Origin of the sequence: Gordonibacter sp. RACS_AR49, from assembly GCF_030418435.1 — a bacterium.
GTDB lineage: Bacteria > Actinomycetota > Coriobacteriia > Coriobacteriales > Eggerthellaceae > Gordonibacter > Gordonibacter urolithinfaciens.
This window is the reverse complement of record NZ_JAIUDM010000001.1, coordinates 173,015-288,357: the sequence shown is the minus strand read 5'-3', so window position 1 is coordinate 288,357 and position 115,343 is coordinate 173,015. Positions and strand designations below refer to the sequence as shown.

Annotated in this window: 103 protein-coding genes and 1 pseudogene (2 of these 104 running past the window's edge); 82 read left to right on the top strand and 22 right to left on the bottom strand. The window is 63.2% G+C overall.

Going from position 1 to position 115,343, the window contains the following annotated elements:
* The 6 genes from LB310_RS01190 to LB310_RS01165 form a co-directional block, all read right to left on the bottom strand.
* Positions 1-81, bottom strand: the 5' end (the start) of a protein-coding gene (locus tag LB310_RS01190) for a S4A5 electrogenic sodium bicarbonate cotransporter 4 (RefSeq protein WP_087189884.1). It extends 387 nt beyond the left edge of the window; only the first 81 of its 468 coding nucleotides appear in the window; the start codon lies at positions 79-81; its stop codon lies beyond the left edge, outside the window.
* Positions 78-593 carry a hypothetical protein gene (locus LB310_RS01185; protein ID WP_301154107.1) on the bottom strand — a complete coding sequence of 172 codons (516 nt, stop codon included), beginning with the start codon at positions 591-593 and terminating at the stop codon, positions 78-80. The genes LB310_RS01190 and LB310_RS01185 overlap by 4 nt, the downstream gene beginning before the upstream one ends.
* 1 nt (position 594) lies before the next feature.
* Positions 595-1,095, bottom strand: a complete 501-nt coding sequence (locus LB310_RS01180) for a DUF4860 domain-containing protein (protein WP_157005546.1) — start codon at positions 1,093-1,095, stop codon at positions 595-597.
* Positions 1,096-1,133: 38 nt separating this feature from the next.
* On the bottom strand, positions 1,134-1,415 hold the full coding sequence (locus LB310_RS01175; protein ID WP_224767912.1) for a hypothetical protein: 282 nt from the start codon (positions 1,413-1,415) through the stop codon (positions 1,134-1,136).
* A 54-nt stretch (positions 1,416-1,469) separates the two neighbouring features.
* Complete coding sequence (locus LB310_RS01170) at positions 1,470-2,522, bottom strand: type II secretion system F family protein (RefSeq protein ID WP_301154104.1); 1,053 nt, start codon at positions 2,520-2,522, stop codon at positions 1,470-1,472.
* 65 nt (positions 2,523-2,587) lie between these two features.
* Positions 2,588-3,592: a transglutaminase family protein gene (locus tag LB310_RS01165; protein WP_162611495.1), complete on the bottom strand. Its 1,005-nt coding sequence runs from the start codon at positions 3,590-3,592 to the stop codon at positions 2,588-2,590.
* 520 nt (positions 3,593-4,112) lie between these two features.
* Here LB310_RS01165 and LB310_RS01160 point away from each other — a divergent pair.
* Together LB310_RS01160 and LB310_RS01155 are read left to right on the top strand one after the other, a co-directional pair.
* The gene (locus LB310_RS01160) at positions 4,113-12,893 is read left to right on the top strand and encodes an MBG domain-containing protein (protein ID WP_301154103.1); all 8,781 of its coding nucleotides are present in this window, start codon (positions 4,113-4,115) and stop codon (positions 12,891-12,893) included.
* Position 12,894: 1 nt separating this feature from the next.
* The gene (locus tag LB310_RS01155; protein WP_087189878.1) at positions 12,895-13,494 is read left to right on the top strand and encodes a hypothetical protein; all 600 of its coding nucleotides are present in this window, start codon (positions 12,895-12,897) and stop codon (positions 13,492-13,494) included.
* Positions 13,495-13,590: 96 nt separating this feature from the next.
* Here the strand turns inward: LB310_RS01155 and LB310_RS01150 are convergent, their stop codons facing one another.
* Complete coding sequence (locus tag LB310_RS01150; protein ID WP_015539545.1) at positions 13,591-13,803, bottom strand: molybdopterin-binding protein; 213 nt, start codon at positions 13,801-13,803, stop codon at positions 13,591-13,593.
* 259 nt (positions 13,804-14,062) lie between these two features.
* Between LB310_RS01150 and LB310_RS01145 the strand changes: the two genes are divergently transcribed.
* From LB310_RS01145 to efp, 22 genes and pseudogenes are all read left to right on the top strand, one after another.
* The gene (locus tag LB310_RS01145) at positions 14,063-14,980 is read left to right on the top strand and encodes a substrate-binding domain-containing protein (protein ID WP_087189877.1); all 918 of its coding nucleotides are present in this window, start codon (positions 14,063-14,065) and stop codon (positions 14,978-14,980) included.
* 31 nt (positions 14,981-15,011) lie between these two features.
* On the top strand, positions 15,012-15,872 hold the full coding sequence (pstC, locus tag LB310_RS01140) for a phosphate ABC transporter permease subunit PstC (protein WP_087189876.1): 861 nt from the start codon (positions 15,012-15,014) through the stop codon (positions 15,870-15,872).
* Positions 15,869-16,843 carry a phosphate ABC transporter permease PstA gene (pstA, locus tag LB310_RS01135; RefSeq protein WP_204244296.1) on the top strand — a complete coding sequence of 325 codons (975 nt, stop codon included), beginning with the start codon at positions 15,869-15,871 and terminating at the stop codon, positions 16,841-16,843. Before pstC ends, pstA begins: the two co-directional genes overlap by 4 nt.
* A 121-nt stretch (positions 16,844-16,964) precedes the next feature.
* Entirely contained in the window at positions 16,965-17,705 is a 741-nt protein-coding gene (gene pstB, locus LB310_RS01130; RefSeq protein WP_224767914.1) for a phosphate ABC transporter ATP-binding protein PstB, read from the top strand.
* Positions 17,706-17,823: 118 nt separating this feature from the next.
* The gene (locus tag LB310_RS01125; RefSeq protein ID WP_015539548.1) at positions 17,824-18,513 is read left to right on the top strand and encodes a response regulator transcription factor; all 690 of its coding nucleotides are present in this window, start codon (positions 17,824-17,826) and stop codon (positions 18,511-18,513) included.
* Between the two features lie 52 nt (positions 18,514-18,565).
* A complete protein-coding gene (locus tag LB310_RS01120; RefSeq protein WP_087189874.1) occupies positions 18,566-19,981 on the top strand; it encodes an ATP-binding protein in 1,416 nt (471 codons plus the stop codon).
* Positions 19,982-20,292: 311 nt separating this feature from the next.
* Positions 20,293-20,658 (top strand): type II toxin-antitoxin system RelE/ParE family toxin, encoded by a 366-nt coding sequence (locus LB310_RS01115; protein ID WP_157780568.1) that lies wholly within the window; start codon positions 20,293-20,295, stop codon positions 20,656-20,658.
* A complete protein-coding gene (locus LB310_RS01110; RefSeq protein ID WP_087189872.1) occupies positions 20,651-20,950 on the top strand; it encodes a helix-turn-helix domain-containing protein in 300 nt (99 codons plus the stop codon). Before LB310_RS01115 ends, LB310_RS01110 begins: the two co-directional genes overlap by 8 nt.
* Before the next feature lie 530 nt (positions 20,951-21,480).
* The gene (locus LB310_RS01105) at positions 21,481-22,830 is read left to right on the top strand and encodes a replication-associated recombination protein A (protein ID WP_096228652.1); all 1,350 of its coding nucleotides are present in this window, start codon (positions 21,481-21,483) and stop codon (positions 22,828-22,830) included.
* A 109-nt stretch (positions 22,831-22,939) separates the two neighbouring features.
* Complete coding sequence (locus tag LB310_RS01100) at positions 22,940-23,704, top strand: DUF948 domain-containing protein (RefSeq protein ID WP_301154099.1); 765 nt, start codon at positions 22,940-22,942, stop codon at positions 23,702-23,704.
* Positions 23,705-23,719: 15 nt separating this feature from the next.
* The gene (locus LB310_RS01095) at positions 23,720-25,015 is read left to right on the top strand and encodes an AI-2E family transporter (RefSeq protein WP_301154097.1); all 1,296 of its coding nucleotides are present in this window, start codon (positions 23,720-23,722) and stop codon (positions 25,013-25,015) included.
* Positions 25,016-25,142: 127 nt separating this feature from the next.
* A complete protein-coding gene (gene alaS, locus LB310_RS01090; RefSeq protein ID WP_301154096.1) occupies positions 25,143-27,791 on the top strand; it encodes an alanine--tRNA ligase in 2,649 nt (882 codons plus the stop codon).
* A 105-nt stretch (positions 27,792-27,896) separates the two neighbouring features.
* Entirely contained in the window at positions 27,897-28,307 is a 411-nt protein-coding gene (ruvX, locus tag LB310_RS01085) for a Holliday junction resolvase RuvX (protein ID WP_087189870.1), read from the top strand.
* A 26-nt stretch (positions 28,308-28,333) separates the two neighbouring features.
* Positions 28,334-29,485: an endolytic transglycosylase MltG gene (gene mltG, locus LB310_RS01080; protein ID WP_278807255.1), complete on the top strand. Its 1,152-nt coding sequence runs from the start codon at positions 28,334-28,336 to the stop codon at positions 29,483-29,485.
* A 49-nt stretch (positions 29,486-29,534) separates the two neighbouring features.
* The gene (locus tag LB310_RS01075) at positions 29,535-30,350 is read left to right on the top strand and encodes a YqeG family HAD IIIA-type phosphatase (protein ID WP_238386100.1); all 816 of its coding nucleotides are present in this window, start codon (positions 29,535-29,537) and stop codon (positions 30,348-30,350) included.
* Positions 30,347-31,294: a shikimate dehydrogenase gene (locus LB310_RS01070; RefSeq protein WP_301154095.1), complete on the top strand. Its 948-nt coding sequence runs from the start codon at positions 30,347-30,349 to the stop codon at positions 31,292-31,294. The genes LB310_RS01075 and LB310_RS01070 overlap by 4 nt, the downstream gene beginning before the upstream one ends.
* Before the next feature lie 272 nt (positions 31,295-31,566).
* Positions 31,567-32,739 (top strand): chorismate synthase, encoded by a 1,173-nt coding sequence (aroC, locus tag LB310_RS01065; protein ID WP_087191210.1) that lies wholly within the window; start codon positions 31,567-31,569, stop codon positions 32,737-32,739.
* Positions 32,740-32,744: 5 nt separating this feature from the next.
* Complete coding sequence (locus tag LB310_RS01060; protein WP_157007358.1) at positions 32,745-33,323, top strand: shikimate kinase; 579 nt, start codon at positions 32,745-32,747, stop codon at positions 33,321-33,323.
* Positions 33,308-34,426 (top strand): 3-dehydroquinate synthase, encoded by a 1,119-nt coding sequence (aroB, locus tag LB310_RS01055; protein WP_087191211.1) that lies wholly within the window; start codon positions 33,308-33,310, stop codon positions 34,424-34,426. The genes LB310_RS01060 and aroB overlap by 16 nt, the downstream gene beginning before the upstream one ends.
* Positions 34,423-34,839: pseudogene (gene aroQ / locus LB310_RS01050) on the top strand (type II 3-dehydroquinate dehydratase); the annotation flags it as partial. The gene aroB and the pseudogene aroQ, both read left to right, overlap by 4 nt.
* A 192-nt stretch (positions 34,840-35,031) precedes the next feature.
* On the top strand, positions 35,032-36,261 hold the full coding sequence (locus LB310_RS01045) for a Xaa-Pro peptidase family protein (protein ID WP_278806171.1): 1,230 nt from the start codon (positions 35,032-35,034) through the stop codon (positions 36,259-36,261).
* 79 nt (positions 36,262-36,340) lie between these two features.
* On the top strand, positions 36,341-36,901 hold the full coding sequence (gene efp / locus LB310_RS01040) for an elongation factor P (RefSeq protein ID WP_087191212.1): 561 nt from the start codon (positions 36,341-36,343) through the stop codon (positions 36,899-36,901).
* A 205-nt stretch (positions 36,902-37,106) separates the two neighbouring features.
* Here the strand turns inward: efp and LB310_RS01035 are convergent, their stop codons facing one another.
* The 6 genes from LB310_RS01035 to LB310_RS01010 all read right to left on the bottom strand — a co-directional run bounded on the left by LB310_RS01035 (position 37,107) and on the right by LB310_RS01010 (position 42,148).
* The gene (locus LB310_RS01035; protein WP_087191213.1) at positions 37,107-37,739 is read right to left on the bottom strand and encodes a CpsB/CapC family capsule biosynthesis tyrosine phosphatase; all 633 of its coding nucleotides are present in this window, start codon (positions 37,737-37,739) and stop codon (positions 37,107-37,109) included.
* Positions 37,740-37,769: 30 nt separating this feature from the next.
* Positions 37,770-38,702, bottom strand: a complete 933-nt coding sequence (locus LB310_RS01030; protein WP_301154093.1) for a CpsD/CapB family tyrosine-protein kinase — start codon at positions 38,700-38,702, stop codon at positions 37,770-37,772.
* Position 38,703: 1 nt separating this feature from the next.
* A complete protein-coding gene (locus LB310_RS01025; protein WP_087191215.1) occupies positions 38,704-39,366 on the bottom strand; it encodes a YveK family protein in 663 nt (220 codons plus the stop codon).
* 45 nt (positions 39,367-39,411) lie between these two features.
* On the bottom strand, positions 39,412-40,605 hold the full coding sequence (locus tag LB310_RS01020) for an LCP family protein (RefSeq protein ID WP_278806168.1): 1,194 nt from the start codon (positions 40,603-40,605) through the stop codon (positions 39,412-39,414).
* Positions 40,586-41,437: a class B sortase gene (locus LB310_RS01015; protein ID WP_278806167.1), complete on the bottom strand. Its 852-nt coding sequence runs from the start codon at positions 41,435-41,437 to the stop codon at positions 40,586-40,588. Before LB310_RS01015 ends, LB310_RS01020 begins: the two co-directional genes overlap by 20 nt.
* Before the next feature lie 150 nt (positions 41,438-41,587).
* Positions 41,588-42,148 carry a hypothetical protein gene (locus LB310_RS01010; RefSeq protein ID WP_278806166.1) on the bottom strand — a complete coding sequence of 187 codons (561 nt, stop codon included), beginning with the start codon at positions 42,146-42,148 and terminating at the stop codon, positions 41,588-41,590.
* A gap of 803 nt (positions 42,149-42,951) precedes the next feature.
* On the opposite strand from LB310_RS01010, the gene loaP reads away from it, so the two are divergent.
* From loaP to LB310_RS00960, 10 genes are read left to right on the top strand one after another with little or no spacing between them, the layout of a single operon-like run.
* The gene (gene loaP / locus LB310_RS01005) at positions 42,952-43,476 is read left to right on the top strand and encodes an antiterminator LoaP (RefSeq protein ID WP_278806165.1); all 525 of its coding nucleotides are present in this window, start codon (positions 42,952-42,954) and stop codon (positions 43,474-43,476) included.
* Positions 43,445-44,290, top strand: a complete 846-nt coding sequence (locus LB310_RS01000; protein WP_367316797.1) for a sugar transferase — start codon at positions 43,445-43,447, stop codon at positions 44,288-44,290. The genes loaP and LB310_RS01000 overlap by 32 nt, the downstream gene beginning before the upstream one ends.
* A 38-nt stretch (positions 44,291-44,328) precedes the next feature.
* The gene (locus tag LB310_RS00995) at positions 44,329-44,961 is read left to right on the top strand and encodes a sugar transferase (protein WP_096227876.1); all 633 of its coding nucleotides are present in this window, start codon (positions 44,329-44,331) and stop codon (positions 44,959-44,961) included.
* The gene (locus tag LB310_RS00990) at positions 44,958-45,839 is read left to right on the top strand and encodes a glycosyltransferase (protein ID WP_301154092.1); all 882 of its coding nucleotides are present in this window, start codon (positions 44,958-44,960) and stop codon (positions 45,837-45,839) included. The genes LB310_RS00995 and LB310_RS00990 overlap by 4 nt, the downstream gene beginning before the upstream one ends.
* A 20-nt stretch (positions 45,840-45,859) precedes the next feature.
* Positions 45,860-46,990, top strand: a complete 1,131-nt coding sequence (locus LB310_RS00985) for a hypothetical protein (RefSeq protein WP_301154090.1) — start codon at positions 45,860-45,862, stop codon at positions 46,988-46,990.
* A 1-nt stretch (position 46,991) separates the two neighbouring features.
* Entirely contained in the window at positions 46,992-48,329 is a 1,338-nt protein-coding gene (locus LB310_RS00980) for a hypothetical protein (protein WP_301154089.1), read from the top strand.
* A complete protein-coding gene (locus LB310_RS00975; RefSeq protein WP_301154087.1) occupies positions 48,326-49,729 on the top strand; it encodes a lipopolysaccharide biosynthesis protein in 1,404 nt (467 codons plus the stop codon). The genes LB310_RS00980 and LB310_RS00975 overlap by 4 nt, the downstream gene beginning before the upstream one ends.
* A gap of 21 nt (positions 49,730-49,750) precedes the next feature.
* The gene (locus tag LB310_RS00970) at positions 49,751-51,511 is read left to right on the top strand and encodes a hypothetical protein (RefSeq protein ID WP_301154086.1); all 1,761 of its coding nucleotides are present in this window, start codon (positions 49,751-49,753) and stop codon (positions 51,509-51,511) included.
* Positions 51,512-51,538: 27 nt separating this feature from the next.
* Positions 51,539-53,143 carry a cytidyltransferase gene (locus tag LB310_RS00965; RefSeq protein WP_096228656.1) on the top strand — a complete coding sequence of 535 codons (1,605 nt, stop codon included), beginning with the start codon at positions 51,539-51,541 and terminating at the stop codon, positions 53,141-53,143.
* Positions 53,144-53,172: 29 nt separating this feature from the next.
* Positions 53,173-54,216: an N-acetylneuraminate synthase family protein gene (locus tag LB310_RS00960; RefSeq protein WP_096227882.1), complete on the top strand. Its 1,044-nt coding sequence runs from the start codon at positions 53,173-53,175 to the stop codon at positions 54,214-54,216.
* 779 nt (positions 54,217-54,995) lie between these two features.
* Here the strand turns inward: LB310_RS00960 and LB310_RS00955 are convergent.
* Entirely contained in the window at positions 54,996-55,229 is a 234-nt protein-coding gene (locus LB310_RS00955) for a helix-turn-helix domain-containing protein (protein ID WP_278806070.1), read from the bottom strand.
* Between the two features lie 480 nt (positions 55,230-55,709).
* On the opposite strand from LB310_RS00955, the gene LB310_RS00950 reads away from it, so the two are divergent.
* Complete coding sequence (locus LB310_RS00950) at positions 55,710-57,605, top strand: hypothetical protein (protein WP_301154083.1); 1,896 nt, start codon at positions 55,710-55,712, stop codon at positions 57,603-57,605.
* Complete coding sequence (locus tag LB310_RS00945; protein WP_301154082.1) at positions 57,605-58,033, top strand: hypothetical protein; 429 nt, start codon at positions 57,605-57,607, stop codon at positions 58,031-58,033. The genes LB310_RS00950 and LB310_RS00945 overlap by 1 nt, the downstream gene beginning before the upstream one ends.
* A 43-nt stretch (positions 58,034-58,076) precedes the next feature.
* On the opposite strand, the gene LB310_RS00940 is transcribed toward LB310_RS00945, so the two are convergent.
* Positions 58,077-58,961: a LysR family transcriptional regulator gene (locus LB310_RS00940; protein ID WP_301154081.1), complete on the bottom strand. Its 885-nt coding sequence runs from the start codon at positions 58,959-58,961 to the stop codon at positions 58,077-58,079.
* Positions 58,962-59,163: 202 nt separating this feature from the next.
* On the opposite strand from LB310_RS00940, the gene LB310_RS00935 reads away from it, so the two are divergent.
* The 11 genes from LB310_RS00935 to LB310_RS00885 all read left to right on the top strand — a co-directional run bounded on the left by LB310_RS00935 (position 59,164) and on the right by LB310_RS00885 (position 70,952).
* Positions 59,164-60,231: a DMT family transporter gene (locus LB310_RS00935; RefSeq protein ID WP_301154080.1), complete on the top strand. Its 1,068-nt coding sequence runs from the start codon at positions 59,164-59,166 to the stop codon at positions 60,229-60,231.
* A 302-nt stretch (positions 60,232-60,533) separates the two neighbouring features.
* On the top strand, positions 60,534-60,974 hold the full coding sequence (locus tag LB310_RS00930) for a phasin family protein (RefSeq protein WP_301154078.1): 441 nt from the start codon (positions 60,534-60,536) through the stop codon (positions 60,972-60,974).
* A gap of 43 nt (positions 60,975-61,017) precedes the next feature.
* Positions 61,018-62,670, top strand: coding sequence for an ABC1 kinase family protein (locus tag LB310_RS00925; RefSeq protein ID WP_367316800.1), 1,653 nt, complete (start codon positions 61,018-61,020; stop codon positions 62,668-62,670).
* Between the two features lie 159 nt (positions 62,671-62,829).
* Positions 62,830-64,089, top strand: a complete 1,260-nt coding sequence (locus LB310_RS00920; protein ID WP_301154074.1) for a helix-turn-helix domain-containing protein — start codon at positions 62,830-62,832, stop codon at positions 64,087-64,089.
* Between the two features lie 51 nt (positions 64,090-64,140).
* Positions 64,141-64,569, top strand: coding sequence for a hypothetical protein (locus LB310_RS00915; protein ID WP_301154073.1), 429 nt, complete (start codon positions 64,141-64,143; stop codon positions 64,567-64,569).
* A gap of 162 nt (positions 64,570-64,731) precedes the next feature.
* Positions 64,732-67,152 carry a molybdopterin-dependent oxidoreductase gene (locus tag LB310_RS00910; protein WP_301154072.1) on the top strand — a complete coding sequence of 807 codons (2,421 nt, stop codon included), beginning with the start codon at positions 64,732-64,734 and terminating at the stop codon, positions 67,150-67,152.
* Positions 67,152-67,676: a 4Fe-4S dicluster domain-containing protein gene (locus tag LB310_RS00905; protein ID WP_301154070.1), complete on the top strand. Its 525-nt coding sequence runs from the start codon at positions 67,152-67,154 to the stop codon at positions 67,674-67,676. The genes LB310_RS00910 and LB310_RS00905 overlap by 1 nt, the downstream gene beginning before the upstream one ends.
* A gap of 75 nt (positions 67,677-67,751) precedes the next feature.
* Positions 67,752-68,729, top strand: coding sequence for an NrfD/PsrC family molybdoenzyme membrane anchor subunit (gene nrfD / locus LB310_RS00900; protein ID WP_087191239.1), 978 nt, complete (start codon positions 67,752-67,754; stop codon positions 68,727-68,729).
* A gap of 57 nt (positions 68,730-68,786) precedes the next feature.
* A complete protein-coding gene (locus tag LB310_RS00895; RefSeq protein ID WP_301154068.1) occupies positions 68,787-69,413 on the top strand; it encodes a molecular chaperone in 627 nt (208 codons plus the stop codon).
* A 128-nt stretch (positions 69,414-69,541) separates the two neighbouring features.
* Positions 69,542-70,000 (top strand): GntR family transcriptional regulator, encoded by a 459-nt coding sequence (locus LB310_RS00890; RefSeq protein ID WP_301154066.1) that lies wholly within the window; start codon positions 69,542-69,544, stop codon positions 69,998-70,000.
* A gap of 25 nt (positions 70,001-70,025) precedes the next feature.
* Entirely contained in the window at positions 70,026-70,952 is a 927-nt protein-coding gene (locus LB310_RS00885; RefSeq protein ID WP_301154065.1) for a slipin family protein, read from the top strand.
* 71 nt (positions 70,953-71,023) lie between these two features.
* Here LB310_RS00885 and LB310_RS00880 read toward each other — a convergent pair whose 3' ends face one another.
* The gene (locus tag LB310_RS00880; protein ID WP_301154063.1) at positions 71,024-72,631 is read right to left on the bottom strand and encodes a DEAD/DEAH box helicase; all 1,608 of its coding nucleotides are present in this window, start codon (positions 72,629-72,631) and stop codon (positions 71,024-71,026) included.
* A gap of 648 nt (positions 72,632-73,279) precedes the next feature.
* On the opposite strand from LB310_RS00880, the gene LB310_RS00875 reads away from it, so the two are divergent.
* From LB310_RS00875 to LB310_RS00845, 7 genes are all read left to right on the top strand, one after another.
* Positions 73,280-73,891 carry a hypothetical protein gene (locus tag LB310_RS00875; protein ID WP_123673919.1) on the top strand — a complete coding sequence of 204 codons (612 nt, stop codon included), beginning with the start codon at positions 73,280-73,282 and terminating at the stop codon, positions 73,889-73,891.
* Positions 73,892-74,144: 253 nt separating this feature from the next.
* The gene (locus tag LB310_RS00870) at positions 74,145-76,931 is read left to right on the top strand and encodes a molybdopterin-dependent oxidoreductase (protein WP_123673921.1); all 2,787 of its coding nucleotides are present in this window, start codon (positions 74,145-74,147) and stop codon (positions 76,929-76,931) included.
* A complete protein-coding gene (locus LB310_RS00865) occupies positions 76,921-77,553 on the top strand; it encodes a 4Fe-4S dicluster domain-containing protein (RefSeq protein WP_123673923.1) in 633 nt (210 codons plus the stop codon). The genes LB310_RS00870 and LB310_RS00865 overlap by 11 nt, the downstream gene beginning before the upstream one ends.
* On the top strand, positions 77,553-78,374 hold the full coding sequence (locus LB310_RS00860) for a DmsC/YnfH family molybdoenzyme membrane anchor subunit (RefSeq protein ID WP_123673925.1): 822 nt from the start codon (positions 77,553-77,555) through the stop codon (positions 78,372-78,374). Before LB310_RS00865 ends, LB310_RS00860 begins: the two co-directional genes overlap by 1 nt.
* A gap of 152 nt (positions 78,375-78,526) precedes the next feature.
* Positions 78,527-79,222, top strand: a complete 696-nt coding sequence (locus LB310_RS00855) for a molecular chaperone (RefSeq protein ID WP_161959743.1) — start codon at positions 78,527-78,529, stop codon at positions 79,220-79,222.
* A gap of 14 nt (positions 79,223-79,236) precedes the next feature.
* A complete protein-coding gene (locus LB310_RS00850) occupies positions 79,237-79,860 on the top strand; it encodes a 4Fe-4S dicluster domain-containing protein (RefSeq protein WP_123673929.1) in 624 nt (207 codons plus the stop codon).
* Positions 79,857-80,768, top strand: coding sequence for a 4Fe-4S binding protein (locus LB310_RS00845; RefSeq protein ID WP_161959744.1), 912 nt, complete (start codon positions 79,857-79,859; stop codon positions 80,766-80,768). The genes LB310_RS00850 and LB310_RS00845 overlap by 4 nt, the downstream gene beginning before the upstream one ends.
* Before the next feature lie 58 nt (positions 80,769-80,826).
* Here the strand turns inward: LB310_RS00845 and LB310_RS00840 are convergent, their stop codons facing one another.
* The gene (locus LB310_RS00840; protein ID WP_161959745.1) at positions 80,827-82,365 is read right to left on the bottom strand and encodes a response regulator transcription factor; all 1,539 of its coding nucleotides are present in this window, start codon (positions 82,363-82,365) and stop codon (positions 80,827-80,829) included.
* A gap of 317 nt (positions 82,366-82,682) precedes the next feature.
* Between LB310_RS00840 and nrfD (LB310_RS00835) the strand changes: the two genes are divergently transcribed.
* From nrfD (LB310_RS00835) to LB310_RS00790, 10 genes are all read left to right on the top strand, one after another.
* Positions 82,683-83,657 carry an NrfD/PsrC family molybdoenzyme membrane anchor subunit gene (gene nrfD / locus LB310_RS00835; RefSeq protein WP_123673935.1) on the top strand — a complete coding sequence of 325 codons (975 nt, stop codon included), beginning with the start codon at positions 82,683-82,685 and terminating at the stop codon, positions 83,655-83,657.
* 2 nt (positions 83,658-83,659) lie between these two features.
* Positions 83,660-84,082 carry a GntR family transcriptional regulator gene (locus LB310_RS00830; RefSeq protein WP_015539591.1) on the top strand — a complete coding sequence of 141 codons (423 nt, stop codon included), beginning with the start codon at positions 83,660-83,662 and terminating at the stop codon, positions 84,080-84,082.
* A gap of 19 nt (positions 84,083-84,101) precedes the next feature.
* On the top strand, positions 84,102-85,088 hold the full coding sequence (locus LB310_RS00825) for a slipin family protein (RefSeq protein ID WP_123673937.1): 987 nt from the start codon (positions 84,102-84,104) through the stop codon (positions 85,086-85,088).
* 132 nt (positions 85,089-85,220) lie between these two features.
* Positions 85,221-85,742 (top strand): DUF4143 domain-containing protein, encoded by a 522-nt coding sequence (locus LB310_RS00820; protein ID WP_123673939.1) that lies wholly within the window; start codon positions 85,221-85,223, stop codon positions 85,740-85,742.
* A 435-nt stretch (positions 85,743-86,177) separates the two neighbouring features.
* Positions 86,178-88,691 carry a molybdopterin-dependent oxidoreductase gene (locus LB310_RS00815; RefSeq protein ID WP_278806083.1) on the top strand — a complete coding sequence of 838 codons (2,514 nt, stop codon included), beginning with the start codon at positions 86,178-86,180 and terminating at the stop codon, positions 88,689-88,691.
* A 14-nt stretch (positions 88,692-88,705) separates the two neighbouring features.
* Positions 88,706-89,326, top strand: a complete 621-nt coding sequence (locus tag LB310_RS00810; protein ID WP_123673943.1) for a 4Fe-4S dicluster domain-containing protein — start codon at positions 88,706-88,708, stop codon at positions 89,324-89,326.
* Positions 89,327-89,344: 18 nt separating this feature from the next.
* Positions 89,345-90,571, top strand: a complete 1,227-nt coding sequence (gene nrfD, locus LB310_RS00805) for an NrfD/PsrC family molybdoenzyme membrane anchor subunit (protein WP_123673945.1) — start codon at positions 89,345-89,347, stop codon at positions 90,569-90,571.
* Positions 90,572-90,632: 61 nt separating this feature from the next.
* The gene (locus LB310_RS00800; RefSeq protein ID WP_123673947.1) at positions 90,633-90,989 is read left to right on the top strand and encodes a hypothetical protein; all 357 of its coding nucleotides are present in this window, start codon (positions 90,633-90,635) and stop codon (positions 90,987-90,989) included.
* 3 nt (positions 90,990-90,992) lie between these two features.
* Entirely contained in the window at positions 90,993-91,433 is a 441-nt protein-coding gene (locus LB310_RS00795) for a DUF4405 domain-containing protein (protein WP_123673949.1), read from the top strand.
* The gene (locus LB310_RS00790) at positions 91,426-92,052 is read left to right on the top strand and encodes a molecular chaperone (RefSeq protein WP_301154053.1); all 627 of its coding nucleotides are present in this window, start codon (positions 91,426-91,428) and stop codon (positions 92,050-92,052) included. The genes LB310_RS00795 and LB310_RS00790 overlap by 8 nt, the downstream gene beginning before the upstream one ends.
* 165 nt (positions 92,053-92,217) lie before the next feature.
* On the opposite strand, the gene LB310_RS00785 is transcribed toward LB310_RS00790, so the two are convergent.
* From LB310_RS00785 to LB310_RS00775, 3 genes are read right to left on the bottom strand one after another with little or no spacing between them, the layout of a single operon-like run.
* Positions 92,218-93,420 carry a lactonase family protein gene (locus tag LB310_RS00785; protein ID WP_301154051.1) on the bottom strand — a complete coding sequence of 401 codons (1,203 nt, stop codon included), beginning with the start codon at positions 93,418-93,420 and terminating at the stop codon, positions 92,218-92,220.
* 27 nt (positions 93,421-93,447) lie between these two features.
* Positions 93,448-94,113, bottom strand: a complete 666-nt coding sequence (locus tag LB310_RS00780) for a YitT family protein (protein ID WP_278805504.1) — start codon at positions 94,111-94,113, stop codon at positions 93,448-93,450.
* A gap of 11 nt (positions 94,114-94,124) precedes the next feature.
* Complete coding sequence (locus LB310_RS00775; RefSeq protein WP_278805503.1) at positions 94,125-94,922, bottom strand: glucose 1-dehydrogenase; 798 nt, start codon at positions 94,920-94,922, stop codon at positions 94,125-94,127.
* Between the two features lie 603 nt (positions 94,923-95,525).
* Between LB310_RS00775 and nrfD (LB310_RS00770) the strand changes: the two genes are divergently transcribed.
* The 10 genes from nrfD (LB310_RS00770) (at position 95,526) to LB310_RS00725 (ending at position 104,983) form a co-directional block, all read left to right on the top strand.
* Positions 95,526-96,464 (top strand): NrfD/PsrC family molybdoenzyme membrane anchor subunit, encoded by a 939-nt coding sequence (nrfD, locus tag LB310_RS00770; RefSeq protein ID WP_015539599.1) that lies wholly within the window; start codon positions 95,526-95,528, stop codon positions 96,462-96,464.
* An 11-nt stretch (positions 96,465-96,475) separates the two neighbouring features.
* The gene (locus tag LB310_RS00765; RefSeq protein ID WP_227154090.1) at positions 96,476-97,477 is read left to right on the top strand and encodes a slipin family protein; all 1,002 of its coding nucleotides are present in this window, start codon (positions 96,476-96,478) and stop codon (positions 97,475-97,477) included.
* 254 nt (positions 97,478-97,731) lie between these two features.
* Positions 97,732-98,130, top strand: a complete 399-nt coding sequence (locus LB310_RS00760) for a GntR family transcriptional regulator (RefSeq protein WP_087191269.1) — start codon at positions 97,732-97,734, stop codon at positions 98,128-98,130.
* Between the two features lie 148 nt (positions 98,131-98,278).
* Complete coding sequence (locus LB310_RS00755; RefSeq protein WP_147274545.1) at positions 98,279-98,743, top strand: HipA domain-containing protein; 465 nt, start codon at positions 98,279-98,281, stop codon at positions 98,741-98,743.
* A gap of 222 nt (positions 98,744-98,965) precedes the next feature.
* Positions 98,966-101,497, top strand: a complete 2,532-nt coding sequence (locus tag LB310_RS00750; protein ID WP_041239335.1) for a molybdopterin-dependent oxidoreductase — start codon at positions 98,966-98,968, stop codon at positions 101,495-101,497.
* Between the two features lie 26 nt (positions 101,498-101,523).
* Positions 101,524-102,132, top strand: coding sequence for a 4Fe-4S dicluster domain-containing protein (locus LB310_RS00745; RefSeq protein WP_083809010.1), 609 nt, complete (start codon positions 101,524-101,526; stop codon positions 102,130-102,132).
* Between the two features lie 18 nt (positions 102,133-102,150).
* Entirely contained in the window at positions 102,151-103,383 is a 1,233-nt protein-coding gene (nrfD, locus tag LB310_RS00740) for an NrfD/PsrC family molybdoenzyme membrane anchor subunit (RefSeq protein WP_278805502.1), read from the top strand.
* 135 nt (positions 103,384-103,518) lie between these two features.
* Positions 103,519-103,875, top strand: coding sequence for a hypothetical protein (locus LB310_RS00735; protein WP_096228660.1), 357 nt, complete (start codon positions 103,519-103,521; stop codon positions 103,873-103,875).
* Positions 103,876-103,884: 9 nt separating this feature from the next.
* Positions 103,885-104,337: a DUF4405 domain-containing protein gene (locus tag LB310_RS00730; protein WP_096228661.1), complete on the top strand. Its 453-nt coding sequence runs from the start codon at positions 103,885-103,887 to the stop codon at positions 104,335-104,337.
* Positions 104,321-104,983, top strand: coding sequence for a molecular chaperone (locus LB310_RS00725; protein WP_227115149.1), 663 nt, complete (start codon positions 104,321-104,323; stop codon positions 104,981-104,983). The genes LB310_RS00730 and LB310_RS00725 overlap by 17 nt, the downstream gene beginning before the upstream one ends.
* 238 nt (positions 104,984-105,221) lie before the next feature.
* On the opposite strand, the gene LB310_RS00720 is transcribed toward LB310_RS00725, so the two are convergent.
* Positions 105,222-105,605, bottom strand: coding sequence for a hypothetical protein (locus LB310_RS00720; protein ID WP_227115150.1), 384 nt, complete (start codon positions 105,603-105,605; stop codon positions 105,222-105,224).
* 327 nt (positions 105,606-105,932) lie between these two features.
* Here LB310_RS00720 and nrfD (LB310_RS00715) point away from each other — a divergent pair, with 327 nt between their 5' ends.
* From nrfD (LB310_RS00715) to LB310_RS00680, 8 genes are all read left to right on the top strand, one after another.
* Entirely contained in the window at positions 105,933-106,916 is a 984-nt protein-coding gene (nrfD, locus tag LB310_RS00715) for an NrfD/PsrC family molybdoenzyme membrane anchor subunit (RefSeq protein ID WP_278805500.1), read from the top strand.
* Positions 106,917-106,937: 21 nt separating this feature from the next.
* Positions 106,938-107,411, top strand: a complete 474-nt coding sequence (locus LB310_RS00710) for a GntR family transcriptional regulator (RefSeq protein ID WP_114569087.1) — start codon at positions 106,938-106,940, stop codon at positions 107,409-107,411.
* Positions 107,411-108,436, top strand: a complete 1,026-nt coding sequence (locus tag LB310_RS00705) for a slipin family protein (RefSeq protein ID WP_114569086.1) — start codon at positions 107,411-107,413, stop codon at positions 108,434-108,436. The genes LB310_RS00710 and LB310_RS00705 overlap by 1 nt, the downstream gene beginning before the upstream one ends.
* A 136-nt stretch (positions 108,437-108,572) precedes the next feature.
* On the top strand, positions 108,573-109,673 hold the full coding sequence (locus LB310_RS00700; protein WP_244909847.1) for an AAA family ATPase: 1,101 nt from the start codon (positions 108,573-108,575) through the stop codon (positions 109,671-109,673).
* Between the two features lie 303 nt (positions 109,674-109,976).
* The gene (locus tag LB310_RS00695; RefSeq protein WP_301154041.1) at positions 109,977-112,391 is read left to right on the top strand and encodes a molybdopterin-dependent oxidoreductase; all 2,415 of its coding nucleotides are present in this window, start codon (positions 109,977-109,979) and stop codon (positions 112,389-112,391) included.
* Positions 112,392-112,400: 9 nt separating this feature from the next.
* The gene (locus LB310_RS00690) at positions 112,401-113,018 is read left to right on the top strand and encodes a 4Fe-4S dicluster domain-containing protein (RefSeq protein ID WP_087191292.1); all 618 of its coding nucleotides are present in this window, start codon (positions 112,401-112,403) and stop codon (positions 113,016-113,018) included.
* A 16-nt stretch (positions 113,019-113,034) separates the two neighbouring features.
* Entirely contained in the window at positions 113,035-114,243 is a 1,209-nt protein-coding gene (nrfD, locus tag LB310_RS00685) for an NrfD/PsrC family molybdoenzyme membrane anchor subunit (protein ID WP_087191281.1), read from the top strand.
* Between the two features lie 27 nt (positions 114,244-114,270).
* Complete coding sequence (locus LB310_RS00680; protein WP_087191282.1) at positions 114,271-114,906, top strand: molecular chaperone; 636 nt, start codon at positions 114,271-114,273, stop codon at positions 114,904-114,906.
* A gap of 144 nt (positions 114,907-115,050) precedes the next feature.
* Here LB310_RS00680 and LB310_RS00675 read toward each other — a convergent pair whose 3' ends face one another.
* On the bottom strand, positions 115,051-115,343 hold the 3' end of the coding sequence (locus LB310_RS00675; protein ID WP_087191283.1) for a hypothetical protein. Its footprint extends 556 nt past the window's final position; 293 of the gene's 849 nt are visible here — the last part of the coding sequence; the start codon falls outside the window, past its right edge; it ends in the stop codon at positions 115,051-115,053.

Genomic DNA, 115,343 nt, shown 5'->3' with positions numbered 1-115,343 from the left:
GACGGCCAGGCACAGGATGATGACGAGGGCGAACAGGCTGATGGGCCCTATGCGCACCGATCCGCGTCCCCGCGTGGTCATGCGACATCGCCCCCTTCCGCTGCCGCCGCATCCGGCGCGCGGCCGATGTCCGTGCCCGCGGCGCCGTCGCTCACGTAGCGAGACGTTTCCAGCTCGTAGACTGCCTCGCCGCCGCAGGATACCGTGATGTTCGCGCGGTACAGCGTACCGCCCTCCGTGCGCTCGGGCACGACCTCGCGCGACACGACATAGGCTTCCTCCGCATCGGCTCCCGTGCCCGTCTCCGAGCCCAGCGTGCCGCCGTCGCCGCCGAAAGCCTCGCTCGACGTGCCCGCGAGCGGCGCGGCCGCGAACTCCTCCGCCGCGTTCGATGCCAGCAGCACGGCCTGCGTCAGCTGGCGCTCCTCCACGCCGCGGTTGTGCGCCGCGCCGAACAGCTGCATGAACACCGCCAGCGCGAACGCCAGAAACACCAAAAGCACCAGCGCCTCCACCACGAACGCGGTGCCGTGCCAGGTAGTATCGGAGCCGCGGCGGGCGGCGAGCAGCGAGTCGGCCGGTTTCCTTGCCATGCTAGGCACCTCCCCTCACGCTGCGCAGCGCCACCTGCACGCTGCCGTCGTCCGTGTCCACGGTGAGCAGCCCGTCCTCGTAGGAGAACGCGAAGCGCTGCGAGGCGACGATAGGGGTGGCCTTCTCCGGCGTGTACGCCGCGTCGGCCAGTGCGTACTCTTCCACGATGGAACCCTGGTAGGCGTAGATGCGCGTCTCGAACGTGCCGCTGTCCAGCCGCTCGGTCAGCACGAGCGAGCGGCCCTCGGGGCCCTTGCCCGCGCCGACGGCGTCCATGGAGTCGGCCGCGCGCACGCTGTTGGCGATGAGGCCCGTAGCCAGGCGCGACGCGTCGGCTTGCTCGCGCACGTCCACCAAGGCGCGGTAGAGCCCCGTGCCGGCCATGATGGCAATGAGCAGCGCCACGATGAACAGCGCGAACAGCAGCACCGTGAACAGCCGCCCGAAGTTCTGGCCGCCCTCGGCCCGCTGGACCACGCCGCTGCCGGTCAAAGCCTCCATAACCGCATCCTCGTCCCGCCCGGAAGGGCGCTCGCCCTTCATCGCGGAACCACCACGACGCTCGGCATGATGTTCTCGGCGAACACCTCGTAGGTTATCACGTAGTCACCGCGGTTCACGCGCAGGCCATAGCTCTGCTCCAGGTGCTCGAGCGAGGAGGGGTAGGAACCCTCGATGGCGCAGCACTGCTTCGCGCTGTCCAGGATGGCGTTGCGCACGGACACGGCACCCTGCTCGCGCAGGTTCTGACCGACGGCCCCCGCCGCGAACCAGCCGCCCACGGCCAGCGCCAGCACCAGCGCAAGGGCGGCGAGCCTCATGCCCCGCCGGCGCCTCCGCTGCTTTGTCGAACGCTCGTGGTACATAACCGCGCCCTAGCCGATCGATCCCATGATGCCGATGAGCGGCAGCATGACCGAAACGAGCGTGGCGCCCACGGCCACGGTCAGGAAGGCGGCGAGCGCGGGCTCCACGCCGTCCACCAGGCGGTCCATCTTCATGATGGCATCGTCGAAGAACGTGAGCGATAGGCGGCCCAGCACGTCCTCCACGCTGCCGGAGCGTGCGCCGATAGTGAGCATGCGGGCGTACACGGGCTCGAACACGCCGCTTTCCGAAACAGCCTGCGCCAGGCTCTTCGGCGCGGACAGGTCGAGCATGGCTTCGCGCGCCCCCTCGAGCTGCTGTCTGAGCGTGCGGTGGTCAACCATGGACACGGCCTCCTTCATGGCCGTGTCGGTGTCGATGCCCGAGGCCACGTACGTGGCCAGCGCCGACGCGAAGCGGCTCAAGGCCAGCTGGTACATGGTGTTGCGCGTGAGGGGCATGCGCTCGGCGGCGCGCATGATGCTGCGACGCCCGCCCTCGCTGCGCATGGCCACGGTCATGGCCAGCACGATAATCGTGCACACGAGCGTCACGGCCAGCGCCGCCCACCCGATGCCGATGGAGACGCCCACGGCGTTGAACGACCCGGCCGCCAAGTTGCCCGACAGGCTCTCGTACACGTTCACGAACACGGGCAGGATGACGGCCACGGTGAAGGCCAGGATGACGGACATGACGCACAGCAGGGCGGCGGGGTAGACGATGCTCGAGCGCATCTTCGCGAACAGCCGCCCCTCCTCGTCGTAGTACACGGCCAGGGTGCGCAGCGTGGGTTCCAAGCGGCCCGACACCTCGCCCACGCCCACCATGTCCACGACGTGGCGCGGGAAGAAGCCCGATCCGTCGAGGGCCCTCGCCAGCGGCTCGCCGGCGATAAGCCGAAGGTACACGGCGTCGCACGCGCGCTTGAAGGCGCCGTCCTCCATGTTCTCGCCCAGCAGGCCCACGGCTTCGTCGGTCTGGATGCCGGCGGCCAGCATGATGGCGACGCTCTCGCAGAACGCGCTTACGGCGCTGCTCTCAAGCACGGTAGTGGCCATAATCTCATTCGCTCCTTGTCCGACTTTGCGCTTCGGGCCCTTGCAGTATCATGTTCGGCCCGCACTCAGTACGTGTACCGGTCAGTGTATTCCTTCGCGTCCCCCACGTACTTTCCCGACCCGCCGGCGGCGGCAAACGTCAAGTCGATGCGCGTCCATGTGTCGGGGTCGACGCTCACCTTGACGCTCCTCCAGCTTCCGTCAAGATATACCAAATTCCATGCATGGTAAATATTATCAGGGGAAACGTAGCCGGTAACGATCTTCGTGGGAATTCCAAGGCTTCGCAGCATGGCGGCTCCCAGGCTCACGTAGTCGAAGCAGATGCCCTTTCCCTCGGCCAACGTGGCGTCGGGGTTGGGCACGTAGCCCGTGGCGTCGGCCAAGCGCTCGGCCTTCTCGGTGTCATAGCTGATGTTCTCGGCGATCCAAGTGTAGATGCTGCGCAGCACGTCGCCCTCGTTCTGGGCACCGACGGCAAGCTCGCTCGCCTTCGCCACGCAGGCGCTGTCCGCGTCGTAGTCGCAGAACACGTTCGGACGCAGGAAGGGCTCGAACTCGCTCGCGAGCACCGCGTCGACGGTGGTCCCGTTGATGGGCACGTAGCGGTCGCCCTCGGTGTTCTGCATGACCTGCACGTCATAGGTGCCGTCACCCATGGTGAGCGGCACGGAAATGGGCGTGCCGTCGCCGGGCAGGTCGTAGTTCCGCTTCACGCCGTCCTTGGCGACCAGCAGCTTCAGGCGGCTCTGGTTCTGCGCCGAGGCTGCCACGTAGCCGAGCGAGGCGTGCGAGACGTCTATCATGCTGTCGTGGCCGACCACGGCGGCGTCAGCGTCGAAGGGGGAGGTTGCCAGCGCCGGGCGCTCGAAGGCGGAGCCGCTCGTCGTGCCCTCGTTGTCGCCTGTGCTCACGGTGCCGCCCCCGCCGCCCGGGGTGGCACCACTGTCGGAGTCGCCGCATCCCGCAAGCGGAGCCAATGCAACGGCCAGCAGAAACGCGAGCGCGGTCGCAGAGGCGCGGCGCAACGCCGTCGTCTGGCGGGGCTTGCATGCGCCGGGACGTTTCACGGACCAATCCTTCGTGTTCAGGTTCGGCAGGGCGCAGCGCGACGGGCGGAGCCCTGGAGTCGTGTCCATTATAGCGTGTCCGAAACCGGGTCCTCTGCGCGTTCCGCACGTCCATAATCGTCCCGGCGCCGTCTCGGGAAGAGGCGGGGGAGGTGAAGCGAGCGGTCGTTTATCGCCTGCGAACGGTAATCAACAGGGGAGTCAACGGTAAATTGAGACTTATTGCAAGGATGAGGGAGGCAAGCTTCGCCGCCCTGATCTCCATAATTGCGTGTTTTCAAGCAGCAATTATGGAATCGGTGCTGGAAGGGATGTTCGGAAAACCCCGGGCAGTCGATATGTGATCGTATTTGTGGTAAAATATGAGGCGGATTTTGCTGCCTTTTTCGGGGCCTAATCTACCACGTCAATGAATGCATAATAGCATGCCAGAAAACGTATAGGCGAATCTAACGCACGCGGTGTGCCTCTTGAGAAGCGGGGCATCCCTGAAGAGGTACCTGAGGATTCGGTGATACGTATGAGCATGCTGGAAAAACTATGTGATGCGAAGAACACGTTCGAGGGCAAGGCGCTGGCCGTCTTCATGTCCCTGGTGATGGTGCTTTCCTTCATCAACTTCTCCTCCTTCGCCGACGCGGCCGAGAACGGCACATCGCCCGACGCCCCCGAGGCGCTGGCGGACGATCCGTCGAGCGAGTCCGCCGAAACCCCGGCTCCCGAATCCGCACCTTCAGCCGAGCCCGAGGCCGCCGCCCCGGCGGAGACCCCGGAGGCCTCCGAGCCGCCCGCGCAGAGCGAGGCGACCGTCCCGCCTGCGTCCGAGCCCGAGCCCGACCTCCCCACCGCCGAGCCCGGCGTGGCCGTGGTGGGCGTAGAGCTCGACCATGCGTACCTCGTTGTTGCCGACCAGGAGATAGCACTGCCGCTGACTTCTTTCAAAACATCGCTCAACAAAGATCTCGTGTTCGAGGTCAAGCCTGACGGCGGCTACCAGATCGACAAAGTTGTGGCGAAGAGCAAAGCCGACGGGACCGAGAGGCCGCTGGAGCCTCAAGCAGATGGATCTTACCGGCTCGCTGCCTCGGAAGTGAGCAGCAACCTCGTTATAAAGCCGGTGGTGGCGCTTGCTCCCGAGCTGGATGGCGCGGTCGACGACGCCGGCGGGCCGTCTGCGAAACCTGCCGAGGACGAATTGGCCGACGGCAGCGATTCGGGTCTCGAAGCACCGAAGTCTGAGGCGGACGGCAATGCCGCAACACCGTTTGGCCTTGACAACACTCTCGGAGTTGAAGCCATCGGCGTTCCTACCGAGCTTACCGTAGATCCAGCGATGCTCAAGCTCAATGTCGGCGCTTCAGGCAAGCTCAAGGCCATTGTCGAGCCGGTCGGATCCAATGGCAAAGTCATCTGGGCTTCGAGCGATCCAAGCGTTGCGAAGGTTACCGATGACGGCACGGTGAAGGCCTTGTCGGGCGGCACAACCACCATCACGGCGCGTTCGGTTGCCAACCCGGCTCTTGCAAACGTATCCGTGGTTACCGTAACAGAGTCGCGTACTGTGAAGTTCAAGACCAACACGGGCGAGGGCGAGATAAAGAGCCTCGCCACAACGTCAGAGGTCGGTTCAACCATAATCATGCCCGAGCTCCCCGATGGGGCTGTTAATAATTGGCCTGCGAACAGGGTTTTCGTGGGATGGAGCGTTGATCAGCGTGCGGTTACCTCGGGCGGCAAGGACCACTACACTAATCCTGTCTTTGCTCCCGGATCGTCCTATGTCGTGCCCTCCGGAAAAGGCGATATCGAGCTTTACGCGATCTACTCGGCGCAAAATATCGGTGCGGATTTTTACTTGCGTATCGACGGACAATTCCCGGCAGAGCCGCAGGGACACAGCAATTCTGGGTACGTCAAGATTGGCTGGGTTGAAAATGCTATCAAGGTCGGCAAGTTCGTCACCGACACCACTGGCGCGATGGTGAGCGCCAACCTTGCTGCAACGCCGAATGACGCGATGATTCAGAAGGCGTGTGCGGGCAATCCGAAACTGAGCTTCGATCCGGAGAAGCAGACCGTCATCTGGTATGTTATCAAAAACGAGGGGACATGGCATGTCGACGGTGCTATCCGCGACAAAGCGTCGGTAGTGCTGGCCTACAGTCCCAATATTCCTGCTGGAGAGACTTTGAGCGGCACCTTCCCCAATACAAAGGCCTATGCCGCAGGCGCTTCGGTAAAGGTTGAAAGCGGAAAAGCCGACTGGCGCGCCGGCTACACGTTCAAGGAGTGGAATACAGAACCCGATGGATCCGGTACCTCCTACCAGGGTGGTTACTCCATCACCCTGAACGAATCGAAGACGCTCTATGCCATTTGGTCGCCGAAGGACGGTACGAACTACCGTATCCAAGACTATCTGCAAAACGCCGACGGATCGTGGCCCGACGAGCCATCGCATGCCACATCGGCCAGTGGGAAAACGGGCGCTACGGTGTACGCCGATACGACGAAATCGTACACCGGCTACACTTTTGATGCCGGTAACGACAAGAACGTGCTGACCGGCAAGGTGGCGGGGGACGGCTCTCTCGTGTTGAAGAGGTACTATGCTATCAACACCTGCAAGGTCACGTATCTTCCGGGCGATTACGGAGCGTTTGATGCTGTTACGTACGAGGCCAAGTTCGGCACCGCAACGCCGGAGTTCCAAGGTGAGAAGGACGAGAACGACAAGCCGTTGGGCAAGCAAGGCTACAACTTCGCCGGGTGGGCGCCGAGCGTGACCGAAACGGTGGAGGCTGAAACGACCGAGTACGTGGCCCAGTGGACGGAGATGCCGGTTATCAACGTCCTGGTCAAAAGCGAGGATAAGGAAGTGGTGTACAACGGTGCCGAACATGTGGTCGACGTTGTTTCCGAGAACCTCGTTTACGAAGGCTTGCCTGCGGGCTACAAGATCCACAACCTGAGCGCATCCGGCCGTGGCACCGAGGCGGGCGAGTACGATATCGCCATCGACGGCACCCCTGTCGTTCTTAACGAAAAAGACGAGGATGTTACCGGTCGGTTCTTCATCGCGCGCAACAAGAACAAGCTGACGGTCAAGAAGGCCCCGCTCACCATTACGGCCCCCACGAAAGAGAAGGTGTACGACGGCGCACCGCTGACGTTCGACCTGAACGACATTATCACAGGCGAGGGCCTGGTCAAAGGTCTGGTCGATGGCCAGCAACTGGTCGGCATCGACCCGTTCGGCTCCATCACCGATGCCGGTACGGTGGAATCGTCCGTTCTCCAGGCGGTCATTACGAGCGGGTCTGAGAACGTGACGCGCAATTACAACATCACTTACGAGCCGGGCACGCTGACCGTGAAAGAGTTCGAGGGCGAGATCGTTGCGACTACCGAAGGCGGCGAGTATCCCTACGACGGGGATTCCCATGGAGCGACGGTGAACGTTAGCGGTCTGCCGGAAGGCTATACGCTGGTAACAGCTTCCTCGAACGCCAGCGCGACCGATGTGACCGAAGAGCCCGTGGTGGCGAAGGTCGACACGCTGCGCATCATCAACAAGGCCGGCGTCGATGTGACGGACAAGCTCAACATCGTCAAGAAGGAGGAGGGCACGATTGTCGTCAAGCCTGCCAAGCTGTACGTGAAGACGCGTACTGCCTCCAAGCCCTACGACGGTACCCCGCTCACGGCCGCCGGTGAGATGACTGGTTTGGTGAACAACGAGACCGCCGCTTTCACCACCACTGGCACGGCCACCGAGGTCAATGCGCCCGAAGGCACCCCTAACACGTACACGATAGACTGGAACGGCAGCGCCAAGAAGTCCAACTATATGGTCGAGGAGGATCTTGGCACGCTGACGGTGGAAGAGTTTGCCGGCGAGATCGTTGCGAAGGCCGAAGGCGGCAGATATCCCTATGACGGGAACCCCCATGGGGCGACGGTGAGCGTAAGTGCTCTGCCAACAGGCTACACGCTGGCAGAGGCCTCGTCGAGCGCCAGCGCGACCGATGTGACCGAAGAGCCCGCGGTGGCGAAGGTCGACACGCTGCGCATCATCAACAAGGCCGGCGTCGATGTGACCGACAGGCTGAATATAAAGAAGATCGACGGACAGATCGAGGTTACGCCGGCGCCGCTGACTGTGAGGATCGTGGGCAATTTCGCCCTTGAACCCTATACCGGTGAAACGTTCACGGTCGACGGTTTCACCATCGAGACCCCCATCGAGGGCAAGGCGGAAATCACGCTCAAGGACAGCGCGGCCGCCCATGCCGAAGGTGCGGATGCGGGCACGTACCCCATGGGCCTGACGGCCGACAGCTTCAACGTCTCGTCTCGCAACTACAAGGTGACGTTGGAGGTTGTGGACGGCTTCTTGCGGATATCCCCGCTTGACACGCTCGAGGTGGCGGCCGAGGACGTCAAGGAACTGTACGACGGCAACCTGCACGGCATCGAGGCCGTTTCATCAGTCAAGGATGGCCGCACGTCTATCAAGTACTACAATGAGGCCACCGACGCATTCGATCTTGATAAGTCGCCGGTGTTCAAGGATGCCGGCACATATACCGTGCGGTTCCAGGCAACCAACCCGAACTACAGCAACGTTGCCGAAGGCTCCGCAACCGTCACCATCGAGAAGCGCACGGTGACGCTGGAGAGCGCGAGCGCCTCTCGGCAGTACAACGGCGAAGCGCTTGTAGCCCCCACGGTGAAGGTGGGCGGTGACGGGTTCGTTGCCGGCGAGGAGCCTGCTTACGAGGTGACCGGTTCCGCGACCAACGTCGCCGACACGCGTGACGAAAACAACGAGTTCGCTTATACGTTCCCCGAGGGCGTGAACGCGGACAACTACGAAGTGACCACGCTGTTCGGCACCCTGGCCATCACGCCGGCGCCTTTGCTGGTAACGGTGACGGGCAAGCATGCATCGGTTCCCTACGATGGGGGCCTGCATGAGGTCGACGGCTTCGGCGACGATGCCGCAGGCAAGGCGACGATCGCTCTCAAGGAGGGTGCGGCCGCCCATGCCGAGGGCACGGATGCGGGCGAGTACTTCATGGGCCTCACGCCCGACAGCTTCGACGTCTCCTCGTCGAACTACACGGTGACGCTGAACGTGGTCGACGGCTACCTGCGCATCGACCCGGCGGGGGATATGTCCGTTTCGGCCAGCGACGTGGCTAAGACCTATGACGGCAACCGCTACGGCGTGAAGGCCGAGGCTTCGGTGGAGGGCGCGACGATCCGCTACCGCGATCCGGCTACGGGAGAGTACACCCTGAAAGAATCCCCGACGTTCCTCGATTGGACGGACGGCCCGCAGACGGTGGAGTTCCAAGCGACCCATCCGAACTACCAGACGGCGTATGAAACCGCAACCGTTACCATCGACAAGCGCACGGTGGTTCTGCGCTCCGGCGATGCCGAGCGGGAATACGACGGAACGGCGCTCGTCAAGCACGAGGCAAGCGTTGTCGACGGGGCGTTCGTCCGCGGCCAAGAGCCCGAAATCGCCTATTACGGCTCCGCGACGAACGTCGCCGATACGCACGACGGCAACAACGGGTTCTCCTACGAGTTCCCCGAAGGCGTGAACGCGGACAACTACCAAGTAACCACGCTGTTCGGCACCCTGACCATCACGCCTGCTCCCTTGCTGGTAACGGTGACGGGCGCGTTCGACAACGTGACGTTCGACGGGAAGCCCCATACGGTGGAGGGCTTCGAGGTGGGCGACGAGGCCGCCGGGAAGGCGACCATCGCGTTGAAGGACGGCGAGCGGGCGTATGCCGAGGGCGTGGCGGCAGGCCGGTATCCCATGAACCTGACCGCGGAGCAGTTCTCGGTGCAGCCCGATAACTACCGCGTGACGTTGAACGTGGTCGACGGCTACCTGAACATCGACAAGGCGGGCACGTTGAGCGTCGATGCCCAGCCGGTCGTCAAAACCTACGATGGGTCGGGCTACGGTGTGGAGGCCAAGGCCTCGGTCGACGGGGCCCAGATCAGGTACTACAACGCGGAAACGGATGCGTACGACCTGACGGAATCGCCGAAATACGCGGACGCGGGAACCTATACCGTGAAATTCCAAGCTGCCCTTGACAACTACAACACCGCCGAGGGCGCGGCGACCGTCACCATCAACCCGCGTGCCGTCACGCTGACCAGCGCCGACGCGGCCAAACCGTACGACGGGACGCCGCTGGTCGCCGAGGACGTCATCGTGTCCGGCGGCTTCGTGTCCGGCGAGGGCGCTGCGTATTCCAACTTCGCGTCGCTGACCGATGCGGGCACGACGTCCAATACCTTCGACTACCGCCTGAACGAGGGAACGAAGGCGTCGAACTACAAGGTGACGAAAACCCCCGGCACGCTCGAGGTGAAGAAGGCCCCGCTGGCCGTCCGCATCCAGGGCGCTGTGAAATCGGTCGCCTACAACGGCGCGCTCCAAGCGGTCGACGGCTACAAGGTGCTCGACGCCGTTGGCGACAAGGCCTCGATCGAGCTTGCCGGAAACGCCGCCGCCCATGCCGAAGGCGTGGACGTGGGCGAGTACCCCATGGGCCTTTCCCCCGAAAGCTTCTCGGTGACGTCGCGCAACTACGAGGTGACGCTGGAAGTGGCCGACGGGAAGCTTGCCATAAGCCCCTCCGGCGCCTTGACGGTTTCGGCCGAGCCCGTGAGTGCCATGTACGGCGGGAAGCGCCATGGCGTCGAGCCGACCGCATCCCTTCCCGGCGCGAAGATCAGCTACTGGTCCGCCGAGAGCGGCGACTACACGCTCGATGCGTGCCCGACGTACCTCGACGTGACCGACGGGCTCCAGGCGGTGAAATTCAAGGCGACGCTTCCGAACCATCAGGACGCCTACGGCGAGACCACCGTGGAGGTAACGGTGCGCCCCGTCTCGGTGACGAGCGCCGATGGCGAGAAAGTCTACGATGGCAACCCGCTGACGAACGCGACCGTAACCGTGGGCGGCTTTGGCTTCGTGAACGGCGAGGAGCCCGCGTTCGCCGTAACCGGCTCGCAGACCGATGCGGGATCTGCGGCCAACGCCTTCGCCTATGCTTTCCCCGAGGGCGTGCGCGAGGGCAACTACGCGATAACCAAGAACGAGGGAACCTTGACGGTGCGCAAGGCCCCCTTGACGGTAAGCGTGGTGGGCAACCACGACACGGTGACGTTCGACGGTAGGTCGCACCAGGTCGACGGTTTTGCCGACGATGCTGCCGGCAGGGCCACCATCAAGCTCAAAGACGGCGTGCTCGCCCACGCCGAGGGCACCGACGCGGGAACCTACCCGATGGGACTCGCGGCCGACAGCTTCGACGTTGCGTCGAGGAACTACGACGTGACGCTGACGGTGACGGACGGCTACCTTGCCATCAACCCGGCAGGGGTCATGACGGTGGCCGCCGACAACGTTTCGAAGAGGTACGACGGCAAGCGGGTGGGCGTCCAGGCGACGGCCTCGGTCGAAGGCGCCGAGGTCAGGTACTTCAATGCGGACACGGGGGCGTTCGACCTCGAAGAGTCGCCGACGTTCCTCGACGCGACGGAGGGTGCCGCCGTTGTGCGCTTCCAGGCCACGCACCCGAACTACGCGACCGTCGAGGGCTCGGCAACCGTGACGATTGACAAGCGGCCGGTGGTGCTGACGTCGGACGATGCGAGCAAGACGTACGACGGCGAAGCGCTTTCTGCAGAGCGCGTGACGGTGTCCGGCGAGGGCTTCGCCGACGGCGAGGGAGCCGTCTATACCGATTTCGCGAGCATCGTCGATGCGGGCAGCGTACCGAACGCGTTCGCATACCGGCTTGAAGAGGGAACCCATGCCGACAACTACGATGTTACCGTCGTCCCTGGCGTGCTGAGCGTTGCGAAGGCCCTGCTGGCGATCACGGTGACGGGCAACCAGTCTGCAGCTGTCTACAACGGCGCGAACCACCTCGCCGAGGGCTACGTCGTCGACGGCGCCGACGGCAAGGCCGAGGTCGTGCTGAGGGCCGGCGTGCTCGCCCGCGCCGAGGGAACCGACGCCGGTACCTACCCGATGGGGCTCGCGGCCGACAGCTTCGACGTTGCGTCGAGGAACTACGACGTGACGCTGACGGTGACGGACGGCTCGCTGTCGGTGGCGCCTGCCAAGCTGCTCATCTCGGCCAACGACGCGAGCAAGAGGTACGGGCAAACCGATCCTGCGCTGACGGCGTCGGTTGCGGGCCTGGTTGGGGGCGACGCCTTCTCCGGCTCGTATAACGTGACGCGCGTCGAGGGCGAGTCGGTCGGCACGTATGCGATCACCGTCGAGGACGCGGTCTCGGGCGATCCGAGCTATGTGGTCGAAGTGGCTCCGGGCTCCTTCACCATCGTTCCCGCCGACGCCGTTTCCCTCGTGGTAGGCGGCGGCACGAAGGTCTACGACGGCACGCCGCTGGTGCCGACGGGCTTCACGCCGTCCGGCTTGGCCGACGGCGATTACGTGGAGGTGGTGTACAGCGGCTCGCAGACCGATGCCGGCTCGAGCGCCTCGGGCCTCGCGAGCTACGTTATCCGCAACGCCGCGGGCGAGGACGTGACGGCCAACTACGAGAACGTCAACGTGGTGCCCGGTGATTTGACCGTGACGCCTGCGGCTGCCATGATCGTCGTGGCCGATGCGGCCAAGGTGGCCGGCGCGGCCGATCCGACGTTCACCGGCACGGTGACAGGGCTCGTCGACGAGGGGGACCTCGGGAGGGTTGCCTTTGTCCGCTCGAACGGCGACGAGGCTCCCGGAACCTACGTCGACGCGCTCACGGCGTCCTTCACCGGCAATCCGAACTACACGGTGACGGTCGTCCCCGGCACGTTCACCATCATGGCTGCCCCGGTGGTTCCTCCGGCGCCGGTCACGCCGGCCACGCCGACGCCCGGCACGCCGGTGCCCCCGGTTACGCCGGGCGTAACGCCCGAGGGCACGCCTCCGGCCGCAGCGGCGGTAATCGAGGTCCTCGAGGACGCTGTCACTCCGTTGGCTGGCCCGCAGGAGGAGACGATCGGCGACAACGAGAACCCGCTCGCAGGCTTCAACCGGGTGAACTGCTGGGTGCACTACTATCTCATCCTGGGCATCATCGTCACGGTGATCTACGGAGCGGGCGTGCTGGTGCGGCGCATCAACTTCACGCGTAAGCTCAAGGGCTTCGAGAACGACGTGCTCGGCATCGAGGACGAGCAGGCGGCTGCCCCGTTCGCGGCGCCGTTCGCGACGGATGGCAGGGAGGCCTAGCATGAGGAAGAGCAACTGGCTGATACTGGCCGTCTTGGCCGTGGCCGCGGGCCTTTTCCTGTGGCTGTGGTACTACCTGGGCTTCAACTTCGTGGACGACCCGTTCGACCTGGTGCTCGCCGTGGTATGGTGGGCGGTGGTCCTGGTGCTGGTCGTGGGCATCCACACTGCCGAGAAAAAGCGCCGGCGGCGCGTGCGTACGGCCTACCTCGCACCGGGCGTGCTGTTCAACAGCGAGGCCGGGTTCGTCGACCTCGAAGCGTTCGAGGAGGGTACCACCCTCGCGGACGCGATCGAGCAGACGCTCGTCGGCCTGAAGTACACGTTCGACCGCAAGGATCCGGCCGACGAGGACGAGGCGGCGACAGGGCCCGGCGGCGCCTCGTCCTCTGCCGTGGTCGCCGACGGGTCCTCGGCATCCGGTGAAGCGGCCGCCTCCGCCAAGCCTCGCGGAACCGTGAGGTTCGAGCGCATCGTGCGCACGGACAAGTTCGACAAGGACGATGCCGACAAATGGGAAGGCGAGGTCGTTGACGTGAGGACGCAGGAAGCCACGCCCTTCAAGGGCAAGGAGGAGCTCTCCGTTCTTCTTGCGGCGTAGTCCCGCCAGCCGGCCTCCCGGTAAAGCGCAAAAAGCAGGCGCCCCCTCGAACGAACGAGGGGGCGCCTGCTGTAAGAACCGAAGGAGCGCGCAGCGCTAGTCGTCGACCCCGATGATCACCGACGAGGCCTTGACGATGGCGTAGGCCTCCTTGCCCACTTCCAACTCCAGCTCCTTGAGCGACCCCATGGAGATGGTCGACGTGATAAGCTGGCCGCCCTCCAGCTCCATGATCACGATGGCGTTGACCGCTCCCGGATGAATGGCCGTGATAGTGCCCTTCAGCGTGTTGCGTGCAGAAAGCTTCATTGAATCAATGCACCCCTTTCGGGTCGTCCCCTCGTTCCAAACCGTCCCCTCCATTGTAACGCCCCAGGTGCAATCGTGCGAGCAGAACCGCAACTCGACAGAACGAGCCCCTCCCGAGACTTTACCAAGATTTGACCGCTGCGAGACAGGGGCTTGATGCTCGTTCTTCATCATGTTCCGTGCGCCGTCCTCCCAGCGGAAGACAGCGCACGAGGAGAACAGTTACGCGCCCGGGAGGGGTGCCGAGGAAAGGAAGAGCATGAAGAAGCGTTTGGTGATGATGGCGATGGGAGCCCTGCTCGCGCTGGGCGCATTCGGCCTCATGGGCTGCTCCGGCGGCGGCAACGCCGGTTCCGGAGACGGCGGCGAGGGCGATGGCGCAGCGGGCGCGGTCCCGTCCGGCGAGGTCTCCGTGTACTCGCGCGAGGACGGCTCCGGCACGCGCGGGGCGTTCGTCGAGCTCATGGGCATCGAGGAGAAGGATGCCAGCGGCGAGAAGGTCGACATGACCACCACGTCTGCCGCCATCACGAACTCCACGTCGGTCATGATGACGTCGGTGGCGGGCGACGAGAACGGCATCGGCTATATCTCGCTCGGCTCGCTGAACGACACGGTCAAGGCCCTCAAGATCGACGGCGCCGAAGCCACGGCCGCCAACGTGAAGAGCGGCGACTACCAGGTGGCCCGCCCGTTCAACATCGTGACGAAAGACGGCCTGTCCGATGTGGCGCAGGACTTCATCGATTTCATCATGAGCTCAGACGGTCAGAAGATCGTCGAGGAGGAGGGCTACATCTCCGTTGCCGAGAGCGCCGCCGCGTACACCGGCTCCGACCAGTCCGGTAAGATCGTCATCGCAGGCTCCTCTTCGGTGACCCCCGTCATGGAGAAGCTGGCCGAGGCCTACAAGGCCATCAACTCCGGCGTGACCATCGAGGTCAACCAGTCCGACTCCACCACCGGCGTGAACATGGCCACGGAAGGCACCTGCGACATCGGCATGGTCTCCCGCGAGCTCAAGGACTCCGAGACCGGCGTCACCCCCACGGTCATCGCCCAGGACGGCATCGCCATCATCGTGAACAATGCCTCCACCGTTGACGGGCTTTCCTCCGAACAGGTGAAGGGCATCTACACCGGCGAGATCGCGAACTGGGAAGACGTTCTGGCATAAAGCCCGGCGACCCGATTGACAAGGAACCCGCATGTCTCACGTACATCTCAAGGAAGGCATTGCGAAGGCGCTGTTCGTGGCCGCCGCGGGGATCTCGATCCTCGCGGTGGCTCTCATCTGCGTATTCCTCTTTGCGAATGGCGTGCCGGCCATCGCGCAGATAGGCCTTCCGGAATTCCTCTTCGGCACTACCTGGCGTCCCGCCAACGATATCTACGGCATCTTCCCGATGATCGTGGGCAGCATCTACGTGACCGCCGGCGCCATCGTCGTGGGCGTGCCCACGGGTCTTTTGTGCGCCATCTTCCTCTCGCGGTTCGCCAGCGGGCGCGTGGCGGCGGTGCTCAAGCCCGGCGTTGAGCTCTTGGCGGGCATCCCATCGGTCGTCTACGGCTTTTTCGGCCTGGTGGTCATGGTGCCGTTCATCCGCGACAACATGCCAGGGCGCGGCCTCTCGCTTCTGGCGGCCGCCGTGCTGCTGGGCATCATGATCCTGCCCACCATCATCACCGTCGCGCAAAGCGCGCTCGATGCCGTTCCCAAGAAATACTACGAGGGGGCTCTGGCGCTCGGCGCCGACCACGAGCGCTCGGTGTTTCGCGTCATCGTGCCCGCTGCGGTATCCGGCATCATGGCCGGCATCGTGCTGGGCGTGGGCCGTGCGATCGGCGAGACGATGGCCGTCATCATGGTGGCCGGCAACCAACCGGCCATTCCGGGCAGCATCTTCGACGGCGTGCGCACCATGACGGCGAACATCGTGTTGGAGATGGGTTATGCGGCCGATCTGCATCGCGGTGCGCTCGTGGCCACCGGCGTGGTGCTGTTCGTGTTCATCCTGCTGATAACCATGTTGTTCAACGTCATCAAGAAACGGGGTGAGACGAAGTGACGACCCGCAAGCTGACCATCGCCTACGAGTCGGCCGACGCGCCCTCGGCCTCCTCTGCCGGTCTCGATACGGATGACCGCCTGGATGCGCTGTATCGGGCAGCCGAGGCGCGCCACGGCAAAACACGCCGCATCGTGTCGGCCCTTCTGCGATGGATCGTGTACGCAGGCGCTGTAGCCACATCGTTGGTGCTCGCGTTCATCGTGGGGTATATCCTGGTCAACGGCGCTCCCTATCTGACGCCGAGCTTGTTCGAGTGGGAGTACAACTCCACGAACGTCTCGCTCATGCCCGCGCTCGTCAACACGCTCGTCATGGCGGGGCTCTCGCTGCTCATGGCGGTGCCCGTGGGTGTGGGATCGGCCATCTACCTGGTGGAATATGCGAAACGCGGCAGTCGCTTCGTGCAGATAGTGCGCACCACCACCGAGACGCTGCAGGGCATCCCGTCCATCATCTACGGCCTGTTCGGGCTGCTGTTCTTCGTTACGGCGCTCCAGTGGGGCCTGTCGCTTCTGGCGGGTGCGTGCACGCTGGCCATCATGGTGCTGCCGGTGGTCATGCGCACCACCGAGGAGGCGCTGCTCGCCGTGCCCGACGCCTACCGCGAAGGCGGCTTCGGCCTGGGGGCGGGCCGGTTGCGCACGGTGTTCCGCTGCGTGCTGCCCTCGGCCGTGCCCGGCATCCTGGGCGGCGTGATCCTCGCGCTCGGGCGCTGCGTGGGCGAGGTCGCGGCGCTCGTCTTCACGGCGGGCTCCATTGCCGCCATCCCGAACTTCGCCGAGGGCGCGGCCGCGCTCTTCGACTCCACCCGCACCCTGGCCGTGCATATGTACGTGCTGTCCAGCGAGGGGTTGCATGTGAACGAAACCTACGCCACGGCGGTTGTCCTGCTGGTCATGGTGGTGCTGCTGAACCTCATGGCCACCTTCGCCGCCAAGAAGATGAACAAGGGAGGCAACGATGACTAATGCTACGTTGGAGAGGGCTGCCGCTGTGGCTGGCGCCCCAGCCACCTACCTGCCGCATGCGCAGGGCCGGGCGGCCGAGCGCAAGGCGGCCCGCAAGGCGACCACCGACGCTCCGGCCAAGATGGGCGTGCGCGATCTGAATCTGTACTACAAGGATTTCCAGGCGCTCAAGGGCATCAACCTGGAGTTTCCGAAGAACCAGGTGACGGCTCTCATCGGCCCGTCGGGTTGCGGCAAGTCAACCCTGCTGAAGAGCCTGAACCGCATGAACGACCTCGTGGAGGGCTGCCGTATCGAGGGCGAGATCACCCTCGACGGCCGCAACGCTTACAGCGACATCGACGTGAACAGCCTGCGCCGTCGCGTGGGCATGGTGTTCCAGCAGCCGAACCCCTTTCCCATGAGCGTGTACGACAACGTGGCGTTCGGGCCGCGCACCCACGGCATAAAGAGCCGTGCCGACCTGGACGAGATCGTGGAGCAGAGCCTGCGCGACGCCGCCATCTGGGACGAGCTGAAGGACCGCCTGAAGAAGAACGCGCTCGGCCTGTCCGGCGGCCAGCAGCAGCGCCTGTGCATCGCCCGCGCGCTGGCCGTGCGCCCCGAGGTGCTGCTCATGGACGAGTCCACGAGCGCGCTCGACCCCATCTCCACCGCGAAGATCGAGGACCTGGTGGGCGAGCTCAAGAGCAAGTACACGGTGATCATGGTGACGCACAACATGCTGCAGGCGCTGCGCGTGTCCGACAAGACGGCGTTCTTCCTGCTGGGCGAGATGGTGGAGGCCGGCGACACCGACGACATCTTCGCCAGCCCCTCCGACCCCCGCACCGCCGACTACGTTGCCGGGAGGTTCGGGTAGGAGAGGGCAACGCTTTACGCAAATTTGACCTCTCGGAGGCTGCGGCCGCGCGGCGCCTGGCTTACAATAGGCCCAACACGCGGCCGGGACGGCCGGGAGACCCCATGGAGCAACTGCGATGATCTACTACGTTGAAGACGATACCAATATCCGCGATCTTACGGTGTACGCGCTCAAGCAGGCTGGCTTCGAGGCGGCGGGCTTTGCCGCGGCGGGGGAGTTCTTCGTCGCCTGCAAGCGGCGCCTGCCGGAGCTTGTGCTGCTGGACATCATGCTGCCCGAGGTGGACGGCCTGGAAATCCTGCACATGCTGCGGGAGGATCCGGCCACGAAGCACCTGCCCGTCATGATGCTCACGGCCAAGGGCACGGAGTTCGACACGGTGAGCGGCCTCGATGCCGGCGCCGACGACTACCTGGCCAAGCCGTTCGGCATGATGGAGCTGGTGAGCCGCGTGAACGCGCTCATGCGCCGCGCCGCCGCGCCGGCCGTGGCGGCCGACGACGAGTTCTCGTGCGGGCCCATCGCGCTCACGGTGTCGTCGCACGACGTCTCCGTGGACGGCGAGAACGTCGCGCTCACGCTCAAGGAGTTCGACCTTCTGCGCACACTCATGCAGAACGAAGGGCACGTGCTGTCGCGCCGCCAGCTTCTGGAGGACGTGTGGGGCATGACCTACGTGGGCGAGACGCGCACGGTAGACGTGCACATCCAGACGCTTCGGCAGAAGCTCGCCGCGGCCGTCGAGGGCGCGGACGCCTACATCCAGACGGTGCGCGGCGTGGGCTACTGCGTCAAGCAGCCATGAGATTCCGCATGCGGCCCCTTCCCGAGCGTGACGGCGCGGGACGGAGCACCCGATGAGCCCTACGCACCTGCGGGTCAAGAGCCTCTCCGGCAAGATATTCTCGGGCGTCCTGGCGTTCACGCTGGGCGTCATCCTCGTGCTGGGCGTGGTCATGACCACCATCTACTATATGTCCTACGAGCACGACGCCGAGGCCGAGCTCGCCGCCAGCGCTCAGGATGCCGCGGCCTATCTGAACGCCTCGCCCACGACGGCGAACATCCCCGCGTTGGAGGAGCAGTTCGCCGGACTCACCCGCTACACGCTCATCGCGGCCGACGGCCAGGTGCTCTACGACAGCGCCGCCGACCCCGCCGCCATGGAGAACCACGCCGGGCGTCCCGAGGTGCGCGAGGCGGGGGAGAACGGCCAGGCGGCCACCATGCGCTTCTCCGACACGCTGGGGACCGACACGGTGTACGCCGCCGTGAAGCTGGACGACGGCAGCATCATCCGCCTGTCCGAGACGCGCCACTCGCTCCTGGCCTTCCTGGGCGACATGCTGGCACCGGTGCTGGTTGCCGTGATCGTGGCGGCCGTGCTCGTGTTCGTGCTGTCCAAGACGCTCACGCGGCGCATCATGAAGCCCATCGACGCGCTCAACTTCGCCGACCCGCTGGAGAACGAGATATACGAGGAGATGGATCCGCTGCTCATCCGCATCGACGAGCAGCAGCGCCTGCTCAAGCAGCAGAACCGCGAACTGGCCCAGGCGGAGAACCTGCGCCGCGACTTCTCCAGCAACGTGAGCCACGAGATGAAGACCCCGCTGCAGGTCATCTCGGGCTACGCCGAGCTCATGAAGAACGACATGGTGCAGCCGGCCGACCGCCAGAAGTTCGCCGCCCTCATCTACGAGGAGGCGCAGGCCATGCGCTCGCTCATCAACGACGTGCTCACGCTGTCGCGTCTGGACGAGTCCGCGTTCGGCGACGATGCGGTGCTCATCGACCTGCACGCCGTGGCCGAGCGCGTGGCGGGCCGCCTGGGCAGCTTCGCCGCCGACCAGCAGGTTCAGGTGCGCGTGGAAGGCTCTGCGGCGCGCATTGCCGGCAGCGAGACGCTGGCCGAGGAGATGCTCTACAACCTTATCGAGAACGGCATCCGCTACAACCACGAGGGCGGCAGCGTGGTCATGCGCGTGGAGACGGAGCCGGCGCCTTCGGGCGGCACGCAGCCGGGCGAGGGCGCGGCGGGCCAGGTGGTCGTGCGCGTGAGCGACACGGGCCCCGGCATTCCCGAGGAGCTGCGCGAAAAGGTGTTCGAGCGCTTCTTCCGCGTGGACAAGAGCCGCTCGAAGGAGACGGGCGGCACGGGCCTGGGCCTGGCCATCGTGAAGCACGCCGTGCTCTACCACCACGGCACCATCGAGGTGGAGAGTGCCGAGGGCGCCGGCACCACGTTCGTCCTGCGGTTCCCGGCCGCCTAGCTCACGCGCCATACAACTCACCAGGCGAAAGGCGGCGTGGTAGAAAACGTGCCAGGTATACGCAGGTTTTCTGCAAGGTTCGAGCGGCTTTTCCGCCAGCTTCCTGTATGATCCTCGCGGCTCCGGCGCAAGGATCATGCGTGCTTCTCACGGTCATCTGCACCCTTTCTCAACGGTTCCCCTGCAAGGTCGCGGCGCTATGCTCGTGCGGGCAGGCGAGGGCGAAGGCGCTGCGGGGCCGATCTGCCGGAGTTCCTCCTCCCTTGCAAAGTGATAACTATTTTGTTATCATACAGCGAAAGGCGGGAAGGATGTACAAAGTAGAGTTGTACCATGATGCAAAGGGGCGATCGGAGCTGCTCGACACTTTGCGCAAGCTGGAGGATAAGAGCAGTACGGACAAAGAGGCGAGGACGGCGTATTTAAGCATGCTCAAGGCTATTTCCGAGCTGGAAGGGCATGGCACGAGGATCGGTATGCCGACCGTTCGCCATGTGAGAGGTGAGATATGGGAGCTCAGGCCGAAATCCCAGCGGGTGTTCTTTTTCTTCTGGAAGGACAATACGTTCGTTTTGCTGCATTCCTATATTAAGAAAACCCAGAAGACGCCTCGGCGCGAGATAATGAAAGCCGAGCGTAAAAAACGCGATTGGATAGCGAGGCATGCCGATGAGTAAAAACGAGGGTTGCTATACCTTCCAAGACTACCTGAAAGAAGCGAAGCTCACTCCTGCCGAGCGCGAGGAGATCCGGCTGGACGTGGAGCTCACGGGGAGGCTGATCGAGGCGCGCGAGGCGCGGGGGATGACGCAGCGCGATTTGGCGGAGGCGAGCGGCCTTAAGCAGCCGGCTATCGCCCGCATCGAGTCGCATCGCTCGGTGCCGCGCGTGGACACGCTGCTCAAGCTGCTGGTGCCGCTGGGCTACACGCTCAAGATCGTGCCGCTCGAAGGCAGCGAACGTCTTTGAGCAGCGACTGCCCCCGACTCATCGTTCGAAGGCGTCTCCCCTGATCGTGGCGCCGAAAGCGCCGCGGCCCCTCGGAAACGCCGAGGCGCTGGCAACCTCGCGGTTCCCAGCGCCTTCTCTGCGTTGCGTGAAGAGCCCCACCCCCGGCCAGAAGGATGAACCCACCTCAAAAGGTGGGTGCTCGCAGCCCGTTTCCTGGCTTTCGTATCAACGGACACGAATCTCCATTCCGCGCGCTATCTTGAGCTCCCTCATGTTATAGCATCGGTCCATCGCAAAGTATGGCTTCGAGGGCAGGACCTGATTCAGAGTATACGTGCGTTTCAGGTGAAGAAAAGTCTTGACATCCTCCGTCACCCGATATTCAACAGACGCACACAAGCCCTTTGTGGGGTGTGACAAGGGGACGGGGATGATGTCTCATTCCGCCTGCGCCTAACGAGTTTGGAAGACATCAGGGAACGAGACATCATCCCCGTCCCCTTGTCACACCCTATCCATACAGACGTTCGCATGCTATCATGGTTGCCATGGATACGCTATTCACCGAAATGGAAAACGAGCGCAAGTCGGAGGTCGCCCCTCTGGCAGTGCGCATGCGCCCGCGCTCGCTCGACGAGCTCGTGGGGCAGGACGAGGCCGTGGGACCCGGCAGCTGGCTGCGCAACGCCATCGAGCAGGATCGTTTGAGCTCGGTCATCCTGTTCGGGCCGGCGGGCACGGGCAAGACGTCGCTCGCGCACATCGTGGCCGAGACGACGAAGGCCACGTTCGTGGAGGTGTCGGCCATCGGCGGCACGGTATCGGACCTGCGCCGGGAGATCGATGCGGCCGACAAGCGCCTGACCATGAGCGGCCTGCGCACCATCTTGTTCGTCGACGAGATCCACCGATTCAACCGCAGCCAGCAGGACGCGCTGCTCCACGCCGTGGAGGATCGCGTGCTCGTGCTGGTGGGCGCCACCACGGAGAACCCGTTCTTCGAGGTGAACTCGGCGCTCATCAGCCGCTCCCGCATCGTGGAGCTGCACGGGCTGTCAGACGGCGACATCGGGGATCTGGTCGACCGCGCCGTGGCCGACCAGCGCGGGCTCGGTGGCCGGTACCGGTTGGATGAGAAGGCGCGGGAAGCCATCGTTCTCTTGGCCGGCGGCGACGGCCGCGGGGCGCTCACCACGCTCGAGCTGGCGGCCGGCATGGTGGAGCCCGGGACGGCGAAGAAGCCTGCGAGGATCACCGAGAACAACGTGCGCGCCGCCACGCCGCATCGCACGCTGCCCTACGACAAGAACAAGGACCTGCACTACGACGTCATCTCGGCGTTCATCAAGTCCATGCGCGGCAGCGACCCCGACGCCGCGCTGTACTGGCTCGCCCGCATGATCGACGGGGGAGAGGACCCGAAGTTCATCGCGCGCCGCATGTTCATCGCCGCGTCGGAGGACATCGGCAACGCCGACCCGCAGGCGCTGCTTGTGGCCGAGGCCGCGTTCAAGTCGGCCGAGGTCATCGGCTATCCCGAGTGCCGCATCAACCTGGCGCAGGCCGCCATCTACCTGGCGCTCGCGCCGAAGAGCAACGCGGCGGAGGCGGGCATCGACGCGGCGCTGGCCGAGGTGCGCAATGGCCCGGCCCGCAACGTGCCCGACCACCTGCGCGACCGCCACCGCCCCGGCTCCGAGAGCTACGGCACGTACCGCTATCCGCATAGCTACCCCGGCGGCTGGGTCGAGCAGCGCTACCTGCCCGACGGTCTCGAGCGCGGCGCCTTCTACCGCCCGAGCGACCGCGGTTGGGAGGCGTACCGCGCCGACGCGGCCGCGCGCGACCGTTTCGAGGCGGGCGGCAACGGGCAAAACCCCACGTCGCGCTCAAAGTAACCGATCGGCTACCGCCTGTGTAAGCCGGGTGAAAACGTGACTCGATCTGTATAGAATCCGAGGTGGAAATGGTATAGTGAAAACTCGCTTTAGCTCAGGAGGCGTTCCCATGGATATCAGCGAAGTCATCAGCATAGCGTTGCCCATCGTCTACGTGCTTGTCGGCGCAGCGCTCATCTGGCTCGTCGTCGAGCTGGTAATGACGGTGCGCAGGACGCGCAAGACCGTCGAGGAGGTCCAGAAGCAGGTCGAGCCCACGCTCGCCAGCGTGGAGCGCATCACGGCCTCGCTCGAGCCCGTGGCGGCGAAGGTCGACCCGCTCGTCGAGCGCGTGTCGCTCACCGTGGACGCCGCAAACCTCGAGATCATGCGCGTGGATCAGATCCTCGAGGACGTGAACGAGATCACCGACTCCGTCTCCTCGGCCGTCGACGCCGTTGACACAGTCACGAGCGCCCCCATGGAGCTGGTGAACAACGTGACGAACCGCATGCGCAGCGCGTTCAAGCCGAAGCGCGCAAGCGACGAGTCCGTGGCGCTCGGCCGCGAGAAGGCTGCCGACGCGACGATGGGCGACGCGGTGAAGAGCGTTGCGAAGGGCACGGCCGCCGTGGCCGGAGCGGCCGTGGCCGACCAGCGCGAGCATATGGCCGAGCAGCGTGCGGAGCGCGAGGAGAAGGCCGCCGCCAAGCGCGCCGCCGCCGAGAAGACCTCCGAGGCCGCCGCGAGCATGGCCGACGCCGTGACGACCGCCGCCTCCTCCGATGCCGACGCCGCGACCCGCTACTTCACGTACGAGGGCGGCACCGAGGCCGGTCCGTCCGGGGCGAAGGCGGCTGGCACCGTATCCGATCAGGATAAACCTGAGGCATAGCGAGGAGCCGGCCCGGTGGATCCCGAACAGAACGAGCGCGAGCAGGCCAAGGCGCTGAAGGCACGACGCCGCTTCCTCACGGTGTGGACCATCGTGGGGGCCATCCTGCTGACGGGCGTCCTCGTGTACCTCTTCAACCTGTTGAGCGTGCCGGTTGGCATCGTCATCTGGTCCGTGGTGATCGTGTTCTGCCTGCGCGGCCCCGTGAACAAGCTGGAGAAGCTGGGCGTTCCCCGCCTGGCCGGAACGGCGATAGCCTATGTGCTCATGTTCGTGGTGTTGGCGCTGGTGGGCCTGCTCATGTTCTCGCCGGCCTTCGGCGTGGGCGACCAGTTCACGAACCTTATCCAAAGCGTGCCCGGCTACATCCAAATCATCGCGAACTGGGGCAACGACCTGTATGTCCGCTATGCCGACGTGCTGCAGAACGACACGGTGCAAGGGTGGATCACCGATGCCTTCAACGCCCTCGTGGCCTGGGCCTCCACGTTCGCGCGCGACAGCGCCTCGGGGGTGGTGGCCATCGGCACCGGCGTGGTGAACACGTTCGTGGCGCTGGGCTTCGCGCTGGTCGTGGCGTTCTGGATGCTCATGGAGCTGCCCGACCTCGGCCGCGAGTGCGGGCGCCTCGTCGGCCCGAAGCACCGCGAGGACCTGGAGATGCTGCACGTCACGTTCACGCGCGTCATGGGCGGCTACATCAAGGGCACGCTTTTGCAGTGCGCCATCATCGGCGTGGGCTGCGTCGTGCTGTTCGGCGTCATCGGCATCCCGAACTACGCTGCCCTGGGCGGTATCGCCGGCTTGCTGAACATCATCCCCATCGTGGGCCCGTGGCTGGGCGGTGCGCTCGCGGCCGTGGTGGGCGTGTTCGTGAGCCCTTGGATCGCGCTCGTGGCGCTGCTGGGCACCATCGCCATCCAGCAGATCGTCTACACGTTCGTGTCGCCGAAGATCATGGCGAACTCGGTGGACGTGCACCCGGCCCTCACCCTCATCGCTTTGATGGCCGGCTCGGCCATCGGCGGCGCCATGAGCGGCTTCACCGGCTCGCTCGTGGGTATGCTGGCCTCGATTCCAGCCGTGGCCGTGGCGAAGTCGGTGTTCGTGTACTACTTCGAGAAGCGCACGGGCCGCCAGCTCGTGGCCAAGGACGGGGTGTTCTTCCAGGGCACGCCGGCAGACGGCGATGCCGTCGACCCCATAGCCGACGCCATCGCGCCGCACCCCGACGTGTCGGCTGCGTTCGAGCGTGGGGAGCAGCGGAAGGCCGACGCAGAAAAGAAGGCGCGGCAGAACAAAGAACGCTAAACTGTCTCCAGCACGTTTTGGGCGGGCCCGGCGCCTCGGCGCCGCGGCCGCCTTGAGCATAGGGGGCATCGGGGAGGTTTGGCCGATGCGCAGACCAGAGGACCAACGGGAAAGAAAGATAGACGACATGGAGTATATGAGCACTGCCGAGATACGCGAGAAGTACCTGAGCTACTTCGAGGCGAAGGGCTGCAAGCGCTGGCCCTCGTCCTCGCTGATTCCCGACGACCCGTCGCTTCTGCTGACGAGCGCCGGCATGGTGCAGTTCAAGCCCTACTTCCTGCAGCAGAAGCAGCTCGAGGCGCCCTACGTGGGCACCACGACCGCGCAGAAGTGCGTGCGCACGAACGACATCGACATCATCGGCACCACGGGCCGCCACCTGAGCTTCTTCGAGATGCTCGGCAACTTCAGCTTCGGCGCGTACTTCAAGAAGGAGATGTGCGCCTGGGCCTACGAGTTCTCCACCGAGGTGCTGGGCCTGCCCGCCGAGCGCCTCTACTTCACCGTGTACCTCGACGACGACGAGACCATCGAGATCTGGAAGGGCCTCGGCGTGCCCGAGGACCACATCTCGCGCCTGGGCGAGGAGGACAACTTCTGGCGCGCCGGGCCCACCGGCCCGTGCGGACCGTGCTCCGAGATCTACTACGACCAGGGCGAGGAGTTCGGCTGCGGCAGCCCCGACTGCGCGCCGGGCTGCGACTGCGACCGTTTCCTGGAGTACTGGAACCTGGTGTTCACCCAGTACGACGGCCAGGAGGACGGCTCGTTCGTGCCGCTGCCGAAGAAGAACATCGATACCGGCATGGGCTTGGAGCGCATCGCGGCCATCATGCAGGGCGTGCAGTCGAACTACGAGACCGACGTGCTGCGCAGCCTCGTGGGCGTGGGCGAGCGCCTGACCGGCGCCGTGTACGGGGCCGATGCCGACGCCGACCTGTCGCTGCGCATCATGGCCGACCACAGCCGCTCGGTGACGTTCATGATCGCCGACGGCATTTTGCCCTCCAACGAGGGCCGCGGCTACGTGCTGCGCCGCCTGCTGCGCCGCGCCGTGATGAAGGGGCACCTGCTGGGCCTGGACAAGCCCTTCCTCAACGAGTACGTTGACGAGATCGTGAACCTCATGGGCGACGTGTACCCCGAGATCGTGGAGAACCGCGAGCTGGCTCGCCGCGTCATCCTGTCCGAAGAGGAGCGCTTCGGCGCCACGCTGCGCCAGGGCCGCGCCTTCCTCGACGAGGCGCTGGCCGGAATAGAGGGCGAGGTGCTGCCGGGCGATCGCGCTTTCACGCTGCACGACACCTACGGCTTCCCCGTGGAGGTCACGCGCGAGCTGTGCGGCGAGCGTGGCATCGAGGTGGACATGGAGGGCTTCGGCCGCTGCATGGACGAGCAGCGCGAGCGCGCCCGCGCTGCCAATACGAAGGATGCCGAGGCGGCTTGGTCCACGTACGGCGGCGTGATGAACGAGATCTTGGAGGCCGTGGGGCCCACCGAGTTCCTCGGCTACACGAAGAGCGAGGCGGATGCGCGCGTGCTGGCGATCGTGAAGGACGGCCAGCAGGTAGACGTGCTGGAAGCGGGCGAGGAGGGCCGCGTGGTGCTGGACGCCACGCCGTTCTACGCCGAGAAGGGCGGCCAGATCGGCGATACGGGCGTTCTGGCCGAAGACGGCGTCGTCGTGGCGGTGCTCGATACCAAGGAGCCCGAGAAGGGCTTGATCGCGCATACCGTCAAGGTGGTGGACGAGCCGGCAGGCGGGCGCATCCAGGTGGGCGATACCGTTCATGCCGCCATCGACGTGCCCCGCCGCGAGCGCATACGCCGCAACCACACGGCCACGCATATCCTGCACTGGGCGCTGCGCCAGGTGCTGGGCGATCACGTGAAACAGGCCGGCAGCTACGTTGCCGACAGTCGCCTGCGCTTCGACTTCACGCATTTCGAGGCCATGACGGCCGAGCAGATCGCCGAGGTGGAGCGCCTGGCGAACGAGAAGGTCATGGAGAACCATCCCGTGCGCGCCTACGAGACCTCGCTCGCGTCGGCCCGCGAGGCCGGCGTCATGGCGCTCTTCGGCGAGAAGTACGGCGAGTTCGTGCGCGTGCTGGACATCGAAGGGTTCTCGCAAGAGCTCTGCGGCGGCACGCACGTGTCGGCAACGAGCGAGATCGGTTTCGTGAAGATCACGTCCGAGACGAGCGTGGGTGCGAACCTGCGCCGTATCGAGGCAGTGACCAGCTTCGACGCCCTGGCGTATATGAACCGCGTGGAGGTGGAGCTCAAGGAGAGCGCCGAGGCGCTGCGCGTGCCCCTGTTCGACGTGAGCGAGCGCACCGCCGCCAACGTGAAGCAGCTCAAGGAGCTGCAGACGAAGATGAAGCGCAACCGCCAGACCATCGCAGACGACGGCATCTCGTCGCTGGTGGAAGGCGCCGTCGAGGCGAAGGGCGGCTATCCCGTGGTGTTCGGGCGCCTGCCCGAGGCCGACGCGGGGCAGATGCGCAACGCATGGGACGTGCTGCGCGCGCGTCTGGGCAAGCCGGGCGCCGCGGTGCTGGCCACCGAGAAGGACGGCAAGCCCACGCTCTTGGCCGCCGGCACGCCGGAGGCGGTGGAGGCGGGCTTCGACGCCGGTGCCGTTATCAAGGCGATCTCCGGCAACATCAAGGGCGGTGGCGGCGGGAAGGCCGCCATGGCGCAGGCGGGCGGCAAGGACGCCTCGGGGATCGACACAGCGCTCGAGGCTGCTCGGGAGATGCTGCTGTAAGACTCTGGGCCGGGGCTGTCCGACGCGGCACGGCGCTCGGGCAGCCCTGACTCGTGCGAACAGCCCGTTGGGTCAGCTCGCACACGACCAGGAAAGGCCCTTAGCATGCGCATCATGGCGCTCGACATAGGCGAAACGCGGGTGGGCGTCGCGGTGTGCGACCCGGGGGAGCGGGTGGCGTCGCCGGTGTGCGTGCTGCCGGCTGCCGAGGTGCTCTCCTGTGCGAAGCCGTTCCGCCGGCTGCTGGAGGACTGGGAGCCGGAGCTGCTGCTGTGCGGCTTGCCCTACACGCTGGCCGGCCAGGAAGGGCCGCAGGCTGCGCGTATCCGTACGGCGGCCGATGCCATCACGAAGGCGTGCGGCATCCCCCACGAGTTCGCCGACGAGCGGTTGAGCTCGCAGGAGGCCAAACGGAGTTTGCGTGAAAAGGGCATGGGCGAGCGGGAGATGCGCGGCAAAATAGATATGATAGCCGCAAGTCTGTTCTTGCAGGCGTGGCTTGATGCGCGCCGTTAGGCAAGCCGAAAGGTAGAGGAACGTTCATGCCCCCACGGAAGCAAGTCACGTATTCGCAGCGCCCGAACCACGCGGCCCGCTCGGCGCACGCGCGCGGCGAGCGCGAATTCCGCACCTACGATACCAGCTATATCCGCCCGAAACAGAGCAAGGGCCCGAAGATCTTCGCGGCGGTGCTTGCCATTGTCGTCATCGGCGGCCTGGTTTGGGGCGGGCTCACCCTGTTCAACAGCTGCTCGGGCACGCCAGCAGAGCTCCTTGCCGAAGGCCAGGAGGCCGCCGTCGTGGTGGAGCAGGGCTCCGGTGCCAAGGCCATCGGGGAGCAGCTCGTGGAGAAGAAGCTGGTGGGAAGCGCTTCCGACTTCACGAAGCGCGTGAACGAGATGGGCGTGGAGTCCCAGCTCAAGCCCGGCACCTACACGTTCGCGGGCGGAACGTCGCTCGACGACATCGTCAGGCAGCTTGCCGCAGGCCCCGACATGGGCAACGCGCTGACCATCCCCGAAGGCTACAAGCTCTCCGACATCGCCGCGGCCGTCGCCACGGCCTCCGAGGACCGCATCACGGCCGAGGCCTTCACGGCCGCGGCATCCGATGCCAGCGTGTACGCGGCCAGCTACAGCTTCCTGGCCGATGCGGGCACGAACTCCCTCGAGGGCTTCCTTTTCCCCAAGACCTACGCCGTGGCCGACGACGCAACGGCCGACTCGCTCGTCCGCATGATGCTCGACCAGTTCCAGAAGGAGACGGCGGGCCTCGACTGGTCGTACCTGCAATCGCAGGGGCTCTCCATCTACGACGCCGTGAACCTGGCCTCCATCGTGGAGAAGGAGTCGAGCGGCGACGAGCAGATCCGCGCCCAGGTGGCCGCCGTGTTCTACAACCGCCTGGAGACGACGGGCGAGCCCAGCTACGGCTTCCTGCAAAGCGATGCCACGACCGCCTACGAGGTGGGTCACGACCCCACGCCCGAGGAGGTGCACGCCGAGACGCCGTACAGCACGTACACGAACAAGGGCCTTCCGCCCACGCCCATCTGCTCACCGAGCCTCGACTGCCTCAAGGCCGTGTGCGCGCCCGACCAGGAATCGCTCGGCAAGTACTTCTTCTTCTACTTCGAGGGAGACAGCTACTACTTCACCGAGACGTATGAAGACCATATGGGCACGTTCTCGTAGGGCGCCTGCTCCGAGCATCTGACCGACCCTATCTGCAAAGCAGCCGACCATGCCGCTTCTTGAACCCGACCGCTATTTCTCGCGCCTATCGCACGTCGACATCGAGCGCGACTTGCTGGCGCTCGGCTTCCGCTTCGTGCTGCTCGACATCGACAACACCATCCTCACGCGCGACACGCATGAGGTGCCGCGCGACGCGGGTTTCTGGCTCGCGAAGGCGCGCGACGCGGGCATCGCGTTCTGCCTCGTGTCCAACAACTGGCACGAGGGCGTCTACCAGCTGGCGAACCGCCTGTCGTTGCCCATCGTGGCGAAGGCCGTGAAGCCGCTGCCGCCCGCGTTCCTCATGGCCCTGGGCAAGATAGGGGCCACGCGCGATGCCACCGTCGTCATTGGCGACCAGCTGGTCACCGACGTGCTGGGCGCCCACTTCCTGGGCATGAAGGCCTACTTGCTGGCCCCGCTCGTCGAGCAGGACCTGCCCCACACGCTGCTGCTACGCAACTTCGAGCGCCTGGTCATGGGCGAGCGGAAGCCCGAGGGAGCTGGCGTTCCGACGGCTTGCCAGCCGTCGGAACCGGCCGACGCTGCGGCTTCCCCCGGCACCTTTCGGGTTCCGTCGACCTGCCGGCCGACGGAAGCTGCCGACGCTGCGGCTTCCCCCAGCACCCGATCTCGTGGGGATGCCGGACGCTCGCGTACCGAAGTACGCTTCGCCTCCGCCATCCCCACGATCTCGGACACTGGGGAAACCCTCGCTGACCTTGGTGGACCTGTGAGCGGGGGGACCGGGAAAGCCCTTGCAGACTTGGGTGGACCTGCGGTGGAAACCGACGAACCTGCTAGAACGGGAGGAGCTTCATGAGCAAGCTGGAAACTGCCGAGAGCCTGTACTTGCTGGGGCATCCTATCGCGCATTCGAAGTCGCCGGTCATGTACAACGCGGTGTACGCGAGGCTGGGGTTGCCGTGGCGCTACGAGTTGGCCGACTTGGCCGGTGAGGAGGAGGCGCGGGCGTTCTTGGCCGCGCGGGACTTCCTGTCGGTGAACATCACCACGCCGTACAAACCGCACGCTTTCGAGGCGGCCACGCACAAGGCGGCATCGGCCAAGCTCGCACGTGGGGCGAACCTGCTGGTCAAGCATGGGGAAGCGCTGCTTGCTTACAACACGGACGGCCAGGGCTGCGTGGCCTTCCTCGAGCGCACGGGCTTCGACTTCGCCGGTGCTTCGGTGGCGGTGTGCGGCACGGGCCCCACGGCGCTCGCCATCCTGCACGCCTGCGCCGTCGCCGGGGCCCGCGAGGTCGTGCTCGTCGGGCGCGACAGGGAGCGCGCGCAGTCCGTGCTGCAGGATTACGTCGACGAGTTCGGGCGGCTGTCGTCGGCCGCGATCGACCTGCCGGCGGCGAGCGAGCACCACCGCAGCTTCCGCGAGGCCTACGATGCCACCGCGTTCAAGTTCGGCAGCTACGCAACGTCCACGCGGGCCATACGCGACGCCGACCTCGTGGTGAACGCCACGCCCCTTGGCATGCAGGCGGGCGACCCGGCCCCGTTCGACGGGGCTCTCTTCCAGCCCGGGCAGCGCGCGTTCGACGTGGTGTACGGCCACGGCGAGACGGCTTTCGCCGCCGGCGCTCGCGCCGCTGGCTGCACGGTTTCGGACGGCGCGGGCATGCTCGTGGCCCAGGCCGTGGCCAGCGTGCGCACCGTCTGCGACATCGCCGGCGTCGGCGTCGACCTGGACGCGATCGACCTGTTCGAGGTCATGGCCGAAGCGGCGGGGTTCTCGATTCCGACAGCCTAGGTGCTCCGCCGTTCTTCAGGTGGCGAAGCGAAGCCGACATTGAGGGGAGACAGGGGGGGACAGGGGGACGGGGATGATGTCTCATTCAACGAATGAGACATCATCCCCGTCCCCCTGTCCCCCCCCTGTCTCCCCAAAGGGCGCTTTGCGTCGCCTGCCCTCGTTTCGTTCGCTTCATGGCGATCTGGTACGACGGGCGAACCATCGTTCGCTCTGCCGTGCGGCTGCGGTACAATAGGCGCAAAACGACGACAGCGGGAAAGCGGACCAATATGCGCTACCTAACAGCGGGCGAGAGCCACGGCCCGGCCCTCACGGCCATCGTGGATGGCGTGCCGGCGGGCCTCAAGATCTCCGAAGACCAGATAAACAGCGACCTGGCGCGCCGCCAGTCGGGCTACGGCCGGGGTGGGCGCCAGGCTATCGAGCGCGACCGCGTGCGCGTGACCTCCGGTGTGCGCTTCGGCCGCACCATCGGCTCGCCGGTGGCGCTCACGGTGGCGAACCGCGACTGGGAGAACTGGACCGACCGCATGGCCGCGTTCGGCGACGTGCCGTCCGACCTTATGCGCGAGGTGTGCCCGCGCCCCGGCCATGCCGACCTCGTGGGCGCCCTCAAGACGAACACCGACGACTGCCGCAACATCCTCGAACGAGCGAGCGCCCGCGAGACGGCGGCGCGCGTCGCCGCCGCCGGCATCGCCCGCGAGTTTTTGGCCGAGCTCGGGGTGGAGGTGTTCTCCTACGTGGCCTCCATCGGCGACGTGTCGCTCGACGAAGACGACCCGATGCTCGCCGCACCCGACTACAAGCCGCTCGACATCGAGCTCTCCGACGTGCGGTGCCCGGACGAGGAGGCCACAGAGGCCATGAAGGCCGCCATCGACGCCGCGCGCGAGGCGGGGGAGAGCCTGGGCGGCACGTTCCGCGTCGTGGCCACGGGCCTTCTGCCCGGCGTGGGCGGCTACGCCACCGCAGGCGAGCGACTGACCGGCCGCATCGGCGCCGCGCTGTTCTCCATACCGGCAATCAAGGGCGTGGAGTTCGGCCTGGGATTCCAGGCGGCGCGCCGTCCCGGCTCGCAGGTGCACGATCCCATCGAGCTGGACCCCAAGGCCGGCTTCACGCGCACCCGCAACAACGCGGGCGGCTTGGAAGGCGGCATGACCACGGGCATGCCGCTCATCGTGACGGCGGCCATGAAGCCCATCCCCACGCTCATGACGCCGCTCTCCACGGTGAACCTGGACACGCTCGAGCCCGAGGAGGCCTCGCGCGAGCGCAGCGACGTGTGCGCCGTGCCGGCCTGCGCCGTGGTGGCCGAGGCCGAGGTGGCCATCGTGCTGGCCGACGCCTACCTGGAGAAGTTCGGGCATGACAACATGACCGACATCAAGGCAGCCGTGAAGTCCTACCGGCAGCGCCTGCGGACGCTGTCCCGGTGATGCGCATGAGCGGAACGAGCCTGCCGCCGCAGAACCGCCCCGCGCGCATCGTGTCCGAGCTGGCGAAGCCGGTGTTCTTCGTGGGTTTTATGGGCGCGGGCAAAACGTCCGTGGCGCGCAAGCTCGCGCGCACGTGCGGCATCGCCTCGGTCGACATGGACACCTACCTGGAGCGCCGCGAGGGCAAGCGTGTGCGGGAGCTCTTCGCCGAGGCGGGCGAGGAGGCTTTCCGCGCCATCGAGACCGACGTGCTGCGCGAGTTGGCGGGAAAGGACCCGCTGCTCGTGTCCTGCGGCGGCGGTGCGGTGCTGCGGCCGGAGAACCGTGCCATCCTGGCCGAGCGGGGATATGTGGTGTACCTGCAGGTCACAGCCGATGAGGCGGCTTCGCGCATCAGCGACGTGTCCACGCGCCCCCTGTTTCGCGACCTCGAGACGGCCCGTGCGACCATCGAGGCGCGCCTTCCGCTGTACGAGGACGTGGCCGATGCCGTGGTGAACACGGCCGGAAAGAGCGTGGCGGCCATCGCGCGCGAGGTGCGCGGCGTGCTGGAGAGAGAGGGAATCCTGTGGCAACGAAAGTGATCGTGAACATTCCCGGCGAGGAGCCGTACGACGTGCGCATCGGTGCCGGCGTGCTCGATGCGCTGGGTGCGCGCATGCACGGCGTCCCATCGCTCGAGCAGGCGGAGCGCGTGCTGGTCGTCACCGACGAGAACGTGGCGCCGCTCTACCGCGATCGGGCGAGGGAATCGCTGGCATCCGCAGGCTTCCGCGTGTCGGACATCGTGGTGCCGGCGGGCGAGGACACGAAGTCGGTTGAGGTGGCGAGCGAGATATGGGAGGCTATGGCGCAGCTGGCGCTTGGCCGCGACTGTGCCGTGGTTGCCTTGGGCGGCGGCGTGGTGGGCGACCTGGCCGGGTTCGTCGCCTCCACGTACATGCGCGGCGTGACGCTCGTGCAGGCGCCCACCACGTTGCTTTCGATGGTTGACTCGTCGGTGGGGGGCAAGACGGGCGTGAACCTGACGGCCGGCAAGAACCTCGTGGGCACGTTCAAGCAGCCGGCGTACGTGTGCGCCGACACGGGAGCGCTTTACACGCTGCCCGAGCGAGAATGGGCGTGCGGCTGCGCCGAGGTGGCGAAGTCGGCCGTCATCGATTCCGACGAGTTCTTCTTCTGGCTGGCGGAGGCCGCCGGCGCCCTCGCAGAGCGCGACGAGGCCGTCGTGGCCGAGGCCATCGCCCGTTGCGTCGTGTTCAAGGCCGACGTCGTGGCCGAGGACAAGGCGGAGAGCCGCGGGGTGCGCGAGTGCCTGAACTACGGCCACACGCTCGGGCATGCCGTGGAGGCGCTGGCGGGCTACGGCACGTTCTCGCACGGCGCCGCCGTGGCCGAGGGCATGCGCTTCGCCGCGCGCCTCGCGGCGGCGCTCGCGGGCGCGCCGCTCGAGTTCGTGGCCGCGCAGGACGACCTGCTGGACGCGCTGGGGCTTCCCGCGCTCGCCTGGTCGGCCGAACCGGCGGACATGCTCGCCGCCATGAAGCGTGACAAGAAGGCCCGCCACGGGCAGGTTCGCTTCGTCCTCCCGCGCGACGTGGGCTCCTGGGAGCTCCGCGACGTGGACGACGCCGTCATCCTGGAGCACTTGGAGGCCTGGGCGCGCTCGAAGGAGGCGCTCTCGTGAAGCGGATACTGGTGCTGAACGGCCCGAACCTCGACATGCTGGGCGTGCGCGAGCCGGGCGTGTACGGCTCGGGTACGCTTGCCGACCTCGAGCGTCTGGTGACGGAGCACGGCGAGCGGCGCGGCGCGGCCGTCGCCTGCTTCCAGTCGAACAGCGAGGGCGAGCTGGTGGAGGCCGTGCACGCCGCACGCGGCGCCTACGACGGCATCGTGTACAACCCCGGCGCGCACACGCACTACTCCTATGCGCTGCGCGATGCCGTGGGCGGCATCGACGTGCCCTGCGTAGAGGTGCACATCTCGGACGTCGATGCGCGCGAGCCTTTCCGGCGCGTTTCGGTTATCGCGCCCGCCTGCGTGGCGCAGGTGAAGGGCCGCGGTTTCCAGGGCTACTGCGACGCCCTCGATCTGCTGCTGGAGGGCGTCTCCGAGCGCCTGGGCGAAGGCTACGAGCAGCGCTACCCGGCCGGCCAGGTAATCGTCGGCGGACGAGACTTGCTGCAGGAGGACGAGGAGGGCGAAGCCGTCCCGCTGACACTGCCTCCAGGGATCGCCCAGACCAGCGCGGCGGACCACCCCCAAGCGCCGATCGGGAGCCCTGCTGGTCTGCCTCCCCAGCCGCCGGCGCGAGGCGACGCGGGCCCGCGTTTGGATCGCCTCCGCGCCGCTTGCGCGGACGACGGCATCGATGCGTTCCTCGTGCGCGACACCTCGAACATCGCCTGGCTCACCGCCTTCGACGGCGTGTTCGACGACGAGAGCGCCCACGCCCTGTTCGTCACGCCGAGCGCCGCCGTGCTCCACACCGACTCGCGCTACGTCGATTCCGCACGCGCCGCCGCCTCGGACGGCCCCATCGCCGTCGACGACGCGCGGAAGACCCATGCGAAGTTCGTCGCCGATGCCCTCGAGGGGCCGAGCAATGCCGAAAGATCCTCTGGCGCGGATGCCGCGCCCGAAGGCGTCCGCGGCGGGATCCCCGCGAGTACCCTCGGGAGCGCCCCTGCCAACCCTACGCAACCAGTCGTCCTCGGCATCGAGGACTCCCTCTCGCTCGGCGAGTTCCGCGCCCTCGAGGCCGCGCTCGCCGAGGCTCCCGGCTCCGCCCCGATCCTGCGCGAGACGAGCCGCTTCGTCCTCGGCCTGCGCGCCGTCAAGGAGCCGACCGAGGTAGTGCGCCTGCGCGCCGCCCAGGCCGTCACCGATGCAGCGTTCGCGCACATTGTCGCGTTCATGCGCCCCGGCATGACCGAGCGGGAGGTCCAGATAGAGCTGGAGGACTTCATGCGCCGCCATGGTGCCGAGGGCCTCGCGTTCCCCTCCATCGTGGCCGCGGGTCCGAACGGCGCGAGCCCCCACGCCGTACCGGGCGCCACGCTGCTCGAGGCGGGCCAGTGCGTCGTGCTCGATTTCGGGGCCCGTGCCTACGGCTACTGCTCCGACATGACGCGCACCGTGTTCCTGGGCGAGCCCGACGAGCGCCTGCGCGCCGCCTACGAGGCCATCCGGCAGGCGAACGAGCAGGTGGAGGCAGCGCTTCGCCCCGGCGTCACCGGCAAGGACGTGCACGAGCTAGCCGAGCGCGTGCTGGCGGACCACGGCTTCGCGGGCAAGATGGGCCACAGCCTGGGCCATGGCGTGGGCATCGACATCCACGAGGAGCCGAACCTCTCGCCGCGCAACCCGCACCCGCTCGTTCCCGGCAACGTGGTCACGGTGGAGCCGGGCGTCTACCTAAGCGGCGAGTTCGGCATGCGCCTGGAGGACTTCGGCGTCATAACCCGTGATGGTTTCGCAGTTTTCACCCAATCGACGCATGACATGGTTATAATATAGCGGCAAAATACCTGCGTGCCGCCGCCCCAGACGAGTGCAGTTCCGCGGTCGGCGCGAGCTATCGAAAGGAACCAAGGGAATGGCAATCTCTACCGCCGACTTCAAGAACGGCATGTGCATCGAGTACAACGGCAAGCTGTGCACCATCGTGGAGTTCCAGCATGTGAAGCCCGGCAAGGGCGGCGCGTTCGTCCGCACGAAGCTCAAGGACATCAAGACCGGCCGCGTCATCGACAACACGTTCAATGCGGGCGTGAAGGTGGAGTCTGTGCGCCTCGAGTCGAAGAAGCTCCAGTACCTGTACAACGATGGCGCCGACTTCAACTTCATGGACAACGACACCTACGAGCAGACGGCCGTCTCGGCAGAGATGGTGGGCGACGCCGCCCAGTGGCTCAAGGAGAACGACGAGGCCACGCTGCTCTACGCCGGCGACGAGCTGATCAGCATCGAGCCCCAGATGTTCGTGGAGCTCGAGGTCACGCACACCGAGCCCGGCTTCAAGGGCGACACGGCTACGAACACGACGAAGCCCGCCACGCTGGAGACCGGCGTGGAGCTGCAGGTTCCCACGTTCGTCGAGATTGGCGACATCCTGCAGATCGATACCCGCGACGGCCGCTTCATCAAGCGCGTCTAAGGTGCTCTGTCGGCCTGCGGGCCGACAGAAATGCTCGACGCTGCGAGGCCTCCTGGCACCGGATCTCGACCCTTCCATGCTGTTCCCACGTGCGAGAAGCACGGTAGGCCGCATGATGGGCCGACCTTGGGTGCCAGGGGGCCTCTTGTTGTTTTTGTCCCGAGCCTGAGAAAGAAGGCGCCGCCTCTCGGGCGGCGCCTTCATGCTAGTACTTCTGGGCGATCTTGATGGCTTTGCGGTAGTCGGCGTAGTCCTCCACGCAGTGGGCGTCCGAGGCGATGTAATCCACCAGGTCGTTCTCCAACAGCTTGAGCGCCGCCCGCTTGCTGTTGCTGCGGAACCCGCCTGCGGCGAAGTTCCCCGACAGCTGCAGCAGGCAACCCAGATCCTTCATCTCCTCGGCAACGCCGATGTCGTTCTGCACGGGCCGGTAGCGCTCCGGATGCGCGATGATGGGCTGGATGCCCTGGCCTTGCAGGTTGTAGATGATGCGCTGCCAATTCGGCGGCAGGCTGGCCACGCCGAATTCCAGCAGCAGCAGGTTCGTGCCCTCGAAGCAGAGGTGCGACGCGTTGTCGATTCCGAAGCTTATCAGGTTCTCCCAGTACACCTCGAAACCCAACGTCATCTGAAAGCCCTGCGAATGCGCGAACCGGCTGAGCACATCGAAGTGGTCGACGATGCGCTGATAGTCGAAGCGCGAGCCCCGGCAGTGGGGCGTGCAGACGATGTTGTCGATGCCCGACTTGCGGGCAGCGTTGAGCATGGCCTGCGACTCGGCGAAGTCGCTCGACCCGTCGTCGACGTCGAACAGGATATGGCAATGGAGGTCGAACATCCGCGGAACCCGCTTCCTGGCAACCTTCGCCTACGAGCGCGTCCGGTTCTTGTGGCGCGGCGCCTTGCCGCCCGGCGTCATGGCCTTGAAAGCGTTGGGCGCGTAAGGGTTGCCCGCTCCGGGGGCGATGGCCTGCCCGTCCGGCATGCCCGTGCGCGGCTGCTGCGCCGCAGGGCGGGAGGACGAGGCACGGCGTGGGGACGTGTGCCCTTCCTTCTCCCAGGACACGGGGTTGTTCAGGTCGGAAGGCATGGCGGACGGCTCGAAGTCCTCCTTGTTCACGCGCTTGCCGTCCTGCGTGTAGTAGGCGTAGTAGTAGCTGCTCTCGTCGTCGGTGCAGAACGTCATGACCGTGCCCAGAATACGGGCATCGGCCACGCGGAGCTGCTGGGCGCACTTCGCCACGAGGGAGCGCTTCGTCTGGTTCTGGCGGATGACCAGCAGCGTGCCGTCCACCAGGCTGCTCAAGATGGCGGCGTCCACGAACAACGACACGGGGGGCGTGTCGAAGATAACGTAGTCGAACGAGTCGCGCAGCTTGTCCACCAGCGACGCGAAGCGCTTCGTGCTCAGGATGTCCGCGGGGCTCGGGATGTTCGGCTCGGCGTCGAGGAAGTACAGGTTCGGGATGTGCGTCGGCAGGATGGCGTCGTTGAGCGAGGCCGAGCCCGAGAGGGCAGCGTACAGGCCGTTTGCCGGATGGACGTCGAGCAGCTTGCCCAGGGAGCGGCGGCGCATGTCGCACTCCACGATGAGCACCTTCTTACCTGCCGTGGCTATGGCGTTGGCCAGGTTCGTGGACACGATGGTCTTGCCCTCGTTCTGCTCCGAGGAGGTGACCACGATGGTCTTCACCTTCTCGTCCGCCGAGGCGAAGCGGATGTTCGCCAGGAGCGTCTTCGACGCGTTGGAAAGCTGCGGGTGCTCGAAGCGCGCGAGGATCTTCTTGCTCTTCTTGGCCATGTTAGTTCCCCTTACCCTTCAGTGCGGGCATGCGGCCCAGCACGGGCAGCCCCAGAAGCTCCTCGGCTTCCTCGGGGCTCTTCACGGTGGTATCGATAAGGTCGAGCAGCACGATGAGCGCCACGGCGAAGAACAGGCCCGCCAAGAAGGCGACGGCGGTGTACATGATGCGGTTCGGGCCCGAGGGGGCGTTGGGAACCTGGGCGGCGTCGACGATGTTGACGGCCTTGAGCTCCATGACCTCCACGGCGGTGTCGGCCGTCTGCTTGGCCAGCTCGTTGGCAATCTGCGCCACGGCCTCCGGCTTCTTGCCTGTCACGCTCAGCGTGATCACGCGGTTCGTGGTGGCCGAGGTCACCTTGATGTCGTAGCCCTTGAGCGTGCTCATGCCCAGAGACTGGGCGGTGGCATCGATCACGCGGTTCGACTGGGCCATGACGGCGATGTCGTTCGCCAGCTGCTGGCTGGCCGTAGTGTCACTGCTCGTGATGTTCGAGCTCTGCTCATCGGTCTTGTTGAGCACGTAGAGCGATACGTCGGACGTGTAGTCGTTCGACATGAATCCCCAACAGTAGACGGCGGTGGCCCCCGCGAAAACGAGCGGGAACACGACGACCAGATACCACTTCTTCCGAAGCAGGTGGAGCAGTTCTAACAAGGTCACGGGTTATCTCTCCTAACGGGCCCAAGTATGGCATTTGCAGGTCGGTTAGTCGACCTGGCGGTAGTACACGTCCAAAACCGTCTCGTACACGGAATTCTTGTCGAGGTAGTACTCGGCGTATTTCTCGCCATGCTGCATCTCGCCCGAGAGCGTGGTCACGTTGAGGTTCGTGATGCCGCTCGAGAGCACCGAGGTGGCCAGGTAGCCGAATTCGCTGACGCCAAGGTTGGTGATAGAGTACTCGCTGGCCGTGTTGAACAGGTCCAGCAGCGTGCCCACGTTACCTTGGGCCATGCCGAGCGCCTGCGCGGCGAATGCCTTGATGTACTGCACCTGGCGCGCTTGACGGTCGAGCGACGACGTGAGCACCGACGTGTCGCGCCATTGCACGTAGCGAAGCGCGTTGCTGCCGAACAGCACCGTGTCCTCGCCTTCGACGATAGCCGTGTCCGGGATGCTCTGCAGCGGTGTGAGCGCCACCCCGCCGATCGCATCGTTCAGAGGGCCGACGCCGCTCAGGTCGAGCGCGAAGTAGTACGAGATGGGCATGTTGTACAGCATGCGCGAGGCCACGGTGGTCGTGTACTGGCAGCTGGTCTCCCTGCCGTCGCCGTAGCTGTAAGCCAAGCACAGCTGCATCTTGTCCAGGCCGATGAACGCATCGCCCACGAACTCGCCCACTTCCACCATGCTGTCGCGGGGGAGGCCGATGGCGGTCGCCTCTCCGGTCTCCGTGTCAAGGGCCATCACCAGGACGGCATCGGCTTGGCCTGCCTTCTCGCCCACCTCGGCCGGAGCCGTGCGGTCGAAGCCGATGACGCAGATGGACACCATGTTCTCGTTCAGGGCGTACGTGTGCCCGTTGTACTTGACGGTCTTGCCCTCGTCGTAGGTGACGGCGTTCTCGATCGTCTGGATGTCCTCGGCTTGGGAGGCCTCGTGAATGGCGCCCTCGCCTGCCTTGATGGTGCTCATGATGCCCCAGGCCGTGCCTCCGCCTACCAGCGCAACCACGGCCAGCACGACGAGCGCGATGCGGATGCGCTTCTTGCGCTTCGAGTGGCTCCGCTTGCGCTTGCGGACGAGTACTTCCTGGCTCTGGGAGGCTGCTTGCTGCGCGAAGAACTCCGAGGAGTCGGTACGACCCGCCGTGGGTTGACCCGTCGAGCGACTCGGGGCCTGCGTTGAGGCCGGTCGACTTTGAGGGGAGGGCGGTCTATTAGTAGGTCGGTTGGTCATCTATCAAAACTCCAGTGACGATATAGCGGCTCGCGGTGTGGTTGGTATCGCTCATGCACGTGCTCAACTGCACTATTTTATCATCAATTGACAATTCGGTGTCACTTCGGGTGTTAACCAGCAAAGAATCCGGATGCATGACGAAGTCGAAGTACTCCTGCCTCACTGTCGGGTTCGAGAGGTCGTAGGAGTTCAGGATATGGCGGTCGTCGTAGAGGTAGGCCGACACCACGCGGTAGGTGAGCACGTGTCCCGGCGTGTAGATGCTCAGCGTGTCGTGCTCGTTGAAGAAGTCCTCGTTCTCGAAGTAGTGCAACGTGGAGAACATGGTGCCGTTCTGCAGGTTGTGGCCGTAAAGCACGGTAACCGGGTCGGTGAAGTCGGTGCTGTTGGCCATCTCGGTGTAGATGGCGCCCTCCACGGCGTACTCGCCGTCCTTGTTGTGGTCGAGGTAGAGGAAGTCGTTCGTGGCGCTTTGCAGCACGGGCAGGTTCACGTCGGTGCCGGGTACGTAGACCCATGCGTAGATGTCGGGATTCTCCTGCTTGAGCGAGACGAAATCGATGGGGTTCTCCACGCGGTCGTCGGCCGCGTCCTGCGCCGGCTGCTCCACCACGGGTTCCGGCGTGCTCCGCATCTCCTCGGCCACGCGGTTGAGCTCGCCCTGCTGCCAGATCAGGTAGCCGCACCCGGCGGCGACGCCGCACAGGAGGACGACGAGGAGCACCGCCAGGATAACGATGGATCGCTTCTTCTTCCTGGCCGCAGGGTTCTCCGCCTTAGCGTGGCGGGGCTGGAGGTCGTCGTGCTGGTCCAAGGGGGCTTTCGGCATGGGTGAGACCGCTCGCTTTCAATACAGGTGGGTCGTACTGCAGATGTTTCGACTATGGTATCAAACCGTTTACGCATAAAAGAAGAGACCTGTTGTAAAACAGGTCTCTTCGATACAAGTTCTATATAAGACTTGCTTGAAACGCTTGTGCTACTCGGTGACCTTCTTGCGCAGGGCCACGAACACAGCGCCGGCGGCGATGGCCGTCACGACGGTGGCGCCGGCAACGGTGCCGAGGTCAACGCCGGTCTGCGGGGACTTGGCGCCCGTGTTGGCAGCAGCCGAGTCGGCAACCTTGTCGCCGATGGCGATCGAGAAGATCGACAGCTTGTCGACATGGATGGAGACGGTGCCGTCAGCGGCGACGGTTCCCGTCAGGGTTTCCGTGGTGCCGTCAGTGTGCTGCACATACACCGTGAAGGCATGGCCAGCGTACTGGGTGCCAACGTTGAACGTCAGGTCGACGTTGGTGGCATCGCCCGTAACCTCGAACGAGGCGACGATGTCGGTGCCGGCCGGAACGTTGCTAGCCTGCGTAGTGGTGGAAGCCACGCTCTCGATCGTGCCAGAACCAGCCTTGACGACAGCGGTCACGCCGTTGGAGCCCGTGGCGGTGCCGTTGTTGCTCGGGCTCGGGGCTGCCCATGCCAGCGTCGGGAGCGCAAGCATGAGTGCTGCAGCACAAGCAATCGCTACAATCCTCTTCTTCATTCAATCCTTCTTTCCTTGGGTGCTCTTCACGCGAACACAGGTTTACAGCCTTACTCCATGAAATGATAGCGGCCATTCGACGCGTTTGTCAATGAGAAATTGATCTTTTGCCTCGTAAACGTAGTAATTCCTCTTTAACGGGACAATTGGCGTGTTGTGCAATAAGCCCTTCTCCCTGGCTTTGGCGGGCATTTCCGCTCCGTGCGCAGCGGCTGTTCCTGCGAGGCGGCGAAGAACGCGCGCGAGTTGTGAAGGATGCTCTGGTGGGTATTCCGTGTCGGACGTGCCGCTTGCTCCGTCGTCAGATATTCAAAGTCGATTGCCGAAGGAGAAAGCGGGGGGGGGGGTTAACCGAATAAACGCCACCCCGAAGAAAGATTCTTCACATTTGGCGTTGCTAAACTGTAAACCTGAACCTATGATTTATAATGACAACCGCCAGTTTAATCAGGGAATACATAATCTTTTGCTCTGCGATGGATGTTGTTTTCCCATGGCGGCTGGTGAAAGGCCGAATTCGGAGGAGCGCGCACAGTGCCGCGCCTTCTGGCTGACGCAGGAAAGCAGTGGGTCTGCGAGGACTGCACGGGGTATTACGACCGTGCGCGCTTCCCGCCTCCGCCTTCTCCGCGCCTTTTCGGCTGTGGCGGCTAGACCGCCGGGCATATCTTACAAGCGAGGGATCGTCGCTGGGTGCGCGTCTCGTTGCGAGTAGGAGGATGAATAACGTTGTCGTTTCGCATCGCCTTCCGGCGCATGGCGAAGCTTTACCTTTGTATAGGCCCTTCGGCAGGAGGCTGGCTATGTGGTATGTCGTGCAAGTCGTCGGCGGCAGGGAGCGCCGCGTCCTCCATCTGGTGGAGCAGCTCGTTGATGACGATGTGCTGCAGGAGTGCTTCATTCCCCAGTACGAGATCATGAAGAAGATCAAGGGCGAGTGGAGGCGCCGCTCCGAGATCCTGCTTCCCGGCTATCTGTTCCTTATTACCGATAAGGTCGACCAGGCTGCGGACGAGCTCCGCAAGGTTCCCGCGTTCACCAAGCTCCTGGGAAACGACAACGCGTTCATTCCCCTTAACGCAGATGAGATAGCCTTCATCGATTCCTTCACGACCAAAGACCACCGCGTGGTGGAAATGTCGGAGGGCGTGATAGAGGGCGACGAGATCAGCATAACGAAAGGCCCGCTGGTCCACCATACCGCCCTGGTAAAGAAGATCGACCGCCACAAAAGGCTGGCGTACGTAGAAACGACGATGTTCGGCCGCACGCTGAACCTCAAAGTCGGACTAGAGATTGTCAGAAAACACAACAACAAACCAGTTTGAAGAATCTCCCAACCTGTCGGCTGAGGCCGCCCTCCCTTTCGATGGCTTCGATGTCGAGTTGTCCGAGTCGTCGCCGGCTACGCATCGCCCCTTCCGCTCGCTTCGTGATGACGGATCTGCCGTTATCGCAGTTGGCGAAAACCCCTTTGTCGATCCCGAAGTCGCGCGTGCTGCTTATTCTCGCGAGGAGGGCCGGCTCGCATACCGCTTCCTAAAGAGGGCGTTCGACATCGTCTTCTCCCTAGCTGTGATCGCCGTGCTGCTGGTCCCGTCGCTTCTGCTGTGCCTTGCCATCCGCATCGAGAGCCCCGGCAACCCCATCTACTCTCAGAAGCGTGTGGGTCGCATCGGCAGGAACGGCGAGGTCGAGACCTTCGACATGTTCAAGTTCAGGAGCATGCACGCCGACGCCGACGACCGTCTGGCCGACTTGCAGGACCTCAACGAGGCTGATGGCCCCCTCTTCAAGATCAAGGACGACCCCCGCGTGACGCGCATCGGCCGGTTCATCCGCAAGCACTCCATAGACGAGCTCCCGCAGTTCCTGAACTGCCTGCTCGGGCAGCTCTCCTGCGTCGGCCCGCGCCCGCCTTTGCCCTCCGAGGTCGCCCAGTACGACGAGCGCGTCATGCGCCGCCTCTCCGTCAAGCCCGGCCTCACCGGCTACTGGCAGGTGAGCGGCCGCAGCGACACGACCTTCGACGACATGGTGGAGCTGGACCTCAAGTACATCGAGGAGCAGGGCGTATTGACTGATCTCAAGGTGATCGCCCGCACGGTCGGAATCATGCTCACGGGGGGGGGCGCTTACTAGAGGCGCCCCTCCGACCCTGCTGCGGGCGGTGACGCCCCGTGGCTAGGAACGGGAGCCTCTTCTACAGGGCATGCAAAAGGACCTTCGACATAGCGTTCAGCGCGGCTGCGATCGTCCTCCTCGCAGCGCCTATGGCGGTGCTGTGCGCGATGATCTCCGCGGAGTCGCCGGGCGCTCCGCTCTACTCGCAGGAGCGCGTGGGCCAAGGCGGGAGGCTGATCCGCGTGATTAAGGTGCGCACCATGGTCGCCGACGCCGATGACGTGACGAGGCACCTGACGCCCGAGCAGCTGGAGCAGTGGGAGAAGGAGCGCAAGGTGGAGGGCGATCCCCGCGTGACAAGGGTGGGGAGGGTTCTCCGGGCCACCTCGCTTGACGAGGTGCCCCAGTTCCTCAACGTCCTCAAAGGCGACCTGTCGGTGATCGGGCCCAGGCCGATCACGCAAGACGAGCTCGCCTGGTTCGGCGATGACGCGGAGGAGTACCTGAGCGTCCCCATGGGCATCACGGGCCTCTGGCAGGCCACCACGCGAAACGACGCCACCTTCGAGTCGGGTGAGCGCCAGCGCATCGAGCTTGAGTACGTGCGCAACGCCGGCTTCAAGATGGACGCCCGCTGCTTCCTCGGCACGTTCGGGGCTATGTTCGGCAAGAGAAGGAGCGGGCGATGACGGCAGAAAATCGGAGTCGGGGTGGAGTGTTTCCGCCCTACTCTTGTCTGATCAGTGTTTACTACAAAGAAAATGCCGCATTTCTTAAAAACTGTCTCGATTGCATTTTAGCTCAAACGGTCAAACCAGATGAGATTCTCGTCGTCAAGGATGGCCCTTTGACAGAAGAGTTGGATGGTGTTCTAAGTGAATACGACAATGATTATCCCGGTCTTTTTACATTCTTTTGCTATCCCGAGAACAAGGGTCTTTGGCATGCCTTAAGTGTCGGCATTCCTGTATGTCGCAACGAGTTCATCATGCGAATGGACGTTGATGATTGGTCGATTCCTGATCGTGCGGAAAAACAGCTCACCCTGTTTGAATGTCACCCGGAGCTTGGTTGTGTTGGAAGCACGGTGCTGGAATTCGAAGATAACATAGGCAACATCGTTTCACTGGTTGATCTGCCAGAGGCCAATGAAGAAATAGTCCAATTTGGCCAAAAACGTTGCCCCTTCAGGCACCCCTCGCTTATGTATCGAAAAAGCATTTTGAAGAAGGCGGGCGGTTACCAGTGTATGCCATACTTCGAGGACTATGACCTGTATATGCGGCTAAAAAATACAGGATGTGTTTTCCATAATATCCAAGAGCCGCTTGTCTATATGCGCGTAAGTCGAGATTTCTATGCGCGTAGAGGTGGATTTTCTTACATGCGCGATATGCTTCGCTTCAAGTCGGCTTGCCTCAAACGTAGAGACTACGGCTTGCTCGAGTTCTTGGCATGTACGACCCCTCATATTCTAGTTTGTCTCATGCCAAATATTCTGCGCACTTGGGTCTACAAGAGATTTCTTCGAGCTTCGGCCCCTGCAGATTTACGGGTGGTTGAGTAGCTGTGAATGCGATCAGGAACGTGAAAAGCGGGTTGCGTTTTGCGGTGAATGAGGCAACAAGGGCTCTTATCTGGGATGAGGCGCTGCGCAAGCGTCTTGCAGAATGTTATTATGCGTGGGCGGCACGGCGGGTGAATGCACGGGAAGGATTTGCCGCCCGGACTGCATCCGATCTCCTTGATTGGCGCGCTACAATGGGTTTTCGTTTCGAGTGCTCCCGTGAAGTTTATCGAGCTAATAGCTTCTATGGCATAGGGGAAGCTCTGCGCACGTTCTCTGGAGCGCAGAGTTGCATCAAAGCATGCGTGGAACATGGTGTCCATTTCGGCAGTTACGTAAACGGGCAAGAACTCGAGGGAAGTGGGCTTCCATGTCTCATCACCTTCAGTCCTGCCCGCTTGGAACATATCCGAGCTGTATCTGATGTGCCGGTGGCGATGGTGGGTCCGTATATTGCTTACGCTCCGGATTACCTCGACGAAATTGAAATGGAAAAAGCGCGTGATGAGCTAGGGAAGACACTCCTTGTCTTCCCTAGCCATTCGGTGGATCGAGTGAAGGTCACCTACGAGCTTGCATGTCTCGTTTCAGAAATCGAACGGGTGAAGAGGGAGCAGGAAATTGATAGTGTTCTGATCTGCCTCTACTACCGAGATTTATTGAATGGCGTTGCTGGAGATTACGAGGGCCTTGGCTATCATGTGGTCACTGCGGGCTATCGCGAAGATGCGCTTTTTCTGGCGCGACAGCGAAGCCTCATTTTTCTTGCCGATCTCGCTATGTCCAACAGCGTGGGAACGCAAGTAGGCTACTGCGGTTATCTCGAAAGGCCACATTATATTTTCGATCAAGAGAAGCGTTACAGTTCCGATAGCGCGCTCGATGATTCTGAGTTCAACAATGCCTATGCGAGAAGTCAGGCAGCGGAGAAGGCCGAGGTTGCTGCTGAATTTTCCGTGTTGACTGACTCGCTGACCGGTAAACAGCGCGAATTGCTGGAGCGTTATTGGGGCTTCTCGAAAGTTAGGTCAAGGGATGAGATGGGCGGTCTCCTCGCTGTCTGCGAGGAGGCGTATCGCGCTAGGTCGAAGGATAGGCAGCGATCTCTTCGAAGCAATCCGCGCCTTGAACAGTTGCCGTTTGAGGTGTGATATGGGAAATACTATGCGTTTAGGTATGCCGCGTTCGAAGAGCACTAGGAAGAAACGCATTGTCGAGTGGGTCCCGGGCGAGTGGGCGTGGTGCCTAACACTGCTGTTCATGTTTATCCGCTTCTTCACTCAAATATCGACTGTATATCTTTATGTGACTTACACGGCGCTTATGGTCATGCTGGCTCTATTGCACTTAAATGGATCTGAAGAGACTTCTCGTGTGGGCAATGTGAAGCTTAACGGCGCTGTTCTCGGACTCTGCTTTTCCATTTTGGTCATACTTGCATTTAGCCCGTATTCTAAGGAACAGCTCGTTAAGTTCTGTTTGCTGCTTATGGACGTATATATCCTTGTTGCAGTTCTGAAGGTTAATGAAATGGAGTCTGCCACCAAGGTGTTCTATTGGGCAAGCATGGTGGTGGTCGCGGGTACTTTTGTGATGTATCTTGTGTCGCCTGCTTTCTTTTCGAGCATCGAAGGTGCGTTTCAGGGGCTGTTTTACTCTCCTGTCTTTTTTGGCGTACCGGACAATAACGACACCGCAGTTGCTATGTTCCTTCTGGTTTGCTTAGCTTACAAGAAGGGTTGGAAAACAGGGCTAATTCTTGGCAGCATCTACCCATTCCTGTATTTTGGTAGGCAGTACATTCTAATGTGCTTGATTGTTGTTGCCCTTTCGCTACTAGCGATGTTAAAACTCCGTAAAGCGTCATGGCTTCGCGACCAAAAGATCGACGAAAAACTGACCGCAAAGTTCTTCTATTGTGTGTTCGCTGTTTCCACGATTGTCATCATTGGGTTTAGCTATTTCTGGGTTAATGTGATCGTGGAGGACGGTACGTCGTCGTACAAAGAGTCTTTAAACGACTCATCTAACGCAATCCGCATGAATTCAAACGTATATTGTTTTGAATTGATGACAAGAACCCCTGATTTTTTGTTTTACGGGTACGATAGTGATGTATTTGACGAGCTTGGTATTTCGTCAACAGATTATTCAAGTACCGCAAACTACCTTATAAGCGGACGATATCGACTGGTTCAACCGCACGAAGAGGTTTTAAACCTTGTGCTGAAAGAAGGGTTGCTCTTCGCAATTTTTTACTACTTCGTTGTCGCCCATCTTCTCAGCAAGATTAAATGGGGAGAAAAAGGTAAGGCGATCCTTGTCGCCTTCTTTATCGGGAGCCTTTTCCTTTCTGGTTTCTTCAGAGATTTTCGACTCCTTGCGTTTGTGATGATCGGGCTTAGCAGTGAAATTCCCTTACGCTCCTTTGCGATTGGAATCACGAGAAACCGCAAAAGGACGGCCACTTCGGGGCAGGTGGCTCGATGAGCTTGCTTCAGAAGATGAATAATAGTCTTTCCGGGCGAGCATTCATTTACACAGTTGGAAACTTTGTGTTAGGCGCTTCCAATTTTCTTGCCTCCGCAATATTTGTACGGATGATGAGCACTTCCGACTATGGTCTCGCAAGTGTATATATCACCTGGGTGGCGCTCGTCTCGCAAATAATTGGCCTTCGGATAGAAGGAACGATTCAAAATGCGAAGCTGACGTACGGAAAAGAGAGTTTAAAGGCCTACTGCTCGTCGATCCTGTTCCTTGACCTGGTTGTCTTTTTGGTGGTTCTTGTTCTGTCGATAATATTCATCGAGCCAGTAGCGTTTTTACTGAACCTTGATCAGGGTGTTTGGTTGCTCGCTGTAATCACTGCGTTTTTTTTAACATGTTCGAATCTTCGTAAATGCTATTGCTCGGCGATTAAGAATGCTCCTGGCGATCTGCTCATATCTTGTATCCTGGCTTTCGCGCAGATCGGTTTGTCTGTTTTGCTCATTTTGTTTTCTGTATGTGACAATTCTTACTTTGATCGTGTTTGGGGCTATTCTGTTCCAACCGTTGCCGTTGGTGTGGGTGTGTGCGTGTTCTTTTTCTTCAAAGGAAAGAGGTTCGTTGCACCCAAGCAATGGAAATTCTGCCTCAGCTTTTCCATTCCGATGATCTTCAACGGCATAGCCTATCTTGTGATCAATCAGAGTGACCGTCTTATGCTCAATTCGATGGTTGGTTCGGATGCGGCGGGAATATATTCATTTGTATACAATATTGCCTTGCCTATCAGCGTGATTACCCAATCTCTTGGGGCAGCTTGGCAGCCTGAATACTATGAGCTGAAGGCGCAAGGCGATGAGGACGCACTGAAAACTCATGAGCGTAGGTATACGTTGAATGTGCTGATAATCACTGTGATATTGATGTGCGTATCGCCGGAAATTCTGAAGTTGCTCGGAACGCAGGATTATTACTCGGGTCTTGTTATCTTGCCGGTGGTTATAGCTGGCTATTTCTTCCAGTTTTTGTATACATGGCCGCTGAACTGCGAGCTTTACCATCGCAATACTGTCGGCATAGCTCTTGCGACACTTGTTGCGGCGGCTTTCAACATTGCGCTTAACATCTTATTGATACCAATTTGGGGGATGGTTGGCTCGGCTGTCGCGACCTGCGCGGCCTTCGTTCTGCTCTTTGTCATGCATCATATATCCGCGCGGATTATGGTAGACGAGTACACTATGACGCTTAAATGGTTTGCTCCCTATGTGATAGCTTGCGTGTGTGCAACCGCTGCACTCACCTTTCTTGTCGATGTACTCGCAGCGCGCTGGGCTTTGAGCTTAGTCCTATGCGTCCTGCTTGTTGTGAGGTTCAAGAAGAATCGATCGATTATTTGATGACGATAAGGGGTGATTCTCTTGTTTTTCATTGATTATAGAAGGCGGTTCGACGGCGAAGTTTTACTTGAATCCGATGTTGTTGAGCGTTCTGTTCCGTCGAGTTTGAAGAGATCTTCCAATGGAAAGTCATTCTTCGTTGGCGAGTTGTTTGAGCGCAGCGAATCTGACTTTTTTAGTAGCCAATGGGAGGAGGAGCCAGATCGGCTGAACGAAGGCTGCTCGGCGCTCTATGCGGTCACTTATGATGAAAAGAGCTGCGTGTTCGCTGCCGACATCAGCGGCAGGGAGCTTCTGTTTTACTACCATACTAATGATCGTCTTGTTCTTTCTGATTCGCTATGGGGTGTGTTGAAGCGAATACAGCCCGGTTTTGAGGGTGTTGACAAGGACTCTCTGGCTGAATCGATTGTCATGGGTGGGGGATTTCCTTGCGATCATTCAACTCCTGTCAAGAACCTCAAGTGGCTCGGGGCGAACTGCATCGGGAGATTCGATGCGCGCTCATGGGCTCTCGACGTGCATTCCTATGGTGATATCCGGAGAAGCGGCGATATTGTGGACGTGGATGAGGCGGTTGAACAGTTCGATGCAGCCATGAGACATATGGCTTGTTGCTTAGGTGAGAGGCATCCTGATGCTGTTTTTGGGTTGGGGCTTTCCGGCGGACTTGATTCAAGAACTGCTCTTCATTATTTGTCGGATGCTGGGCTCGAGCTGGAATGCTTCAACGTTGGTAAGGCGAGGCCCCACGGAGTTCTGCTTGCATCGAGTTTGAAAAGGGCACATGAGCTCGCAAATACTTCAAGAACCAACTATTGCAACGTTGAGTGGCAACCCCACTCTATTCGTTCGAAGATGGATTTAATGCTCGAAAACCAACCTCTTGGCACTGGGGGACATTACACGAACGCTTATAAATACGAAAGCGAAGGGCGCCCGAGATTCGACGTGCTTGTCGGAGGGGGGCAGGCTATAGGGCCTATGCTCGTGGGAGTTTCAGCGTTTAACCATTCGGACAAGATGAGCGTCGATGACTTGTGCGCATATCTTCTTCATTTGGCCATTGGCGAGGTAAGGGCCTATGCCTATACGGAAAATTCCATTCGAAAGCAGATGCGTCAGTTGGGCGCGAGTGGGGTTGATATCGAGGGCGGCAAGAACCGCGAGCAGTGGGATGCCATCGTTGGAAAGGGGGCTTATGGGAGGACAGCGCGAAAGGTACGCTCATTCGTAGAAGATTGCGCTTTGCGAGGTTATAGGCCGGCCGATATCACGCTGGATTATAGGACGCGAGCGCTTGGCCCAACGGGTCGCAACGGAGCTTATGAGAGCGGACTCGGTACTGAAAAGAGTTACACAATATATACGCCTTTTCTGATTCGCGATGCTTTGAGGTGGGATGCTCCGCTCGTTGAAGAGAGGCGCGTTCTCAAGGAGCTTATTGCCGCGAAAATGCCGGAATACACAGAAATCGGCGAGGAAACGTTTGGGTCTACCAAGATGAATCAATCGAATCTGTCCCTGTTCGCACAGAAAGTTGCCTTCGCGATGCGCGGCAGCGGCATTATGACAGACGACTGGTACTCTAGGCACCCCGCCATACGCAAAGCGTTCCTTGAAGATATGACGAGTCCTTGCAAGTGGTTCTATGAGCTGTTTCCTAGCGCAAGGGATTACGAAGGTATATGGAATATGAGCCCTTCGCGCATGAATTCTCTTTGGGAGGCTAAACGCGTCGTCGACTGTATGGAAAGCAAGCGATATCTCGAATTCAAGTAGATGGGACACGGTTCTGAAATGTCGACAATGAGCATCCTTGCTGTCATTCCTGCACGTGCGGGATCGAAGGGCATTCCCAATAAGAACATACGCTTGGTGGGAGGGCGCCCGCTTGTGTACTATGCTATTAGAAATGCACTTGATTCCGAGTTCGTTACCAATGTGGTTGTGACGACGGACTCCCCTGAAGTGCGCATCATTGCTCAGCAGATGGGTGCACGGGTGCATTGGAGGGAGGCTGCACTGTGCACCGACGACGTGGCGCTCGATGCGGTGGTGGCAGATGCGGCATTCGAGGGCGCATGGGACTGGGTGGTCACCATGCAGCCAACATCACCGACGCTTACGACTGCGACGCTGGACTCTGCTATTCGGCGTGCGATTGACGAAGACTTCGATACTCTCATTTCTGTTGTGAACGATCCGCGCCTTTCGTGGGGAGAGAATGCTGAAGGGGGCATAAGCCCGAACTATGCCGAGCGGCTGAATCGCCAGTGGCTACCTGCTGACTATGCGGAAACCGGGGCATTTGTGATCTCGCGTGCCTCTGTTGTGACGCCGCAGACGCGTATTGGCGAAAAGGTAGGTGTGTTCGAGGTGCCGTCTGGTGAGGGGATAGATGTGGACACGTTCGACGACCTGCGATGCGCGACTGCGCACTTGAGGCGTGAAAGCGTTGCCATCTATGTGAACGGCAATAACATGCGTGGCATCGGGCATATCTATCGTGCTCTTGAGATGGCAGATGAGTTCTATTCAAAGCCCGATATCTATTACGATGTGAACCAGACCGATCCGATTGTGTTTGGTCGTACCGCCCACGAGCTCATCGGTGTGGACGGTATCGCTGATCTGTTCGAACGCTGCCGCAACAAGGACTACACTCTTTTCGTAAACGATATACTTTCCACTTCCATTGACTATATGATCGGATTGCGCTCCGTAGTTCCCGAGGCGAAGATTGTAAATTTTGAGGATGACGGAGAAGGGGCTCTTAAGGCCGACCTTGTATTCAACGCTCTCTACCATGATGATGAATTACCTCATGTTAAAGCGGGTGAGAGGTATTACATCTCGTCGAAAACCTTTCTATTCTACCATCCTATCGAGATCAAGCAGAGGGTAGAGCGTGTGTTTGTGTCATTTGGGGGTGCCGACCCGCAGAACTATTCAGACAGGCTGCTCGCCATTGTCGCAGGGGACGACAAGTACGAGGATGTGGATTTCACCGTAGTGCTTGGACGCGCGAAGCACAATGTCGATGGGTTGTTGGAATATAACTCGCTGCCGAACATTGAGGTCCTCTACGACATGGCCAACATGCCAGAGCTCATGAGCGCGTGCGATGTGGCTGTTACCTCTCGTGGTCGAACCGGCTATGAACTTGCGCTCATGGGAATCCCGTCCATTGCGATGGCTCAGAACAAACGAGAGGAGAAGCATGGCTTTGTTTGCAACGAGAACGGTTTTACCTATCTGGGTTTAAATCCTCCCGATGAAATTCTGAAATCGAATCTTGATATGTACTTAACGTTATCGCGCGAAGCGCGCCAGCGTTTCCAGGACATGCTGCTTTCCCACGATCTGCGTAATGGCCGCAGGCGCGTCATGGGCCTTATAAATAGTCTTTAAAACCGCATCCAAACGACGGAAGGAGCGAAATGAGAGCCACAACCCCGTATCTGATCGCCGAGATGGGTGTCAATTTCTATGACACTGCGAAGGTTGAGGGGATATCTCCCGTAGATGCTGCCAAGCGTTACATCGACGGAGCGGCGGAGGCGGGTTGCGACTGCGCAAAGTTTCAGTCCTACAAGGCGGAAACCATCGTATCGAAGGACTCGCCGGCTTATTGGGACATCACCAAAGAGCCTACTAAGACCCAGTACGAGTTATTTCAGAAGTATGATTCGTTCAACGAAGCCGAGTTTGCAGAACTTTGCGAATATGCACACTTCAAAGGGATGGACTTTACCGCTACGCCGTTCGACTATGCCAGTGCTGACTATCTAGAACGTTATGTCGACTTCTATAAAATATCGTCGTCGGATGCGTCGAACCTTCCCTTTCTCGAGCATGTTGGTTCAAAAGGAAAGCCCGTGGTGCTAAGCGTGGGGGCGAGCTGGTTGTCGGAAGTGGACGAGGCTGTGCGGACTTTGGAGCGTTCGGGTTGCACAGACATTACGATCTTGCATTGTGTGCTGAGTTATCCTACGGACCCAGCTAATGCGAACTTACGTGTAATCGAAACACTTGCCCAAGACTTTCCGAGGCATAAGGTGGGGTATTCGGACCACGTGGCACCCGACTCCGCCATGCAGGTGCTTTCTGCGGCATATCTATTGGGAGCGCAAGTGATCGAGAAGCACTTCACGTTGGATAAGGGTCTTTCTGGCAACGACCACTATCATTCGGGTGATATCGCCGATTTTAAGCATGCGGTTGAAAACTTCCGACTTATCGATAGTGTGCTGGGGAGCGCAGACAAGGTAGTGTTGCCCTGCGAGGAGGAGTCCCGTCGTGAGGCTAGGCGCTCGCTGGTGCTGACACGCGATATGTATACAGGCGAGGTTATAGGTGTGGACGACCTGATGCCCAAACGCCCGGGTACAGGTATTGCGCCCGCCTTTGTTGACGTGATAATTGGGCGGACGGTGAAGATGGATCTTGCAGAGGACACTGTTCTTACATGGAATATGGTGTAGGTTGATTCGACTTGAATGAGATGGTATTGATTCTATGTTGAGTGAGGGGCTGTGCTGCGGAGGGATTTTGCCACTAGCTTCGTTCAGTTGCTCTTACTCGGGTTTTCGACGAATGAAGGTGCGACGATTCGGGAAGAATCGATATAAACACGCGCTCTTCTCTGCAGTATGTTACTGGGACGGATCGGGTACGTCCGCATGTTATGTCTGTAATGGCAGAGGGAAGTTGCAAGGTGTTTGGCCGTATCAATCCATGAGAGCGGTGGCGAACAGCCCGATCTCGTTGTCGTGGTGCTTGGCGTAGTCGGGGTTCCGCTCCACGGGGAAACGGTAGCTGTTGTCTCCGAATCCTATCTGTTTGAGCGCCTTTTTAAAGTTTGCACAGTGCTCTGAATCTTCTCGATGTTTCGACTTCTGCTTGGAAAGGAAGTCGTTTCCGAGCTGCTCGATGGTGCTTGCATGTGCCTCTTTGGACTTGACGCGGTATTGCCGATTTGAGTTGGTGAATTAGCTGCTCGGTTTTCTCCGTCGCTCCGTACAGCACGCCAAAGGTGTCGGACGCGCCAAGGCCCTTTTCGCTCGATACTGCCTTCAGTGATGAGTGGGTGTCGTGCACATACGAGAACCCTCTGAGCGGCTTATCAGCTAGGAGGTCGGCGAGCGGTTGCTACCCCCCCCATGTCATTATGTCAGCGAAAAAGTGATAATTTCATTGCGGGGTGGTTTTCTCGATGTTTGGCTGGCTGCTCGATGGTTGGATTGTTGGGCTCGGCTGGAACCTACCCCTCCCCAAAGAACTCCGAGTCGAAGAACTCGGCCAGCGACACGCCGAGGCCTTTGGCTATCTTCTCCAGGTTGACCGCTGCCACGTTGCGCTTGCCGGTCTCCACCTCGCCGAAGTAGGAGCGCGACATGCCTATGAGGTTGGCGAACTCCTCCTGGCTCACCCCGCGCTCGGCGCGCAGCTCCTTGATGCGCAGGCCTATCTTGCTCCGGATGTCGTAGTCGCTCATGCCGCCCCTTTCGCCTTTTCCTCCCATGATTCCCTAAGGCCCGCTATAAGTTGACTCGCTATGGGCGGCATTTTCTGAAGGTGATAAACGACCAAAGGCAAGGATGCGCTTTTCTCGTATTTGCTGTAGTTCGATGTGCAAGGCAGCTTGAGGGTTGAAGAGGAGGGGGCGCGTTAGGTGCGGGTTCTACAGATAGCCGCTTATGAGATAGTACATGTTTCGCAGATACCGCCTCTTCACCGTTATCGATATGGGTTATTAAGTAAACATAAATGAATAAAAAAGCTCATATATAATTAATATAGTAAATAAATAAGAAATCGTGGTAGCATAATGTTTTTACTTGAGATTGGGCGATTGGGGGGAGGCATGGGCCGACGTCGTCGCTCGCTGAGCGATATTCTTTGGACTGATGTTCGGCGTCTTTTTAGGCGTGCGGCTTCCGATTGGCAGGCAAATTCCCTTGCACGTGGAGCCACCATGGTGGTCATGGTTGCTTCGGCTCTCGCAGTCTCGTTTACGGTTGTGCACGGTGCCTTCGTTTTGCTTTCAGGCAAATTCAATATTCTTGGCGAGGTGGAGCTTGTTGCCGGGGCGGTCTTTGGTCCTCTTATGCTGGTTGCGGGGTGGATGAACTGGCAGTTGTATCATCGGGGCTACGAACTTCGCGAAGAGCCGGTCGACACGCTGTTTCCGCCGAGCGGGCATGGGAAATGGCAGGATCTGTATGCTCAGGAAGACGATTATCCCTCGGATCCTTCTGCCGTGCTTCGCTATGCCGACGAGTTTTTCTACAACGCCCTCGTTAACCCGCGAAGCGTGTTTTCCCGCATCAGTGAGTTCGTTGAACCTGGTCGCAAAATGCTTGATTGCAAGGTCAACTACGAGGTTTGCCCCCCTCCTAGAAGGGGGGTTCGCATGCTTGGCATCAATGACTTATCGGTCAACCAGGCAGTGGAAGTGGTGTCGTGCTTCTTGACGGTGCCAGTGAGTTTCCAAAAACGAGGAGACCTCACCATAAAACTCAACGTATCCAACACGCATGGAAACGATCTGCCGACGGTGAAGCAATCGGAGGTCTCCGAGCATATAATCGCTCTAGTCGAGAACTACGAGTTTGGATCTAGGAAGAAGCTCAAGGGCTACCTTCCATGGGTTTCCGGTACCAGGTATGACCTCGAGTGCTACTTGAACAATATGCAGGCGAACGAGAACTGCGAGGCTCCCGAGAAAACCTTCCGTCTTATGCAGGAACTCGCCGCGTCGGACGAGGACGTCAGGTTCAGCGAGCATATGCTCTATATGCTTTCGGGTCTCAGGGATGTGATACCGGTGTGTGTATCCTTGCACGTGGCCGCATTGAAAGACCTGGCCACGTCCTCGACATGCGCGGATGCGTTCCCTCCGCGTGTGTTCGGCTTATATCTCGAACAGAAGTGCGAAACAGAGCGAAAACCTGCGAACGTGTTTCCCAATCCACGTGGAAGGAGGAGGCTCGAGCTTCTCAATAGGTTGATAGGCCGGTTCGGCAAAAGAACCGATACGGTGTACTACAACCTGGCTCGAGCTGGAAGAAGCACAAGCTACCATCTCTACCTGGAAGGTCCGGAGGGAACCTATTATGCGAGAGGCAGCCTTCTCAAAGACAATCCTTGCGACAGGCGCACCATTCATGCGGAGTACGTGGAAATGCAGAAACGATATGGGCAGAGGCATGCCCATATCTACATTCGCAACGGCCATCTCATGTCAAATGCCTCGTTCATGTTCCGATACAAAAAAGCGCCCCTCGATACGTACCACATTATGTTCGTTGCAGCATTTCTCTGTTTGGCCGTCTTGGTCGTCTCGGCCATCACCTCCGTTTCCTCGGCGCATGACGGGTTCGCCAACCTGTCGGTCCCCGCGATGATTTTGGCGGTGGCGACTGCGGCTGGTCCGTGGATCTATAACCGCACGAGCGACGGAAAGGGAGACAGCTTGGGTGTGGAAGTCTCGGCGGTAGTGCTGACGATTTGTTCAGCGATGGCTATCATACTGTTCTTCATAACGGCCCGTGCCAACTTTGTTTCAGGTGAGGCTATTATACTTTGGAGCCTTCTGGTGGCCATCATGGTTATCAATGCGGCTTTCGTCGGCTATGTGGCGCTTCTTCATAGTTCGCTCTATCGCTATCTTGTAGACAAGGTCGTCGAAGGTGGTCCGAGAGCGGGCATGGCCCCTCAAGGGCCTCGAGCAGTGGAGGTGGATGGCGGTATGCGCCTGGATACGCCGCAGGGCAGGATCGCAAGGAATCCGTACAGCCTCTGGACAGAGGCGCTGCGCGCTTGCAGAGAGTCCCACGACTTCAAATACGAAAGGACAGGGTTGCGCTAATGAGCGTTGAGGCATCAGCTGAAGAATGTGGAGATAGCGACAAGAAGAGCGGAAGTGTGACGCTGGGGCAGATTATCGCCTTGATCGCTGCGGCAGCGGTAGGCGGGTTTGGTATGTTCCGTGTTTGGGATGTTTCGCACTACCTATTCTGGGCTCCTGAAGAATTCGCGAAACCCTTTCACGAGTTAGGGAACCTATGGGTACACGGCATGGTTTTGGGGACAGCATCGCTGCTTGCCGGGCTCTGCCTGATTATCGTGTCGCTTACTGCGATCATGAGGATCCTTCGCCCGGACGAGCCCCGTGACTACGATGAGGGGCGATCAGACGGTATGGACAGCAACCGCGTGTACATGTTGCTTAAAGAGCAAGCTGGGATCGAAGCGAGGATTGCCGAGCTCGAGAAGCCCCGGTGCGACTCCGATTAGGGGTGGTATGGGAAGGAGGGTCGCCAGCTGGTGCAGTGACTTTTCAGCGGCTTTTGTTGCCCCCAACCCACGCCTGCGCAACCTCCACGAACGCCCTCGCTGCGGCGCTGGCCTCTTCGCCTGGGCGCAGGCAGAGGGCTATCTCGCGGTCGACGGGAACCTCGGGCGGCAGGGCGGCCAGGGGGAAGGGGGCGTTCTCAAGGATGAGGGAGGACAGGACGCTGAAGCCCAGGCCGGCACTTGCCAGCGACATTGCGGCGTAGTCGCTCACGATTGAGAACCTGACGCGCGGTTCCACGCCGTTTGCGCGGAACACCCCGTCCATCTCCGACGAAGCTCCGCTCTCCAGCCTGATATAGGGCTCGCTGGACAGGGCTGAGGTGGGGAAGAAGGGTGCTTTCGCCAGCGGGTGGTCGGGCGCCACAGCCACGAGCAGCGGGTCGCGGGCGAGAGGCACGGTGCGCAGGTTCAGCCTGACGGGCAGCACGGCGAAGCCGACGTCGTAGTCGCCCCTCCATACAGCCTCCTCGAGCTCGGCCTGATCGTCGATGCAGGCCAGGTCGAGCTCGACGGAGGGGTGCAGGAGCCCGAACTTCTTGGCAATGCCGGGGAGCCATTGGATGGCCGTGCTGGTGAACGTGACCACGCGCACGTTGCCGCCCTCGAGATGGTGCAGGTCGGCCGCGCGGGCATGCAGCCGGCGCTCGGCATTGCAGGCGTCCTGGACGAGCGGTGCCAGGTCCGCCCCCTCGGCAGTGGGCCGTGCGCCCCCGTAGTCGCGCACGAGCAAGGTGGTGTCCAGCTCCTTTTCCAGCGAGTTCACCAGGTAGCTCATGCCGGCCTGCGTGTAGCCCAGCTCTCGCGCGGCCTCCTTGAAGCTGCCGGTCTCCAAAACTTTCAGGAACGCCTCGTATTTCTGGTTGGCCATGGTTTTCGATCCTCTTCGTAAAGCTGTGATCGGTAGTAACAAGAAATACTTTCAATTGTATAAAGAAAGTCTCGTTTTACTTTCAATTGGACTAAGCATACCATAGGTGCAATCCGGAACAGAGACCGAGGGCCCTGCCAGGCGACAGGGCGTTGCTCTGCGCTGTCCAACGACAGGGCGGAAACAAGAGAGGAGGCGGGACGTGGCGCGCATCATGGACATACGCGGGATCTGCATTGCGAGCGTCGTGCTGCAAACCGTCATCTTCGGCTCCGGCAGCGCCTTCACGAAGCTCGCCTACGAGAGCATCTCGCCCCTTTGGGCGCTTGCCATCCGCTTCGGGCTGGCGTCGGCGGTGTTCGCCGTGCTGTTCGGGCCGCGCATCGTGCGGGGGCTGCGCGGCGCGCGCCTGGGCGACTGGCTGCCGGCGGCGCTGTGCATGGCGGTGTCGTACATCTCCTGCAACGTGGCGCTCGACCTGACCACAGCCACGAACGTGGGGTTCCTCATGGCGCTTCCCGTGGTGTTCACGCCCATCTTGGCAGCCGTGGTGCTGCGCCGGCGCTACCGGCTGGTCCACCTGCCGTTCCAGGCGGCGGTCGTGGGCGGGCTGTACCTGCTGTGCTCGAGCGGCGGGTCGTTCGCGTTCGGTTGGGGCGAGCTCTGCGGGTTGCTCACAGCCGTGTCGCTGGCCGGCGCGCTCGTGTTCGGCGAGCGGGGGCTTGCGCGCATGGACGTGGTCACCGTGTCGGCAACCCAGATATTCGCGACGTTCGTGTTCTCGCTGGCCGGCGCGCTGCTGTTCGACCGGCCGCTCGACGTTGCGGCGGTGCAGCCCCTCGCGTGGGGGACCGTGGCGTTCCTGGCGCTGGCCAGCACGTGCCTGACGTTCGCGCTTCAGAACATGGCGCTGAAGCGGCTGCCGTCCGCCACCGTGTCCATGCTGCTCACGGGCGAGCCCATCTTCACGGCGCTGTTCTCGTGGGGCGTGCTCGGCGAGACGCTTTCCACGGCGGGGCTTGTGGGCGCAGCCGTTATCGTCGTGTGCGTGGTGGCGGAGACGTGGGTGGACGGACGTCTGGACGAGAAGGCCGGTGCGGCTGAAGAGGCTGCGGCGGATGCGCTTCCCGCGGCAGCGCCTGCGCCCGCCTTCGGCGGCGAGCCGGCGTCGCTGGGCGAGCCTGCCTATGCGGCCGCCACGTCGGTGCGTGGGTCGGTGGCTCTGCCTGCGGCGTTCGTTCCTCCGCATCCGGCATACGAGCAGGAATGACGGTCTTCCGGCAGCGAGGCCCGCGCCAAAAGATGCGGGCCTCGCTGCCGGAAAGAGCGGTGCGGGGCGTCCGGCCGGAAAAGCCCTGCGGGCGCCCGGCGTGCGACCGTAGAAGGCGCCGGTCGCGAAGGACCGAGCCGTCCTGCACGCAGGCCGTTTCGGCTGCATCTTTCCCCGGCGTTCTCTTTTCCCTACAAACCTCCGCCGCTCATTGCCCTTTTCGCGGATTTGGTGCATCATGGTTCAAAGAGCCCGGCAGCGCTGCGGCGCAGCGGGCTGAACCGCGACGAAGGAGGCTTCTCATGGCTACCATAGGCGACGGATTCAAGGACATCTTCCTGGCGGGCATCGGAGCGATGGCCATCACCGCCGAGAAATCGAAGGACCTGGTGGACCAGCTCATCTCGAAGGGCGAGCTCACGGTGGACCAGGGCAAGCAGATCAACACCGAGCTCAAGCACAAGGCCGAGGACGTGGCCAGCACGCTGCGCTACGACGCCCTCGAGGCCCGCATGGCCACCATGACGCCCGAGGAGCGCGCGGCGTTCGCGGCCAAGGCGGCCGAGATCGCCGCGAAGCAGAGCGCGCAGGCGCCGGTCGCAACGCCGGCCGAGGGCGCCCCTGCAGCCAAGGCCGAGGTGGGCGACGCCTCTCCTGTGGAGACGTCGGCCGCGAAGTCGGCCGCGGTGGAGATCCCCATCGAGGGCGGCTCGCCTGCGTCTCCCCAGACGCCCGGCGCGTAGCCGCGGCCCTGCGCGCGTTCGAGAGAGGCGCCCGCCCATGGCCATGGCCGACAACACGCTGCTCAAGTACTTCTTCAGCTCCGGCGCGGAGATCGATCCGGAAGGGCGGTTCAATCTCAGCCGCAAGACGCGCACGCGCCGGCTGAAGGAGATCTACTCCATCCTCCAGAAGCACCATTTCCTGCGCGGCTTCTCGCCGGAAGAGTTCCGCGCCATGCTGGAAGACCTGGGCCCCAGCTTCGTGAAGATCGGCCAGACGCTGTCCACGCGCTCGGAGATCCTCCCGAAGGCCTACTGCGATGAGCTGGCAAAACTCCAGATGGAGTGCGATCCGCTGCCGTTCGACCAGATGCTCGCGGCTCTCGACGACATCTACGGCGAACGTCAAGGCGACATCTTCGACGCCATCGATCCCACGCCGCTCGGCAGCGCGTCGCTTGCGCAGGTGCACAAGGCGCGCCTCGCGAACGGCGATGTCGTGGCGGTGAAGATCCAGCGGCCCGGCGTGAAGGCCACCATGGCGCTCGACATCGACATCATGCGCATGGTGGCGCGCCAGGCGTCGCGCTTCATGAAGGACGACCAGATGCTCGACCTGCGCGACGTGGTGGAGGAGCTGTGGGCCACGTTCCTCGAGGAGACGGACTTCCAGCGCGAGGCGGCGAACCTCCAGGAGTTCGCGCGGCTGAACAAGGACGTGGCGTTCATCGACAGCCCGCACGTGTACCCGGAACTTTGCGGCGAGTACGTGCTGGTCATGGAGTACATCGACGGCATACCCATCCTGGCGACCGACCGGTTGCGGGCCGCCGGTTACGATCTGGAGGAGATCGGCGAGAAGATCCTCGATAACTACGCCACCCAGATCCTCGATCACGGCTTCTTCCACGCCGACCCGCATCCGGGGAACCTCCTTATCCGCAACGGGAAGGTCGTCTACATCGATCTGGGGATCATGGGACGCCTGTCGCCGCACGACCGCGCCGGGTTCGGCAACATCATCCAGGCCGTGGGCATGCAGAGCGCTACCGAGCTCAAAACGGCGCTCATGTCCTTCGCCATCGCGAAGGACAACGCGGCCATCGACCACACGCGCTTCCTGGCCGACCTTGACCTCCTGCTGGAGGACTACGGCTCGTGCGACGTGGCCGACATCGACATCGGCATGTTCCTGAACGACATCCTCATGCTCACGCGCTCGTGCAAGGTCACGCTGCCGTCGTCCATCACGAGCGTGTCGCGCGGGCTGGTGACGCTGGAGGGCACCATCCTTCCGTTCATCCCGAACGAGAACGTGGTGTCCATCATCAACGCGCACATCCAGCGCACGAAGGATCCGGCCGAGGAGCTTGCAGGGGCCATGGAGGACCTGGCGCTGGCGCTGCGCTCGTCGGCACGCGGCTCGATGGACGCCGCCCAGTACTCCGGCGAGGCATTGAAGATGCTCACGCGCGGCCAGCTGAAGGTGAACACCGAGGTGCTGGGCAGCGAGGCGCCGCTCTCGCATCTGGGGAAGATCGTGAACCGGCTGACCATCGGCATCATCATCGCGGGGCTGTTCATCGGCTCGAGCATGCTGTCGCTCTCGAGCATGGAACCGCGCCTTTTGGGCGTGCCGGTGCTCGCGTTCTTCGGTTACCTGGGCGCCGCGATCCTGTCCCTCTGGGTGGTCGTGGACATCGCACGGAAAAAGTAACGGGCGCCTTTCCTGTCTTTAGCCAATGTTTTACCAGTTCAGATAGCCCGCAACCAATAATTGCGGAAAATTCCAACTGGAAGCGGTCGCGCGGCGATTCCCGCAACCGTACCCTTTTGAGTACGCTATGATGAATGAAACGAGAAAGGGTTCGGAACCATGAACGTCGAGATCGCCCAGCGCCTGTCGGCGCGTCGCAAGCAATCGGGACTGTCGCAGGAAGCGCTCGCGGAGAAGCTGGGCGTGTCGCGCCAGGCTGTGTCGAAGTGGGAGCGCTCGGAGTCGTCGCCCGACACCGACAACCTCATCGCGCTCGCGCAGCTCTACGGCGTGTCGCTCGACGAGCTGTTGTATGTGGACGACGAGATGCGCGACGACGTGGCGTTCGAGGCCGTCGACCGCGCTGCCGAGCGCGCGGCGGCTGCCGACGCGTCGAAGCCGGCATCGGGAACGGATGCGGGCGCGGCTCCAGCAGCAGGAGAGGGCGCCTCGGATAAGCCGGGAGCCGACGGGGAGGCGGACGGTGCGGCGGCTCCAGAGCCTGGATCCGCCGACGGCAAGGAGTCCAAGGTGCGCATCGGGCTGGGAGGCATCCATGTGCTCGATGGCGACGACTACGTGCACGTGTCATGGCGTGATGGCGTGCATGTGAAGGATTCCAAGAAGGGCGACGAGGTGCATGTGGGCTGGAGCGGCATCCACGTGAAGGAAGGATCCGTTGCGAGCGTGCAAGGCGCGTGCGAAGGGGACGCCGCCGAGCCTTGCGCCGACGCGAAGAGGTCAAGCAGCCGCTGCACACTCGAGGACGACGACGGCAGCCAGGTGGTCATCGACGACGACGGCGTGGTCATCAACGGCGAACGCTTCGACAGCTGGCGCGACGCGAACGAGCGCTACGGGTACGGGCACATCCACGAGGAGCGCTGGAACGAGCCTTGCGGCTACACGGTGAACGGGGAGCGCTTCGACACGCTTGACGATGCGAAGGCCAAGTACGGCCCAGAGGTGGGCCGCACCATTCCCGTTCGCAAGCATTACCTGCGCGCGTTCGAAAAGGAATGGGTGAAGTTCCCCTATCCGCTGGTGATAATCGTGGTGTACCTGTTGTTGGGCATCTTGAACGGCGCATGGGGCGTGGGGCTGTTCCTGTTCCTGACCATCCCCGTGTACTATATGGTGGGCCACGCCATCGGGCGCCGGCGTATAGCGCCGTTGGTGTCGGGCGTGTACCCTATCGCCGTGGTGGCATGGTTTTGCTATATGGCGTTCCTGCTGAACCAGCCGCATCCCGCCTGGGTGGCGTTCCTCACCATCCCGCTGGTGGAATGGCTCGTGCACAGCCTTTCGCGCTGGTGGCGCATCCGCAAGAGCGAGCGCGCGGCCGCGAAGAACGCGCCTATCGACGTGGAGCCGCAGTAGGGGAGCGGGGGGACGTTCTGCGCCGATCTCGCTTGCGAGTGCAAGGAGCGATTGCGGAAGAATCGTAACAAAGGCTCCGCTGCCATTGCGGCGTTGCGCCGCACGCTGCTATACGAGATGACAGCAGCGCCCGCTTCACCAGGTGGTGCCGGTCGTTTACTTAACCCGGGGGCGTTTCGTCGCGTCCCTGGGTTTTTCCCTGCCCTCTCTCACCATTCGCCTTATTCGGTCGAGCGTTTTGATCGCGACCAAAAGAAGCCAGATCGCAACCTGAGCAATAGTCGCCCTGCGGCAAGTCAAATACGTCCCATCAAGGCACCTCGCTTTCGTCGGGGCACCATCCGGCAGGCAAACGCTGCTGCTGCCGTCATTCTGGCAAGTGGGACGGTCGGCACGCCCTTTCATCTTATCCTCAAAATAGAACAGTATGACTCCTTAATAAAACCATTAAACTATGGTACTATGACAATAGTTCAATAGGACAATGATAGGCATTCTAATAAGGAATGCCGTCGAGTCCGTTCCAGGGAGGCGCGTTGTGGGGACGCGTACGAGAAGCGAAGGGGGATGGTCTATGCGGCAACCTCTCATCTGCTATTTCAACATGGAGAACGCAAGAGAACGAGGAATGGGGAGGAACGAATGAATAGTGATGCTACGTTTTCGCGGCGAACGTTTCTGAAGGGGACGGCTGCTCTCGGTGCGATGGCGGCGCTCACCGGCTGCGCGAGCCAGGAGGCGCTCAAACCGAGCCTCGCCGGCGAGGCCGGTATCGCATCCGGTGAGGTACAAGTCCGCCACAACTGGTGCCAGATGTGCGGTCCGGCGAAGACGAAGTGCTCGACGCTTTGCTACGTGAAGGACGGCAAGTTCACGAACGTCGAGGGCAATCCCGAGGCTGGCAACAACTACGGTGTGGGCAGCAGATCGCTGTGCTCTAAGGCGAACGCGGCTGTTCAGGTGCCCTATTCGCCGCTGCGCATCATGTACCCCATGAAGCGCACGGGTGAGAAGGGCGAGGGCAAGTTCGAACGTATCACCTGGGAGGAAGCGCTCGACATCATAAGCACCAAGCTGCTCGAGACCAAGGAGAAATACGGCCCCGAGTGCTTCGCTGCCCTGTCACCGCAGGAATTCGCGGTGCAGGGAACGATCGCCCAGCGGTTCCTAAACGTGCACGGCACGCCGAACTACATGCACAGCTCCATCTGCATGACGCAGCGCACCTGGGGCGCGCAGGTGACAGTGGGCGGCAAGGCGCTGAATGCCGTGACCCCCATCGGTCCGGGCGAGATGGACAAGACGAAGCTGTACGTCAACTGGGGTGAGAACCTCGAGAACTCCGCGTGCAACCAGGGCGGCCCCTTCAAGCGCGTGGACAACAAGCAGAAGAACGGTATGAAGATCATCGACATTCGCCCGATGCTCGATCCGCTGGCTTCCAAGGCGGACGTGTGGGTTCCCGTACGCCCCGGCACCGACTGCGCACTGGCGTTGGCCATTCTCCACGTCATCATCGGCGAGGACTTGTATGACCACGACTTCTGCGATAACTGGGTTAACGGCTTCGACAAGCTGGCTGAGCACGTCAAGCAGTTCCCGCCCTCCTGGGCGTCTCCTATCACGGGCGTACCCGAGGAGCAGATCTACGAGGTCGCCCGTATGATGGGCACCATCAAGCCCATGGGTATCGGCTTCGGCAACGGTGTTGGCGACCAGGCGAGCGACGGTACGTCCACCATCCAGGCCATCTGCTCGATCGAGGCCATCACGGGCAACATGGGTATCGCGGGAGGCGGCAACAAGGGCAAGGTCCTGCCTCCCTCGCTGATCAAGACCAAGCCGTTCGACCGTCTCTCCGACCGACTGCCCGAGAGCGAGGAGGACAAGGCGAACGGCTGGCACCCCGGTGCGAGCAAGCTGGTCGCTCCCGAGATCCCCCGTTGGTACCAGGGCCCGCACTCGTGGCACTGCGGATTGACGAGCGCGTACTTCAAGGGCATCATGAGCGTTTTGACGGAGAAGCCCTATCCAATTCGGTGCCTGCTGGCGCAGTCGACCAACCCGCTCTCGGCGACCCGCCAGCCCCAGAAGGTGGTGGAGGCGCTGAAGAAGATCGAGTTCTACTTCGTGATGGACACAACGTGGAACTCGTCGTGCAACTACGCCGACGTGGTTCTCCCCGCTTTGACGCACTACGAGACGAGCGACCAGTTCAACGTGAAGAACATGGCTGGGGGCACGGCCATCGGCATCAACCAGGGGGTCATCGAGCCCATCGGCGAGGGTCGTTCCGACTGGCGCTTCTACTGCGACTTAGCGGTAAAGATGGGCTATGGCGAGGATTTCTGGAACGGCGATTTCGACCAGAACCTGCGCGAGCAACTCGAGCCGTCGGGCATCTCGCTGGAAGATTTACGAGAGAAGGGCTGGATCTTCGTCGAGCGCACCGACGGTGCCAAGCCGAGCGACCCTCCGTACAAGGATTACGCGAACATGTTCGCGAGTCTGCCGAACGGCAAGGTGCAATGCTACAACGAGCTGATCGGCGGCAAGCCCGACACGCTCGACATGGGCACCATCGGCTACCTGCCCGAGTACGTTGGCCCCACGGAGAGCATCGCGAGAACGCCTGAGCTTGCGCAGGAGTATCCGATCGTATTCTCGGACGTCCACGCGTATCGTCTGTGCAACCACAGCTACTATCAGGACCTTCCCTACACCCGCGAGCTGCAGAAGCTGCCGTGGGCGAAGATTAACCCTGCCACGGCAAAGAAGTACGGGATTGCGAACGGAGAGTGGATGAAGATTGAGTCTCCCCATGGCTGGATCAAGCTGACAGCCGAGTACTTCGAGGGCATTGCGCCAGATGTGATCATGGCGAAGCGCGGTTGGTGGCAATCATGCGAGGAGCTCGGGCTCCCCGGGTACGATTTCCTCGATGGCGGGTGCGAGGCCAACGTCCTGTACGACGGGACTCCGGAGAACTTCGACCCGTTCACTTCCTCCATGGGCAAGCAGACGCTCGTGAAGATCAGCAAGTTCGAAGGGGGTAACGAATAATGGCCAAGCAATACGGCTTCTATATGGACACCGAGCGCTGCATCAAGTGCTGGGCGTGCGAGATCGCTTGCAAGCAGTGGAACGGCATCGAGGCGGGAACCATAGCGCGCCGCAAGGTGCACGAGGTGACGAGCGGCACCTTCCCGAACGTCACGCGCACGTTCGTGTCGATGTCGTGCATGCACTGCGGCGAGCCGGCCTGCGCGAAGGTGTGTCCGGCGGGCGCCATCACGAAGCGCGGAGAGGACGGCATCGTGGTGGTGGACAAGGAGAAGTGCATCGGGTGCCACTACTGCTTCTTCGCCTGCCCGTTCGGCGTGCCGCAGTACACCGACGAGGGCATGGACAAGTGCGACTGCTGCATCGGCAACGGCGTGGAGCCCGGCGACATGCCCCACTGCGTGGCCACGTGCCCGACGCAGGCGCTGCAGTTCGGTACCATGGACGAGCTGGCCGCGAAGGTGGGCGACAAGAAGGCCAGGCAGATGGCGGCCGACGCGAAGCCCTCGGTCGTCGTGTCGTGAAAAAGCGATGCCGAGAGCGCGGGGCTGCGTGCCCCATGGCGCTCTCGGCCGACATGACGGAAAGGAGGAACGACCATGGTTGAGTTGCAGACGACCTGGAGCTGGCTGCCGGCGATATACCTGTTCCTCGGCGGTTTGGGCGCGGGCGCGTTTTTGACGGCGTCCGTCTTGCGCCTGGCGAAGCCGGGGCGATTCAAGAAGACCGTGACGGGAGGCGTGTGGACGGCCGTAGCGGCGCTGGCCATCGGGTTGCTGGCGCTCGTGTCCGAGGTGGAGAAGCCCTTCCAGGCCATGATACTGTTCAAGAGCTTCGTGAACGGCTCGTCGTGGATGACCGTCGGCGCGTGGCTGCTGCTGGTCACGTTCATCGTGTTCGTGCTGAGCGCGCTATTCACCACCGACAAGATCGCCGACTGGCTGTCTTCGGCGTGCAAGCCCCTCGGACGGGCGCGCGCGGGCATCAACAAGGCGCTTGCGGTGGTCGGCATCCCGCTTGCGCTCGCGGTAGCGGTGTACACCGGCGTGCTTCTGGGCGCGGCGCCCGCCATTCCCCTGTGGGGAACGTGGCTGCTGCCGGTGCTGTTCACCGTGTCGGCGCTCGACACGGGCGTGGCGGCGGTGTCCATCTTCGCGGCCGTGATTGACCGTGACGAGGGCATCGAGCGCGTGCGTGCGACGCTGGAGAAGGCGGTTGTCGGCTTGGTGGTGCTGGAGGCTGCGGTGCTCGCCGCCTTCGTGATCAGCATGCAGGGCGCCGGCGCCGACGAGGCCCGGGCGATCGGGCTGCTCACCGAGGGCGCGCTGGGCGTGCAGTTCTGGCTGCTCGTGGTGGCCGTGGGGCTGGGGTGCCCGCTCATCGCGGCCATAACCCAGCTCGTGGCGTCGAGGCAGAAGGACAAGATCGGCCCGGCCGTGCCGGTGGGAGGCGCCGCGTGCGCGCTCGTCGGCGGATTCACGCTGCGTTTCGTGGTGCTGGCTGCCGGCCTGCATGCCGCGCTCGTCAGCCCCGCGGCGCTGCAGGCGGTGCAGGGCGCGCTGATGCTGGTTTCGTAAACGACGGTTCGATGGGGGCGCTCGCTTCGGTGGGCGCCCCGCGAGGGGAGGGCGATCATGGACACGCGCGAACGCAACGCCGAGGCCGAGGCTCGGGAGCTCACGTACTCGTTTCTGTCCCATCTGTTCCTCGAGGAGGTGTCGGAGGATTTCCTTGCGCGGCTCGCCGAGGAGCCGCCGTCGCTTGAGGGCGAGCTCGGGCGCTACGCGGCCGGGCTCGCGGGCGTGGACCTCGCGGCGGCGCGAACGGAGGCGGCAGCGGAGTTCGCGGCGCTGCTGCTGAACATGTCGGCCGATCCGGTGTTCCCTTACGAGTCGGTGTACACGAGCGCCGAGCGCCTGCTCATGCAGCGCTCGCGCGACGAGGTGCTCGCGGCGTACCGGGCTCAAGGGTTCGAGCGTTCGGGAGATTTGAACGTTCCCGAGGACCACGCGGGCATCGAGCTGGCGTTCATGGCGCGTCTCTGCCGCAAGGAAGCCGATGCGCTGGCTGCCGGCGACGAAGTTGGAGCCGAGGCTGCACGCGAGACGCAGCGGGTGTTTCTGCGCGACCACGTGCTGGCCTGGTTTCCGCAGCTCTGCGCCGATCTGAAGAAGCGGGCGAAGAGGGGTCTTTACCGGGGCCTCGCCGAGACCGTGCGCCAGTTCCTTGCGTTCGAGCGCGAGGAGCTGGGCGTCGGGTAGGGGCGTCGGTCGCTCACGGCGGCCGACGCCCCTACCCGCGGGCTCCGCGCGGCCGGCCTTCCCTCCCTCCCGGGTCGGCCGTGCGGGGTCTCGCGCTTTGCGGCCCCGTGCGGCAAGCGGGGCGAGGAATGCTATCATATGACGATACTACTTGGCGAATGAAGGTGGGGGACTATCCGAGCGTGAGCGCCGCCAATCAAACCGTGCAGATCACCATAGACAGCGACAGCGGCATCCCGCTGTGGCTCCAGTTACGCAACCGCTTGATCTACCTGATAGCGTCCGGCCGGTTCAAGGCGGGCGACAAGCTGCCGACGGTGCGCGAGCTGGCCGTTGACCTGGGCGTCAACTACAACACGGTGAGCAAGGTGTACCAGGACATCGAGCGCGACGGCTATATCGTGTCCAAGCGCGGCAAGGGCACGTTCGTGGCAGAGCGGGGTCCCGCCGAAGCCGAGGCGGCCAAGTCCGAGGTTGATTTTTTGGCCGACGAGTTCATCCGCCAGTGCCGCGAGCTCGGCGTGCCGCGTCAGGACATCGCCGATTTGGTGGCGGGGAGGCTCGCGGCGGCGGACGAGACGGAGTGAGCGACGGAGAGGCGGAGGAGCGACGATGGGACTGTTCAGGCGTAACCGGATCGAGCACGACGCGCAGGGCGAGCGGAAGGTTGCCGAGACGGAGCTCGAGGCCAACGAGGCCTCTCGTGGCGGCGTGTACCTGTTCTTCCTCGTCATGTTCGCCGTGGGCTTCCTCGTGCCGTTCCTGCTCACGTTCGCGTTCGTGTCGCCGCTGACCATCGCTGCGTCGGCAGCGGTCGGCTTCGTTGTGGCCACGTCGGTTCGCATTGCTCCGCAGTGGGAGCGCGTGGCCGTGCTGCGCTTCGGCCGCTTCAACCGTATCGCGGGCCCGGGCATCTACTGCTGCATCCCGTTCGCGGAGTACGCGGCCATCCACGTGGACCAGCGCATTATGACGGCCTCGTTCTCCGCCGAGGCCGCGCTCACGGCCGACCTCGTTCCCGTCGACGTTGACGCCATCCTGTTCTGGATGGTGTGGGACGCCGAGAAGGCGTGCCTGGAGGTGGAGAACTATCCGAAGGCCGTGCTGCGCTCGGCCCAGACGGCCATGCGCGACGTTATCGGCCAGCTCAACCTTGCCGACATATCAATGCGACGCAAGCAGATCGACCGCGACCTCGAGGAGATATTGGGCAAGAAGTGCGAGCAGTGGGGCGTGACCGTCATGTCGGTGGAGATCCGCGACATCATGATTCCCAAGGAGCTGCAGGATGCGCTGTCGAAGGAAGCCCAGGCCGAGCGCGAGCGCAACGCCCGCATCATCCTGGCAGAGGTGGAGAAGGACATCTCCGAGATGTTCGTGGAGGCCGCCGAGGTGTACGACCGCAACCCCCGTGCCATGAAGCTGCGCGCCATGAACCTGGCCTACGAAGGGGCGAAGGACTCGAAGGGCGTTCTGCTCGCGCCCAGCGCGCTGGCGGACGGGTTCAACATCGGCCAGCAGACAGGAGGGGGAGAGTAGCGCGGCGGCTCTTTCCCCGCGAACGACGACGAGCCGCATAAGCGGCTCGTCGTCGTTGTACCTTTGCGGAGTTAGAAGCGCTCGGCGGCCTCGCGCTTGTCGCTCTTGGCGAAGCGGCTGTAGTCGTAGCCGCCGGTGCCGTTGCCCTTCTTGGAGCGCTGCTTCTTCGCAGGCTTGGAACCCTCGCGGTACGGCTTGTCGAAGGACTTCTCGCCTCGGGCGGAGGCGGGCTTGCCGGAGCGGTCGGAGCGCTTGCCCGGCTTGCCGGCGTTCGCGCGGTCGTAGCCGCCCTTGCCGGAGCGCGGGGCCTCGGTACGCTCGAAGCGCTTGCCGCCCTTATCCTCGCCGCCCGTGCGCGTGCTGCCTTCGGCAGCGTAGCTCTTGCGGGCCGGCTTGCTGCCCTCGCGGTCGTCGGACTTGCGGTAGCCGCCCTTGCCGGCGGGCTTGCCGTACGATTTGCCCGCAGGTCGCTTGCCGTAGGGCTTCGAGCCGCCGCTCTTGGAGCCGCCCTGGCGCGCGCCGCCCTTCTTCTGCTTCAGCAGCGACGGGTCCAGCTCGTAGGTCTCCAGCTCCATGAACGGGATGTCCTTGCCGATCAGGCGCTCGATGTCCTTCAGCGTGCGGCTGGTCTCGCGGGTGACGAACGAGATGGCGTAGCCCTTCTCGCCGGCGCGGCCCGTGCGGCCGATGCGGTGCACGTAGTCCTCGGGCATGTCGGGCAGGTCGAAGTTGATGACGTGGTCCACGTCGGGCACGTCGATGCCGCGAGCCAGCACGTCGGTGGCCACGAGGATGGACGTCTTGCCGCGGCGGAAGTTGTCCAGCGCGCGACGGCGGGCACCCTGCGACTTGTCGGAGTGGATGGACTCGGCGCGGAAGCCGGCATCGCACAGCGCCTCGGCGCAGTCCTCGGTGCGGTTCTTCGTGCGTGCGAACACGATGACGCGCTCGGAGCCCTTCTCGCGCAGCACGGCCTCCAGGAGCTCGGGCTTGTTGAAGTTCTTGATGGGCATCATGAACTGCTCGACCGTCTTGGCCGTCTCGCCGTTGCGGGCGATCTCCACCATGGCCGGATCGTTCAGCAGCGAGCCCAGGTTCTTCTGGATGGACTGGTCGATGGTGGCCGAGAACAGCAGCGTCTGGCGGCACTCGGGCGTGGCGTCCACGATGGTGGTGACGTCGGGCAGGAAGCCCATGTCGAGCATGCGGTCGGCCTCGTCGAGCACGAGCACCTCCACGCAGGACAGGTTCACCACGCCGCGCTTCATGAGGTCCTTCAGGCGCCCGGGCGTGGCGATGAGCACGTCGGTGCCGCCGCGCAGCTCCTTGATCTGGGGGCCGTAGGGCGTGCCGCCGAACACCGTGGTGGTGAAGTGGCCGGTCTTGCGCGAGATCTGCATGCACGTGCGGGCGATCTGCTGGGCGAGCTCGCGGGTGGGGCTCACCACGAGCATGCGCGGCGCGCGGTTGCGGCCCTTCACGCGGGGGAGCGTGCTCAGCACGGGCAGCAGGAACGCGGCGGTCTTGCCGGTGCCGGTGCTGGCGGCCGCGATGACGTCGCGACCTTCCAGGACCAGCGGGATGGCCTGCTCCTGGACGGGGGTGGGGTTCTCGTAGCCCAGCTTCTCAACCGCCGCGAGGGCGTTCTTGGACAGGCCGAGGTCGGCGAATTTCGTCATAAGGGTATTCCGTTTCTCTTCGACGGGCGTCCGCCTCTGCGGAACCGCTCCGTGGTCGCACCCGCTCCAGCGGCGTGCCTTGCGCTTGACTCGAGCCGCTTTCTGCATCTGTGAGCGTCATCAGCGTGCGCAAAAGAGAAACAAGAAAGAATTTCGTGCAAAGCGACTTACCAGTATGGGGGTTTGAGGGGCGCGCAGCGACGGGAATCTCGCGAAATCGCCCGGTTGTGAGCGGAAATCCACAATCGGCAGAGGGTGCGGCAAGGATGCGGGCGCCGGTGGGTGCGGCGAGGCAAGGCCGACGTGCCCCTCCGGCATCGGGGGAGGGTGGCTGGCATGGACGGGCGCCGTAGCGAGCCGTGTGCGGGAAGCGGCCGGCCGGGTTGCGCATGGTGAATTATATATTAGCAGGAATAATATTTATCAGGAAAGACACAAGGACTAGTCCCTTTTTAATGTTGGAAGATCATCACATCCGCCAACGAGAAGCACCCCTTTGGGGTCATGCGGGCAACCCCTTCGGCTTCCTATACTTTCGGCGAGGATCGAAGGAGGGCGAGACGGGGAAGCGCGTAGGGGGCGCGGCATGCGAGCATGCGGTCCCTTTCGAACTACCCGCCTTCTCGCAATGACCGAAGGGGATTCACTATGAAAGCCAATGTGATCGAGCACAATCCTATGCTCAAGAAGCCGCTGATCGCCATTCTCGGCATTTGCGCACAGCAGGGCGACAGGAGCCGCGATGACATCGAGGCGCAAGCGCTCGAGGTTTGGGATAGCGCCTATCAGCAGAATCCTTCCGTCTGCGTGGATATCCTCGTGCGCAATGGCGCGTTGGCCGAGCGGCTTTTCGTGGACGGCGGGGTCTACGCCGGCACACTCGACGACCTGCAGGCCGACGAGTCCGTTCCCGAGGACGCGCATATTGAAGCGCGCATCGCCCTCTCCAAGGCCGGGCGCGAGCTCCTCGAAGCCTTTGCGCCCGACGTCACGCTTCGCGCGCTCTTTGACGACAAGCCTGCGTACCGCAGCGTGTTCGCGGCCATCCTCGATGCGTGCAGTGCCGACGAAGGTGCGACACGCGCCGAGCTCGAGCGAGTTGTCGGCGAATTCCCCCAGATCCAGCCCGATCCAGACACCCAGCGCACCCTCGTGTACCCCCAGTACTTCATCGACGCGCTGGAATCGGCCGGCGGCATTGCCTGGGAGGGCTCCTGGCGAACGACCGATGCGGGCAGAGCGCTCGTCTCCGCTGCCTAACCTATCCGATCCGGGCCCGCATCCCTCCCTCCGAGGGCCCGGAATATCCTCGCCTCGGGGGCGCCGGCTGCTTCGAATGGGGCGGCGCCCCGAACGCGGCGGCAAGCATGCATAGCAAGGCCGTGATGCGTGCCGAATATTCAAGCCGGCCTCGAACTTCATCGGACCCAGCCGCAGGGGACGCCCGGCGCGGCTTTCCGAATAGCATGACCAGCAACCGCAAACGATCAAGGACGAGAAGGGAAGTAACGTTTTGGCTACTACCGATATCAGCCGGCGCGGCTTCGTGAAGCTTGGCGCTTTCGCTGCTGCTGCCGCCGCGATGAGCGGCGCGGTCGGGTCGAACCTCGTGCAGGTCGAGCCCGCCGTCGCGGCCGAGTCAGGCGAAACGCAGAAGGTCAGGACCATCTGCCGCGCCTGCCTCAACAACTGCGGCATGATCGCGCACGTGCGCGATGGCAAAGTGGTGAAGCTCGAAGGCGACCCGGACGACCCCATGAACAAGGGGGCATGCTGCGCAAAGGGCCTCGCCGGCATCCAGGCGCTGTACAACCCCAACCGCATCAAGTATCCCATGAAGCGCCGGGGCGAGCGCGGCTCGAACGACTGGGAGCGCATCTCCTGGGAGCAGGCCATCAACGAGATCACCGACGTGATGTGGGAATACTACCAGAAGGAGGGCCCGAAGAGCCTCGTGTGCTCAACGGGCGGCGGCGGCAACCCGCAGTTCTTCAGCCCGGCGCGCTTCCTGTCCGTGTGGGGCGGCGGCAACTTCTTCGAGCCCGGCTGCGCGCAGTGCTACCTGCCGCGCAACCACATGGAGTTCTGCCTGAACGGCACGGCCGACACGTCGCTGGCTGACGGCCCGGTGACCGAGGTGTACCTGCCCGGCATCCTGCCCGACGACAAATGCACGCCCACGAAGACCTATGTCATGTGGGGCGTCGGGCCCAGCTACCACGGCATCGGCTCCACGGGCCGCGTGGTCACCGACCTGCGCAACGCCGGCATGAAGACCGTCGTCATCGACCCGCGCCTCACGCCCGACGCCGCGCGCGCCGACGTGTGGCTGGCCATCCGCCCCGGCACCGACGTGGCGCTGATGCTGGCCTGGATGAACTACATCATCACCCACGAGCTGTGGGACCACGACTTCTGCCGCGAGTGGACCAACCTGCCCTTCCTCGTGCACGAGGACACGGGCCTCACCTACCGCGCGAGCGAGCTCGACCTCGGCGGCGAAGACGAGTACGTGGTGTGGGACAAGGCCACGAACAGCGCGAAGGCCATGCCCTACCCCTTCGACCCCTCCCTCGACCCCGAGATGTTCGGCACCTACACGCTGCCGAACGGCGAGCAGGCGCGCACCGCGTTCCAGATCATGAAGGACCACGTGGCCGAATGGACGCTCGAGAAGGCGGCTGAGATCTGCTGGCTCGACGCCGGCGAGATCGAGGAGGCCATCAACATCTACGTCGAGGGCTGCCCGAACGCCGGTATCTCGCTGGGCGTGGCGACCGACCAGGCCCGCAACTCCGCGCAGGCCGCGCAGGGCGACGCCGTCCTCGACATCCTCATGGGCTGCATCCGCCAGCCGGGTTCCATCGTGCAGGACCGTCCCTGCTACGTCGAGCCGTGCAACTACGTGGTGCAGCCGTTCGGCCTGCACCATCCCGACCACCCGCTGCGCATGCCCGAGGAAGAGGCCAACGCACGCCTTGGCTACACCGAGCACAAGGGCCTCGGCCACTGGCTGGCCAGCCACATCCCCACGGTGCTCAAGGCCATCGAGACCGGCGAGCCCTACCGTCCGCGCATCTGGATCGAGCGCAGCGGCAACAAGCTGGCCATGATCGGCAACGCCACGCGCTTCTACGAGGCCATGATGACCACCGAGTTGAACGTGCACATGTACATGCACTGGACCACCACGAGCGTATGCCTGGCCGACTACGTGCTGCCCACCGCCGAGTGGCTCGAGACGGCCTACGCGCAGGACCGCCTGAACACCTACGCCATCCGCCGCCCCTGCACGCAGCTTTACGAGGCCGTCGACGAGTGCATGCACTGGTCGTGGCTTGCCGCGGCGCTGGCCGAGCGCGGCCACCAGCGCGCCATCGACTCCTTCAACCCCGATATCGCCGGCAAGTTCTACGGCACGTACTGGCGCACTTACGAGGAGTACAAGGACTACGTGGGCTACTTCGTAGGCAGCTTCTACTACGGCAAGGACGACTGGGACTGGAAAACGTTCGACGCGCAGGCGCCCAGCGAGTACCAGACCATCGAGGAGTACGCCGAGAAGTCGTACAACAGCCACCTGTTCCCCGACGAGGAGCACCCGGAGCTGCCGGCCGGATTCCACACCACGTCGAAGCGCTGCGAGCCCTACTTCGACGGCAACATCCTGCTGGGCAACACGGGGGCCATCGACGGCTCGGGCACCATGGAGCCGGCCAGCGACGTGTACCCGAAATCCGACAACTACAACCCGCTGCCGTACTACCTGGAGCCGTTCGAATCTCCGCTCACCGACACAGAGTACCCCTACGTGCTCACCCAGGGCCGCATCCCGTTCTTCCATCACGGCACGCTGCGCAACACGCCCTACACGCGCGAGCTGTACCCCTATCCGGAGACGTGGATCAACCCGGAAACCGCGCGCGAGATCGGCATCGAGAACGGCGACTGGCTGTGGCTGGAATCGCGTCGCGGCAAGACGCAGGGCCGCGCCCGCATCACGAAGAGCGTGGCACCCAAGGTCATCTACCAGGAGCGCTTCTGGAACCCGGAGCTGCTGGACTCGGACGACCCGAACCGCGCATGGCAGGTCATGAACATCAACCTGCTGACCCAGAACAACGACGAATGCCCGTTCAACGACGTGTATGGAACCTACACTCTGCGCGGCATCACCATCAAGATAACCAAGGCCGACGGCGCGCCCGAGGGCGTGTGGATCGAGCCCGAGGACTTCACCCCGTGGCTGCCCGAACCGTCTGAGAACACCGGAGGAGGTAATGCCGTCTATGGCGCGTAATTGCTTGGTAATCAACCTCGATCGCTGCATCGGCTGCTACGCCTGTGAAGTGGCGTGCAAGATGGAGAACGACATCGCCCTCGGCGAGCGTTGGAACAAAGTGGTGCAGGTGGAGCCGTTCGGCGAGTTCCCCCACGTGTCCACCTACTGGCTGCCGGTGATGTGCCAGCAGTGCGAGGAGTCGCCCTGCACCCACGTGTGCCCCACCGGCGCGTCGTACCGCGACGAGAAGACCGGCATGGTGCTGGTTGACAAGGAGAAGTGCATCGGCTGCAAGTACTGCATGATGGCCTGCCCCTACGGCGTGCGTTCGTGGAACAAGGAGCAGAAGGTCGTGGAGAAGTGCACGCTGTGCAACCACCTCACCGCCGCGGGCGAGAAGCCGGCGTGCGTGAAGAACTGCTGCGGCAAAGCGCGCTTCTACGGCGATCTGGACGACCCGAACTCCGATGTGTCGAAGGAGCTGGCGGCCGCCGCGCCCGAGGCCATCCACTACCTGCCGGACGCGGGCAACGGGCCGCTGTCAGCCTACATCCTGTCGCCGAAGTTCGGCGAGTGGCGCGCCGACGACCTAACCCAGACCACCAACTTGTACGTGACGACCGAAGGGAGCGTGGACTAATGGAGATCCAGTGGGCCTTGGTCCTGTTCACCGTGGTCAGCGGGGCCGGCGCGTGGCTGTTCGCCTGCTCGATGCTGGGCTACCTGCTGAAGAAGGACGCCGCCCCCAGCAAGATGGAGACGATCGTGGCCTTCGTGCTGGTGGCCGTCGGCGGCTGCATGTCGGTCGCGCACCTCAGCCACGTCGACCGCATCCTCGAGGCGCTGAACCATCCCACCTCGGGCATCTTCGTCGAGGCGGCCATGATCGGCGTGCTGTGCGTGCTTCTGGCGGTGTATTTCATCATGCTTGCGCGCGGCACGTCTGACAAGGCGCGCACGGCGGTGGGCATCCTCGCGTCGCTCGTGGGCATTGTGTTCACGTTCGCCTGCGGCTCGTCTTACCTGATGGAAGCCCGTCCGGCCTGGACCACCGTCACGTTGCCCTTGGCCTACCTCGGCACGGCAGCTGCGGCCGGTGCAGGGTTGAACCTGCTGGTGAAGGCGGTGCAGAAGCGCGACGAGGCCGCTCTTTCGTTCGCGGGAGTGTTGGCTGCGGCCGGTGGTGCGCTGGGGCTGGTGCTGGGCGCTGCGTTTTGCCTCTCGGCGGGGGCGTATCTCGCTGCGGCCGGCAACGGCGCGGCGACGTGGGCGGGGGCGCTGTTCGCGACGCTCGCGGTCGAGGTCGCGTGCGGTGCCGTCGCCGCGAAGAGGCCGTCGAGGGCGGTTGCGCTGGGAGTTGCCTCCTGCGTATGCGGCGTGATCGCCGCCATCGCCCTGCGAGCGACCATGTGGCTCATCGGCACGCCGTTCATGGACTTCTTCCTGATGGCGTTGGACTAGGGTTTCGCCGGCTTGACGGCTGGCGGAAGAACCGGCGCTGCGAACGACCAGCACGAAAAGGGCTGCCGACGACGGCAGCCCGCTCCTTCCGCATCGGACGCTGCGATCCGATGCGGAAGGAGCGGAAACGAATCAACGAAAGGGGACTTGCTATGCTGACCCAACAGGAGCTTCTGGATTTTTTCGAGGGGAGCGCCGGTACGTACCGGTTCCTTTCGCAAGTATTCTTCAAAGAGCTCAACGAGCAGGCCATCGAAGAACTGGCGCTTGGCGAGTATCCGAGCGAAACCGGCAATGCGCATCTCGACGAGGGCTACCGCCTGGTGCGCCGGTACCTCGCGTTCTCGGCGAACGATCGCCGCACGCAATTGGCCTGCGAGTACGCACGCATCTTCTTGGCCGCGGGCGTGTTCACCAAAGATCGTCAGACTGCCGTACCCTATGAGTCGGTGTTCGCCGGCGACGAGCGCATCATGATGGGCGATGCCCGCGACGACGTGGTGGCACGCTTCCTGGAGGACGGTTTCCAGGTGAATCCCGACCTGCACGAGCCAGAGGACCATCTGGCCTTCGAGCTGGAATACCTTGCGAACATGAACGAGCGGGCCAGGGAGCAGGCCCAAGCGAGAAACCGGGACCAGCTGCGCCGTAACGTGGTGCGCCAGCAGGAGTTCATCGAGGGCCATCTGCTGAGCTGGATTCCCCTGCTGCACGAGACATCGCTCGATTACGCGAAGCTGACGTTCTACCCGGGTATGCTGCTCGTGGCCCAAGGCACTCTGGAGCAGGCACGCGATCTTCTGCGCGGGGTCCTGGCGCAGCTCGACGGCGCGACGGCTGCGGCGTAGCGGAGGGGTTGGAAATGCCAGCGAGCAATCTGACGCGCAGGACGTTCGTCGTAGGAGGAGCAGCGCTTCTTGCGGGCGTTGTCGCCGGCGCGGGCGTGCGTCCCTTCGTTGTCGAGGCCGATGTGCTGCGCCCGCCCGGCGCCCTTCCCGAGGGCGAGTTCATGGCGCGCTGCATCAAGTGCGCGCGCTGCATCGACGTGTGCCCCACCGATGTGCTGGAGCCTCTAGGTATCGAGCGCGGCCTCTTGCAGGCCCGGACGCCGCACCTCAACTTCGCCAACGACCGTTGCACGTTCTGCGACAAGTGCCGCGAGGTATGCCCCACCGCCGCTATCGGCGCGGTTGATCCGCAGGCGCCCGGGCAGGGGCGCATCGGCGCTGCCATCCTGCATGAGGATCGCTGCCTTGCGTTCCTGGAGACGAGCAGCTGCGGCATCTGCGTGGAGGCGTGTCCCTACGGGGCGCTCTCGTTCGACGCGGGGCGTCGGCCCGTGGTTGACGAGGCGAAGTGCAACGGCTGCGGCGAATGCGTGCGGATCTGTCCCGCCAACGTGTTCACGTCGTTCAGCGGCGGCAAGGCGCGTGGCATCGAGGTGGTTACCGAGAGGGCGTTGCAGGAAGGAGGGACTGCACGATGAAGCAAGGCGATCGTATAACGAAGGCGCGTGCCGTGACGCTCGGCCTGGTGTTCGTGGCGGTTATCGCCTCGCTCGCCTTCGATTTGGGTATCGGCACGCCCTCGGCGTTGGGCATAGGGCAGTTCTTCCTGCTGTGCCCGTTGGGGGGTTTGGAGGCGCTGCTTGCCAGCAAGGCGCTCGTGCCCGTTACCCTGATATCGCTCGCGGTGGTGGGTGCGTTCGCGCTGCTGTTCGGCCGCGCCTGGTGCGCTTGGGGCTGTCCGGCGCCGGCGATCCGCCGGTTCTTCCGCCGCGAGCCACGGCCCGAGGAGGCGCCGGCGCGCGCCTGCTCGGCCGCGCACGAGGCAAAGGGCCTGGCCGCGAGCCTGCGTCACCTTGTGCGCGACAAGCGCACCTGGGCGCTTGGCGTGGTGCTGGCTGCCACGTTCGTTGCGGGCATCCCGCTTTTCTGCCTGGTGTGCCCTGTCGGGCTCACGTTCGGCACGGTGGGGTCGCTTTGGCACCTCATCGTGGACAAGCAGGTTACGGCGAGCGTCGTCGTGTTTCCCGTCGCGCTGGCCGTGGAACTCGTGCTCTATCGCAAATGGTGCGCGAACTTGTGCCCCATTGCCGGATTGCTGAACGTGTTCGGCCAGCTGGCGCGCCTGTTCCGCCCGCATGTGGATGCGTCTACCTGCCTGCGCGCGGGCGGCGGTGCCTGTACCGCGTGCACGTCGGCCTGCGCCGAGCACATAGACCTCCATGCGCCCGACGCCGCCATCCAGCTGGGCGAATGCACCCGTTGCGGCGAATGCGTCAAACACTGTCCCACGGGTTCCGTCAGGATCAAGGCGAAGCCGGGCGATCCGGTGGCGCGTGGCGAACAGCCCGAGCATGTCGGCCCCCTCTTTCAGCAGGACGAAATCTAAGCAAAGATCGTGCAGGCTTGTGCCCTGCTGCAGCTCGGTTCCGCCTCGCCGGGAACCGCTACCCCGCCAGGAAGTCCAGCAGTTCCTGGCGGGTGTGCACGTCGAGCTTCGTGTAGATGGCGCGCAGGTGCGAGCGCACGGTGTTCTTCGAGATGGTGAGGTTGTCGGCGATCCAGTTCGCGCTGCGCCCCTGGGCGAACAAATCCAGTATCTCCAGCTCTCGGGCGGAGAGACCGTAGCGGGGATCGGCCGCGCGCGCCGTGCCGGACGGCTTTGCGTCGTCCGGCACGGCTGCTCCGCCGTCTGCCGTCATGCACTGCCCTGCTCCGCCCTCTTCCATCTCCGGCGCCACATGTGCCGCTGCGCCCTGCTCTCCGTGCCTCCGGCCTACCGCATCCCCGTCTACCGACCAGGCCATGATGCGCTTCAGGTCGTTCTCCGGGAACACGTACACCAACACGATGATCACCAAAAAAGCCAGCGCCACGCCCACGCCCATGCGCACCATGGCCTCACCGTACCAGGGGGCTACGGCGGCTCCCAGCGCCCAGCCCGCCGTCGAAGCCAGGAAATAGGTTCCTTGCCCGATGCCGAACACGCGCACGGGCGACAGGTCGAAGCGGAACGCCAGATATGCCATGAAGCACGAGAACATGAGCCAGAGCGCTTCCTTGCCCACGCTCAGGAACGCGATGTCGAGTCCGAAGCACGTGCCCAGCATCATGCCCATGCCGAGCACCATGAGCGCCGAGTACGCCTGCCGCGCTCCGCGTACGGCGTCGCCGCGGTTGACCGCCCAGGCCACTGCAATGGCTATCATGCCGACGCAGAACACGATGATGCTTCCCTCGCGCGCGAACAGCGCGTTGTCCATCAGCGTGCTGGAGATTCCCTTGCCCACGCCTGCCGTGAGCGCCACCAGGGCCGATGCAGCCACGAGTTTGCGGTACAGATGCTGCACGGGTCCCTTTCCGCGCCCTTCGCCCGCCCCCGACATGGTTGAGGGGAACGGGTCGGCGGAACCCATGGAGAGAAGCAGGCCGGATACCAAGGGCAGTGCGGCGATGTAGAACAGCCGCCACTCGGGCGGTATGCCGATGCCCACGAAATACAGGAGCGCCGCCAGCAAAAGCGAGATGGACCCCGCCGTGAGCGAGTCTCCCAGCGACACGCTGCCGTATAGTCGCCCCACCTTCAGGCAGAGCATGGAGGTGCCCGCGCCGGTGAGCACGGCGGCCAACACGAAGAACATCCCGGCGCCCATAACCACCGAGAACCCCAGCAAAATGGTGGAGAGCCCTGCGAGCGCTCCGAACCCGATGACGAACGCCCGCCTGTCCACGAGTGCGGTCATGCGCCTCCAAGCGAGCGCGGCCGCGAACATGGAGCCTGCGATGCCCAGTGTGGAGAACAGGTACATCTGCAGCACGTAGCTCGTCTGCTGGTCGGCTGGGAACATGCGCATGATCTCGATGCTGTTGTAACAGAGCCATATCCAGGCCCACCAGGCGCTAAGTCCCAGAAATCGCAGGTACGGCCATTGCTCGGCCAAGGGCGATATCCAATCTTCCCTTTCTGCCCGATGCGCTTCGACCATGCAGAATCCCCCTTCTCGCAAGATGGAATCCATGGTAGCACACGGTCGGTCCTGCCCGCTTACCGCGGCCTGCCACTCGTTCTTACCTGCTGCGCAGGCTGGGCTGGTCGGGGAAGGGGAGGCGGCGATTGCGGGCGCCTCGGATCGTGTCGCTGCTGCGCATATGACACCCTGTCATATGCAGCGCGCCTGTTTTGTGGGATACTGGCAGAGGAGTATGCGCGATGCGCGCGGCGTTTCCATTCGGAGCGGCTACTGCGTCCGGGCGCGGCGCCGCGCTTGGGGAATGCGCTTGGGCAATGACGAGGGGAGGGGATGTGCTCGGCGAACTGGCGGTGGGCTACCTGTTCCTCGGCGGGACCGGGGCCGGGGCGATCGCGGTCGCGTCCGTGCTCGACCTGGCTCTCGTGCGCGCGCCCTTCGGGACGGATGCCCGCGTGTCCGCGGACGAGGCGCCGCCGTGCGAGCGGGTCGTCGCCTTCGCCCTGCTCGCCGGCTTTGCGGCGCTCGCGCTGGGCGTGCTGTGCCTGCTGTTCGACCTGGGGCGCATCGATCGGGCGCTCGACCTCTTCCTGCGGCCGTCGCCTACGTATCTGACCGTCGGTTCCTTTGCGCTGGCCGCGCTGGTCGCGTGCGGGGCGTTCCTCGCGCTCGTGCGGTTCGCCTACCTGCCGTTCGCGCCGCGTGCGGCGGTGGCTGCCGTCGAGGCGGTTGCCGTGGCGGTGGGGCTGGTGGTCGTGGTGTACACGGGGCTCTTGCTGCAGGGGCTGGGGGCGGTGGCGTTATGGCGGTCGCCGCTCATCCCGGCGCTGTTCGCGCTGTCGTCGCTGTCGTGCGGTATCGCCGTGGTGCTGGCGGCGGCGTTTTTCGCCGACCCGGACGGGGCCGCGGACCGCGTCGTGCGCCCGCTCGTGCGGGCGGACGCCGCGGTCATCGTGTTGGAAGCCGTGGCGGCCGCGCTGTTCGCGGGCCTGGCGCTGGCAAGCGACCATCCGGGCGCTGCGGCGTCGGCGGCCCAGCTGGTGAGCGGCAGCGGGGCGCTGGCGTGGTGGGGCGGTTTCGTGGCGTGCGGCCTGGCGGCACCCCTGGCCGTCGAGCTGGCGTTCGCTGCTCGCGTCCGTGCTCGGGCACAGGAGCGGGCCCAGCAGCCGGCCCTTCGGGCGGCCCTCGCCGTGGCGGCGGTGCTCGTGCTGGTGGGCGGGCTCGGCATGCGCGGGGCCATCGTGGACGCGGGCATGCACCGCAACTTGGAGCTTGAAGAGCCGAGCGCGCAGGCGCTTAGATTGGAATAGAAATGGCGGACGACGTGGCCCTGTTCGAGATCAACGAGAAGAGCAGCATCCCCATCTGGCTGCAGCTGAAGAACCGGTTCATCTACCTCATCACCTCGGGGTACTACAAGCCGGGCGACCAGCTGCCCACGGTGCGGGGCTTGGCCGCCGACGTCGAGGTGAACTACAACACCGTGAGCAAGGTGTACATGAGCCTGGAGCAGGACGGCTACATACAGTCGAAGCGCCGCCAGGGCGCGTTCGTGCTGGACGTGAGCGGCAAGCCGGGCGTGAGCATATCCACCACGGCCGAGATCGTGACGCAGGAGTACCTCAAACGCTGCTTCGAGCTGGGCATGTCGCTGGAGGACATCGAGGAGCAGTTCGCACAGAGCATGAGCGACGAGAAGAGCAAGCGGGACGCGGCCGTCGGCGCGCGGGCCTGATCGCGGAAAAGGAGCAAGCATGGGACGCAGCAAACGTGCCGGTACGTCGCACGGCGGAGCGCAGGGGGCGCCGGGCGCCGCGCCGGCCGTGGCGCCGGGCGCGCAGTTCTCGACGGCCGGGCACATCGACACGGGAAGGCGTCGCGCCTCGCGCAACGGCGCCGTCGTGTTCGCCATCGTGGTTTTCGCGGTTGCGTTCGGACTGGTGCTTGCCGCGGCGCAGGCCCTGCTCGGCGGCATAGGCTTGGGCGCGCTCGTTGCGGCGGCCATCGTGGGATGGCTCGCTTCGTCGTCCATCCACATCGTGCTGGAGTGGGAGAAGGCCGTGGTGCTGCGCCTGGGCAAGTTCAACCGCGTAGCGGGACCGGGCGTCGTGTTCACCATCCCCATCGTGGAGTTCTACACGCTGCGCGTCGACCAGCGCGTTTCGGCCACGTACTTCGGCGCCGAGGAGACGCTTACGGGCGACCTCGTGCCCATCAACGTGGACGCTGTGGTGTTCTGGATGGTGTGGAGCGCAAAGAGCGCCGCCGTGGAGGTGGAGGACTACGCGTCGGCCGTGTCGTGGATCGCCCAGACGGCCATGCGCAAGGCCATCGGGCGCGCCACCGTAGCCGAGGTGGCCACGCGCCGCGACCAGCTGGACGAGGAGCTGAAAGAGGCCATCGAGGAGAAGCTCAACCCCTGGGGCATCACGATCATCGACGTGGAGATCCGCGACATCGTGCTGCCGAAGGAGCTGCAGGAGGCCATGGCGCAGGAGGCCGTGGCCGAGCGCAAGAAGAGCGCCCGCATGGTGCTGGCCGAGGCCGAGAAGGATATCTCCGAGATGCTCATGGACGCATCAGAGGTGTACGCCGGCGACGCCGACGCCATGAAGCTGCGCACCATGCACCTGGCCTACGAGAGCGTGGAGAAGTCCGGCGGCACGCTCGTGGTGCCGAGCGCCTTCAGCGAGGGGTTCGTGCCCGACGCGCCCGGCGGGGAAGGCGGGGGAGCGAAGTAGCTGGGAGGTGCATCCTTCGCAAGGCGCAATCCGTTGCAGGTTTCTAAGCGCATGCTCGCCTGCGAGCGGGTTATCAGGCGTCTGCCAGACACCCTCGAAAATGCATGGTAGAAGGTTTCGTTCTACCTCGATCTGTTCAAGGATCTCTATTTTATCGACGAGCTGTTCGGATGGGATGCCCCCGTTCGCTCGAGGTCTCGCGTGCGTACTAAGCCGAAGCGCTGCTTCGCCGACCCCTCGTTGCCCGCCCAGCTTCTCGGAATGAGTCCCGAGAGGTTGCTCGGCGATGCGCAGACGTTCGGCCTTTTGTTCGAATCGCTGTGCGTGCACGACTTGCGTGTTTATGCGTCGGCTCTGCCCAATGCGCTCCCTGATCCTTTGAGGTACTATCAGGATGCCGATGGATTGGAGGTCGATGCGATCATCGAGCTTCGCGATGGCCGATGGGCGGGCATCGAGGTGAAGTTGGGCGAAAGCAAGGTTCCCGACGGCGTTGCGAATCTCAATCGCCTGCGCAGGAAGGTGCTTTCGAACCCGGCCGCGCGCAATAGGGAGCCGTCGTTCATGGCGGTCGTAACCGCCAGCTCGCCGTTTGCGCGTTACGATCGCGAGAACGACGTATATGTGTTCCCCATAACCGCGCTTCGGCCATAAGCGATCCTGGGCGTGGAGAAGTCCGGCGGCACGCTCGTGGTGCCGAGCGCCTTCGGCGGGGGGTTCGTGGAGGGCGGGGCCGAGAAGGCAGCCAGGGAAGGCCATCAAGCGTAGATAATCGCTCGCTGTCATACGCTCTCGATACCCTGACTGGTCATATCATGGTGTAAAAACCCTGTTCACCTATTATTATCCTATAAATAGAATACTATTCTGTCATACTCTGTCATACTTCTATATTGATAATCATAGTGACGTATGGCAGACTATGGCACAGAAGGAATCGGCCGATTTCTGATATGAGGGGGAATCACGGATCACGCACCGGGCGCACCTGTGCCCGACGTGCAGCCGAAGGGGACTGCCGTTCGTAGAACGCTCACCTTCGCACGATGAGCCCCAAGGCATCCTTGCACTAAGAATGGAGGAGGAGACATGTCGGAAACGAAGAGCCCGCACGGCGGACTCACGCGCAGGAGCTTCCTGAAAACAACGGGCGCCGTGGCCGGAGCAGCAGCGGTGGCGGGCGCGTTCACGCCCGCGCTACAAGCGTTGGCGCAAGATTCGAAGGCGGTCGACGGCGATAGGGGGGAAGAGGTTTTCTCGACTATCTGCCGCTCGAACTGCTTTCAGGCCTGCATGCTCAATGCCCATGTCCTTGATGGTAAAGTACGCAAAATGACCCGGGGAAACTACCCCGATGAGATCTATTCGGGTTCGTGCTTGCGCGGTTTGGCCATTCCCGAGCGCGTATACAGCGCGACGCGCATCAAGTATCCCATGCGACGCATCGGAGAACGCGGAGCCGACCAGTGGGAGCGGATCAGCTGGGATGAGGCGATCGAGGAAATTGCGGCCAAGTTCACGGACATTCGCGAGCGGTATGGCACGAGGGCGGTCGTTTACGAATCCGCCTCAGGCAATTACGGCTCGATTCAAGGCAACAGCGGCATGTCGGTTCGCTTCTGCAACGCATTGGAAATGACGCGGCTGGGCGTGTGCTACGACGTGGCATACGGCTACGGCACCAATCGCGTGGTCGGCGGCACGATACGCGGATATCCTCCCGAGGCCAAGAATATGCTGCATTCGAAGCATATCCTGATCTGGGGAGCCAACCCGGTGTTCGCCCAGCCGCAAACGTGGCGCATCATCAGGCGCGCCCAAGAGCGCGGGGCGAGGCTGACGTGCATTGACCCCATGTTCTCGGCTTCTGCCGCCCGCAGCGACGAATACGTTCCCGTCCGCGCCGGCTCCGATCTCTACGTGGTGCTCGCCATGATCAACGAGGTTATTTCCAACGACATGATCAACGAGCTCTATGTGAAGCGCCATACAACGGCCCCCTTCCTGCTGCGCAAGGACAACGGCCTGATCCTGCGCCAGTCCGATATCGAAGGCGGGGAGATGGCGGGGGTTCGCGATGCAAAGACGCTGACCGCAACCGGGAGCATAAAAAAGGATCCGGCGTACGTGTGGGACGAGACAAGTGGATCGGCCGCCCTCTATACCGAATGTAAAACTCCGGTATTAGAAGGCTCGTTCACCGTGAACGGCATAGAGGTCGAAACCGTGTATACCGCCCTAAAACGGCATATGGCGCAGTACACGGTGGAGGACGCGTCCGGGGCGTCGCTCATCCCTGTCGACACGATCAAGGAGCTTGCCCGCAGGTATGCCGAAGACGGCCCCGTTTTCATCTACTCGGTCTACGCCATCGACCATTATTGCAATGGGCACCTGTTCGCGCAGGCTATCTCGATCCTGTGCGCGCTGACCGACAATATTTCTCGACTGGGGTCGGGTGTTGGAGCGGGCTCGATGAGCGTGGCCGTGCTTGGACTGGGAGGAGCCGTCAACTCGAGTTGGACGAAGGTGGACGGCGGCAAGAAGGCATCTTATGGGTCGATTCCCCAAGCCGATTTTGCCAACGTGGTTTCTTCGGGCAAGCACAAGGGCAAGGATTTCCCTGTGAAGGCGCTGATGGTCTCTTGCTCGAATCCCATAAGCAACTGGGCGCAGCAGGGTCTTTGGTTCAGCGACATTCTTCCCAACCTCGAATTCGTTGTGACGCTCGATACCGAGATGACGGATACGGCGCGTTACTCGGACATTGTGCTTCCTGTCGCGTTTTGGCTCGAAACCGATGATTATCGAACCAATCAGGCGAACCCTTACGTCGTGTACGGGCAGAAGGCCATCGAGCCCTTGCACGAATCCAAGCTGGACTCCGAGATATTCGCGCTCATTGCCGACAAGATGGGCCTTGGGGACGATGTTCCCCTCAAGCCGCCTCGGGAGTGGATCGAGCTTTCGCTGGATTCCGACAAGCTAAGGGATGCTGGATTCACTCCGAAAACGCTTGAGGAGCAGAAGGCCATCAGGGCAATTGGAAGCGACGATCTGCCGTATGTTCCCGGATACGGCGGAGCCGAGCTCAAAACGCCATCGGGCCGTGCCGAGTTGTACTGTGAATGCCCTGTTCCTCGACTCGACTTCGGGCAGGATTGGAAGGGCGATGCCGAGAAGGAGCACTTCCCGTACTTCCTTCCCCCTTATGAGAACTGGTACAAAGGCGAAACCTTTAAGAAGTACCCCATCAGCTTCGTTCAGGTGCACGAACGCTGGCGCACCCACTCCCAGTGGTTTGCCGTAGAGAGCCTAAGGGAGCTTGATCCCGAGCCGCTCGTGCATGTTTCGCGCGAGGACGCGGAGGCGCGGGGCATTGTCGATGGGGACATCGTCGAAGTGTTCAACGATCGCGGGCATGTCGTCGTCAAGGCCATCGTGGACGATGCATGCTCTAAGGGCTTTGCCTTCATGCCGAAGGGGTGGCAGATAAACCAATGTATCGAGGGCTGCATGCAGGAGCTTACCACGACGGTAGTGCATCCGCTCTCGGTGAACTACTCGTACTATGACGTGCTCGCCGATATCAGGAAGCGTTAGAAGGGGTGGTAAGCGTGCATTACGGATTTGCTATCGATCTCAAGCGCTGCATCGGCTGTCACACGTGCTCCGTTGCGTGCCGCTATGAGAACAATCTTCCCGCGCATACATGGTGGAATCGCATTCTGACGGACGGAGGGGCGTGTCCTGATGTGCCAGCGGGCAGCTTTCCCGATCTGAAGATGAGGCAGTTTCCGATTGCGTGTCAGCATTGCGACAATCCTGCCTGCGTGAAGGTATGTCCGGTAGGCGCAACCTACAAGGATCCGAAAACGGGCGTGGTGCGCCAGGACTACGACAAGTGCATCGGCTGCCGCATGTGCATGGCGGCCTGTCCCTACACGGGCGTGCGCTCGTTCAACTGGGAGGAGCCGAAGTTCGTTATAGAGTGCGACACGGGCGCGGTCGACACCCCCGCGCATCAGAAACATGTGGTGGAGAAGTGCACGATGTGCTGGCATCGCATCGCGAGAGGTGAAGAGCCGGCGTGCATCGAGATATGCCCCGAGCGAGCCCGTTTCTGGGGAGATCTTGACGACCCCAGCTCCGAGGTGTCCCGCTTGATTCGCGAGTGCGAGACCAAGCAGCTTCTCGCGAGTGAAGGCACCAATCCTTCCGTGCACTATCTCGTCTAAGTAGCTTAGGAGAACATCATGGCTGAAAAAACTCGGGCGACTGCGTCGTTCAAGGCTCCTACTGCCAAATTTGGGGGCAGGGGGCTCGATATTGCTATCGTTGTGGCGGCTATTGTGACAGTTGCAGGGCTGGTTCTTTGGGGCGTGCAGCTCTCCGGCGGCATGGTGCAGACCGGTATGCGCAACTTGGACTCGTGGGGGCTCTACATCACGATGTTCATGTTCTTGGTGGGCCTGTCGGCTGGAGGACTGATCATCAGCTCCGTGCCGCGCGCCTTCAGCATGGCCGGGTTCGGCGGGATATCGAAGGTGGCGGTGTGGACCTCCATCTGCTGCACGGTGCTCGCCATCGGGTTCGTGGTGGTGGACTTGGGCCAGCCGCTGCGCCTGTGGGAGCTGTTCGCTTATTCGAACCTGGGCTCGCCCCTCATGTGGGATATCCTGGTGCTGGGCACGTACCTGATCCTGTCCGTCGCCTACCTTTGGGCGACGCTCAAGCACGAGGCAGGCAAGGTGTCGGCGACGGCCCTGCGCGTGATCAGCGTGGTGGCGCTCGTGTGCGCCGTGCTTGTGCACTCCGTGACGGCTTGGATCTTCGGGCTGCAGGCCGGTAGGGAGATGTGGCACACGGCGCTGCTGGCACCGTGGTTCGTATCGAGCGCGCTTGTGTGCGGCGTGGCTCTCGTGCTTGTTATGGTGATCGCGCTGCGCCGTGCCGGCTATTATGACCTCGATCAAGCCCATGTGGTGAAGCTCGTCAAGATGCTGGGAGCGTTCGTTCTAGTTGACCTGTACTTCTTCGGCTGCGACCTGCTGACCGAGGGCTTCCCCGGGGGCTCCGGGGCCGAGGTTGTGAGCATGCTCGTGTCCGGGCCCCTTGCCCCGTTCTTCTGGGTGGAGGTCGTGGGCAGCGCACTGGCCGCCGTGGTGTGCTTCACGCCTAAGCTGCGCACGAACCCGCTCATTGTGGTGGCGTCGCTTTTGGCCATCTTCGGCATCTTCTGCAAGCGTGTGCAGCTGCTGGTGGGTGGCTTCCAGCTGCCGAACTTGGATTTTGCCGGGCCGATGACCTCTTCTATGGTAACGGACTGGTCGTCCGGCATGGCTGGAGCCTACCAGGGGCTTGTGTACTGGCCGACCCTGCTCGAGTTCGGCGTGACGCTCGGCGTGCTGGGCCTGGGCGCGCTCCTGCTGCTCGTGGGCCTGAAGCACTTGCCGCTCAAGCCGACCGAGAAGTCGCACTAGGTCCGCATTCTTGGCGGGGCCTGCAGCGGGCCCCGCTTCCCGCAGCTGCTGAAGGAGGGCAATGGTAAGGAAGATTCTGATAACGTTCGCAGTGTTCGCGCTGGCGGGTGGGCTGGTGCTGGCTGCCGGCGTCGCGGCCGAGCCGGCGACGGGGGTGCGTGCGGTGATGGCCGAGTCGCCCTGTCCGGTGACGGGGTGCGCGAACGGCGCGTGCCATGGGTTCGACGACGTGCCGGAGCCCGACGGCATTACCGAGATGACGTGTCCCGAGGCGGGGTGCGCGAGCGTGGAGTGCCATGCGTGGGATTCCCTGACGACGCGCTACCATCAGGCATCGGATGCGAGCTTGAACCTTTGGCTGCTCGCGCCGGTGGCGCTCGTGGTAGGGCTCGTGCTGATCGTGCGGAAGGTGGGGTGAGCGATGGACAAGAAGAACCTCGCTATCGACGTTGCCGCCCTCGCGGTCTTCCTGGTGGTTGCCAACCCCGCCCTTACGGGCATCGGCGTCCACGAGTGGCTGGGCCCGGGGATGTTCCTGGTATTTTTCGTTCACGCGCTGCTGCACGCGGACTGGGCGGTTGAGGCCTTACGGGGGTCGATCGCGCGCCCGTCATGGGGCCGCACGGGCAATCTGGTGCTGGACGCGCTGATCGTCGTTGCGCTCATGGCGGTGACGGTGTCGGGCATCATGGTTTCCGGAGCGGTCCTGCCGACGTTCGGATGGTATGCGCAGGGCTACTATTTTTGGGACCCTCTGCACGCGATGAGCGCGAAGGCGCTCTTGGCGCTTCTGCTGGTTCATGTCGTGGTGCATGGGAAATGGCTCGCGAGAGTCTTCAAGAAGGGGGAGAAGCATGGATGAGATCGACTGGGCGGCGAGGGCAACGGCCTGGGAGCTGGCGGCGCTGTCCTTCCGCTATCCGGGCCCGGAGCTCGAGGGCGCCGTGGCATCCGGCGAGTGGGCGGAGGCGGCGCGCGAGATAGCGGGGGCGTTGGGCTTGGCGCTGCCGGAGGGCTTCGGCGCGGGCGCGTCCGCGGAGGGGCTGCGCCCCGAGGCCACGCGCCTGTTCGTGGGCGCGCCCGAGCCCGCGGTCTCGCCCTACGAGGGCGTGTGGCGCGCGGCCGACGACGGGGTGCAGGCGCTCCTGTTCGTGAACCCGCACTCCATGGAGGTGGAGCGCTTCATGCGCGCGTGCGGCCTCGGGCGCCCGGAGGGCACGAACGAGCCGCTCGACCACGTGGCCACGGAGTGCGAGCTCATGGAGCACCTGGCCCTGCGCGCCGCCGGCGCGGAGCCGCCCGAGGGAGCGCCCGCCGGCGCCGACCTCCCCGGCGGCTCGCCCGAGGCGGCCTACGGGGCCTTCCTCGAGGGGCACGCCCGCGCCTGGATGCCCCGATTCGCCGAGCGCGTCGCCGCGGAGAGCCGCGTCCCCTTCTACCGCGACGCGGCCGCGTTCCTCGGCGCGCTCGTTGCACAATAAGCTTCCGTGCTCCCGACGATTGCCAAACTGGTAGTTTTTTGACAGAACAAAACAGGCCAATGAACAGGTAAAATACAATATATTACCTGTTCATTGGCCTGTCAAAAAACACTCGGTTTGGCAATCGCCGCAGCATCTCCAGGATTTCGCGTTTTGCTTCTCGGCCTACCCGTCCCAGATGACGCACGAGGGCTGGGGGATGGCGATGCGCGCCTCCTCGCGAGGTGCGCCCGTGGCCGGGTCGAGGGCGAACATGACCACCTCGTTGCTGTCCTGGTTCGCCACGGCCAGGTGCCGCCCCTCGGGGGAGAGCGAGAAATGGCGCGGGCCGCGCCCGCCGCACGGGCAGTCGGCGAGCGGGGTTGCGGCGCCGTCCTGGTCGATGTCGAACAGCGCCAGACGGTCGCTGCCGCGCACGGACACGTAAAGGCGCCGCCCGTCCGGCGAGAACGCGGGATGCGCCGCCAGTACGGGATGCCCGGCGATGGCCTGGGCATGCGCTTCACCCTCCGACGGCCCGTCCGCCGATGACGCGGCATGGGTGGACGGCGCATCCTGCCCTTCGGCCACGGTCGGGAGCGCCAGGCGCCCTGCCAGCCTCCAGCCCGTGCCTGCCCGGTCGTACCGGTACAGCAGCACATCGTTCGCCAGCTCGTTCACCAGGGCCGCCAGCGGCAGGTGGGGATGGAACGCCAGCATGCGCGGGCCCGAGCCGGGCGGCACGCGCACGGTTTCCACCGGCGGGGTCTCGAGCGTTCCGGTGGCCTCGGCCCGGTAGAGCGTCACGGTGTCGATCCCCAGGTCAACCACGGCCAGCAGGTTCGTGCCGGGCACGAAGCATGCCGAGTGCACGTGCGGCGCGCTCTGCCGCGCGCGGTTCGGTCCGCTTCCCGCATGACGCACCGATGGCAGGCCGCCGCAGGGGTTTCCGTTGGCATCGAGCAGGCACAGCCCCACCGAGCCGCTTGCGTAGTTCGCGCCGTAGAGGCAGCGCCCGTCGGGATGCACGGCGGCGAAGCAGGTTCCGGCATCCGCGGGCGACGAACACGTGCCCCGGCAGCAGAGCATCCCGTCCTCGGCTGCCTCGTAGGCGGCCAGGCAGCTGCGGTCGGCCAGCTCGTGGGCTGCGTACAGGGTGCTCGCCGCGTTTCCGCCGAGCTTCGTCTGCGCGCCGGCCTCCGCGCCCGCCTGCTCGCCGGTCGGCTGCGCGCGCACGAGGTACGAGGGGTTCGGTGCATGCGTTCCGACGTTCACGATGTGCAGACGGCGCCCGCCCTCGTCGAACGCGAGCACGTAGATGCCCTCGCTCGCGGTGCCCTCGGTGTAGGTTCCCACGAACAGGCGCCGCTTCGCCCTCGCTCGCTCCATGGCGCAGACTCCTTTCATACGGTGCCGCTAACCGCGCTCCTGCGCCAGCTCTTCCCGGTTCAGCACGTGGAAGCGCCGGTAGAGCCGAAGCGTGGCCACTCGGTTCCATGCGGTGATCAGGGGCCCGGTCATGAAGGCGGCCACTACGGTGAACACCCCGATGGGCCCGCCGGCGAAGAGGGCCACCACGGTCACGAGGATGTCCTGGGCCATGCGCACGGGCGTGTAGGAGAACCGCGTGCGCGCCACGATCACGGGCGCCACGGCGTCGATGGGTGCCACGCCCATGCGGGTCTTCAGGTAGAGCGACACGCCCAGCGTGAACAGCAGCGTTCCGATCACCAGGTGCGCGCCCGCGCTCGCGAGGCCCGACGGCTGCCACGGCAGCAGGCCGTACAGCCAGGTGAAGAGCTCGATCAAATACCCCACGAACACCATGTTGATGATGGTGCCCAAGCCTATCTGCCACTTGTCGAGCGCGAACACCGCCACGAGTATCACGAGGTTCACCAGCAGCTGGAACGTGCCGAAGTCCATGCCGACGAGCGCGCTCAGCCCCAGGTTCATGGCCGTGAACGGATCCACGCCCACGTTGCCCACGCGGCACACGGTGGTGCCCAGCGCGATGCATACCACGCCGATGCACGAGAACAGCAGCTTGCCCTTCAGGTTGTACGTGTGGCGCAGGTCCATCCACCGCGCCATCAGCCGTCGCCCCGCTCGAACGACGGGTACAGCGCCATGCCGCCGTCCACGAACAGGCTCGTGCCGGTGACGTAGCTCGACTCGTCCGATGCGAGCCAGGCTGCGGCGGCGGCCACCTGCTCCACCGTGCCGATGCGGTGCAGCGGGATCATGCGCTCCGTCTGGGCGCGTGCCTCGGGGTCTTCGAACTTCTCGGCGTTGATGGGCGTTTCGATGGCGCCCGGCGCGATGCAGTTCACGCGGATTCCGAGGTGCGCGTACTCGAGCGCGATGGTCTCGCTGAACAGCTTCACGCCGCCCTTGCTGGCCGCGTAGTGCGCGAACGTGGGCCAGGGAATGCGCTCGTGGACGGATGACAGGTTGATGATGCAGCCTTTCCGGTCCTGCTCGACGAAGTGCTCGAGCGCCGCCTTCGAGCCCAGGAACACGCCGGTCATGTTGACGGCGAGCGTCTTCTCCCACACGTCGAGGGGCAGCTCGTGGGTGGGGTGGCGCGACTCGATGCCGGCGTTGTTCACCCATACGTCGATGCCGCCGAAGTGCTCGAGCGCGGCTTCGCGGAGCTTGAGCGCACCGTCCTCCTGCGAGATGTCCGCCTGTACGAGCACGACGCGCGCGGTTTCGCCCGATGCGTTGAACTCGTCGGCGAGTTTCTGGGCCTCGCCGCGGTGCTTGTCGCTGTGGAAGTTGACGACGACGCTCATGCCCTCCTGCAAGAATCGCCGCGCGATGCCGTGGCCGAGGCCGACGGATGCGCCGGTGACTACGGCGGTCTTGCCGTTGAGGTCGGGATACATGGTGTACCTCCTTTGAAGGGGCCGATTCGCAGAAGTATGGAGGTGTTCGGCGCCGCGCTTGCCTTGCAGAGGGGGAGCGTGGCGCTCTTGTCACGGCATTGCCACGCGCCCGGCACCGGCCGAGGGAAACCAGCCGAGTGCGGCGGGTGGGCGGGTGGGCGGCGGGGTGACGTCTCCTTCTGCCGTGCCGCCGCTGCGCTGCTGGGCGCGCTTGTCGGGTAGGGGAGGCGCTTTTTGGCCATAGCCTCGATTCTCGTCCACATGATCGCAGATTCTTGAACAGGGGAAATGATACGTTTCGCCTGATCAAGAGTGTGGACGAGAATCGAGGCTATGGCAGCGGCGGGGCTGCCCGGCGATGGTCGGCGGCGCTTCTGGGTGATTGGCGGGATGCGGGCGCGGGGTCGCCGTTCCGTTACGATGGTGCTATAATACCTATGATTTGTTACATTGCGACAAATAAGATGCTGTCGGGCGTGATGCGAGCGCCATTCGCGGCAGTCGGCGTGCTCGTCGCAAGAGCGCATCCGCGGCGGAGGGCGACCAGCGGTCTGAGGGGCCGGCCTGCCGCGCCTGCAGGCTGCACAGGGGGTCGAGATACGTATGTTCAACCTGCTCACGACAGGTTATCTGTTCCTCGGCGGAGCCGGGGCGGGGGCGCTCGTCGTGTTGGGCGCGCTCGAATGCGCCAACGTGCGGCGTCGGTTCGCGCTCCCTCCCGCCCGGGCTGCGCGCGTCGAGCGGGCGCTCGCGCTGCCCGACGAGTTCTTCGCACGCGGCTGGCCCGTGTGCTTCGTGGCCCTGGCGGCGGGCATGCTCTGCCTGCTCGTGGATCTCGGCCGCCCGGAGCGCCTGCTGAACCTGCTCACGTCCCCGGAGCCGTCGGCCATCGCCGTGGGCGCCTACGCGCTGGTTCTCGCGCTTGCCTGCGCCGGCGTGTTCTCGCTGGTTGAGCTGCTGGACGGGGTGCGCGTCCGGCCCGCTGTTGTGTGGGGAGCGGCCGTGGCCGGCGTGGCGGCGGGGCTCGTGGCCGTGGCGTACACGGGCGTGCTGCTGCAGGGGTTGGCGTCGGTGCTGTTCTGGCAGACGCCGCTTCTGCCGATGCTGTTCTCGCTGTCCTCGCTGTCGTGCGGCATCGCCTGCGCCTTCCTGGGCGCCGCGTTCGTCGAGACGCGTCGGCCCATCACGCGCCCGCTCGCTCGCCTGGCGCTCGTCGACGGAGTACTGCTGGTGCTGGAGGCCCTGGTGATGGCTGGCTATCTAGCCTGGGCGTTTGCAGGAGAGGGCACGGCGCTCGCAGCGCAGGCGCTCGTCGCGGGCGATCTGCGCTGGGCGTTCTGGGGCGGTGCGGTCCTGTGCGGCCTGGCGGTTCCATTCGCGCTCGAGCGCTGCCTCACGCACGGCAACAGCCGCACGCAGCTTCTGTGGATCGCGGCGGCGCTTCTGGCGGGCGGGTTCGCGCTTAGGTTCTGCCTCGTGGGCGCCGGGGCCTACGATGCGACGCAGCTGCCCGGCCTGCTGTTCGGTTTGACGATAGGATGAGAGGCAAAGCCATGAGACGACGAAAAGCCGACCGCACCATGCGGGACGCCCCCTACGAGCTCACCGACAAGGAGGCCGAGATCAGGGCCGCCACCTCGTACGTGCCGCGCAAGTCATCGCGCAACGGCGCGGTCATCTTCAGTATCGCCGTGTTCGCGATGACGGGCGCTGTCGTGCTGGGCGTCGCCCTCGTCGCGACCGGCGGCATCGGCCTCGCTGCCATCGTCGCTGCGCTGCTCACGGCGTTGCTCGTGCTGTCCTCCACGCACATTGCGCTCTCCTGGGAGAAGGTGGTGGTGCTGCGCTTCGGCAAGCTGGCGCGCGTCGTGGGGCCGGGCCTGTACCTCACCATTCCCCTCATCGAGCACGGCACCATCCGCGTGGACCAGCGCACTATCGCCACGCCGTTCTACGCCGAGAAGACGCTCACGGCCGACCTCGTGCCGGTGACGGTGGACGCGGTGCTGTTCTGGGTGGTGTGGGATGCCGAGAAGGCGTGCACCGAAGTGGAGGACTACTACGCCGCCGTGTCGTTTCTCGCCCAGACGGCCATGCGCGAGGCTGTGGGCCGTTCGACCGTGGCCGAGGTGGCGCTGCGCCGCGACCAGCTGGATATCGAGATAAAGGAGGACATTGAAAAGGAGGCGGCCAACTGGGGCGTCGACATCATCTCGGTGAAGGTGCGCGACATCGTGATCCCCGACGAGCTGCAGGAGGCCATGAGCCTGGAGGCCCAGGCCGACCGCGAGAAGAACGCGCGCATGTCCGTGGCCAGCGTGGAGAGCGACCTGGCCGAGATGCTGGCCGAGGCCGCGCGCATCTACGGCGATCCCGACGCGGCCCTGAAGCTGCGCACGATGCTCATGCAGTACGACACCGTGAAGAAGTCAAAGAGCGCCGTGGTCACGGTGCCGAGCTCGTTCTCGGACGGCTTCGCCGACGCCGCGGACAAGGCCGGTGCCGACGGGCTCGGCAGGGCGCCGTCGGACGCGGTGAGGGGCGGCCGGCAATGAGCCCGGCTATCGGGGCGGCAACCGAAAGCCGTCCCGTCCCGGTGCGGAACGGAGGGCTCGAAGAGGCACTGGTTCGGGGAAAAGCGGTGGTCGGCATGGGGATTGAACCGTTTACCCGAGGGGCGTCTCTCGTACGGATCGTTCGCCCGCGGCACTCCCGTTGCGGGGATTGCGCGAACGTTGCAAGGCCTGCAACCTGCGGCAACGTGGTTCTGTTATGATGAAAGCTAACCGACACCGTGAGAGAAAGCCCCATGAGCCCGCTTGAGTCGTTCGAAATAGATTACAGCAGCGGCCTGCCCGTATGGATACAGGTGAAGAACCGCATCGCCTATCTCATAGGCTCGGGCGCCTACGTTCCGGGCGACCGCCTGCCCACGGTGCGCGCGCTGGCCGTGGACCTGGACATCAGCTACAACACGGTGAACCGAGCCTACATGGACCTCGAGCGCGAGGGCTATATCTCCACCCGCAAGGGCAGGGGAACATTCGTGGCCGAGCGCCATTCCGTGGGCGCCGACCTGGCTGCGAACAGCCCGGTGGAGCTGCTGGTGGACGACATGATCCGCGCCTGCGCCAACGCCGGCCTCGCCGACGACGACATCATCGCCATGGTGGCCGCCCGACTGGCAAACAAGAAACTCGCGCACTAGGCGCGCGCCCGCCCGACGTGCCGTTACCGATCGGGAACAACAGCGCGAAAACCTCTTGACCGTTCCCGATCGGTAATAGTGTTCTCAAGTCGCTGGGTTCATCCCGAACGGGAACGCGGTATGAATCGAATACTCTCGGCAGGTGACTTTGGCGCGATCGTTCGTGCGCGACGGAAACAGCTCGGTTATTCCCAGCACCAGCTTGATGCTGTACAACTATTTGATCAGCAATTGCGGCGCGCATCTTAAAAACTATTCGCTTGCCTGGACTGGCTCCAACTCCGTGCGCTTTGTTCCGGCCTATGATCTTGTGTCGACAGCGGTGTACGACGGTCGGTGCGGAGCCAAACTGAGTCGCAGCATGGGCCTGCGCGTGGGGGAACACCTGAATATCGACAAGGTGAATGCCGACGACTTCGACCTGCTTGCGAAAGAGCTGAGGCAGCCAGCTTGGCAGGCTGCGGACGAGCGTGCGCGCTTGCGACATGAGCTGCCCGATGCGCTGCGGCGTGCGGCGGAGCAGGCGGTATGCTCGGGCTTCGGCGAGGAAGCCGATGCATTGGCCGACCGCATCCTTTTCGGCGCCAAAGTTCGCATGAAGGCGTTCGGCTAGCACATCGTAGATGACCCTTCTATCTCCTTCTATCTCCGATCCGGCATAGTTTATTCTATTGATTGTCGCAAGACATTGTGATAATGTGACAATATCGAGATTGGCCAATACGAGGATTAACAAGGGGGTATCCCGAAGGCCAAGCGAGGGGAGCGGAGGTGCGCACTACGTTTTCCCGAGCAGCTTTCTCCAGGGTATCCTGATGATCTTTGAGGAGGAGATATGTCAGGAAACGAACGCCCACATTCTGGGTTCACGCGCCGAAGCTTTCTCAAGACGACTGCCGTTGCGGCCGGTCTGGCCGCGGTCGGTACCGCCGCAACGCCGTCGCTCCAGGCCTTGGCGGCAAATTACGAGTCAGGTCAGGATGAAACGAAGAGCGAACATGTATTCTGCGGAGTCTGCCGCGGCAATTGCTCTGGCACTTGCAAGCTCAACGTCCATGTTCGCGATAACAAAATCGTAAAGACTTCAAAGCGCAAATTCAATTCCTTTCCGAACGGCGAGATCGATAGGATTTGTCTGCGTGGTTTAAGTCACCCCTACAACGTTTACGGTCCGAACAGGATCCAATATCCCTTGAGGCGTGTCGGAGATCGAGGCGCGGGAGAGTGGGAGCGCATCAGCTGGGATGAAGCTGTGACTGAAATTGCTGAAAAATGGCAGGCGATACGAGAGAAGTACGGCGACCAGGCAATTGCTTACACGCGAGGATCGGGCAATATGGGAACGATCAGCGGCGTTGCTTCTCCCATGTTCAATGTTTTCTTCAATAAGATCAATGCAACGCAGATCAAGATTGCTCGTGATCAGGCAAATACGCGTGGCGTCAATCGCGTTGTAGGCAGCCTGGGCGATTGGGTTCTTAATGATCCTTCGGACTTCAAGAATGCTAAAACGCTATTTGTCTGGGGAGCCAATATCACAGATGCCCAGATGCACGATTGGCATTTCATAGCGGAAGCTCAAGAATCAGGTACGAAGCTGGTGGTTATCGATCCAGTTTTAACGCAATTAGCTGCTAAAGCAGACAAATGGGTGCCGATACAGCCAGCAACCGATGCTGCGCTCGCGTTGTCTATGATGTATGTGATGGTGAGTGAGGAGCTTGAGAACAGGCCGTTTCTCAAGGAGCACACGTGCGCTCCGTTTCTAGTCAGAGAAGATACAGGGAAATTCCTTCGCATGAGTGATCTTGGGGTGGAGCCGACTGTTATCGAGGTAAGCAGAGAGCAGGTTTCGGCCGCCTCAAGTTCTAACAAGGGCGCCGCTGTTGGCCAGGGTTCGACGATAACGAAGATTGTAGACCAGCCGGCGGTGCTCGAATTCGACGGAAAGCCGGTCGGAGCTGATGATGCCAAGGACCCCAGGCTAAGCGGAACGTATAACTTTAACGGGGTCACTTGTCGTACCGCATACGATCTTCTCGTTGCCGATATCATGGACTATTCACCGGAAGCGGCCTCGAAGATATGCGATATCCCCGCTGATACTATTATCGAACTGGCCCATATGGCGGTGGATGGTCCGTGCATTCATCGACTCGGCTGGGGATCCAACTCATACACGAATGGCGTGCACGCCGCCCATGCCAATATAACCATGGCGGCTTTAACGGGGCAAATAGGTTATCCGGGTGCGGGTACCGGTATTGGTGATTTTAAACCCTGTTGGGGCATCAATGCTTTGGTAAAGGGCATGACGGCTGCAAAATATCCCATGATATCGGCGCTGTTTTTGCCCGAAATAATGCGTACTGGTAAGTATAAAGGACAGGATTATCCTATTAAGTCGCTCTACGTTTATTCAGGGAACCCCGTTTGCAATCAAGTAAACACTAATGAATACCTACGCGATATTGTAGGAAATCTCGATTTTCTCGTCGTTGCCGATTATACGTTTACCGATACGGTCAAGTATGCCGACATCGTTCTTCCAGCTGCGCATTGGTTCGAGCAACAAGATGTGATTGCCATTTCGGCCACGCAATGCTTTATCTATAGTGAAAAAGCGATTGATCCTTTGTACGAGTCGAAGTCTGACTTGGATATCCTTCGCCTATTTGCCGAAAAGATGGGCCATCCTGACTTGCTTTCTCTTTCCGATGACCAATACATGGCACAGGTCATCAATACGCCGGCTTTGGAAAAGCTAGGTATAACCTGGGAAAACGTGAAAAAGAACGAAGACATGTATTGGTATCCAAGCAAGCCTTGGATACCGTGGGAGAATGCCGAATTCAAAACTCCTTCTGGGCGAATGGAGTTCTATGTAGAGAATCCGACCGTTCAGTTTGATATGGGGCAAGAATTCGATGTTGAACGCGAACACTTGCCGCGGTATTTCAATCCGACTGAGGCGTACCAAGGAAGTCCTGCCTGGGATAAATACAAGCTCATTCTTTTGAGCGAACGTCCAAGATTCCGCGTGCATTCCATGTGGTCTGACAACCAGTACCTGCGCGAGCTCGACCCCGAGCCGACTATCAAAATGAATCCCGTCGATGCTGGCGAGCGCAATATAGCAGATGGCGACTATGTGGAAGTGTACAACGATCGCGGCCACTGCGTTGCGAAAGCCATCCTTAACGATGCCGTTCGTCCCGGATGTACGGTGTACCCGAAAAGCTGGCAGCAAAACCAATTCAAAGCCGGATCGTGGTCGGAATTGCTGACTTCGGTCTACGATCCAGTTGGGGTGAATGAGAGCTATTTCGACAATCTGGTCGAGATTCGTGTCTGGAATGAGGGGTGAGCACTGTGGTAAAAGAACGGCTCGGAATGACGATAGATACCAAGCGTTGCATAGCATGCAATTCATGTGCAGTCGCTTGCAAGATAGAAAATAATCTTCCTAACTTCAATTGGTGGAACCGGGTGATGACGGTCGGCGGCAATCACATGGATGCACCTTCAGGGATGTACCCGAATCTTGAAATGTACAACATAACGCTTGCCTGTCAGCATTGCGAAAACCCTGCGTGCGTGAAGGTGTGTCCGGTAGGGGCGACTTACAAGGATGAGGAAACGGGAGTCGTGCGTCAAGACTATGACAAGTGTATCGGTTGTCGTATGTGCATGGCGGCCTGCCCTTACACGGGTGTGCGCTCGTTCAACTGGGAAGAGCCGAGGTATCATCTTGAATTCTCCGTCGGAGACTCCGATGTGCCTGGGCATCAGAAACATGTTGTAGAAAAATGCACCATGTGCTGGCATCGGCTTGCTAAGGGGTTAGCGCCTGCATGCGTTGAGGCTTGCTCTGCCCGTGCTCGGCATTTCGGGGATTTAAACGATCCTGACTCTGACGTCTCTCGCCTTATTCGCGAACGCGGATACCAGCAATTGCTGCCGGAGCGCGGAACGGAACCGTCCGTTTACTACCTCGTTTAGCTTGGAAGGAGAACTATCATGACCGAGGATATTTCGGCGACACCATCGCCTAGAGCTTCGTCGCCCAAGGTCCCTGCTGCCAAATTCGGGGGCAGGGGAATCAATATCGGCATCGCGGTTGCTGCCGTCGTGACCGTCGCGGGCCTCGCCCTGTGGGTCGTGCAGCTCTCCGGCGGCCTCGTGCAGACGGGGATGCGCAACTTCGACTCGTGGGGGCTCTACATCACTCTGTTCATGTTCCTGGTGGGCCTGTCGGCTGGCGGCCTCATCATCTCGTCGGTGCCGCGCGCGTTCGGCATGAAGGGTTTCGGCGGCATCTCGAAGGTGGCCGTGTGGACGTCCATCTGCTGCACGGTGCTCGCCATCGCCTTCGTGGTGGTGGACCTGGGACACCCGGCGCGATTGTGGGAGTTGTTCGCGTACTCGAACCTGGGCTCGCCGCTCATGTGGGACATCATCGTGCTGGGCACCTACCTCGTCCTTTCCATCGTGTACCTGTGGGCCACGCTGCGCTTCGAGGGCGGCAAGGGGTCCGAGAGGTCGCTGCGCGTCATCAGCGTGGTCGCACTCGTGTGCGCCATCCTGGTGCATTCGGTGACGGCCTGGATCTTCGGCCTGCAGCAGAGCCATGAGATGTGGTACACGGCGCTTCTGGCCCCGTGGTTCGTGTCTTCGGCGCTCGTGTGCGGCACCTCGCTCGTGCTCGTGGTGGTCATCGCGCTGCGCCGGGCGGGCTACCTCGAGCTCGACCAGGCGAACATCGTGAAGCTGGCGAAGATGCTGGGTGCGTTCGTGCTGGTGGACCTGTACTTCTTCGCCTGCGACCTCCTGACCGCCGGCTTCCCGAACGCCTCGGGCGCGGAGGTTGTCGCCATGCTGACCGCCGGACCTCTCGCGCCGTTCTTCTGGACCGAGATCGTGGGCTGCGCCCTCTGCGCCGTGGTGTGCTTCGTGCCGAGGCTGCGCACGAGCCCGTTCATCGTGGTGGCATCGTTGCTGGCCATCGTGGGTATTTTCTGCAAGCGCGTGCAGTTGCTGGTCGGTGGCTTCCAGATCCCGAACATCGACATGGCCGGCCCCCTGACGCCCTACACCGTGACCGGCTGGGAGTCTGGCATGGCGGGCGCCTACCAGGGAATGGTCTACTTCCCGACGCCGCTCGAGTTCGGCGTGGCGCTGGGCGTGATGGGCCTGGGGGCGCTCCTTTTGCTGGCGGGACTGAAGTTCCTGCCGCTCAAGCCCGCGAAGTAACGACGACTGTTCGTTCGAAGCGCGCCGGGTCCGACCCCCTCCCTGCCCGGCGTGCCTTCGCAGTTCGACGGGCGTCTATCGTCGCTTGCGCGTTGTCGCGCGGCAGGCTCCCCGGATTGAAGGGCGATGGTTTTCATGGTGAGAAAACTTGCGGTGACGTTGACGGTGTTTCTGCTGGTAGGCCTCTGCGTGTTCGGCGCAGGACTGGCGGTCGATGCCGCGGTGGGCCCGCCGCAGGCGATAACGGCCGATTCCCCCTGCCCGGCCGTCGGGTGCGTCTCGGGGGAGTGCCATGGGTTCGACAACGTGCCCGCGCCCGACGGCGTCCACGAGATGAGCTGCCCCGAGGCATCGTGCTCGAGCTTGGAATGCCATGCATGGGACACGTTGGCAACGCGCTACCACCAGGCGAGCGACGCGAGCCTGAACCTGTGGGTGCTCGCGCCGGTGGTGCTGGTGGTCGGCCTGGTGCTGATCGTGCGGAAGCTTTAGGAGGGGGCTGTGGACGCCAGGAAAAACCTTGGGATCGATGCTCTCGCGCTGGGGATATACGCGGTTGCGGCCAATCCCGCCTTCACGGGTATCGCGGTGCACGAGTGGGCAGGGCTCGGGCTTGCGGTCGTGTTTGTGGTGCATGCGGCCGCCCATGCCGATTGGGCGGCCGATGCGGTGCGCTCGGCGTGGGGCGAGCCCTCGTGGGCGCGTACGGGCTACCTCGTGCTGGACGCGCTTATCGTGGCGAGCTTTATGGTGGTGACGGTGTCCGGCCTCATGGTGTCGGGCGCGGTTCTGCAGGCGTTCGGATTGTATGCGCCTGGCTATTATTTCTGGGACCCGTTGCACGCGGTTGCGGCGAAGGTCTTGCTTACGTTGCTGCTGGTGCACGTGGTGGTGCATGCACGATGGATCGTGCGCATGGTGAGGAAGGGGAAGGGCGATGGCGAACTTGATTGACGAGCCGAAGGAGTGGCAGGCCCGCGCGGCCCTGTGGGAGCTGGCGGCGCTGTCCTTCCGCTATCCGGGCTCGGAGCTGGCCGAGGCGGTGGCATCTGGCGAGTGGGCCGAGGCTGCCGAGGAGCTGGCGGCGGTGCTCGGTCTCGAGGTACGGGGCGGCCGCGAGGAGGAGGGGCCGGGGTGTTCCAGCTCGGATGCCCTCCTGGGCGCCCTGCGCCCCGAGGCCACGCGCCTGTTCGTGGGCGCGCCCGCGCCCGCGGTCTCGCCCTACGAGGGCGTGTGGCGCGCGGCCGACGACGGGGTGCAGGCGCTCCTGTTCGTGAACCCGCACTCCATGGAGGTGGAGCGCTTCATGCGCGCGTGCGGCCTCGGGCGCCCGGAGGGCACGAACGAGCCGCTCGACCACGTGGCCACGGAGTGCGAGCTCATGGAGCACCTGGCCCTGCGCGCCGCCGGCGCGGAGCCGCCCGAGGGAGCGCCCGCCGGCGCCGACCTCCCCGGCGGCTCGCCCGAGGCGGCCTACGGGGCCTTCCTCGAGGGGCACGCCCGCGCGTGGATGCCCCGCTTCGCCGAGCGCGTCGCCGCGAAGTCGCGCGTCCCCTTCTACCGCGACGCGGCCGCGCTGCTGGGCGCGCTCGTCGGGTAGGGGAGGCCGCTTTCGGGCCACAGCCCCGATTCTCGTCCACGTGGCCGCAGGTTTCTGAACAGGCACGATGATGTGTTTCTCCTGATCAGGAGTGTGGACGAGAATCGAGGCTGTGGCAGCGGCGGGGCTGCCCGGCGACGGTCGGCGGCGCTTCTGGGCGATTGGGGGGGGGCGCTGCTCCGCGAGCGCGGCCACCCCCGCCTGCGGCTGCCGCGGCCACCCCCGCCTGCAACTTCCGCTAACGCTTCTCCATCGCGGGTTTGAAGCAGGCGAGCGCCCAGGCGTCGTCGAGCGCAAGGCCGATCCGCTCCTCCAATCCCTCGCGGCGGGCGGTCAGCCAGAGCGCGTGCCACCCGAATGTGCGCCCCTGCCGTCCGCGCGGCTTCGGGAAAGCCACCCACAGCTCGCCGTGGCGGGAAAGCGCTTCGCGTGCCTCGGCTATGCGCGCGCGGTACTCGTCCAGGTTCGTGGCGAACAGCACCGCGAAGTCGTACGGCCCTCGGGAGGGGAAGGCGACCAGCTCCTGCCCGGCCGCCATGGCGTGGAACTCGGGCGGGGCGTACAGCGCGACCCCCTTCGCGCCCTCTTCCAGATGCATTTTCTTGAACACGGTGGACTCCATACGTTCCTCCTTCCCTCACGTGCCTGACAGTTTTCCCGGCCAGTCTAACGCGAGCGCCGCCCCGCCGCGTCCATCGCTGCCGTTCTGCAACGTGCGCGTCGCCCGGCCTTCGCACGATGCGCACATGGCACGGTTGCCCAAAATGCCCTACAATAGCCTCCATGATTGTCTTAGGATAATTTGCATCGCGCAGTGTCGGCGATCGGTTCGACGCCCGTCGCATCGGGGCGCGGCACGCTGTCGGACACCTCCGCGGCGGGCCATGCGCTCGCTGCGCGGCGCGTCTGACGCGCGTGCCCAACGACTGAAAAGGGAAGGGGTGGCTCGATGCTCGGTCCGCTGATCGTGTGCTACCTGTTCCTGGGCGGGACGGGCGCGGGCGCATGTCTCGTGCTCGCCGTGCTGGGGATGCTGGCGCCGCGCGAGCTCGTTGCGGTGCAGGGTGCCGGCGGGCGCGGCGCCAGTCGCGGCCCGGCAGGCGCGCACGCGGTGCTGCGGCCCCCGGCGCCCTACCGCAGGTTGCTGGCTCCCGGCTATGCGGCGGCGCTCGTGGCGCTCGTGCTGGGCATGGTGTGCCTGCTGGCAGACGTGGGCCGCGCCGACCGCCTTCTCCTGCTGCTCACCAGCCCCGCGTTCTCGCATGTGGCGGTGGGCGCCTGGTCGCTGGCGGTCTGCGCGGCGCTGGCCGTGCTGGCGGGGCTTGCCTGGGCCGGCCTGGCGTGGCGCTGGCGCTTCGCGGCGGTGCGGGTGCTGCAGGTGGCGCTGGCGTTGGCGGCGCTTGTGGTCATGCTGTACACGGGGCTGCTGCTGCAGAGCCTGAACGCGGTGCCGCTATGGGCCACGCCGTGGCTGCCGGCGCTGTTCGTGCTGTCGTCGCTGTCGTGCGGCATGGCGCTCGTGCTGGCCGCGGCCCAGCTCACCGGTGCGGCGTTCGCGTTCGTCACGGTGCTCGGCCGGCTGGCTGCCGTCGATGCCGCCGTCGTCGTGCTGGAGGCGCTCGTTCTGGCCGCGTTCGTGGGCACGGCGCTCGCGGGCATCGGCGGCGACTTCCTGGTCGACCGTACGGCCGAGGCGTTGGCGGCGTCGGCCGAGGCCCTGGTGGCGGGCGAGGCGGCCTGGCTGTTCTGGGGAGGGTTCGTGCTGGCAGGACTCGCCGTGCCGTTCGCGCTCGACGTGGCCTTGGCCCGGCTGCGACGCCCGCGCCCGGCGCTCGCCCTCGTGGCGGCGGCGTGCGTGCTGGCTGGTGGGCTCGCCATGCGGTTCTGCGTGGTGGAGGCGGGCATGCATCCGCTGCTTGCGATGGCGTCTTGACGAAGAGAAGGCTGGAGGAACATGTTCCCGTTCGAAGTTGATACCACGACCGACGTGCCCCTGTGGGTGCAGCTGCGGCAACGGCTGATCCATCTTATCAACACCGGCTACTTCAAGCCGGGCGACCAGCTGCCCACGGTGCGCGGCCTGGCGTCCGAGATATCCATCAACTACAACACGGTGAACAAGGCGTACCTGAGCCTGGTTTCCGACGGGTACCTGGAGTCCACGCGCGGGCGCGGCGTGTTCGTGCGGGGCCTCGATGCCGACGTGGGCGACGAGCACGCCCAGGAGATCGATGCCATCCTCGGCGATTGCGTGGCGTCGTGCCGCGATCTGGGGCTGACGCTCGACGACGTGCAGAAGTGCATGGTGCGCAAGATCAAGCAGATGAAGCGCGAGGCCGGGGAGGAGCCGGCTGGCGAGGCCGGAGGCGGCCGTATAGTGGAGATCGACGTGGGCTGCGTTGGCCGCGCGTCGCAGACGGGAGCGTGATGGCATTGGCAAGGAGAAGCGGTGCGCAGGGCTTCGCGCCCGATACGGCGGCGTTCGCCGGCAAGGGGGCGGCGCCGTCCGCCCATCGGCGGTCGTTCCAGGTGGTGCCCGATGCGAGCACCGAGGTCGTGGGCGAGCGCGCCTCCAACGCCGGCGTGCTGCTGTTCTCGGCGGTGGTGTTCGCCGTGTCCTTCTGCGCTGTGCTGTGCGCAGCATGGGTTCTCGCCGGCGGCATCGGCCTCGGCGCGGTGGTTGCCGCCTTGGTGGTGGCCGTGCTCGCCACCATGTCGGTGCACATCGCGCAGCAGTGGGAGAAGGTCGTGGTGCTGCGCCTGGGCAAGTTCAACCGCGTGTCGGGCCCGGGCCTGTTCTGGACCTGGCCCGTTATCGAGCAGAACACCATGCGCGTGGACGGCCGCGTGCGCGTGACCACGTTCGGCGCCGAGGAGACGCTCACGGCCGACCTGGTGCCCCTCGACGTGAACGCCGTCTTGTTCTGGCATGTTTGGGACGCGAAGGCCGCTTGCACCGAGGTGGGCGACTTCACGCGCGCCGTGGAGCTGGCTGCCCAGACCGCGCTGCGCGACGCCATAGGCCGCGCGGGCGCCGCCGAGGTGGCCATCCGCCGCGAGCAGCTCGACCGCGAGCTCAAGCGCGTGCTGGAGGAGAAGGTGGCCGCCTGGGGCGTGACCATCCTGTCCGTGGAGGTGCGCGACATCCTGCTGCCGAAAGAGCTGCAAGACGTCATGAGCCTGGAGGCCCAGGCCGAGCAGCGCAAGAAGGCCCGCATCATTCTCATGGAAGCCGAACAAGACATCTGCGAGATGATGGACGACATGGGCGACACCTACGCGAAGAACGGCGCCGCCCTGCGCCTGCGCTCGATGCACCTCCTGTACGAGAGCGTGCGCGAAACAGGCGGCACCGTCGTGGTGCCGAGCTCGTTCAGCGAGGGCTTCGGCGACGTGCTGGGCGACGCGGCGAAGGATGCGCTGGGCGGAAAGACCGGCAGCGGGAAAGCATGAGAGAACCCTGCGCAAAGGATTTCCGCTTTTTACATTGATCCAGGTAGACAGCTCATGCAAAAGATGCAAAAGTTTGCAAAAAACGAAAAAGTTTGCAAAAATGATGCTCGCAAGGCCCTTCTGGAAAGGTATAGCCATGGTATTGCACAACCCTTTCACACCCTCGTTCGGCATCATCCCGCCCTACATGGCAGGAAGGGAGGATCTTATCGAGGAGCTTTCGAACGCCTTTTCCAACGGCCTCGGGGATCCCAATCTTTCGACCATCGTGTCGGGCCCGCGCGGTTCGGGCAAGACCGCCCTCCTTTCTTTTGTGGCCGAGGAGGCGGCATCGCAAGGATGGATATCCGCCAACACCACTGCGGCGACAGGAATGCTCGAGGACGTTCTCGACCAAGCGACCGTTGCGGCGCGTGATTTCCTTGACTCGTTGGACGGTAAGAAGCTCAAAGGTATAACCATCGGCCAGTTTGTCGGATTCGAGTGGGATAACGAGACCCCGCGTTCGGGCAATTGGCGCACGCAGATGAACGCGCTTCTCGATCAACTTGCGGAGCACGAGGTGGGCCTGCTCATCACGGTCGACGAAGTACGGGTCGATCTCGAGGAAATGCGGCAACTTGCCCGAGTATACCAGCATTTCGTGCGCGAAGGCCGCAAAGTCGCCCTTCTGATGGCGGGGCTTCCCCATGCAGTGTCAGCTCTTTTAGGCGACGAAAGCGTGTCGTTTCTTCGCAGGGCGCGCAAGCATGCTCTTGGCCGTATTCCCGATAACGACGTGCGTGATGCCATGAGCATCACCATCGTGCAGGGCGGTAGGGCCATATCGCCAACGGCGCTCGATACCGCCGTACGCGCTGTCGATGGGTTTCCCTATATGATGCAGCTTGTTGGCTATCGTGTTTGGGCGGAGAGGCCTGCATCCAAGGAGATATCGCCAGACGATGTCGCCCGAGGTGTGGAGCTTGCCCGTCGCGAGATGATGGAGGGGATTCTCGAATACACCTATCGCGAGCTGTCGAAGGGGGACAAGCGCTTTTTGGCCGCCATGCTTCCCGATGCCAAGGACAGCTCCCTTGCCGACATAGCCGAGCGTATGGGCGTGAAGAGCAATTACGCCTCCCAGTACAAACGGCGTTTGTTGGAGCAGGGCGTGATCGGCGAGTATCAAAAAGGATACGTGCGCTTCGACATGCCGTCGTTCAGGGAGTACCTGCAAACGCAGTTGGAGGGATAGCATCCTAGATGCCCCAGTTGCGCGTCGAGGATGATGTGCTACGCTGCGGAGGTAGCAGCCTGACAATTCAATGACCTGCGCAATCAGGAAAAACTATGTTAAAAATAGAATAATCATATGACAAATTATCCTATGACAATCATTGATTGTCATAGGATAATTTCGTATAGTGAAGCCGAGGGAATTTGGCCAATTCTCACGAGAAGCAGGGGGATATTCTCGCATGGGGCTTGTCGGCTGGGGCGCTAAGCTCGCTTGGCAGGCAAAGCGGGGATATCTTGACGACATCTTCGAGGAGGATCCATGTCAGGAACCAGAAGCCCGCGAAGCGGGCTCACGAGAAGGGGTTTTCTCAAGGCGACGGGTGCTGCGGCAGGCGCGCTGGGCCTTGCGGGAGCTGCCGGCATGACCACGGCCGACAGCTGGCTCGCACCGACGCAGGCGCATGCCGAGCCGGAGGAGCGGGTGGGGTATACGTTCCACTATCGCCACTGCCAGTGCAACTGCCATCTGAAGTGCACGGTTCGCGATGGGCGCATGGTTTTGGTCGAACCGAACGAATGGCCCGACAAACGCAACGAAACCATCTGCCTGAAGGGCATTTCCGAGATTCAGCATACGTACAGCAAAGAGCGCCTGCAGGTTCCGCTCAAGCGCGTGGGCGAGCGTGGTGCGGGCGAGTTCGTCGAGATCACCTGGGACGAGGCGCTTGACACCATTGCCGAGAAGGTTAAAGAGACCCAGGAGAAATACGGGCCGGAGGCCATTGCCATCCAAACGGCCGTTGACTCGCTCACCACGTTCCTCCCCAAGCTGCTCAAGGGCCAAGAAAAACCCCACCGCGGAATCGATATCGGGCTGGGCAATGGCTTCTCTCCAGCGCTCGCCGAATCGGGTCAGCAGGGGGCCTCGTCGAACGAGGTGACCGATTGGAAGAACGCCAAGACCATCCTGAACGTGGGATGCAATATGCTGGAGACGTGCATGGTAACCGCGCGCTACTTCTTCGAGGCAAAGGAGGCGGGAGCCGAGATCATCACGCTCGATCCCAACTTCTGCACGACCGCCGAGAAGAGCACGCGATGGATTCCCATGGTCGCGGGAACCGATCCGGCTCTCTACCTGGGCATGATCACGATCATCTTGGACAACGAGTGGTACAACGCCCCGTATCTGAAAGCCAACACGAGCATGCCGTTCCTTGTGAAGCGTTCCGATGGGTCGCTGCTGCGGAAGAATCCCGTTGACGATATCAAGCAGTCCGGCTCCGACAATCCTTTCATGGTGTGGGACGAGGCTACAGGATCCTTGGCCGCCTATAATACCGAAGGCGTGAACCCTGCGCTTGAATATGAGGCGACTGTCGACGGAGAGACGTATGCCACGGTCTTCAAGCTGCTGAAAGAGGGCCAAAAGCAGTACACATCCTCTTGGGCTGCCGAAACGACGGGCATAGGCGAAGACGTGCTCGTTGAGATCACCGACAAGTACGCGAACCACGGTCCCTCGATCCTCTCCTTTGGCTTCGGCGGCGGTGAGAAATTCTACAATGCCGACGTCGCAGGTCATGCGGCGGTGTTGCTGGCTACGCTCGTCGGCTCGTTCGGAACCGGCATTCCCGGATGGGGAGCGGGCGCGTACGTGAACGCGTACCAGAAGATATTTGGTACGGGCAAGCTGGCCTCGTGGCCGTTGCCGACGGAGTGCAAGACCGCCTCGGCACCGAAGGCGAGCGTCGACTACCGCGACGAGAAGAGCGGCATCCGCTTCATGTGGGTGCAGAACGGCGCGTTCCAACAGATCGCCGGCAACCAGAATCGCACGAACGAGTGGGCGAAGACCCTCGATTTCGTTGTCGTGCAGGACATCTGGCATACGCCTTCGGTGGATTGGGCCGATATCGTTTTGCCGGTGTGCTCCCACTTCGAAGTTGACGAGGAAATCGGCTTCGTGCGCGCTCTACGCGGCCATGTCCTCTTGCAGCAGAAGGTGCTCGACCCCTTGTTCGAGAGCAAGACGGACTTCTGGATCGATCGCGAGATGGCCAAGCGTCTGGGATACGGGGATGCGCTTCCCGAGAGTCAGGAAGAGCTGACGCGCTTCCAGTTGGAAAAGGCGACCGACAAGGCGCTCGCCGGCATCACCCTCGACGAGGTCGTATCGCACAACGGCGTGGTCGCGCTGAAGAACCAACCGGATATCGCGCGCAGCTACGGCAACCAGACCTACAAGACGACATCGGGCAAGATCGACCTGTACTACGAGAACCTGGTGGAATACGGCCAAGCTCTTCCCCAATACGAAGCGCCTCATGAAGCGTTCGAGGGCAACCCCCTGCGGGACACATATCCGCTTGTCATGACGCAGCGTCGCTCCAAGTACTTCATCCACCAGAACCTCATGGACGCCTCGTGGCTGCGCCAGCATTACGAGCCGGCGCTCGAGATGAACCCCGTCGACATGGAGGCGCGCGGCCTGGAGTCCGGTGACGTGATCGAGGCGTTCAACGATCGTGGGTCGTTCCAATGCGCGTGTGTTGCCACCGAGGCGGTGCGTCCGGGGACGACGGTCATCGTCGAGGGCATTTGGAGCAAGTATATGACTGCCGGCGATTTGCAGAACGTTACCAACGACGCTGCGAACCCCCGTGGAAAAGCGCTCGCCAAGGGGAGGGTTACTCCCTTCAACGACACGCTTATCGAAGTGAAGAAAGCATAGGTGATCCTCATGACGCGATTGGCTATTGCCATCAACCTGGATCGTTGCACGGGGTGCAACACCTGCGCCATGGCGTGCAAGATGCAGAACAACGTTCCCATGGGCATGGCTTGGAACCGCGTGCTCAACGAAGAATGTGAGTTCGAGGTGGGCGTGCAGGGTACGTATCCCCATGTCTCGCGCGCGCATCTGCCCGTTGCCTGCCAGCATTGCGAGAACCCGGCATGCCTGCGCGTGTGTCCCACGGGTGCCACGTACAAGGACGACAAGGGCCGCGTGGAGATCGACTACGACAAGTGCATCGGCTGCCGCATGTGCATGGCGGCATGCCCGTACAACGCGCGTGTCTTCAACTGGAGCGAGCCGGTGCGCGACCCCGACTTCAACTACGGTGACAGGGATGTGCCGGTGCGGGGAAAGGGTGTTGTGGAGAAGTGCACGCTCTGCAAGGAGCGCACCGACCGCGGCGACGAGCCCATGTGCGTGAAATGCTGCCTTGCCAAAGCGCGTATCTTCGGTGACCTCGACGATCCCGAGAGCGAGATCTCGCGTGTCGTTCGCGAGCGGGGCGCCACTGTCCTGCTTCCCGAGCAGGGAACCCGCCCGCAAGTCCGTTACTTCAACTAAGGAGGAGGTGCGAACCATGCAAACCTCTACGAAAACCAAAGCCGCAATCGGCGTGCTCGGCGCGCTGACGGCGGTGGGAGTCGCCGCCTGGATCTACCAGCTCATGGGCGGCCTCGGCGTGACTGGCATGAACAACGGCACGTCGTGGGGCCTCTACATCACCATGTTCATGTTCTTCGTGGGCCTCTCCGCCGGCGGCCTGATCGTGGCATCGTCCGCCAGCGTGTTCCACGTGGCAGACTACAAAAAGGTGGCGCTTCCCGCCGTCATCCTGTCCACGGTGTGCATCTGCTGCGCCGGCATGTTCGTGCTCATCGACCTCGGCGGCATCCAGCGCGTGTGGCGCATCGTCACGGGGCCGAATCCGACGTCGCCGCTGTTCTGGGACATCTGCGTCATCACGCTGTACCTCGTCATCAACATCGTGTATCTGCGCTTCATGACGTCGAAGAAGCCGGGCGCGCAGGACAAGGTGGCCATCGTGTCGCGCTTCGCGCTTCCCGTCGCCATCCTCGTGCACTCCGTGACGGCGTGGATCTTCGGCCTCGAGATGGCGCGCGAAGGTTGGTACTCGGCCATCATGGCGCCGCTGTTCGTGGTGTCGGCCATGGACTCCGGCCTGGCGCTGCTCATACTGTCGCTCATGGGGCTCAACAAGTCCGGCCGCTTCAAAACCGACAAGAAACTGCTGTCGAACCTCGCCGGGCTCTTGGCGGTCTGCATCGCCGTCGACGGCTTCCTCGTGGGCTGCGAGGTGCTGACCATGGCGTACCCGGGCGCCGCCGGCGCCGAGACGCTCGCCATCATGGCGACGGGCGCCACCGCCCCGTTCTTCTGGTTCGAGATCGTAGTGGGCATCCTCATCCCGTTCTGCATCCTCGTGTTTGCGAAGAACCGCGCGCGCATGGGGCTGGTGGCCGCCGCCAGCGCGTGCGTGGTGGCGGGCGTGTTCTTCAAGCGCGTGTGGCTGCTGCTCACCTCGTTCGTCGAGTTCAACGTGATGGGCGCCCCCGGTGTGTCGCTCGGCACGACGGCGGCGCAGCAGGGCGGCACCGGCATGTGGTCCCTTGCCGGCTCGTATGCCCCCACCTGGGTGGAGATCGTCGTCGCCATCGGCGTGGTGTCCCTCGGCGTCCTCGCGTTCGTCGTGCTGGCGCAGAAGCTGCTGCCCGGGCGCGCGGGGGCGTGCGAAGCCGTCAACGTTGCAGCGGGAGAGGCCGCGTAGGCGCCTCGTGCTGAAAGGAGTTTTAGCATGTGCAAAAACATTCCCTGGAAAACCCTGTCCGAGGCCTATGCGTTTGTGGGGAACTCGCTGTTGAAGCCGATGACGATGACGTCGACGATAGGTTTGGATCCGGCATTCTGGGAGGCGTTCCCCGCGTTCGACGGCGCCGTGGCCCAGGCCGTGGAAGTTTGCGCATGCTATGCCGAAGAGGCCGGGCGTCGCGCCGAGGGAGGCGAGGACGGGCCGCAGCGCGCATCGGTGGAATACACGCGGCTGTTCGTCGGCCCGCCCTCGCCCGCGGCGGCGCCGTGGGAGACGATGTACCGCGGCAAGGATGTCACGGTGGGGTTCGGCCAGGCCACGTTCGAGATGCGCGAGTTGCTGCGCGAGGCCGGCCTTGAGGTGAGGAACGCCAACAACCAGTACGAGGATCACATGGGCATCGAGCTTCTGTACCTTTCGGAGCTATGCCGTCGCGAGGCCACGGGGGAGGGCGCTACCGAGTCGGCGGACATCGCCGCATTCATCGAGCAGCATCCGCTGGCGTGGATCGAGCCGTTCCTCGATCGCGTGTCCGAAGCGGCTCCCAACGGCTACTTCGCGGGCTTGCTCCTGGTGGCGCAACGGGTTCTCGAGCACCATGCGAGGCTTCTCGCGCGCTAGCGCTCGGACTGGTGTAGCCGACTCAACCTTTGAAGCTGCCGTTTTACATCATGCACGTCGCTTGGTTTTCGCGCGCTAAACGCAGAGAAGCCCGGCGGGCAATGCCTGCCGGGCTTCTCTGCATTCTTGTGGGTTGCGGGCCGCTTAGAACAGGAACGCCCCGTCCACGGTCATGGAGATGCAGTTGCCGTTGGGCTCGCATATCAGGCGCACGTTCGCAGTGGTCGGCGTGACGCCGTCGGCCCCCAGGATGGACACGTCGTTCACGTACTCGTAGCCGCCGCCTTCCTGGGGCGTCACGGTGGCGGTGGAGGTGTCGACGCTTTGGAACGTGTAGAACGTGTTGTTGGTGAACAGCGAGGGCATCTCGGCCTCGAGGGCGGCCACGGCCTGCTTCTGCGCCTCGGCGGCCGCGTCATTCTTCGGCTCCTGCTTCT

What these genes read in the sequence shown, in the direction of transcription:
- LB310_RS01185 (WP_301154107.1), bottom strand. Translation starts at nt 593, where the DNA reads ATGGCAAGGAAACCGGCCGACTCGCTGCTCGCCGCCCGCCGCGGCTCC.
- LB310_RS01180 (WP_157005546.1), bottom strand. Translation starts at nt 1,095, where the DNA reads ATGGAGGCTTTGACCGGCAGCGGCGTGGTCCAGCGGGCCGAGGGCGGC.
- LB310_RS01175 (WP_224767912.1), bottom strand. Translation starts at nt 1,415, where the DNA reads ATGAGGCTCGCCGCCCTTGCGCTGGTGCTGGCGCTGGCCGTGGGCGGC.
- LB310_RS01170 (WP_301154104.1), bottom strand. Translation starts at nt 2,522, where the DNA reads ATGGCCACTACCGTGCTTGAGAGCAGCGCCGTAAGCGCGTTCTGCGAG.
- LB310_RS01160 (WP_301154103.1), top strand. Translation starts at nt 4,113, where the DNA reads ATGAGCATGCTGGAAAAACTATGTGATGCGAAGAACACGTTCGAGGGC.
- LB310_RS01155 (WP_087189878.1), top strand. Translation starts at nt 12,895, where the DNA reads ATGAGGAAGAGCAACTGGCTGATACTGGCCGTCTTGGCCGTGGCCGCG.
- LB310_RS01150 (WP_015539545.1), bottom strand. Translation starts at nt 13,803, where the DNA reads ATGAAGCTTTCTGCACGCAACACGCTGAAGGGCACTATCACGGCCATT.
- LB310_RS01145 (WP_087189877.1), top strand. Translation starts at nt 14,063, where the DNA reads ATGAAGAAGCGTTTGGTGATGATGGCGATGGGAGCCCTGCTCGCGCTG.
- pstC (WP_087189876.1), top strand. Translation starts at nt 15,012, where the DNA reads ATGTCTCACGTACATCTCAAGGAAGGCATTGCGAAGGCGCTGTTCGTG.
- pstB (WP_224767914.1), top strand. Translation starts at nt 16,965, where the DNA reads ATGGGCGTGCGCGATCTGAATCTGTACTACAAGGATTTCCAGGCGCTC.
- LB310_RS01125 (WP_015539548.1), top strand. Translation starts at nt 17,824, where the DNA reads ATGATCTACTACGTTGAAGACGATACCAATATCCGCGATCTTACGGTG.
- LB310_RS01120 (WP_087189874.1), top strand. Translation starts at nt 18,566, where the DNA reads ATGAGCCCTACGCACCTGCGGGTCAAGAGCCTCTCCGGCAAGATATTC.
- LB310_RS01115 (WP_157780568.1), top strand. Translation starts at nt 20,293, where the DNA reads ATGTACAAAGTAGAGTTGTACCATGATGCAAAGGGGCGATCGGAGCTG.
- LB310_RS01110 (WP_087189872.1), top strand. Translation starts at nt 20,651, where the DNA reads ATGAGTAAAAACGAGGGTTGCTATACCTTCCAAGACTACCTGAAAGAA.
- LB310_RS01105 (WP_096228652.1), top strand. Translation starts at nt 21,481, where the DNA reads ATGGATACGCTATTCACCGAAATGGAAAACGAGCGCAAGTCGGAGGTC.
- LB310_RS01100 (WP_301154099.1), top strand. Translation starts at nt 22,940, where the DNA reads ATGGATATCAGCGAAGTCATCAGCATAGCGTTGCCCATCGTCTACGTG.
- alaS (WP_301154096.1), top strand. Translation starts at nt 25,143, where the DNA reads ATGGAGTATATGAGCACTGCCGAGATACGCGAGAAGTACCTGAGCTAC.
- ruvX (WP_087189870.1), top strand. Translation starts at nt 27,897, where the DNA reads ATGCGCATCATGGCGCTCGACATAGGCGAAACGCGGGTGGGCGTCGCG.
- mltG (WP_278807255.1), top strand. Translation starts at nt 28,334, where the DNA reads ATGCCCCCACGGAAGCAAGTCACGTATTCGCAGCGCCCGAACCACGCG.
- LB310_RS01075 (WP_238386100.1), top strand. Translation starts at nt 29,535, where the DNA reads ATGCCGCTTCTTGAACCCGACCGCTATTTCTCGCGCCTATCGCACGTC.
- LB310_RS01070 (WP_301154095.1), top strand. Translation starts at nt 30,347, where the DNA reads ATGAGCAAGCTGGAAACTGCCGAGAGCCTGTACTTGCTGGGGCATCCT.
- aroC (WP_087191210.1), top strand. Translation starts at nt 31,567, where the DNA reads ATGCGCTACCTAACAGCGGGCGAGAGCCACGGCCCGGCCCTCACGGCC.
- LB310_RS01060 (WP_157007358.1), top strand. Translation starts at nt 32,745, where the DNA reads ATGAGCGGAACGAGCCTGCCGCCGCAGAACCGCCCCGCGCGCATCGTG.
- efp (WP_087191212.1), top strand. Translation starts at nt 36,341, where the DNA reads ATGGCAATCTCTACCGCCGACTTCAAGAACGGCATGTGCATCGAGTAC.
- LB310_RS01035 (WP_087191213.1), bottom strand. Translation starts at nt 37,739, where the DNA reads ATGTTCGACCTCCATTGCCATATCCTGTTCGACGTCGACGACGGGTCG.
- LB310_RS01030 (WP_301154093.1), bottom strand. Translation starts at nt 38,702, where the DNA reads ATGGCCAAGAAGAGCAAGAAGATCCTCGCGCGCTTCGAGCACCCGCAG.
- LB310_RS01020 (WP_278806168.1), bottom strand. Translation starts at nt 40,605, where the DNA reads ATGACCAACCGACCTACTAATAGACCGCCCTCCCCTCAAAGTCGACCG.
- LB310_RS01015 (WP_278806167.1), bottom strand. Translation starts at nt 41,437, where the DNA reads ATGCCGAAAGCCCCCTTGGACCAGCACGACGACCTCCAGCCCCGCCAC.
- LB310_RS01010 (WP_278806166.1), bottom strand. Translation starts at nt 42,148, where the DNA reads ATGAAGAAGAGGATTGTAGCGATTGCTTGTGCTGCAGCACTCATGCTT.
- loaP (WP_278806165.1), top strand. Translation starts at nt 42,952, where the DNA reads ATGTGGTATGTCGTGCAAGTCGTCGGCGGCAGGGAGCGCCGCGTCCTC.
- LB310_RS00990 (WP_301154092.1), top strand. Translation starts at nt 44,958, where the DNA reads ATGACGGCAGAAAATCGGAGTCGGGGTGGAGTGTTTCCGCCCTACTCT.
- LB310_RS00980 (WP_301154089.1), top strand. Translation starts at nt 46,992, where the DNA reads ATGGGAAATACTATGCGTTTAGGTATGCCGCGTTCGAAGAGCACTAGG.
- LB310_RS00975 (WP_301154087.1), top strand. Translation starts at nt 48,326, where the DNA reads ATGAGCTTGCTTCAGAAGATGAATAATAGTCTTTCCGGGCGAGCATTC.
- LB310_RS00965 (WP_096228656.1), top strand. Translation starts at nt 51,539, where the DNA reads ATGAGCATCCTTGCTGTCATTCCTGCACGTGCGGGATCGAAGGGCATT.
- LB310_RS00960 (WP_096227882.1), top strand. Translation starts at nt 53,173, where the DNA reads ATGAGAGCCACAACCCCGTATCTGATCGCCGAGATGGGTGTCAATTTC.
- LB310_RS00955 (WP_278806070.1), bottom strand. Translation starts at nt 55,229, where the DNA reads ATGAGCGACTACGACATCCGGAGCAAGATAGGCCTGCGCATCAAGGAG.
- LB310_RS00950 (WP_301154083.1), top strand. Translation starts at nt 55,710, where the DNA reads ATGGTGGTCATGGTTGCTTCGGCTCTCGCAGTCTCGTTTACGGTTGTG.
- LB310_RS00945 (WP_301154082.1), top strand. Translation starts at nt 57,605, where the DNA reads ATGAGCGTTGAGGCATCAGCTGAAGAATGTGGAGATAGCGACAAGAAG.
- LB310_RS00940 (WP_301154081.1), bottom strand. Translation starts at nt 58,961, where the DNA reads ATGGCCAACCAGAAATACGAGGCGTTCCTGAAAGTTTTGGAGACCGGC.
- LB310_RS00930 (WP_301154078.1), top strand. Translation starts at nt 60,534, where the DNA reads ATGGCTACCATAGGCGACGGATTCAAGGACATCTTCCTGGCGGGCATC.
- LB310_RS00925 (WP_367316800.1), top strand. Translation starts at nt 61,018, where the DNA reads ATGGCCGACAACACGCTGCTCAAGTACTTCTTCAGCTCCGGCGCGGAG.
- LB310_RS00920 (WP_301154074.1), top strand. Translation starts at nt 62,830, where the DNA reads ATGAACGTCGAGATCGCCCAGCGCCTGTCGGCGCGTCGCAAGCAATCG.
- LB310_RS00910 (WP_301154072.1), top strand. Translation starts at nt 64,732, where the DNA reads ATGAATAGTGATGCTACGTTTTCGCGGCGAACGTTTCTGAAGGGGACG.
- LB310_RS00905 (WP_301154070.1), top strand. Translation starts at nt 67,152, where the DNA reads ATGGCCAAGCAATACGGCTTCTATATGGACACCGAGCGCTGCATCAAG.
- nrfD (WP_087191239.1), top strand. Translation starts at nt 67,752, where the DNA reads ATGGTTGAGTTGCAGACGACCTGGAGCTGGCTGCCGGCGATATACCTG.
- LB310_RS00895 (WP_301154068.1), top strand. Translation starts at nt 68,787, where the DNA reads ATGGACACGCGCGAACGCAACGCCGAGGCCGAGGCTCGGGAGCTCACG.
- LB310_RS00890 (WP_301154066.1), top strand. Translation starts at nt 69,542, where the DNA reads ATGCTATCATATGACGATACTACTTGGCGAATGAAGGTGGGGGACTAT.
- LB310_RS00885 (WP_301154065.1), top strand. Translation starts at nt 70,026, where the DNA reads ATGGGACTGTTCAGGCGTAACCGGATCGAGCACGACGCGCAGGGCGAG.
- LB310_RS00880 (WP_301154063.1), bottom strand. Translation starts at nt 72,631, where the DNA reads ATGACGAAATTCGCCGACCTCGGCCTGTCCAAGAACGCCCTCGCGGCG.
- LB310_RS00875 (WP_123673919.1), top strand. Translation starts at nt 73,280, where the DNA reads ATGAAAGCCAATGTGATCGAGCACAATCCTATGCTCAAGAAGCCGCTG.
- LB310_RS00865 (WP_123673923.1), top strand. Translation starts at nt 76,921, where the DNA reads ATGGCGCGTAATTGCTTGGTAATCAACCTCGATCGCTGCATCGGCTGC.
- LB310_RS00860 (WP_123673925.1), top strand. Translation starts at nt 77,553, where the DNA reads ATGGAGATCCAGTGGGCCTTGGTCCTGTTCACCGTGGTCAGCGGGGCC.
- LB310_RS00855 (WP_161959743.1), top strand. Translation starts at nt 78,527, where the DNA reads ATGCTGACCCAACAGGAGCTTCTGGATTTTTTCGAGGGGAGCGCCGGT.
- LB310_RS00850 (WP_123673929.1), top strand. Translation starts at nt 79,237, where the DNA reads ATGCCAGCGAGCAATCTGACGCGCAGGACGTTCGTCGTAGGAGGAGCA.
- LB310_RS00845 (WP_161959744.1), top strand. Translation starts at nt 79,857, where the DNA reads ATGAAGCAAGGCGATCGTATAACGAAGGCGCGTGCCGTGACGCTCGGC.
- LB310_RS00840 (WP_161959745.1), bottom strand. Translation starts at nt 82,365, where the DNA reads ATGGTCGAAGCGCATCGGGCAGAAAGGGAAGATTGGATATCGCCCTTG.
- LB310_RS00830 (WP_015539591.1), top strand. Translation starts at nt 83,660, where the DNA reads ATGGCGGACGACGTGGCCCTGTTCGAGATCAACGAGAAGAGCAGCATC.
- LB310_RS00825 (WP_123673937.1), top strand. Translation starts at nt 84,102, where the DNA reads ATGGGACGCAGCAAACGTGCCGGTACGTCGCACGGCGGAGCGCAGGGG.
- LB310_RS00815 (WP_278806083.1), top strand. Translation starts at nt 86,178, where the DNA reads ATGTCGGAAACGAAGAGCCCGCACGGCGGACTCACGCGCAGGAGCTTC.
- nrfD (WP_123673945.1), top strand. Translation starts at nt 89,345, where the DNA reads ATGGCTGAAAAAACTCGGGCGACTGCGTCGTTCAAGGCTCCTACTGCC.
- LB310_RS00800 (WP_123673947.1), top strand. Translation starts at nt 90,633, where the DNA reads ATGGTAAGGAAGATTCTGATAACGTTCGCAGTGTTCGCGCTGGCGGGT.
- LB310_RS00795 (WP_123673949.1), top strand. Translation starts at nt 90,993, where the DNA reads ATGGACAAGAAGAACCTCGCTATCGACGTTGCCGCCCTCGCGGTCTTC.
- LB310_RS00790 (WP_301154053.1), top strand. Translation starts at nt 91,426, where the DNA reads ATGGATGAGATCGACTGGGCGGCGAGGGCAACGGCCTGGGAGCTGGCG.
- LB310_RS00785 (WP_301154051.1), bottom strand. Translation starts at nt 93,420, where the DNA reads ATGGAGCGAGCGAGGGCGAAGCGGCGCCTGTTCGTGGGAACCTACACC.
- LB310_RS00780 (WP_278805504.1), bottom strand. Translation starts at nt 94,113, where the DNA reads ATGGACCTGCGCCACACGTACAACCTGAAGGGCAAGCTGCTGTTCTCG.
- LB310_RS00775 (WP_278805503.1), bottom strand. Translation starts at nt 94,922, where the DNA reads ATGTATCCCGACCTCAACGGCAAGACCGCCGTAGTCACCGGCGCATCC.
- nrfD (WP_015539599.1), top strand. Translation starts at nt 95,526, where the DNA reads ATGTTCAACCTGCTCACGACAGGTTATCTGTTCCTCGGCGGAGCCGGG.
- LB310_RS00765 (WP_227154090.1), top strand. Translation starts at nt 96,476, where the DNA reads ATGAGACGACGAAAAGCCGACCGCACCATGCGGGACGCCCCCTACGAG.
- LB310_RS00760 (WP_087191269.1), top strand. Translation starts at nt 97,732, where the DNA reads ATGAGCCCGCTTGAGTCGTTCGAAATAGATTACAGCAGCGGCCTGCCC.
- LB310_RS00750 (WP_041239335.1), top strand. Translation starts at nt 98,966, where the DNA reads ATGTCAGGAAACGAACGCCCACATTCTGGGTTCACGCGCCGAAGCTTT.
- LB310_RS00745 (WP_083809010.1), top strand. Translation starts at nt 101,524, where the DNA reads ATGACGATAGATACCAAGCGTTGCATAGCATGCAATTCATGTGCAGTC.
- nrfD (WP_278805502.1), top strand. Translation starts at nt 102,151, where the DNA reads ATGACCGAGGATATTTCGGCGACACCATCGCCTAGAGCTTCGTCGCCC.
- LB310_RS00735 (WP_096228660.1), top strand. Translation starts at nt 103,519, where the DNA reads ATGGTGAGAAAACTTGCGGTGACGTTGACGGTGTTTCTGCTGGTAGGC.
- LB310_RS00725 (WP_227115149.1), top strand. Translation starts at nt 104,321, where the DNA reads ATGGCGAACTTGATTGACGAGCCGAAGGAGTGGCAGGCCCGCGCGGCC.
- LB310_RS00720 (WP_227115150.1), bottom strand. Translation starts at nt 105,605, where the DNA reads ATGGAGTCCACCGTGTTCAAGAAAATGCATCTGGAAGAGGGCGCGAAG.
- nrfD (WP_278805500.1), top strand. Translation starts at nt 105,933, where the DNA reads ATGCTCGGTCCGCTGATCGTGTGCTACCTGTTCCTGGGCGGGACGGGC.
- LB310_RS00710 (WP_114569087.1), top strand. Translation starts at nt 106,938, where the DNA reads ATGTTCCCGTTCGAAGTTGATACCACGACCGACGTGCCCCTGTGGGTG.
- LB310_RS00705 (WP_114569086.1), top strand. Translation starts at nt 107,411, where the DNA reads ATGGCATTGGCAAGGAGAAGCGGTGCGCAGGGCTTCGCGCCCGATACG.
- LB310_RS00700 (WP_244909847.1), top strand. Translation starts at nt 108,573, where the DNA reads ATGGTATTGCACAACCCTTTCACACCCTCGTTCGGCATCATCCCGCCC.
- LB310_RS00695 (WP_301154041.1), top strand. Translation starts at nt 109,977, where the DNA reads ATGTCAGGAACCAGAAGCCCGCGAAGCGGGCTCACGAGAAGGGGTTTT.
- LB310_RS00690 (WP_087191292.1), top strand. Translation starts at nt 112,401, where the DNA reads ATGACGCGATTGGCTATTGCCATCAACCTGGATCGTTGCACGGGGTGC.
- nrfD (WP_087191281.1), top strand. Translation starts at nt 113,035, where the DNA reads ATGCAAACCTCTACGAAAACCAAAGCCGCAATCGGCGTGCTCGGCGCG.
- LB310_RS00680 (WP_087191282.1), top strand. Translation starts at nt 114,271, where the DNA reads ATGTGCAAAAACATTCCCTGGAAAACCCTGTCCGAGGCCTATGCGTTT.